The organism is Luteimicrobium sp. NPDC057192 (assembly GCF_042670205.1).
Classification (GTDB): domain Bacteria; phylum Actinomycetota; class Actinomycetes; order Actinomycetales; family Cellulomonadaceae; genus Luteimicrobium.
The window spans coordinates 1-82,814 of sequence record NZ_JBHUWD010000017.1 but is presented as its reverse complement, the minus strand read 5'-3'; the positions used below and the strand labels follow the sequence as shown (position 1 = coordinate 82,814).

Genomic DNA, 82,814 nt, shown 5'->3' with positions numbered 1-82,814 from the left:
GGCGCGGGGAACTGTCTCGACAGCTCCCCGCGCCCACGCGCTCCGGCGTCCGCTCGCCGTCCGCAGGTCTGGGTGCGCCGGGGCTGGACGCCCCCGGCGCTCGCACCACCCGCCTCGTACGATGGCGCGGTGACCCGCCCCCCGCGCTGGCCGCTCGTCGCGGTCGCGGCGCTCGCGTTCGTGACGCGCGGCTGGGCGTACCTCGATCCCCGCCAGCTCGTCGCGGCCCGCGAGCTCGACGACGCCACGATGTACTCGGTCGCCGTCCAGCTCGTCCACGGACACCTCCCGTATCGGGACGTCCTCTACCTGCATCCGCCCGGCATGCCGCTCGCGATGACGCCGCTCGCGTGGCTCGCGCGGTGGACCGGCGACGCGTGGGCGCTCGCGGTGGGGCGCGCGGGCACCGTGCTGCTCGGCGTGGTGTGCACGGTGCTGGTGGGGCTGCTGCTGCGGCGCCGGGGGACCGCGGCGGTGCTCGTCGGCGCGGGGCTGTACGCCGTGTGGACCCCCGTGGTCCGTACGGAGAGGGTCGCGCTGCTCGAGCCCGTGCTCACCGTCTGCCTGCTTCTCGCCCTGCTCGTTCTGCAGAGGACGGACGGCGCGGCCGTCGTCGGGCGCACGGCCTCCCGCCTCCGGCCGACGACGACGGCGCCCCTGCTCGCGGGTGCGCTCACCGGGGTCGCGCTTACCTTCAAGCTCTGGGCCGGTGTGACAGCGGTCGTCCTGGGGCTCGTCGTCCTGGCGACACGTGGCCTGCGGGCGACGGGGTGGTTCGCGGGCGGGCTCGCCGCGGTGGTCGCCGTCGTCGTCGGTCCGTTCGTGGCGCTCGCGGGCTCGGCGGTGTGGCGCGACACCGTCACCGCGCAGGCCTCGCGCCCCGCGACCGTCGACGCGTTCGCCTACCGCCTGCGCCGGTTCTCGCTGCTCGACGGCTTCGACGCGACCACCTGGACGGACGCGGTGCTGCGGGTCGTCGCGCTCGCCGCGGGAGCGGCCCTCGTCGTGACCGTCGTCGTCGGGGTGGTGCGCTGGTCACGAGGCCGCACGGACGAGCGCCGCGTCGAGACCACGACCTGGGCGCTCCTGGCGCTCGCGCAGGCGCTGACGGTGCTGGTCGCGCCGTCGTTCTTCTACCACTACGCCGCGTTCCCGGCGCCGGCGCTCGCCCTGCTCGCGGGCGCCGCGGGCGCCGCCGCGTGGTCCTGGGCGCGGGGGCTGCGTCGTCGGGCGGGGGAGCGGGGCGACGACGTCCGCTGGGTGGGCGCGGCGTCGGCCGTCGGTGTCGCCGTCCTCGCGGTGTGCGCGGTGAGCGCGTGCGTCCCGACGAAGCCGGCGCAACCCTCGAACGCGCGGGTCGCCGCCTGGGCGGGCGAGCACCGCTGCGTCTGGGGGCTGGCGTCGGCGGTGGTCCGCGCGGACGCCGCGACGCCGAACGCGGAACGCGGCTGCGACGTCCCGCCCGACGTCTACGGGGAGGGCGTGCTCGCCGCCAGCCGCTCGGGCGCGCACGTCACGGGGACCGTCCTCGACGACAACCCCGCCTGGACGGCCGAGATGCTGCGCCAGCTCGACTCCTCCGACGCCGCGTTCCTCCCCCTGCCCGAGGACGGGCGGTGGCTGCGCGGCGAGTCGCAGCGCGTGTTCGAGGAGCAGTTCGTGCACGTCGCGACAGCGGGCCCGTTCGAGCTGTGGGAGCGCCGCGCCGTCAGCCGGTGATCGACGACGCCGCCGCGACGATCGCCTCCACGGCGACGGACGGGTGGGAGACCATCGACACGTGGGACGCCTCGACCTCGGTGATCGTGGCGCCGGCCCGCTCGGCCATGGACCGTTGCGTGGCGGGCGGGATCACGTGGTCCTCCGTCCCGACGACCGCCCAGCTCGGCAGCCGCTTCCAGGCGGGCGGGCCGGACGGCGTCGTGTTGGCCGACAGCGTGATCGGGCGCTGGCTCGACGCGATGAGCGCCCGGTCGGCCTCGGGGAGGTCCTGCGCGAAGTGCTCGTGGACGACGGCAGGCTTGAGGAAGGCCTCGACGTCACCCTCGGGCGAGTCGGGGTAGCCGGCGAGGTCGAGGACCGTCGTCGGGTCCGGGACGTCGAGCGCCGAGCCCGAGCCGCCGAGGATCTGGAACGTGAACTCGCCCTCGTCGGGCACGAACGCGTCCACGTAGACGAGGGCCCGGACGTCGCCGCCGCCCGTCGCGGCGTTGGTGATCACGAACCCGCCGTACGAGTGCCCGACCAGGACCACGGGGCCAGAGGTCCGCTGCGCGACGAACGACGCCACGTAGGGGGCGTCCACGGTCACGCGGCGCAGCAGGTTGGGCGGCGTGAGGACGGCGTACCCCTTGGCCTGGAGGTCGGTCGAGACCGCGTCCCAGCTGGAGCCGTCCGCCCATGCGCCGTGCACGAGGACGATCGTCGGAAGTGCCATGGCCTTGCCTCTCGTCGAGCGGGCAGACCGCGAGCGCGCGGCCCGGTCGATCGGAACGTACATCGGCGCGGAGCGCGCCGCGCGTCGGGCCGCCCCGGTCTCGCCTGACGGCCGGGACTGCTGCGCGGCGTGGCGGGCACTACGCTGAGGTCGTATCCCCTCCCACCCTTCGTAAGGAGCCACTGTGGCCAGCATCGAAGCCGTAGGCGCCCGCGAGATCCTCGACTCCCGCGGCAACCCCACCGTCGAGGTCGAGGTCGTGCTCGACGACGGCACCTTCGCCCGCGCGGGCGTCCCCTCGGGTGCGTCGACGGGCGCGTTCGAGGCCGTCGAGCGTCGTGACGGCGACAAGGCCCGCTACGGCGGCAAGGGCGTCCAGGGCGCGGTGGACGCGGTCATCGACGAGATCGCCCCCGAGCTCATCGGCTTCGACGCCGAGGACCAGCGCCTCGTCGACCAGGCGCTCATCGACCTCGACGGCACCCCGAACAAGGGCCGCATCGGCGCGAACGCGATCCTCGGCGTCTCGCTCGCCGTGGCCAAGGCCGCCGCGAAGAGCGCGGGCCTCGAGCTCTACCGCTACGTCGGTGGCCCGAACGCGCACGTCCTCCCCGTCCCGATGATGAACATCCTCAACGGCGGGTCGCACGCGGACTCGAACGTCGACATCCAGGAGTTCATGATCGCGCCGATCGGCGCCCCGACCTTCCGCGAGGCGCTGCGCACGGGGACCGAGGTCTACCACGCGCTCAAGGGCGTCCTCAAGGAGCGCGGCCTGTCGACGGGCCTCGGCGACGAGGGCGGCTTCGCCCCGAACCTGCCGAGCAACCGCGACGCGCTCGACCTCATCGTCGTCGCGATCGAGAAGGCCGGCTTCACCCCGGGCAAGGACGTCGCGCTCGCGCTCGACGTCGCGTCCAGCGAGTTCTTCTCGGACGACAAGTACGCGTTCGAGGGCAAGTCGCTGCAGGCCGCCGAGCTCATCGAGTACTACGAGAGCCTCGTCGCCGACTACCCGCTGGTCTCGATCGAGGACCCGCTGAACGAGGAGGACTGGGACGGCTGGGTCGCGCTCGTCGAGCGCCTGGGCGACAAGGTCCAGATCGTCGGCGACGACCTGTTCGTCACCAACCCGGAGCGCCTCGCCAAGGGCATCGAGCTCAAGGCCGCGAACTCGCTGCTCGTGAAGCTCAACCAGATCGGCACGCTCACCGAGACGCTCGAGGCCGTCGAGCTCGCGCAGCGCAACGGCTACACCGCGATGGTGTCGCACCGTTCGGGCGAGACCGAGGACACGACGATCGCCGACCTGTCGGTGGCCGTGAACGCGGGCCAGATCAAGACCGGTGCGACCGCTCGCGGCGAGCGCATCAACAAGTACAACCAGCTGCTGCGCATCGAGGAGTCCCTCGACGACGCCGCGACCTACGCGGGCCGCTCGGCGTTCCCGCGCTGGAAGCGCGGCTGACCTCTCGATCAGCCTGCCGGTCCGACCGGCCACCGGGTCCTGACGCGACCCGCGCCCGACGCGCCGTCATCCCTGCGGGGGTGGCGGCGCGTCGTCGTCGGGCGCGCGACCCCCGGCGTGCCAGGACGTCGGCCCCCTACCCGGTCACCACGTTCTGACAAGTCGCCCGGCCCGGCGTGTGCTCCGGCGCGGGCAGCGCGCGAACGTGGACAATCGCCCCATGGCCCCCCGACGTCCCACCGCCCCGCAGGCACGGTCCACGCGGCCGTCCGCACCGGGTTCGGGCACGTCGAACCGGGTGACGGGCTCGTCGGCGCCGCGCACGTCGTCGCGGGGGAGCGGTGCCCGTGCGTCGTCGGCCCGCGGCACGACGACGTCGGGCGGGCAGGGGCGTGGTTCGTCGCGTCCCGCGACGGGTGCCACACCGCGGGTCCGCAGGACGAGCGGAGGGCGCCGTGCGGCCGGCCGCGTCGCCGGGATGGTGCCCGAGACGATCACCACGCGCACGCTCGTGCTGGCGGGCGCGATCCTGCTCGCGTTCGTCATCCTGCTCCCGACGGCGCGCGAGTACGTCACGCAGTCGGCCGACCTGCGCGCCCTGCACGCGGACCTCGCGGCGACGCAGCAGCAGAAGGCGGACGCGCAGACGGCGCTCGACCGGTTCCAGGACCCGGCGTTCCTCAAGGCGGAGGCCCGGCTCCGGCTGGGCTACGTGATGCCGGGCGACAAGGCGTACCGGGTGATCGACCCGGGCGACGCGAACGACGGTGTCAGCCCGATCACGGGCAAGCCGGTGTCGGCTGGCGTCGTCGAGCGTGAGGGCGATGCCGCGGACCCGTGGTACCGGACCATGTGGACCTCGGTCCAGGTGGCGGGGACGGGCGTCACGACCGACTCGAAGTAGCGGTCCCGGCGGACGCGGGCCGTCGGGGACAATGAAGGCATGCCCCTCACCGACGTGACCGCCGACGACCTCACCGTGCTCGCCGAGCAGCTCGGGCGCACCCCGCGCGGCGTGGTCGCGATCGGGGCGCGCTGCGTGTGCGGCCGTCCCCTGGTCGCAGTGACGGCTCCCCGGCTCGACGACGGCACCCCTTTCCCGACGACGTTCTACCTGACGCACCCGGGCGTCGTCGCCGCGATGAGCACGCTCGAGGCGCGCGGCGTCATGCGTGAGCTCAACGACCGGCTCGCCGAGGACGAGGAGCTCGCTGCGGGCCACGCGCGTGCGCACGACGACTACCTCGCGCGCCGGGCGGAGGTCGCGGAACGGGCCGGGACGGGCACGGTGCCCGAGATCTCCGGCATCTCCGCGGGCGGGCTGCCGACGCGGGTGAAGTGTCTGCACGCGCTCGCCGGGCACGCCCTCGTGGCGGGCCCCGGCGTCGACGTCGTGGGGGACCTGGCGCTGCAGCAGGCCGCGGACGAGGGCCTCTGGCGAGCGGACCGCTGCACCTGCTGACACGCCGTCGTCGTCGGCTTGTCAGAACCTCACGGCACCCTGCTGCCGTGAGCTTCTGACAAGTCGTGGGAGTGGTGCGGGTGTCAGAACCTCACGGCACCCTGCTGCCGTGAGCTTCTGACAACTCGTGGGGGAGGCCTGTGGCAGGCTGGTCGACATGAGCTCCACCCGTGTTGCGGCCGTCGACTGCGGTACCAACTCCCTCCGCCTTCTCGTCGCCGACCTCGACCGGGAGACCGGCACCCTCACGGACCTGCACCGCAGCATGGAGGTCGTCCGCCTGGGCCAGGGCGTCGACCGCACCGGCATGATCGCGCCCGAGGCGCTCCAGCGGACCCTCGACGCGACGTCGCGCGCGGCCGACGTCGCCCGTGAGCTCGGCGCCGAGCGGGTCCGGTTCGTCGCGACGAGCGCGTCCCGGGACGCGAGCAACAAGGACGACTTCTTCGAGGGCGTGCACGCACGCCTCGGCGTGTACCCCGAGGTCGTCTCGGGCGAGGAGGAGGCGGCGCTGTCGTTCCGGGGCGCGACGAGCGTCGTCGGCGGACGGTTCGACGCCCCCTACCTGGTCGTCGACCTCGGCGGCGGCTCGACCGAGCTCGTGCTGGGCTCGCGCGAGCCCGAGGCGGCGTTCTCGATGGACGTGGGCTGCGTGCGGATGACCGAGCGGCACCTCGCGACCGACCCGCCTACGGAGGACGAGGTCGCAGCCGCACGCTCCGACGTCCGGGCGGCTCTCGACGAGGCGCTGCGGGTGGTCCCGGTCGCGAAGACCGCGACGCTCGTCGGGCTCGCGGGGACCGTGACGACGGTGACGGCCCACGCGCTCGGCCTCGCCGTCTACGACCGCGACCGCATCAACGGCTCCGTGCTCCCCGTCGACACCGTGCTGCGGGCGTGCGACGAGCTGCTCGCGATGACGCGCGACGAGCGCGCCGCGCTGGGCTTCATGCACCCCGGGCGCGTCGACGTCATCGGGGCCGGCGCGCTCGTGTGGTCGGAGGTCGTGACGCGGGTGCGCGGCGAGGTCGCGGCGGCGGGCGGCGAGCTCGCGCGCGTCGTGACGAGCGAGCACGACATCCTCGACGGCATCGCCCTCTCCCTGGCCTGACGGCTCGCGAGCCCCGTGCAGCGACACGCGGTACGGAGCTCTGGCCGGTAGTGCACATCGCGTAGTAGCGTGCGTGGTGCGACACCGCGCGCGACGACCGGCCACGACGAGAGGGACCGCATGGACACGACCCAGCTCCTCAAGGGGGTGCTCGACGCGGCCGTGCTCGCCGTCGTCGCCGACGCCGACGGGTACGGCTACGACGTCGTCCGGCGCCTGCGGTCGTCAGGCCTCGACGACGTCGCCGACGCGTCCGTCTACGGCACGCTCCGCCGCCTCTACGCGGCGGGCGCGCTCACGAGCTACGTGGTGCCCTCCGACGAGGGCCCGCACCGCAAGTACTACGGCATCAACGCGCAGGGCCGGGCGATGCTCGACGTCCAGCGCAAGGAGTGGGGCTCGTTCGCCCGCACCGTCACGTCCCTCCTCGACCCCACCGAAGGAGCAGCCCGATGAGCACCACGGTCCCCCTGCCCGCGCCCTCGACCGCGTCGGTCGCGCTGCACGCGCTCGTCGCCGACTACGCCCGCGCCGTGCGCGCCGAGCTCGACGACCTGCCGGCCGACACCGTCGACGACCTCACCGACGGCCTCGAGGCCGACCTCCTCGACGCCCTCGCCGACACCCCGGTCGGGTTCTCGCGGCCCGACGGCGGCCCTCGCCCGGGCGCGGACCGTGCCGACACGGTGGTCGCCCCGTCCGCCGGTGGTACGGCCGACTCCGGCGCACCGGGCGCGGGCGCCGCGCCGTCGTCGGACGTGCCGTTCACGGCGACGACCTTGGCCACCCGCTTCGGGACGCCGGCCGCGTACGCGGCGGAGCTGCGCTCGTCGGCCGGGCTCCGGCCCCGCGTCGTCGCGCAGGGGGCGGCGACGCGACGCAGCATGGGCGCGGCGTGGGCGGAGACGCGCGCGGGCTGGGCGCAGCAGTGGCGGGAGCTGAAGGACGCGCCCGGGTGGAAGCCGGTCTTCGAGTTCCTCGAGGTGCTGCGGCCTGCGTGGTGGGTCGGGCGCGCGTGGGTGCTGGTGACGGCACTGCTGTGGACGCAGCGGCCGGTCGCGCTGCTGCCCGAGAACCTGCTCGGCTGGGTGCTGCTGCTCGCGGCCGTCGTGTGCTCGGTGCAGTGGGGGCGCGGCGCGTGGCGGCTCCCGCACCGGTGGGACTGGGTGGGCCGGCTGATGGGGACGACCGCGGTCGTGCTGCTCGTGCCGACCTTCGCGACCGCCTACAGCGAGGGCGGCGCCTCGTCCTCCGACGGCGCGTCGTCCTACGCGCAGGGCGCCCGCGACGCGACCCCGACGGACGGTGTCTTCGTGGACGGCCAGCGGGTGGACGACCTGTTCGTCTACGGCCCCGACGGCACGCTGGTCGACGGTGCGCGCGTCTACGACGGCGCGGGCAGGCCCGTCCTGACGGCGGACCCGTCCGAGCTGGGCTCGCTGCACGACGACGTGGCGCAGCCGTGGCTCGCGGTGCCGTCGTACGACCGGTCGGGCCGGCAGGTCTGGAACGCCTACCCGCTCGAGCGGGCGCAGGTCGCGCTCGACGAGTACGGGAACGCCCAGTACGACGACCAGGGCATGCCGACGGCGGAGCCCGGAGTGGCGCCCACCGCTCCGGTCGCCCCGTTCGACCAGATGTCGCCCCTGGTCTCGCGAGGCACCGCCCCGGATGCCGCGGTGGAGCCGGGGGACAGGACCGCACCGTCCCCGGCGCCGAGCGACACAGCTAGCCCCGCGCCCTCGTCGGGCACGCACCCGACCCCGAAGCCCACGACCCCGACCCCCACGAAGTAGGCGGGATACCGGGGTACCCCGCGAAGTACCCCGGCATCCCGCCTCCTTCGCGGGGCTGTGGTGAGGCACATATCACCAGGTGGTCGCGTGATTTCTCGCTGGACACGTGCGGTAATAGTCTGTTGCCCATGCCTCAGAACGATCTGACCTCGGTCAGCCCTGCCCAGAACGGCAGTCCCGCAGGCACCACGGTGCCGCGCATCCTCGTCATCGGCGGCGGGTCTGTCGGCCTGTACGCCGCACGTCGGCTCCGGAAGCGGCTGGGCAAGAACCAGGCGCAGATCACGGTCGTCGACCCGAACCCGTACCTCACGTACGCGCCCTTCCTCCCCGAGGCGGCGGCCGGCTCGATCGAGTCGCGCTACGTCGTCGCGCCGCTGCGCAAGGCGCTGCCGGGCGTCGACATCGTCGAGGGCAAGGTCACGTCGATCTCGCACGCGGACCGTCGCGTGACGGTCGTGCCGAAGGAGGGCGACGAGTTCGTCCTCACGTACGACGAGGTCGTCGTCGCGTTCGGCTCGGTCGCGCGTCTGCTCCCGATCCCCGGCCTCGCCGAGCAGGGCATCGGCCTCAAGACGGTCGAGGAGGCCATCGCGGTCCGCGACCAGGTCCTCGACAAGATCGACGTCGCGAGCACGGTGACCGACGAGGCGCTGCGCCGGCGTCTGCTCACGTTCACCTTCATCGGTGGCGGCTTCGCGGGCATCGAGGCGATCGCCGAGATCGAGGACATGGCGCGCGCCGCCGTCAAGAAGCACCCGACGCTCACGCAGTCGGACCTGCGCTTCGTGATGATCGAGGGCACGGGCCGCATCCTGCCCGAGCTGTCCGAGCCGATGGCGCTCCACGCCCTCGACCAGCTCAAGGACCGCGGCATCGAGTTCCACCTCAACACGTTCCTCAGCTCGTGCGTCGACGGCCACGTGGTCACGTCGACGGGCGTCGAGTTCGACACCGACACCCTCGTGTGGACCGCGGGCATCAAGTCCAACCCGGTCCTGAACGACTCGGACCTCCCGCTCGACAAGCTGGGCCGCCTGCAGGTCCTCGCCACGCTCCAGGTCGCGCAGGAGGACGGCACGATCGTCCCCGGCGCGTGGGGTGCGGGCGACTGTGCCGCGGTGCCGGACGTGCTGAACCCGGGCAAGTTCTGCCCGCCGAACGCGCAGCACGCGATCCGCGAGGGCGTCCAGCTCGCCGAGAACCTGGTCTCGAGCCTCAAGGGCGAGCCCACCAAGGAGTACTCGCACAAGAACATCGGCACCGTCGCGTCGCTCGGGCTCTACAAGGGCGTCGCGGAGCTGTTCGGGAAGTTCAAGCTCCGCGGGCCGCTCGCGTGGGCGATGCACCGCGGCTACCACGTGCTCGCCATGCCGACGTGGAACCGCAAGCTCCACATCTTCAACGGCTGGGTCGGCCAGGCGGTCTACGGGCGCGAGACCGTCGCGCTCAACGCCGTCCAGGACCCGCGCGCCGCGTTCCGCGCCGCGGCCCCGGCCCCCAAGAAGACGGACGAGCCGCTGAAGCAGGTCGCAACGTCGGCCGCCGCCGACGCGAAGTGATCTCGCGCTTCTGAGCGCTGACGACGGGGACGGGCCTTCCGGGGCCCGTCCCCGTCGTCGTACCCGGGCCGTGCCACGGTCCGGGGCGTGCGTCGTCGTCCCGCGCCCGACGACGTACGCTCGCCGTGCGCGCGAGCGCGCCCCCGTAGCCCAACCGGCAGAGGCAGTCGGCTTAAACCCGACACAGTGTGGGTTCGAATCCCACCGGGGGCACCCGAAGAGTCGACGTGAACCTACCCGCCCTCACCGGGCCGCCGGTCGAAAGCCGGACGTGTCGAAGGCGACCATCGAGTCGACGACCCGGCCGTCCTTCAGCAGCATGCGGTCGGTTCCCTCCCAGGAGATCGGGGTTCCCTGGCTCGTGGCGGAGGCCCGCCAGCTGATGAAGCACAGGTCGTCGACGGTGGCGTGATGGGTGACGTCGAGACGGACGTCGGGGAAGCGCTCGACGATGGAGGCGACCCGCTCCTTCCAGGCGGCGATGCCGGTCAGGGGCTCCGGGACCCCCGGATAGCGCAGCACGATGTCCTCGTCGGCGATCGTGTCGACGCCGTCCGGCGTCGGCGCAGCCCAGAAGGAGGCCCACCGGTCGACAAACTCACTCATCAGACGTTCTCCCGCCTCTTACATACTCGCAGTACGTACTTGGAGTACGTAATGTAGCGAGCGTGGACCAGAGCCGTCAACGGATGTCGTCATGACGACCCCCCGTCGCCAGAGAGACCGCTCCGAGGGCACGACCGCCCGGCTCCTCGAGGCCGCGACGCAGCTGTTCGGGGACGAGGGCTACGCGTCCGTCTCGACGGACGACGTCGCGGCGCGCGCCGGGGTGACCAAGGGCGCCCTGTACCACCACTTCTCCGACAAGGCGGCCCTGTTCCGAGGGGTCTTCGACCGAGCGCAGCGCGACCTCGCCTCGGCAGTGTCGGCCGCGGCTGCGAACGCCACGACCGGCTGGGGTCGGTTGCTCGCAGGTGTCGACGCCTTCGTGGACGAATGTGCACGGCCGTCGGTCGGCCGCATCATCGTCTTCGACGGTCCCGCGGTTCTCGGACGCGACCAGGCAAGACTGATCGAGGACGGTCAGGTCGGCGCCATGCTCACCGCGGCTCTGACGCGCCTCCAGGCCGAGGGGGAGCTGGGTGAAGGCGACGCGGCCGTTCGCTCCAGGCTCATCCTGGGCGCACTGTGCGAGGCGGCCGCCATCATCGCCGGCTCCCCTGACCCGGAGCGCGCGAGGGAGTCGGCGCGACCCGAGGTCGTCGCCATGCTCACGGGGTTCCGCGCGGAGCGATAGCCGTCAGGCTCGGGATCACGCCTTGACGTAACCGCGCGCCTCGACGATCCGGCCGTCGCGGACGCGGATCAGGTTGACGCCGCGGACGCGGTCTTGCGCGCCGGCGCCCCACACGAGGAGCCAGGGCTGGACCACGAGGTCGCCGAGGACCTCCGAGCCTTCCGGCGTGAACGTCAGAGCGCGGTCCGCCGCCAGCGCGGACCACCGTGCCAGGCACGCCGCACCGCCCACGCGCCGCGCGCCGTCGGGGGCGGGTGTGGGCTACCGGAGCGCGTCGCGGCGGCGGCGGAGCGCCGCGGCTTCGGCCGTGTTGCCGGTGAGTCCGAGGGCGCGGTCGTAGGCGGCGCGCGCCTCGGTGTCGCGGCCGAGCCGGCGCAGCAGGTCGGCGCGGGTCGCGTGGAACGCGTGGTAGTCGTCGAGCGGATCCGCGAGAGGATCGACGAGCGCCAGGGCGACCTCGGGTCCGTCCAGCTCGCCGACCGCGATGGCCCGGTTGAGGGTGACGACGGGCGAGGGGTCGAGCCGGGTGAGCTGGTCGTAGAGGGCGACGACCTGGGACCAGTCCGTGTCGCGCACGTCGCGAGCTGACGTGTGCACGGCGCTGATCGCGGCGAGCACCTGGTAGCGCCCCGGGGCGGTTCCGGCCGCGGCCGCGACGAGCCGCTCGCGGACGAGCCGGTGCCCTTCGGAGATGAGCCCCGCGTCCCAGGCGGTGCGGTCCTGCTCGTCGAGCGTGACGAGCACGCGGGCGGCATCGACCCGCGCCGCGTGGCGGGCCTCGGTGAGCAGCATGAGCGCCAGCAGCCCGGTCGCCTCGCCGTCGTCGGGCAGGAGGGCGTGGAGCAGGCGCGCGAGCCGGATCGCCTCGGCGGTGAGGTCCTGGCGGACCGGGTCGGTGCCGGGCCCGCTGGCCAGGTATCCCTCGTTGAAGACGAGGTAGAGCACGGCGAGGACGCCGGTCACCCGGGTCGGGAGGTCGTCCGCGGACGGCATGCGGTACGGGATTCGCGCGGCCCTGATCTTGGCCTTGGCGCGCGTGATGCGCTGCCCGATCGCTGCCTCCTGCGCGAGGAAGCCGTGGGCGATCTCGGGGACCGTGAGGCCCCCGACCAGGCGCAGCGTGAGGGCGACCCGGCTCGGCATCGCGAGCGCCGGGTGGCAGCAGGTGAAGATCAGGCGGAGCCGATCGTCGTCGACGACGCCCGGCGACGCGGGCGGTGCGTCGTCGTGCAGGATGCGAGCCTCCCGGTGCCTCGCGTCACGCTTGCTCTCGTGCCGGAGCCTGTCGACGGCCTTGCGCTGCGCCGTCGTCGTGAGCCACGCGGCGGGGTTGCGGGGGACACCGTCGCCGGGCCACCGGGCGACGGCAGCGGCGAACGCCTCGGCCGCGGCCTCCTCGGCGACGTCGAGGTCGCCGAAGCGTCGCGTCAGCGCGCCGACCAGCCGGGCCCACTCGTCACGGTGCGCCCGGGCGGCGGCCGCGACTGCGTCGTCCGCGGGGGCGGTGTCGTTCACAGGAACGGCCGGACCTCGATCTTCCGGGCGCAGACCTGCGACGCCTCGGTCGCGAGCTCGAGCGCCACGTCGAGGTCGGGGGCCTCCCAGATCCATATGCCCGCGAGGAACTCCTTCGACTCCACGAACGGCCCGTCGGTGAGCAACGGCTGCTCGCCGCGGTTGTCGACGACGGTCGCGGCGTCGGTGTCGGCGAGGCCACCGGCGAACACCCAGTGGCCCGCGGCGATGAGCCGTTCGTTGAACGCGCTGATGAGGGGCTCGCGGTCGTCGCGGCCCGGGTTGACCTTGTCGTCGATCACGGAAACCAGATACTGCATCGGAGTCGTCTCCTCGGGTGTCGAAGCCTTGCTCGGGCGGGTGGGCGGGGGTCAGGCGTGGGCGTAGTGCGGGCGTCCGGCGGGCCGGTAGACCTGGATCGTCACGCCCTTCGAGTCGACCCGCGACCCGACGAGGTCGAGCGCGCGGTCCGGTCCGTTCTCGGGGAACAGCCGGCTGCCCTGGCCCAGGACCACCGGGACCACGAGGAGCGTGAGCTCGTCGACCAGGTCGTGCTCGAGCAGCCACCGGACCAGGACGCCGCTTCCGTGCACCTGCAGCTCGCCGCCGGGCGCGGCCTTCAGCTCGTGGACGGCGTCGGCGAGGTCGCCACGGAGCACGGTGGTCCGCGGCCAGGTCGGGGTCTCGAGCGTCGTCGAGGCGACGTACTTGGGTGCGCGCTCCAGGGCCACGCCGATGGGGTGGGCGCGCATCGCGTCGACCGTGCCCCACGAGCCCGCGAAGAGCTCGTAGGTGCGCCGCCCGAACAGGAAGGCGTCGGCGCGCTCGTAGGTCCGGGTGATGAGGTCGCGGGTCTCGTCGTCCCCCGCCCCGAGCGCCCAGCCGCCCCGCGTGAATCCGTCCCTGCGGTCGTCGGACGTGGCGCCGTTGCCCTGCATCACCCCGTCGAGGGTGACCTGCGTCATGGTGGTCAGCTTCATGGTCGTCGTTTCCTCCGGGTCCGGCCGCCCCGGGCGGGCGGTCTCACCTTCTCGACGACGCCGACCCCACGGATCCGACATCCTCGGCCGGACGAGCTTCCGAGCGGCCGGCCCGAGCCCGGTCAGCGCACGACGACGGCGCGCAGCGTCCGCCTGAGGGCCCGGGCGTCCGCCTCGCTCGCGGGGGAGAGGAACTCCTCCTCCGCGCCGGCGTAGGCGGCGTCGGCCCGCTCGTAGAGCGCCAGCCCGGCCTGGGTGAGCTCGACGACGTTCCGGCGCCGGTCCGTCGGGTCCTGCCGGCGCGTGACGACGCCCTTCGCTTCGAGCCCGTCGAGCAGGGCGACCATGGTGGTGCGGTCGACGCCGAGCAGGCGGGCGACCTCGAGCTGCGACGTCGGCTCGCGACCGACGAGGAGGCGGAGGACGCCGAGCTCCTTGCCGTCGATCCCGAGCGGCTGGAGCGCTGCGTCGGCGAGCCCGTGGAGGCTCGCCGTGGCGTGCTTGAGGAGGTAGACGAGCGAGTCCTCGGGCTCGCGGCGGGCGAACACGTCTCTTGACATGCCGAAAGCGTAGCCTAGGCTGATCGTCAGTAACACTGACAGTCAGTTCTACTACGGAAGGCGTTCCCCATGATCCTCGTGACCGGAGGGGCCGGGTTCATCGGCTCCCACACCGTCCGCGCGCTCCACGAGCTCGGCGAGGAGGTGGTCCTCTTCCAGCGTCGCGCCCCCGAGGTGCCGGAGCCTCTGGCGGACCTGCCCGTGCACGTCGTCCAGGGCGACGTCGCGGACCTCGACCGGTTGCTCGAGGCCGGCGAGCGGTACCCGATCACCAGCATCGTCCACCTAGCCGTCGCGCTGCCGTGGCCCGCCACGGACGACCCCCTCGGCGACACCGGGCGCGCGGTCGACGCGTTCCTCACCGTCGTCCGCGCGGCGCAGGCATGGGGCGTCGAGCGCGTCGTCACGGCGAGCACGATCGGCGTCTACGGCGGGATCCCCGCCGAGGGGGCCCTGACCGAGGACCTGCCCCTGTCGATGCGCAACCTCCACGTCATCCCGACCTTCAAGAAGGTGACCGAGCTGCTCGCCGGCTACCTCGGCGACGCCACCGGGGTCGAGCTCGTGAACGCGCGGATCTCGGGTACCTGGGGGCCGGGCGGGCACCTGCCCGACCCGTTCTTCCCCGCGTCCGTCCTCGCGCGCGCGGCGGCGACGGGCACCGCCCCCGACCTCTCGGGGATCATGGCGCCGCCGCGCGCCGAGGACGCCCTCGACCTCTGCTACGTCAAGGACACGGGTCGCGCGCTCGCGCTGCTCGCCCTCGCGCCCGGGCTGCGCCACCGCACCTACAACGTCGGGTCCGGCCGTCCGACCAGCAACGCCGACGTGCTCGCGGCGCTGGCGAGCGTGGTGCCTGGGTTCCGGTTCGAGCTGCCGTCCGCGGGGCCGCTCCCGGTGAGCTGGCTCGACGTCGCGCGGCTGCGCGAGGACACGGGCTTCGAGCCCGCGTACGACACGGCCGCTGCGGCCGCCGACTACGTGGCGTGGTTCCGCGCCGGGCACGACGCATAGCGCTGCCGGTCTCCGTGCCGGCGGTGCCCGGGACCAAACCCGAGGCTCGCCGTGTTGGAAGGAACGACGCCGCAGCCAGCGACGTCGGAACGAAGGAGAAAGAACGTGTCGAACGACTACAGCAAGTCTCCCGAGACGCTGAGCCGCCTCACCCGGCGTCAGCGCCACGTCACGCAGGACGGCGGCACCGAGCCGGCCTTCCGCAACGAGTACTGGGACAACCACGAGCCGGGGATCTACGTGGACGTGGTGTCGGGGCAGCCCCTCTTCTCGTCCACCGACAAGTACGACAGCGGGACCGGCTGGCCCAGCTTCACGCGGCCGATCGCCGACGACGCGGTGACCACCCGGACGGACTCGTCCTTCTGGATGGTCCGGACCGAGGTGCGCTCCGCGGGGGCCGACAGCCACCTCGGGCACCTGTTCGACGACGGCCCGGTCGCGACGGGCGGCCAGCGGTACTGCATGAACTCGGCCGCGCTGCGGTTCGTCCCCGCGTCCGAGCTGGAGGAGCAGGGCTACGGTCGCTTCCGGACCCTGTTCGAGACCTCCGAGACCACGAGCACGAAGGAGAACGCGTCATGACCAGCGGCATCACCGACACCGGGGAGATCACGCGCGAGCCCGGCACCGAGACAGCGGTGCTGGCGGGCGGCTGCTTCTGGGGCCTGGAGGACCTCATCCGGCGGCAGCCGGGCGTCGTGAAGGTGCGCGTCGGCTACACGGGCGGACAGAACGACCACGCGACCTACCGCAAGCACCCGGGCCACGCGGAGGCGGTCGAGATCGTCTTCGACCCGACCCGGACGACGTACCGCGACCTGCTCGCGTTCTTCTTCCAGGTCCACGACCCGTCGACGCTGGACCGGCAGGGCAACGACATCGGGACGAGCTACCGCTCGGCGATCTTCCCGCTCACGCCCGAGCAGGAGCGGGTCGCGCGTGACACGATCGCCGACGTCGACGCCTCCGGCCTGTGGCCGGGCAAGGCCGTGACGACGATCGAGCCCGCCGGGCCGTTCTGGGAGGCCGAGCCCGAGCACCAGGACTACCTGCTCAAGTACCCGAACGGGTACACGTGCCACTTCGTGCGCCCGGGCTGGGTGCTGCCGAAGCGCGAGCAGGCCTCGGCCTGACGCGGCGGCCGCCGGCCGGCAGGGGCTCGCCCGAGCCCTTCGCCTTCCGGCGGCCGGTCGGTCTTCGCACGGGCGGGCGGTCAGCCCGAGGTTGCCGTCCCGCCGAGGCTCTCGACGAGGCCCGCGACCCGCTTCGCGCGGGTCTCGGGCCTCTTCGCCTGCTCGACGACGCGCACGTGCTGCTTGCGCTGGCTCACCGTGAGCCGGTCGAACGCGGCCCGGGCGGCGGGTGCCGCGTCGAGGGCGTCGGCGACGTCGTCGGGCTCCGTGACCGTCTCCGGCTCGTCGTCGAGCTCGAGGCCGACCGTGACCTCGTCACCCACGGTCACGCCCGCCGCGGAGCGGTTCGCGTTGCTCAGACCGATGAGGTCGCGCCCCCGCAGGATCGCGACGCGCGTGCGCCACGTGTGCCCGCCCAGCGTGACGACGACCCGCGGACGCTTCCCGCCGCCCAGGGACTCGACGACGCCCGGCGGGATCTCGAGGCCGTGCATCGGCTCGGGCGGTTCGACGGTGCTGCGGAACTCCATGCTCGGACGTCCTCTCGTCGGTGCTGCGCTGCTGTCGGTGAGGCTCGGTCGATGTGCGGGGCGGGGGCTCAGCCCAGCGCGGCCGCCGCGACGCGGAGCTGCTCGAGCGCCCCTGTCGCGAGCGCGCCGAAGTCCTGCTCGTCGTCCCCGGCGACCCACGTCGCGTACGCCTCCTTGAACGCGAGCATCCCCAGCTCGGCGACGAGGTCGGCGGTGCGACGGTCGACGCCGCGCGCGCGAAGAGCTTCGGCAGCGGCGGCGGCGAGGCCCACGCGCTTGAGCTGGTCGCGCTGCTGGAGCTCGGCGCTCGCCGCGATGACGGCCTGCAGCTGGGGTCCGAACTCCCGGCTGACGGGCGTCATCGCTCCGGCGGCGCCCCTGAGGCCTTCGGCCATCGCGTCAAGGGCGCCGGCGTCGTCGGGCGCCGACGCGATCCCGTCGGTCAGCAGACGTGACAGGGTCTCCTGCCCGGCCGCGAGGACGTCGCGCTTGTCGGGGAAGTGGCGGAAGAACGTGCTGCGGGTGAGCCCGGCGCGCTCGACGATCTGTGCGACGGTCGTCTCGTCGTACCCCTGCTCGTTGAACAGGTGCAGCGCGGCCACGACGAGGCGTTCACGGGCGTCGGGCTCCCAGCGTGGCATGGCCTCATCCTACGGACGGGACTCCGGTCCCGTCGGTCCGCGGGTGCCGGGCCACCGCGCCAGCGGCGCGCCGCGATGACTTTCCGGGCTGACGGCAGTCAGGTCCTGCATGAGCACCGCACCGAACGACCTCCGCGCGTCCGCGGAGGGCGCTGTCACCGTGACCCCCGTCTTCGTCGCCGACCTGTTCGTGGAGGGCGAGCGGATGCCGGTCTACGTGCACGTCATCGACCATCCGGATGGCCGCGTGCTCGTCGATACCGGGATGACCGAGCTCCATCCGGCCCTGGCCGACATGGATCCGCGCCTCCGGCCGCTCAGCGACCAGGACATCGACCTCGACGGCATCGACCTCGTCGTCAACACGCACCTGCACGGCGACCACTGCGGCGGCAACCGCCTGTTCCCGGGCACGCCGATCTACGTCCAGCGCCGCGAGCTCGACGACGCCCGCACCGTGGACGGCTACACGATCCGCGACTGGCTCGAGGCTCCCGGCGTGCAGTACGTGCCGGTCGACGGCGAGCTGGAGCTCCTGCCTGGGGTACGGCTCGTCCCGGCGCCGGGTCACACCGCGGGCTCTCAGGTGGTCGTCGTCGAGACGGGCGGACGCCCGATCGTCGTCGTGGGGGACACGGCCGTGTGGTTCGGCGAGCTCGACGACCCGCGGACCGAGGGCCAGCGGCTCGTGCGCGCGCTCGACCCGGAGCGGGTCTGGCTCTCGCACACGCACGAGCCCTGGCGGCCGCCCGCGGACTGACACGCGCTGCGACGAGACAAAGGTCTCGTCACTTGGTACGGTGATGAGACACGAGTCCCATCACAAGGAGCAGTTATGCGCGTCTTCGTCACCGGAGCCAGCGGCGGGATCGGTTCCGCGGTCCTCCCCGAGCTTCTGTCGGCCGGGCACGAGGTCGTGGGCCTCGCCCGCTCGGACGCCGCCGCGGAGCGGGTCGCCGCCACCGGGGGCGAAGTCCTCCGCGGCGACCTCACCACGCTCGACACCCTGCGCGCCGCCGCCGACGACGCGGACGGCGTCGTGCACCTGGCGTTCAGCAACGACTTCACGCGGGTCGCCGAGGGGATCGCGGAGGAGCGCGCTGCGGTCGAGGCGCTCGGCTCTGCCCTCGAGGGCACGGGCAAGCCTCTGGTGTTCGCCTCCGGGACGCCGGCGGTCCCCGGGCGCGCGTCCACCGAGGACGACCCGACGCCCGTCGAGGGGCCGATGGCCGAGCGGGCCCGCACCGCGCACCAGGTCCTCGCGCTCCAGGACCGCGGCGTGCGGCCCGTCGCCGTGCGGCTGCCGCGCTCGGTGCACCTGCGCGGCTCGGCGTACGGCTTCGCCGGCATGCTCATCGCCGCCGCGCGGCGCACGGGAGTGTCCGGCTACGTCGGGGACGGCGCCCAGCGGTGGCCCGCCGTGAACCGCTTGGACGCCGCGAGCCTGTTCCGGCTCGCGCTCGAGCAGGGCGGGCCCGGCGCCGTCGCCCACGCGGTCGCGGACGAGGGCGACTCGATGCTGGCCCTCGCCACTGCCATCGGCGGAGCCCTCGACCTGCCGGTGGAGGCCGTGCCCGGCGAGAGCTTCGGCTTCCTCGGGACGATCTTCAGGGTCGACCAGCCGTCGTCGAGCGCGCTGACCCGGGAGCGGTTCGGCTGGGAGCCCACGCACCCGAGCCTGCTGGAGGACCTCACGGCGGGCGACTACCCCGCCTGACCGCCGCGCGTCGTCGGCGGGGCGCGCCTACCGTGACGGCATGGGGCGGGGGCGGCGCGAGGGCGAGGACTGGCGCCCCGACGTCCTCGGCCCGGGCTTCGAGCAGCGGACGCTCCCGCTCGGCGAGGACGACGAGGGTGACGTCGTCGCGACCCTCGTGCGCTACGCCCCCGACCTGTCAGAGCCCGGCGCTCTACGGCCACCGGGTTCTGGCACGCCGGGGCGCGACGCGGACGTGCTGTACGTGCACGGCTGGTCCGACTACTTCTTCCAGGCCGAGCACGCCCGGTTCTGGCACCAGCGCGGCGCCCGGTTCTACGCCCTCGACCTGCACAAGTACGGGCGCAGCCTGCGCCCGGGCCAGACCCCGGGCTTCACGGCCGACCTGCGCCACTACTTCCGGGACGTCGAGGCGGCGCTCGCCGTCATGGGCCACGGCATCCTGCCGGGCGAACGCTCGCGGGAGGACCGGCCGCTGGTCCTCGTCGGGCACTCGACGGGCGGCCTGACCCTCAGCCTGTGGGCGGCGGCGTTCCCCGGCCGCGCCACCGCGCTCGTGCTCAACAGCCCGTGGCTCGAGTTCCAGGCCGGGTCGACCGGGCGCGCCGTCGTCGCGCCGGCCCTCGGGCTCCGCTCGCGCCTCCAGCCGCGGGGCCGGATGGTCGCCGTCGACCTCGGCTTCTACACCCGAGCCGTCTCGCGCCGGTTCGAGGGGGAGTGGGACTACGACCTCGCGTGGCGGCCCGAGCACGGCTTCGCGCTCCACCCGGCCTGGCTCGACGCCGTCTTCCGGGCCCAGGCCGACGTCGCCCGCGGGCTCGGCCTCGACCTGCCGGTGCTCGTCCTGCTCTCGGCGCGCTCGACGCTTCTGCCGGTGTGGTCGGAGGCGATGCGCTCGTCGGACACCGCGCTCGACGTCGGGCACGTCGCCACGCGCGCCGTCCAGCTCGGCTCGCACGTGACGCTCGCGCGGATCGAGGGAGCCCTGCACGACGTCGTCCTGTCGGCTCCCGAGGCACGTGCGCACGCCTACCGCGTCCTCGGGCGGTGGGCGGACGCGTACGCGGGCGGGTGACCGTCAGTCGTCGGCGCGGTGGCGGTACTCGGTGAGCGAGGAGTTCAGGCGGCCCAGGAGCTCGGCGAGCAGCGCCCGGTCGAGCCGGGACCAAGAGCCGAGCACGTCCCCGTACAGGGCGCGGCGCTCCGCCCGGTTCTCCGCGAGGGCGTCGACGCCCGTGTCCGTGGGTTCGACGAGGACGGCTCGACCGTCGTGGGGGTCGCGCGTGCGGCGGACGTGGCCGGCCTTCTCGAGGACCGCGACCTGGCGGGTGACCGTCGACGCGTCGAGCCCGAGCCGTTCGGCGAGCACGTTGACGTTCTCCGCGCCCTCGCTGACGAGGCGGTGCAGGAGCAGGTAGGCGGCGCGGTCCGTGATCCCGGTGCCGGGTCGCTTCGAGCCTCGGCTCACCGACCGGTCCGCCCGCCGCATCAGCTGCGCGACCTCGTACTCGATGCGGGACAGGACCGCCGCTGCCGCGGCGTCGTCCGGCGAGGCGCCTGCGCCCGCGAGGGTGTCGGCGCCGTGGCCGGCGGCATCGTCGATCGTCATAGGTGTATGATACAGGCAATTACCTGGTAGATACAGTTACCCGCAAGGAGTCTCGTCCCCGTGGCGTCCACACGCAACGAACCCCACAAGACAGCGATCTACGCGACCGCGCTCACCGCGTTCTTCGCGATCGCCGGCATCGCGATCGTCGACCCGATCCTGCCCGTCATCGGTGCCGACCTCGGGGCGTCGACCTGGCAGATCGAGCTGCTCTTCACCGCCTACATCGCGCTCATGGCGCTCGGCATGATCCCCGCCGTCATGGCGACCGGACGCTTCGGCTACAAGAAGATCCTCATCACCGGCGTCAGCACCGTCGGCGTGGCCGCGATCCTCGCCGGCTTCAGCCAGAACATCGCCCAGCTCGCCGTGCTCCGCGCGTTCTGGGGTCTCGGCAACGCGATGTTCTTCGCGACCGCGATGGTGCTCCTCGTGTCGCTCGCGCAGGACCGCAACTGGGTCGTCGAGCTCTTCGAGACCTGCGTCGGCCTCGGCTTCGCCGTCGGCCCGCTGCTGGGTGGTCTGCTCGGCGAGATCAAGTGGCGCATCCCGTTCCTCGCGTGCGGGCTCTTCATGATCATCGCGCTCGTCGTCTCCGCGTCGCGCCTCAAGGACCCCGCCGAGAAGCCCGCGCCCCTGCGGCTCGGCTCGATCTTCAGGCTCTACGGCAAGCCCGCGTTCCTCGTGCTCTGCGTCGTCACCGCCGCGTACAACTACGTGTTCTTCGTCGTCCTCGGCTACACGCCGGTCTTCCTCGACCTCGGCGTCATCGCGCTCGGCTTCGTCTTCACCGGCTGGGGCATCGGGCTCGCGTTCGGCATCCTCGTCGTCGGGCACAAGCTCGCCCACAAGATCGGCGCCGTGCAGACGATCTTCGTCGCGATCCTCGGCGTCCTGGTGTCGGTCGTCGTCTTCGCGCTGCACCCCTCCACACCGTGGATGGTCGTCGTCCTCGTGTTCGCCGGCATCTGCATGGGCGTCATGAACGCGAACCTCACCGACATGTCGCTCGCGCTCGGCTCGCCCGACCGTCGCGTCACCACCGGCGCGTTCAACCTCGTCCGCTGGGGCTTCGCCGCCCCCGCGCCCGTCATCGCCGGCCTCATCGCGAAGACGCACGCCGCCGCCCCGTTCTGGGTGGGTGCTGCCGTGCTGGCCGTCGGGATCGTCGTTTTCCTCGCCGCCGGGCACGTCATGGCGCGCGGCATGGGCGAGCGGTTCCTCTGGGCCAGGTGGAACGCCGCCGCCCGCGTCGAGGAGGGCACCCCTGAGGAGATCCTCGGCGAGGTCTGACCCCGGACCAGTTCGTCCGGGGCGTCGACGGGGACGGTCCGGACGGACCGGACCACGCCCAGCAGAAGGGCCCCGCGGCAGCAGCCGCGGGGCCCTTCGTTCGCACACCCTCGCCGAGGGTGACGTCGAAAGCGCCGAGGGCGACGTTTGGAATCGCCGAGGGTGACGCCCCGTTCGCCGACGGTGACAACCGTTCACGGGTGATCGGGCACCGCCCGGGAAGGGGCGTCACCGTCGGTGGGCCGGGCGTCACCGTCGGTGAGCCGGGCGTCACCGTCGGCGAACGGGGCGTCACCGTCGGTGGGCCGGGCGTCACCGTCGGCGAACGGGGCGTCACCGCCGGCGAAGGAAGGGCCCCGCGGCTGCTGCCGCGGGGCCCTTCGTTGCGTGCCGGTGAGGTCAGGCGTCGCGCTTCTTCGCCAGGAAGACGCCGATGCCGAACAGCACGACGCCCCACGCGAAGAGCACGAGGAGCCCCAGCCACGGCGACGGGTCGTTCTGCGGGTCGATCGTGAGGAGCTGCTGGCCGGCCGCCGACGGCAGGTACTGCGCCCAGTCGTTGACCCATTTCACCGGGATGCCCGTGAGGATCGGGTTGATCACGAGGACCAGGCCGATGACGCCGAAGATCGCACCCGCCGAGTTGCGGATCAGGATGCCGAGCGCGAGAGCGAGCAGCGCGATCCCCGCCAGGTAGAGCGGGGTACCTGCGACGACCCGCAGGACGTCCGGGTCGGACAGGTCGAGCGCGATCGGCGAGCCGGACAGGATCGGCGTGATGATCCCCACGGTGATCGCCGTCGCGACCGCCGTGACGACGAGCGCCGAGACCACCACGACGACCGCCTTCGCGACCAGAGCCGGCGTCCGGGTGGGGACCGCGGAGAACGTCGAGCGGATCATCCCGGTCGAGTACTCGCCCGTGATCGTGAGAGCACCGAGGACGGCGAGGACGAGCTGCCCGAAGCCGACACCGGTGACGATCGGGGTCGTCGCTGCCTCCGCACCGGTCACCCCGATGTCGTTGACGTTCGCCCGGAAGATCGCGGCGAACAGGGTCGCCAGCCCGACGAGCACGATGATCGTGACGGCGAGCGTCCAGACCGTGGAGCGCACCGTGCGGAACTTGATGAACTCGGCCCGCAGGACACGGGCGAAGGTCAGGTGGTACTTCGACGCGGGGACGGCGCCGTCGACGGCGCCCTGGGGAAGAGCGGTGGCGGCGCTCATCGCGCGGCTCCTTCCGTGCTGGTCGGGGCGGGGGCGGCGGCACCGTCCGGGGCGCCGGTCGCGTGGTACTCGACCGACTCGGCAGTGAGCTCCATGTACGCCTGCTCGAGGGTCGACGTGACGGGGGTGAGCTCGTGCAGGACGATGCCGTTCGCGGCGGCAGCCTCGCCGATGCTCTTCGCGTCGGTGCCGGTCACGCTGAGGAGGCCGGGCTCGGTGCTCGTGACGGCGACGCCGTCGCCGGTCACGACCTCGGCGAGCTGGGCGGCCTGCGGCGAGCGGACCTTGACGGACTTCTGCGAGGACCCGTCGACGAACTCCTGCACCGACGCGTCGGCGAGGATCTTCCCGCGCCCGATGACGAGCACGCGGTCGGCGGTCTGCGCGACCTCCGACATGAGGTGGCTGGACAGGAAGACCGTCCGGCCCTCCGAGGCGAGGAACTTCGCGAGGTTGCGGACCCAGAGCACGCCCTCGGGGTCGAGGCCGTTGACGGGCTCGTCGAGGATGAGCGTCTTCGGGTCGCCGAGCAGCGCGACGGCGATGCCGAGGCGCTGGCCCATGCCGAGCGAGAACCCGCCCACGCGCTTCTTCGCGACGGACTGGAGCCCGGTCATCTCGATGACCTCGCCGACGCGCGAGGCCGGGATGCCGTGCGTCGCGGCGAGCGCGCGGAGGTGGTTGTAGGCGGTCCGGCCCGTGTGCACGGCCTTGGCCTCGAGCAGCGCGCCCACCTCGGTGAGCGGCGAGCGGTGCTGGGCGTACGGCTTGCCGTTGACGATCACGCTGCCGGCGGTCGGGCGGTCGAGCCCCATGATCATGCGCATGGTGGTCGACTTCCCGGCGCCGTTCGGGCCGAGGAAGCCCGTCACGGTTCCCGGTCGGACGGTGAACGAGATGCCGTCCACGGCGGTCTTCGGCCCGTACCTCTTGGTCAGGCCATGAGCTTCGATCATGGGTGTCCTGTCTGTGTCGTTCGTGTGGGTGGGCGCTCCGGGGCCCGGGACCGAGCCTAGACAGTCCGGGCCGCGTTGGGACGGGCCATTTGTCATGTCCAGGGTCCGATCGGGGAAGTCCCTGGTCTTGTTCTCGGGCCGTCCCCGTGTCTGTCACGACGTCACCGTGTCCGAATAGGATGGCGGGGACCGCTCCGGACAGCATCCGGAACGACCCAGGAGGACACGTGGCCAACCCGTACTTCGACAAGAACCCCGCCTTCAACGCGCGCGGAGGGGCGGTGCCGTCCGTGCCGGGCGGGACCACGACCGCGCCGGGCACCGTGGACGCCGCCACGCTCGAGGCGATGTACCAGTCGCCCGCGGCGACGCCCGCCCAGACCGGCCGGATGACCTACGACGACGTCATCGTGCGGACGGGCTCGCTGCTCGCCGTGCTCGTGGCCGTGGGCGCCGTGACGTACGCGATCACGCCGCAGGCGCCGTGGGTGTGGGTCGTCGGCATGCTCGTCGGTCTCGGCCTGGGTCTCGCCAACGCCTTCAAGCGGGTCCCGAGCCCTGCCCTGATCCTCGCCTACGGGGTCGCCCAGGGCGCGTTCCTCGGCGGCATCAGCCGCATGTACGAGGACTTCTACGACGGCGTCGTCCTGCAGGCCGTGCTCGCGACCGTCGCGACGTTCGCGGCGACGCTCATCCTGTTCCGGTCGGGCAAGGTCCGCGTGACGCCCAAGTTCACGCGCTGGCTGCTCGTCGCGATGGGCGGCTACCTGATCTTCTCGCTGGTCAACCTCGTGCTCGTCTGGACGGGCGTCCTCGGGGGCTGGGGCATGCGCGGTGGCCCGCTCGGCGTGGTCATCGGGATCGCCGCGGTCGCCCTGGCCGCTGCGTCACTGCTCGTCGACTTCGACTCCATCAAGCGTGGCGTCGAGCGCGGTGTCCCCGCGCAGTTCGCGTGGGCGGCCGCGTTCGGCCTCGTCGTGACCCTCGTCTGGCTGTACGTCGAGTTCCTGCGCCTGCTGTCGATCCTGCGCAACTGACGGTTCCGAACCCGACCCGGGGCCGCGCCGCCAGAACGGCGCGTCCCGCAGCCGGCCCCGGTCCACGGTCACTCAGCCAGACCGAGGTCCGGGGCCGTCATGTCTCCGGTGCGCGGCACGCCGTCGGCGAGCCCGTACCGCAGCATCACCGCGCCCTTCGGGCCGGCCGCGGGCGGCTCGAGGAGCGTGAGGTTGGTCGGCACGGCGCCGCCGTCGAACACCTTCTTCCCGACGCCGAGGACGATCGGGTGCACCAGGAGGTCGACGCGGTCGTACAGGCGCTCGCGGAGCAGGGTCTGCACGAGGTCGAGGCTCCCGACGACGTGCACGTGCTCGTGGCGGTCGCGGATCTCCCGGACGGCCGCGGGCAGGTCCGGACCGAGGAGCACCGAGCCCTCCCAGGACAGGTCGGGCGTGCCGCGCGACGCGACGTACTTGGGGATGCTGTTGAACAGGGCCCCGAAGCCTCCGCCCTCCTCCTCGCCGACGTGGGGCCAGTACGCCGCGAAGATGTCGTAGGTCCGGCGCCCCAGCAGCAGCGCGTCGGTGCCGTCGTAGGCCTCCGCGATCTGCGTGCCGGACCACTCGTCGATGAGCGGTGCCTGCCAGCCGCCGAACGGGAACCCCTCGGGGTCCTCCTCGGGGCCACCCGGCGCCTGAGCGACGAGGTCGAGGGTCGTGAACAGCTCGACGTGGATCAGTCCCATGATGTCCTCCCGGTGACGTGCACGATGTCGTCACCAGAGAGACCCGGCGGTCCGCCCGGACTCATCGGCCCGGCGCCCGGCCCGGCTCAGGCGCCGCTCGGGGCGGCACCGAACGTCGTCGCCGTACCGTCCGCCCGCACGACGACGCCCACCTCGCCCGGCCGTCCGGCGAGCCACGGCAGGGCGTCGTCGCCGAGCACGAACGCGGTCGTCGCGTCGATGTCGGCCCAGGTCAGGTCGGGTCCGACGACGGTCACGGACGCGAGCGCCGTCGGGACCCGTCCGGTGCGCGGGTCCACGACGTGCGCGCCCCGGTGCGCGAGGCCGGACGTCGCGACGGCCCCGTCCCGGACGGGCACGACCGCGACCACGCGCGCCGGGTCGTGAGGGTCCTCGACGCCGATCCGCCAGCCCGGCGAGCCGTCGGCGCGCGTCCGGCACGCGAGGTCGCCGCCCGCGGACAGGCAGACGTCCGTGCCGTCGAGGTCGTCGAAGGCCCGCAGCGCGCGCTCGACCGCCCAGCCCTTGACGACGCCGCTCGGGTCGAGGACGACGGTGCCGTCAGGTCCGGGGCGGCGCACGTCGAACGCACCGCCCGAGCCGAGCCGGGCCAGCTCGCCGAGGGAGAGGACCTCGCGGACCTCGGGCGGGCAGTCGTCCACGGTCACCTCGCCCCGTCCCAGCCGGCTGATCCACGAGTCGGGCCGGTAGGTGCTGAAGACGGCGTCGACGTGGCGCAGCTCGGCGAGCGCGGCCTCCCAGGCGGCGTCGGCGCGCGGACCGGTCGCGTGGCGCCCGCGCAGCGCGAGGCTGACGGGCATCCCCATGACGTGCTCGACGCGACGGGCGGTGGGCGGCGCGGCCGGCGCGGCCGGCGCGGGCAGCGTGGACACGTCAGATCCCCGCCTTGTCGAGCGCGCTCTGCAGCGAGCTCACGTAGCCCTGGCTCGTGACCGTCGCGCCCGAGACCATGTCGATGTTCGCGCTCTGCGCGGACAGCGCCTCCTGGCGCAGGATCGGCAGCGCGTACGAGTTGATCTGCTGGTCGCGGCCGTTGCCGTTCGGCTGCTGGAGGACCGTCACCTCGGTGACGTTCCCGCCTGCGACCGTCACCGACACCTGGACCGGGCCCCACTGGGTCTGGGCCGTGTCGCCGTCGACCGTCTTCGACGCCGAGCTCGACGACCCGGACGAGCCCGACGAGCCGCTCCCCGAGCCGGACGAGTCCGAGCCCGAGGAGTCGGACGATCCGGAACCCGACGAGTCCGACCCCGCCGCGCCGGAGGAACCCGAGGAGCCGGACGACCCCGAGCCCGCGGTCCCGGCCTGCGCGACGACGGACGACTCGCTCCCCAGCGGCACGCGGCTGCTGGTGGACGTGTGGTAGCTGAGCAGCAGCACGAGGACGGTGAGCGTGGACAGGCTCCACAGGACGATGCGCTTCATGGGGTCACCACTCAAAGGTCTCGAGGTGGAGCCGCTCGGCGGGGAGGCCGGCGTCGGCGAGGGTGCGGGTCACGAAGGCGGTCCACCCGGGCGGCCCGCAGACGTACACGTCGCGCTCGGCGACGTCGGGCACCCAGTAGCGGAGGGCGGTGACGTCGTCGGCGGGCCCGACGCCGTCGCCGAGCCACGAGCCCGGTGCCCGGCGTCGCCCGGGGAGCCGAAGGACGACGAGCCCGCGGCGGGCGTGGAGCTCCTGCAGCTCGGCGGTGAACAGCGGCTCGTCGGTGTACCGCTCGAGGTAGACGGCCTCGCCGGGCGCGTAGTCCAGCCCCTCGGCCAGGGCGCGGAGCGGCGTCACGCCGACCCCGGCCCCGAGGAACGCGACCTTGCGCCGCGACCGCGCGCGGTGGCTCAGGCGCCCGTACGGCCCCTCGACGAGCACGCGGGTCCCGGGGGCGAGCGTGCTGACGGCGGCGCTCCCGTCGCCCGAGGCGGCGACGGTGATCCGCAGCCCTGCGCCGTCGGGCGCGGCGGACAGCGAGTACGGGTTGCCGCGCGTCCAGCCCTTGCCCGCGAGGAAGCGGAAGGTGAAGAACTGGCCGGCGTCGGCGCGGAGCAGGTCGAGGCGCTCGCCGCCCAGGTGCACCGACCACGTGCCGGCTCCCTCGGGGACGACGGCCGTGACGTGCAGCCGGGTCCGCAGGTTGAGCAGGACGGGCCGTCCGACGCGCCACACGAGGACAGCACCGATCGCGACGCCCCAGGCGGTCCACCAGAACACGGTCCGCGCGGTCGAGGCGGTGAGGTCCTGGCCCGTCCAGAGCTGGTGGGGGAGCGCGAGCGCGACCCCCAGGTAGGCGTACAGGTGGAGCAGGTGCCACGACTCGTAGCGCAGCCGGCGTCGCGCGGCGCGCAGGCTCGTGACGACGACCATGACGAGGCACGCGAGCCCCGCGACGGCGAGGAGCATGCCGGGCTCGTGGATCGTGAGGTCCCACAGCTCTGCCGGCCAGCGCAGCGCCGACCCGCCCGCGTACCCCCAGACGACGATCAGGACGTGCGCGGCCATGAGGTCGAACGACGTGAGCCCGAGCAGCCGGTGGACCCGTGCGAGCCGGTCCTGGCCGTAGGCGCGCTCGAGGACCGGCAGCCGGGCCATCGCGACGACCTGAGCGAGCAGCAGCACGGACGCGGCGAGCCCGGACAGGCGTCCGACCGACGTCAGCCCGCTCACCCAGCCGCCGAGGTCCTGGACGCCGCCGCCCGCGACCCACCACGACGTCACGAGGAGCAGCGCGAGCCAGAGCAGCGCGCCCGCGACGAGCCGGACGGCGGCGTCGGCGCGGGCGGCGCGCCCGAGGACCGGGGGCCGGGCGGACTGCCCGGGGACGCGCGCCGCGCCCTCGGGCTGCGGCGCACGGGCGACGGTGCTGGTCATGGGTCCTCCTGCGGGTGCGAGGACTCCACTGTGGGGCGCGCACCTCGGAGCCCGGTCCGCCCCGGCTATGAGTCGGCTGGGACCCCGGTCAGGCCGGTGGCAGGTTCGCCGACGGTCAGTCGACGCCCTCGACGATGCGGAAGTCGCGCTCGACGCCGTCGCCGAGGACGGCCAGCGCCTCCTGGTACGCCTGGCTCTCGCGTGCCGCCACGGCCTGCTCGAAGCTGTCGAACTCGACCACGACGGTGCGCTCGGCGATCCCCTCGTCGTACGCGGCGACCCGGCCGCCGCGCACGAGGGTCCGCCCGCCCTGCAGACGGACGGCCGGACCGGCCAGCTCGTTGTAGGCGGCCAGCTTCTGCGGGTCCGAGATCGTGCGGTAGATGCTGACCCAGTAGCCCTTGGGCACGGAACCTCCCGGTGGTGAGAACGTCGGGCGTGCGGTCGTCGACCGGTCGCCGTCCTGCCGTGGTCGCACCGGCGGCAACTCAGCGAGGTCGTGCGACACACTCTAGGGTGGGGTGTCTTTTCCGATCGAGAGGGGAACCCCCGATGTCCGAGTCCTCGCAATCCGCGCAGCCCGCTCTGCCTGCAGCGTCCGGCTCGTTCGGCGACAAGCCGACGCTGACCTTCCCGGACGGTGGCGCACCCGAGGGCCTCCAGGTCCAGGTGCTCGAGCAGGGCGACGGCCCCGAGGTCAGCAAGGGCGACACGATCGTCGTGCACTACCTGGGCCAGACCTGGGACGGGCACGTCTTCGACAACTCGTACGACCGCGGCGCCACGATCGACTTCCCGATCGGCGTCGGCATGGTCATCGGCGGCTGGGACAAGGGCCTCGTGGGCCAGAACCTCGGTTCGCGCGTGCTCCTGTCGGTCCCCCCGGAGCACGGGTACGGCCAGCGCGGCGTCCCGCAGGCCGGCATCGGCGGCACGGACACGCTGGTGTTCGTCGTCGACCTCGTCGACATCGCCTGACCCTTCCGCGTCCGCGTCCTGTCAGAAGCTCACGGCACCGGGGTGCCGTGAGCTTCTGACAGCTCCGGGGAGAACCGCGTCAGGGGAGCCGGTTACGTCCCCGGAGCCGGTGCGCCCAGCTCGCGAGGAGCAACCGCGCGAGGGCGGTCTTGCTCTTGACGTCGACGACGGTGAACCGGTCGCGCACCAGGCGCCCGGGTCGCGTGAGCGCGAGCTCCGCGGCGGCGTCGGCGACCTCGGCGAGGACGTCGGGTGCGAGGGCGAGCGGCGCCTCGTCGGGCTGCGACCGCGCGGCGAACGGGTACTCGGTCCGCGGCGTGCGCGCCGCCTCGACGTGCGCCCCGACCACCCACCGCACGTCGTGCTCGGCCGCGAAGGCGGCGAGCCGTGCGGTGCTGGTCGCGAAGGCGCGGCGGTCGTCCACGTAGAGGCGGCCGGGGTAGATGCTGTCGCCCGTCCACAGGATCCCGGTGCGGGGGTCGAGCAGCGTGATCGCGGTCGGGTGGTGGCCGGGGGTCGCGAGGACCGTGAGGACGCGGTCTCCGAGGTCGAACGCGACCTCGTCGTCGGCGCTCCCCGGCTCGCCGAGCCCGAAGAAGGCCTGGACGTCCCCGAGCTCCTTCCCGACGACGACCGTTCCCGGCCGGTCGGCGAGCTGCGGGTCCGCCGCGACGTGGTCGCCGTGCGCGTGCGAGTGCACGACGACGAGCCCGTAGTCCTCGCGCGGGTTCCGCTCGAGCCAGTCCGCGACGAGCGAGTCCACGGTGCTGCGCAGGGGGAACGCCTCCGGGTCGGCGGTCGCGCCCGTGTCGAGGAGGAGCGCGCGCTCCGACCCGAACAGCAGCGCGAGCACCGGCGCTTCGTGGCTCGAGCGCTTGGACTGCCGCAGCAGCACCGTGTCGTCCTCGAGCGCGTGCACCTCGATCGGGGTCGTGTCCCCGGCGACGGGCGCGGCGACGGCCCACCGGTCGGGGAACGTGACCGCGACGGGGCCGTGCGGGGTGCCCGGGTGGTCCGGGGTCGTGTCGCTCATGGCGTCTCCTCCTCGGGTGGAGTGCGGCGTCCGGGGCGGCCGTGCGCTGGGGCGCCGCCCGCCGGGCTCGCGACCGACCGGGTCACGGTGAACGTACGGTCGCGGGCGACCTGCGTCGTCGGGCCGACGACGCGCGCGAGCTCCGCGCGGTACCGCAGGTGCGAGTTGTACACCGTCCACAGGACGCCGCCGGGCCGCAGCACGCGCGCCGCCGTGCGGAACATCCGGGACGCCGCGCCCGTGTGGACGGCGGCTCCCACGTGGAAGGGCGGGTTGCAGACGACGACGTCGAACGTCGCGTCGGGCAGGTCGCGCCCGGCGTCGTCGCGCACCGCCTCGACCCGGTCGCCGACGCCCGCGTGCTCGGCCGTGAGCGCCGTCGACGCGACCGCCGCGGCGGACACGTCGGTCGCGACCACGCGCGCGTCGGGGAAGGCGCGGGCGACGCTCGTGGCGAGGACGCCCGTGCCGCAACCCAGGTCCAGGACCGTCGCGCCGGGCGGGAACGACGCGCGATCGGCGGACGGGGCGCCGGACGTGCCGGAAAGCAGGCCGAGCGCCTCGAGCAGCGCGCGTGCGCCACGGTCGAGCCGTGGCCCAGCGAACGCCGCCCCGTACGCCCACACGGCCAGGTCGGCCGCCGCCTGCTCCGCGACCGGGTACGTCGCTTCGACCTCCCGAGGCCCCGACGCGACGAGCACGCGTGCCTTGTGCCGTCCGCGCGTCGCGTGGACCGTCGTGAAGCACCGGCCGAGCACGTCGTTCATCGCGGGCGTCATGTGCTTGACCATGCCGCCCGCCAGCACGACGACGTCCGGTGCGGCGGACCCTGCCACGGCCTCCGCGAGCTCCGTGAGCGCGGCGAGCGAGCGTGGCAGCCGGAGCAGGACGAGCCGGGCACCACCTGTCACGTCGGCCGGGACGAGCGCCGACCCGGGGGCGCCCGCGGACCGGCGCTCGTACGCGCCGGCGAGCCCGAGCCGCTCGGCGTTGGCGTCGAGCGCCCGTTCCGCGACCACGGAGTCCTGCCAGACGCGCGGGCCGCGGGCGCCGAGCGTCAGCGCGCCGAGCGTGAGGGCGCCGTGCGCGTCGTCGAGGATGCTCACCGCCCCCGCCCGGGTGAGCGCCTCGCCGCCCGGTCCGGCCAGGAGCCCGGCGAGCTCCGCGAGCAGCAGGCGGTCCGCGCCGTCGGCGGCCAGGAGGTCGGGTCCCTCGATGTCGGGCCAGCGGCGCAGCCCGGCGAGGACGGCCGTGACGGCGTCGGGCAGCGGGGGAGGGTCGGGGGCGGGCACGCGTCCAGTCTGCCCCGAATGTGCCGCCGCGTCAGACGACACAGAGCTCGTTGCCCTCGGGGTCCGCGAGGACGACGTGGTCGAGCCCCCTCGGCCCGGTGTACTCCTGCAGCGTCCGGCCCCCCGCGGCGACGAGCTCCGCGACCTTCGCGCGGATCGCCGCCTCGCGCCGCTCCTGCGGCACGTCGCGGCCGCCCGAGACCTTGACGTCGAGGTGGAGCCGGTTCTTCGTCGTCTTGGGCTCGGGGACCTTGAGGAACGACAGCGTCGGGAGCCTGCCCGACGGGTCCGCCAGGTACGTGGCGTCGTCGCGCTCGTCCGGCGGGACGCCGTGCGCGTCGAACCACGCGTCCCAGGTGGGCTGGCCCTCGGGCGGCGGCGGCTCACGGTACCCGAGCGCGAGCGCCCAGAACCGCGCCACGACGCGGGGGTCCGCGCAGTCGACGGTCACGCCCCACCGGACGGGCTGGTCCATCCGGCGGGCCTAGGCGCCGCGGACGGCGTCGAAGAGCTCGTCGAGCGCCCAGGTGGACAGGCAGAAGGGGTGTCCGGCGGGATCGGCGAACACGAGGCAGTGGTCGGCGTTGGGCTGTGCCTCGAACTGCGTGGCTCCCGCCGCGAGGACCCGCGCCGCGGTGGCCTCGAGGTCGTCCACGTGGAAGTCCAGGTGCAGCTGGGTGGGCACCGAGTCCGCGGGCCAGTCGGGGGCGCGGTGGTCCTCCACCTGCTGGAACGCGATGCGCCCGTCGGGCCCGCTGACGGCGGCCCAGCGCGCGTCGCCCGCGGCGCTCCCACCGGTGATGACCGCGTAGAACTCCGCGAGCGCGAGCGCGTCCGGGGCGTTGACGGTGGTGCTGTCGAGCGTGATCCGAGCGGACATCGGGCTCCTCCGGGGTGGGCGACCCTCCCGTTCTCCCACACCGCCCAGCCGTTCGCCAGCCCTCGCTACGAGGCAGCCGGCGTGGTCGCGGCCGCTGCCAGCCCCTCGAGGCCGTCCACGAGGATCTCGACGAGGACGTCGTAGCTCGCGTCGACGTCGTCGGGCAGGCCGAAGCCTCCGCCCAGCTCGAGGGACACGAAGCCGTGGACCCCGGACCGGACAGCCCGGACGACGTCGACCGTGCGCGCCTCGTCGAGGTCGAACCCGCGCAGGGTCGCGGCCACGATCGCGACGACGTCGGCGCCCGCGGCCGAGAGCTCCAGGTCGTCCGCGGAGGACGGGTCCGGCGCGACCTGTGTCGCCGCGTACCGGCCGGGGTGCGCGACGGCGTAGCCGCGGATGGCCCGCGCGAGCGACCGCAGCGCATCCGGTCCGCTACGCCCCACCGTTGCCGCCGCGCACGCACGCCCGAGCTCGCGGACCGCGACGAGCGCGACCCCGCGGCGCAGGTCATCGAGCGACCCCACGTGCTTGTACAGGCTCGGCGTCGCGACCCCCGCCCGCGCCGCCACCCGCGCGAGGGTGAGGTCCGCGAACCCGGTCGTGCCGCCGTCGTCGACGAGCGCGAGCGCGTGCTCCACGACCGCGTCCCGGGACAGGCCCGCCCTAGGCACGGTGCTCGCTCCGCTCGGCGGCGGCCGGGGCGCTCTGGACGGCCGGCGCGTCGAGCTCGCGGAGGAGGCCGAGGATCGCCTCGGTGACGACCTCGGGCGCCTGGTGCTGCGCGTAGTGCCCGGTGTCCGGGACGACGGCCGCCGACCCCCCGAGCTGCGAACGCAGCCACGCCGCCTCCGCGGCCGGGTCGGGGAAGTCGGGGTCGAGCGCGCCGACGAGCGTGACCGTGGGGACCGGGTGCGCGGCGAGCGTCCGGACGGCGGCGTCGACCTCGTGGTGGTCGAGCTGCAGCGCCAGGTCGCGGAAGGAACGCAGGTGCGCCGGGTCCTGCAGGGACGCGCGGACCGCCGCGACGTGCTCGGGGAACCGCTCGGAGCGGCGACCCTTGGTGATGCTCGTGTAGTAGCCCGCCCACGCCCTCGCCCCCCACGGGCGTGCCAGCAGCGTCCGCATCACCCCGTGCATGACCGTGCGCTTCAGTCCGTCCGTGTGCTCGCGGCCCATCGCGCTCACGAGCACCAGGCCACGGACGAGCTCGGGGCGCGCGGCCGCCGCGACGATCGACGCCGACCCGCCCATCGAGCTCCCGACCAGCACGGCGCGGGCGTCGTCCGCGGGGTGCTCGCCCGCCAGGTGCTCGACCAGCGCCACGACGTCCGACGCCGTGGCCGCGTCGCCGTGGGTGCGGAACGTCGTGTCCGAGTCGCCGTGGCCGCGCAGGTCCGCGACCGCGACGCGATAGCCCGCCGCGACGAGTGCGGGGACCTGGTCGTCCCAGCTCGAGCGGAGGTCGCCCATGCCGGGCGTCGCCACGACGAGCGGGCCCGTGCCGGTGACGGTGTAGGCGATGCGCCCCTCAGGACGGTCGAGGTGCTGGACGGTGGAGGATGTGTCGCTCATAGCCATAAAGCTATGCCCATTAGCCTTTGTGCGCAACCCTCCTGGTGGTCGGACTTGGTGGTCGGACACGTCGCTCTGGTTGAGGCGGGTGGGGCGGGCGGGGTTCGCCGACGGTGACGCTGGGTTCGCCGAGGGTGACGCTGGGTTCGCCGAGGGTGACGCTGGGTTCGCCGAGGGTGACGCTGGGTTCGCCGAGGGTGACGCTGGGTTCGCCGACGGTGACGTGTGGGCCGATGGCGGCGAGCCTCCGGATCGTGTGGGGCTCTTCGGCTCCGGGCAGCAGATCCCGGAGAGTCGCGCACACGGCATCGCGCGCGGCGCCGAGCATGCGCGCATCCCCATGCTCGGCCGGCCCCCTTCTCGGTGAGTGCGTACTCTTTGCGCGACTCGCCGGGTGTGTCGCGCAAAGAGTACGCACTCACGGGAGAAGGGGACCGGGCGCGCGCGGGGCTGACCGCATGCTCGACGCGCAGGCGGGCGCGCGGGACGACGGCCGAGCGGGCGCCCGCCCGCGCACCCGACCCCGCGGGCGTCGTGCTCGGCGAACGGCGTCAGCTCGCGGAGCGGTGAGCCGCGGCGAAGCCGGTCGGGGAGGTCGCGGCCTCCTCGACCCGGACGACGTGCATCACGGCGTTGATGAGCGCCAGGTGCGTGAACGCCTGCGGGAAGTTGCCGAGGTGCCGACCGTTGCGGGTGTCGATCTCCTCCGCGTAGAGGCCGAGCGGGCTCGCGAACGACAGCAGCCGCTCGCACAGGGCGCGGGCCCGGTCGACCTCGCCGATCTCGACGAGCGCGGACACGAGCCAGAACGAGCAGATCGTGAACGTGCCCTCCTCGCCGGAGAGCCCGTCGTCGGTCTCGTCGGTCCGGTACCGCAGGACGAGGCCCTCTTCGGTCAGCTCGTCGGCGATCGCGAGGACGGTGTTGCGGACGCGTTCGTCGTCGGGCGGGAGGAAGCGCAGCAGCGGCATGAGCAGCAGGGAGGCGTCGAGCGCCGTCGTGCCGTAGTGCTGGGTGAACACGCCGCGGTCGTCGAGGCCGTGGGCGCAGATGTCGGCGTGGATCTCGTCGGCGATCTTGGACCACTGGGACGCGAAGTCGTGCTCGTCGTAGAGCTCGGCGAGGCGGGCGCCGCGGTCGAGCGCGACCCAGCAGAACAGCTTGGACGACGTGAAGTGCTGGGGCGCGCCACGGACCTCCCAGATGCCGTGGTCGGGCTCGTGCCAGTGCTTGATGGCTTCTTCGACCTGCTGCTTGAGGACGGGCCACAGGGACTCGGGGAGCTGTTCGCGTGACTTGGCGTGCAGGTAGACCGAGTCGAGGACGGCGCCCCACACGTCGTGCTGGGTCTGCAGGTAGGCGTCGTTCCCGACGCGCACCGGCCGGGCCCCTTCGTACCCGTGGAGGTGGTCGAGCTCGTGCTCGTCGAGCCGGTGCTCGCCGCCGACGCCGTACATCACCTGGAGCGGCTGGTCGTCGCGGCACACGTCGTGCACGAACGCGAAGAAGTCGTTGGCCTCCCGGTCGAAGCCGAGGGTGTAGAGGCCCCAGAGGGCGAACGTCGAGTCGCGGATCCACGCGTACCGGTAGTCCCAGTTGCGTTCGCCGCCGGGGGTCTCGGGCAGGGACGTCGTCGCCGCGGCCAGCAGCGCGCCCGTCGGGGCGTAGGTGAGGCCCTTGAGGGTCAGCGCGGACTGCTGCAGGTACGAGCGCCACGGGTGGTCGGGGAACACGCCCTGGGTGAGCCACTCGCGCCAGTACCGCTCGGTGCGCTGCATGGCGCGCAGGGCCTCCTCCCAGTCCGACGGCGCGGGGAGCCCGGACCACGACATCGCGACGTACGCGTGCTCGCCGGCGCGCAGACGGGTGCGCGCCTGGACGCGGCGGTCCTCGACGCCGAGGCGCAGGCTGCTCGTGATGTGCAGGTCGGGGTTGGGCCCGTCTCCGCGGCGTGCGACGAGACGGTTGTAGCCGTCGCCCTCGTACTCCCACTGGCAGGCGCGGCGTCCGTAGTCGGGCATCGGCTCGCACACCACGTCGAGCTCGACGGTGCCGTTCACGCAGATGACGGTGCGGAGCAGGATGTGCTCGGCGTCGTGGTCGGTGGGGGTGCGGCGGTGGGTCTGCGAGCGTTCGGCGACGTTGTGCCAGGGCCCCATGACCATCGCGTCCCGCACGACGAGCCAGCCGGTCGTCGTCTGCCACGTCGTCTCGAGGACGAGCGTGCCGGGTAGGTAGCGCCGCGCGACGGGGACCCCGACCCCGTAGGGGCCGACGCGGAACGAGCCCGTGCCGCGGTCGAGCACGGACGAGAAGATGCTGGGTGAGTCGGGCCGCGGCACGCACATCCACTCGACGGCGCCGCTCGGCGCGACCAGGGCGTTGGCCTCGCAGTCCGAGAGGAACGCGTAGTCGGCGATCGACGGGAAGGGGCTGCGCCCGTCCCGGACGGGGCGGTAGGGCTGGTCGCTCGCCTCGAGGTGCAGCCCGTGCGCCGGGACGTTCGCCGGCGGCCGCGCCGTGTCGGCGGGGGCCGCGGTCGAGGTCGGCTCGAGCGTGCTCAGGTGCTTCGGGGTCGTGTCCCCGGGGGTGTCGGGTGCGTCGGGGGTGGAGCTCATGACGCCAGCGTGCTCCTTCGGGCCTGCCCGACGCCAGTTCCGGCGTCCCCGTTCACCTCCTCCTGACGTCGTCCTCACCCGGGCCCCGCAGCGGGCCTCCGGTGCTCGGCCCCGTCGTCCGGTCACCGGCTCGCGGCGCGGCTAGCGTGGGGCCATGCGCTACGTGGAGCACGTGTCCGAGCTGGTCGGGAACACCCCCCTCGTCCGGCTGACGCACCTGACGGAAGGACTCGACGCGACGATCCTCGCGAAGGTCGAGTACGTGAACCCGGGGGGCTCGGTCAAGGACCGGATCGCGCTCAGGATCATCGAGGCCGCGGAGGAGTCGGGCGCGCTGCGGCCCGGCGGGACCATCGTCGAGCCGACGAGCGGCAACACCGGCGTGGGCCTGGCGCTCGTCGCGCAGCGCAAGGGCTACCGCTGCGTGTTCGTCTGCCCGGACAAGGTCTCGCAGGACAAGCGCGACGTCCTGCGCGCGTACGGCGCGGAGGTGGTCGTGACGCCGACGTCGGTGGCCCCCGACTCCCCGGACTCGTACTACTCGGTGTCCGACCGGCTGGTGCGGGAGATCCCCGGCGCCTACAAGCCGGACCAGTACTCCAACCCGAACGGCCCGGCGTCGCACTACGCCTCGACCGGCCCGGAGATCTGGGCCGACACGGACGGCCGCGTCACGCACTTCGTGGCCGGTGTCGGGACGGGCGGCACGATCACGGGGACGGGCCGGTACCTGCGGGAGGTCTCGGCGTCCCGCGACGCGGCCGACGGCGGGGAGGTCCGCGTGGTCGGCGCCGACCCCGAGGGCTCGGTGTACTCGGGCGGGACGGGCCGGCCGTACCTCGTCGAGGGCGTGGGGGAGGACTTCTGGCCGTCGGCCTACGACCCGGCGGTGCCGCACGAGGTGATCGCGGTCTCCGACGCCGAGTCGTTCGAGCTGACGCGGCGCCTCGCGCACGAGGAGGCGCTGCTCGTCGGCGGGTCGTCCGGCATGGCGGTCGTCGCGGCGTTGCGCGTCGCGGAGCGGCTCCAGCGCGAGGACCCCGAGGCGGCGAAGCGCGCGGTGATCGTCGTGCTGCTGCCCGACGGCGGCCGTGGCTACCTGTCCAAGGTGTTCGACGACGCGTGGATGCGGTCGTACGGGTTCCTCCCGGCGGCGTCGGGCGTGACCGTGGGCGAGGTGCTGCGGGGCAAGAGCGGCGAGATGCCGGCGCTCGTCCACACCCACCCGCACGAGACCGTGCGCGACGCGATCGACATCCTGCGCGAGTACGGCGTCTCGCAGATGCCCGTCGTCTCGGCGGAGCCGCCCGTGGTGCTGGGCGAGGTCGCGGGCGCCGTGACCGAGCGCGACCTGCTCGACGTCGTCTTCGCGGGCCACGCGTCCCTCGCGGACCGCGTGGAGACCCACATGGGCCCGCCGCTGCCCCTCGTGGGCAGCGGCGAGAGCGTCGAGTCGCTGCGCGCGGCGCTCGAGCACGACGACGCCGTCATGGTCGTCGACGACGGCAAGCCCGTGGGGGTGCTCACACGGCACGACCTGCTGGGGTTCCTGGGGTCCTGACGACGGCGGCGGCGAGCAGCCACGCGGCGAGCCCCGCGAGGACGCCGTGCGCGACCCGGACGGGCTCGCCCGCGAAGAACTGGGGCAGGAACAGGACGAGCGCGGCGGCGAGGGGCACGGCCGCCCAGCGGGCCGCGCCGTCCTGCGCGCGCCACCACGCGACGGCGAGCAGCACGCCCGAGACCGCGAGCAGCAGCAGCCCGGACGCGAACATCGTCGCGGCGACGGGCTGCAGGCGGATGTCGTCGATCGCGTCGAGGAAGGCCGGGTCCCACGTGGTCGTCGCGCGCCCGGCGAGCTCGTGGATCGCGAAGATCTCGGCGCCGAAGTAGGGCAGGACGAGCGCCGCGCCGGCGCCGCCCGTGACCACCGCGGCACGGGCGGCACGCCCGGCGGGCAGGAGGCGCGTGACGAGCGCGGCGGCGTACGGCCAGAGGGCGATCGCGGCCGCGCCGCAGAGGTGCGCGACGATCCACCGGTCGGACGCCATGGCTCGCGCCAGCTCGGGCGTCGCGACGGCCTCGCTCGGCCAGGGGCGGAGCGCGGGGAACAGGACGACGAGCGCTCCGAGGGCGCCGAGCGCGGTCGCCGCGGCGCGGCGGCTCGAGGCGGGACGTGTCGTGGCGACCGGCGGCGGACCGGACGGCCGCGCGACGGAGGGGTCGGTCGAGGAGGCGGCGTAGTGAGTGATCATAGCCGTAAAGCTAATAGCAATAGCCTAGGTTGGCAAGGGTGCCCGTTCCGCACGGGCCGCCCACGGCGCGCCCGGCGTCGATAGCCTGGACCGATGACCCCCGAGACGAGCCCCGGCGCACACCACGACTGGTCCGGTGCCGGCTTCGCGACCCGTGCCATCCATGCGGGACAGGACCCGGACCCCACGACGGGCGCCGTCGTCCCGCCGATCTACGCGACCTCCACCTACAAGCAGGACGGCGTCGGCGGGCTGCGCGGCGGCTACGAGTACTCGCGCTCCGCCAACCCGACGCGGACCGCGCTCGAGACGGCGCTCGCCGCGGCGGAGGGAGGGACCGCGGGCTTCGCGTTCGCGTCCGGCCTCGCCGCGGAGGACGCGCTGCTGCGCGCCGCGCTGCGCCCCGGCGACCACGTCGTCATCCCCGACGACGCCTACGGCGGGACGTACCGGCTCGTCGCCCGAGTCTTCGGCGCGTGGGGAGTCGAGCACACCGCCGCCGATCTCGCGGACCTCGACGCCGTCCGGGCCGCCGTCCAGCCCGGGCGCACCCGCGCGATCTGGGTCGAGACGCCCACGAACCCGCTGCTCGGGATCAGCGACATCGCGGCGCTCGCGGAGGTCGCGCACGACGCCGACGCGCTGCTCGTCGTCGACAACACCTTCGCCACGCCCTACCTCCAGAACCCGCTCGCGCTCGGTGCGGACGTCGTCGTGCACTCGACCACGAAGTACGTGGGAGGGCACAGCGACGTCGTCGGGGGAGCGCTCGTCGTGGGGCCGCGCGTCGGGCACGGGGGCGCCGCGGAGGCGCCGGTCGCGCTCCCCGGCGGGCGGCAGGCGCCGGACGGCGGCACGTCCCTCGCGGACGCGGTGCGGTTCCACCAGAACGCCTCGGGCGCGGTGGCCGGGCCGTTCGACGCGTGGCTCACGCTCCGCGGGCTCAAGACGCTCGCCGTCCGGATGGACCGGCACACCGCGAACGCGGCCGCCGTCGCCACGTTCCTCGACGAGCACCCCCGCGTCACGGAGGTCCTCTACCCGGGGCTCGCGTCGCACCCGGGCCACGAGCTCGCCGCCCGCCAGATGCGCGGGTTCGGCGGCATGGTGTCGTTCCGGGTCGGCTCGGAGTCGGCCGCGCTCGACGTGGTCGGGCGGACGCGCGTCTTCACGCTCGCGGAGTCGCTCGGCGGGGTCGAGTCGCTCATCGAGCACCCGGGCCGCATGACGCACGCCTCCGTCGCCGGGTCCGCGCTCGAGGTCCCCGCCGACCTCGTGCGCGTCTCCGTGGGCATCGAGGACGCGGCCGACCTGCTCGCCGACCTCGACCAGGCCCTCGCGTGACGGCCCCGCCCCCCGAGCTGTCAGAAGCTGACGGCACCCCAGTGCCGCCAGCTTCTGACAGGTTGCCGTCGGTCGCGGTGGAGTACTGCACGCAGTGCCGCTGGATGCTCAGGGCGTCCTGGGTCGCGCAGGAGCTGCTCACGACGTTCGGCACCCGGCTCGGCGAGGTCGCGCTCGTCCCCGGCACGGGCGGGGTGTTCCGCGTGACGGTGCGCCCGGGTTCCGGCACGCCCGACGACGGCGCCGCCGAGCAGGTGGTCTGGGACCGGGCCCTGGAGGGCGCGTTCCCGGAGCTGCCTCAGCTCAAGGCGAGGCTGCGCGACGTCGTGGCCCCCGACCTCGCGCTGGGTCACACCGACCGCGCGGCGAGGCGCGCAGAAGGCGCGCCGGAGGGCTGACCCGGCGTGACGTCGTCGGGGCGGGGGAGGCTCAGCTCTCGCCGCGCTGGCGCGCCGCGATCCGCTCCTCCTCCTCGAGCACCTTGCGGTGCGTCTCGCGCTCGGCGACGAGCCACAGCGGCGGGTCGGCACGGAGCTCGTCGATGTCGGCGGTCGTGAGGGGCTCGGTGATGCCGCCGCGGGCGAGGCCCGCGATCGAGACACCCAGGCGACCCGCGACGACCGGCCGCGGGTGCGGGCCCTCGCGGCGCAGCGTCTCGAGCCAGGCCGGCGGGTTCCGCTCGAGCTCGGTGAGCTCGTCACGGGTGATCGCGCCGTGCTGGAACTCCTCCGGCGTGGCCGGCAGGTAGATCCCGAGCTTCTTGGCCGCGGTCGCGGGCTTCATGCGGTGAGACGACGGGCGCGCGGCGGGGCTGGAGCTCATGCCGCAAGCGTACCGAGCCGCGGCGATCCCGGCGGTGGCGCGCCGCGTCCCGGCGGGCGGCGGTCGATAGCCTGGTCACGTGGACGACCAGCAGCAGGACGACGTGGCCGGGGCGCGCCAGGACGACGGTGCGCCCGACGACGGCGACGCGCCCCCGTCGTTCCGGCTCGGCTACGTCCCGGGTGCGACGCCCGGCAAGTGGGCCCGGACCTGGGCGGACCGACGTCCCGACCTCCCGCTCGACCTCGTTCCCGTCCCCGCGGACGACGCCGCCGACCTGTTGCGTGGCGGCGCGGTCGACGCCGCGCTCCTGCGTCTGCCGACCGAGCGCGACGGCCTGCACGTGATCGCGCTCTACGAGGAGGTCGCGGTCGTCGTCGTGGCGAAGGACCACCTGCTCGCGGCGCTCGAGGAGGGTGAGCGCGTCCGGCTCGACGACCTCGCGGACGAGGTCCTGCTCCAGCCCGCCGACGACGCGCTCGACTGGCCGGGCGGCGTCGTCCCCGGGCGGCGTCCCTTCGAGCAGCCGACGACGACCGGCCTCGCGGTCGAGCTGGTGGCGGCCGGGATCGGGGTGCTCGTCGTGCCGCAGTCGCTCGCACGGCTGCACCACCGCAAGGACCTCACCTACCGGCTGCTCGACGGCGCGCCCTCGGCCCCCGTCGCGCTCGCCTGGCCGGTGGACCGGTCGACCGACGACGTCGACGACTTCGTCGGGATCGTCCGGGGGCGCACGGCCAACTCGTCGCGCGGGCGCCGCGAGGCGGAGGAGCCGGCGCCGAAGGCTCGTCCCGACAAGCGGCAGCAGGGCGGTGCGGCCGGCGGTGCGCGTGCGGGCGGCGGCGCTCGCGGGGCGGCGCGCGGCCGGGGCGGCAAGCCCGCCGGGCGGCGTCCGGGCACCTCGAGGCGCAAGCCGCGCTGAGCGACGCGCCGCGACGGACCTGGGCCGCGCGGCACGAGCGGGGGAGAGTGGGTGCATGGCACGGCGCGACGCGTACCGCACCGACCTGACCGCGCTCCTCGCCGCCGACGACGGCGCGGCAGCCGTGCGCGGCTACCTCGCCGAGCGCTCGGGCCTGCCGGGGCCCCGGGCCAACCTGGAGCTCGTGGCGGCGTTCGCCGACGTCGCGCCGGGGTCGCTCGCGCGCGAGCTCGCCCGCTCGGACGACGAGTACGAGCGCGTGTGCGGCGTCGTCGGGCTGGGGCGCCTGCTCGTCGAGGCGCCCGACGGGGGCTCGACCGCCCGGTCGCTCGTCGCCGCGCTGCGGGGCGCCGCGGTCTCGGAGAGCTGGCGCGAGCGCGAGGCGGTCGCGATGGCTCTGCAGCGGCTCGGCGACGCGGACCCTCGGCGCCTGCGGGACGTGGTCGCGGCCTGGGCGCCCGGGCCCGACCCGCTCGTCGCACGCGCCGCCGTCGCCGGGATCTGCGAGCCACGCCTGCTGAGCGATCCCGCGACCGCGCGGGCCGCGATCGACGCGTGCCGGGAAGCGACGGGGCTCCTCGCCGCGGTCCCGGCCGACCGCCGTCGGGAGCCCGCGGTGCGGACGCTGCGCCAGGCGCTCGGGTACTGCTGGAGCGTCGTGGTCGCGGGGGCGCCCGAGGCGGGGCTGCCCGTCTTCGAGGAGCTCGGGCCGCCCGCCGCCGACGACCGCGACCTCGACTGGGTCGTGCGCACCAACCTCCGCAAGGCGCGCCTGCAGCGCGTGCTCGTCGCCGCGGAGCGCGCGATCGAGTGAGCGCGGCCCGCCGCGGTGACGCAGCGTCACCGTCGGTGGACGGGGCGTCACGGTCGGGGGGACGTGGCGAGCCGGGCGGGCGCGGGACCTGCGTGGTACGTTCCGCGCGGCCCGGCGCGTCGTCGGGCGGGAGACCCGGAGGTGGTCGTGGGGGCGCTCGTGTGGCGCGTCGGTCGGTGGGCGCGCGCGTACCCGTCCCGCCTGGGGACGGTCGCGTCCGCGGTGGCGCTCCTGTTCGCGTGCGTCGCGCAGACGCCCAGCCTGATCCCGCGCGGCGGCGTCGTGCAGGGCGTCCTCACAGGCATCGCGGCGCTCTCCGGGTACGGCATCGGCGCGGTGCTCGGCTGGCTCGTGCGGTCGCTCGACGTGCGCGACAAGCTCGCGCCCGCACGACGTCCGGTCCGCCGCGTCCTCGTCGTGCTCGCGCCGGTCGCGGTCGTGGTGAGCGTCGTCGCGGGGGCGCGCTGGGACCAGGACGTGCGCGCCGCGCTCGGGATGCCCGCGACGTCGCCGTGGGGCTACGTGCTCGTCCCGTTCCTGGCGGTCGTGGTCGCGGTTCCGCTCCTCGCGCTCGCCCGCTGGCTGCGGAACGTGACCCGTCGGCTCGCGCGCCTGGTGGCCCGGGTGGTGCCCGCGACGATCGCGCGAGCGGTCGCGGTCGTCGTCGTGGGGGCTCTCGCGTGGGGCATCTTCTCGGGCGTCATCTGGGACGGCGTGCTGAGCGCGCTCAACGCGTCGTTCGCGGCGGCCAACGCGTCCTACGACGCGGGCGTCGACCAGCCGACGGCGGCCGAGCGGTCGGGCTCGCCGTCCTCGCTCGAGTCCTGGGACGACCTCGGCCGCGAGGGCCGGCGCTTCGTGACAGGCGGCCCCACGACCACCCAGCTCGCCGCGTTCGAGGGTGCCCTCCCGTCGAGGACGGGAATCGACCCGAGCGCGGTCCGCGAGCCGATCCGCGTGTACGCGGGCATGGACGACGACGTCGCGGACACCGCCGCGCACGTCGTCGCCGAGCTCGACCGCACCCACGCGTGGGACCGGCAGTACCTCCTCGTCGTCACGACGACCGGCTCGGGCTGGGTCGACTGGAGCATGGCCGACTCGTTCGAGCTCCTGCACGGCGGCGACACCGCGATCGCGGCCATGCAGTACTCCAACCTGCCGAGCTGGCTCAGCTTCATCGGCGACCGCGAGCACCCCGCCGAGGCCGGCCGCGCCCTGTTCGACGCGGTGTTCGCCCGCTGGTCCGAGCTGCCTGCCGACCACCGGCCGAAGCTCGAGGTCGCGGGCATCTCGCTCGGCTCGTTCGGGATGCAGGCGGCGTTCAGCGGCCCGCAGGACGTCGCGAGCCGCACCGACGGCGCGCTGTTCGTCGGGACGCCGAGCTTCGCTCCGATGTGGCGTGACGTGACTGACGGCCGCGAGGCCGGGACGCCCGAGGTGGCGCCCGTCGTCGACGGTGGCCGGGAGGTCCGGTTCCTCACCGGGCCGGCCGGCAGCGACGGCGACCCGCTCGCCCAGGCGGGGCCGTGGTCTTCGCCCCGGGTCGTCTACGCGCAGCATGCCTCCGACGGCGTGACCTGGTGGTCGCCCGACACGATCTGGGACCGGCCGGACTGGCTGTCCGAACCGCGAGGCACGGGTGTCGTGGACGCGACGCGCTGGTTCCCCGTCGTGACGTTCGAGCAGCTCACGGGCGACCTGTTCTTCGCCGCAGGCGGCGACGTCCCGATGGGCACGGGCCACCAGTTCGAGCTCGAGTACGCGCAGGGTTTCGCCGCGCTCGACGCCCCCGAGGGGTGGACGACGGGCGACACCGCCTTCCTGCAGCGCGTCGTCCAGCAGCGCGAACCACGCTTCTGACCTGCGGCGCCGCCGCGTGCTAGCGTGCGCGCACGACCGGTGCCGCCACGCCCGGCGCAGGGAGCCGGCCGGCCGGCGGGCAGGGGAGACGCGGATGCTGGTGCTCGACGAACTCGGTGACCTCGACGACGCGGTCGACGGAGGGCAGAACCCGCTGCTGCCGTCCGCCTACGACGCGATCTTCAGCGTCGTCCTGGTCGTGATCGTGCTGACGGCCGTTCTGATCGTGGTGCTCGCCGTGCTCCGCGCGGTGCGTCTGAGGAAGGCCGGGATCGACCCGCTCTCGACCGAGGGCGAACTCACGGCGCACGCGCTGCGCGGCGACCTCCCCACGGCCGCCCGGACGCTGGAGGCCCGCCTCGCCGAGCTCGACGAGCTGGCTCGCCGCGGTCTCATCACCGCCGACGAGCACGCCACCGCGCGCCGGGACCTGCTCGGCCGGGGCTGATCAGCGCCCTGGGTCGAGGGGGCCGACCACCGCGTGTCGGCACGTGTACCGGCCGCCGTGCGGGCCCCTCCACGGGCCGTAGGGTGATCCCGTGAGCGCCACCCCTGCCCCTCCGCCCGCGCCCGACGCGTCCGGGACCGTGCCGCCGTCGGTCCGGGCCGCCGCGTCCTGGTCGTGGAGGCTCCTCGCGATCACGGGCGCGCTGATCGTCATCGGGTACCTGGCGGTCGTCTTCAAGACGATCGTCGTGCCGGTCGCGATCGCGCTCATGCTCACGGTCCTTCTCACGCCCGTGGTGCGCTTCTTCGAGACCCGCCTACGGTTCTCGCGCGCGCTCGCCTGCGCGGCCGCGCTGATCGGGCTCGTCGTCGTGGTCCTCGCGCTCGTCGCCGCCGCGGGCGGGTCGATCGCGTCGGGGTTCGCGGACCTCAAGGACCAGGCGCAGGAGGGCTTCGACCAGTTCATGGACTGGCTCCGCACGGGCCCCCTGAACCTCGACGCCCAGGACATCACCCGCTACGTCAACACCCTGACGAAGTCGCTGTCGTCGAACACGAGCACGTGGGTGTCGGGCGCGCTGGGCGCGGCGGTGACGGTCGGCCACGTGGCCGCAGGCACGCTGATCGCCCTGTTCTGCACGTTCTTCTTCCTGCACGACGGCCGGAGCATCTGGGGCTGGGTCGTCGGCCTCCTGCCGGCCCGCTCGCGGGACCGCGTGCACCAGGCCGGCCGGCGCGGGATCGTCACGCTCGCCGCCTACACGCGCACCCAGATCCTCGTGGCGCTCGTCGACGCCGTCGGCATCGGGCTCGGCGCCTTCATCCTGCGGGTGCCGCTGGCGCTCCCGCTCGCGATCCTCGTCTTCGTCGGCTCGTTCGTGCCGATCGTCGGCGCGGTCGTCACCGGCGCGGTGGCGGTCGCGGTGGCGCTGGTCGCGAACGGCTGGGTGTCCGCGCTCGTCATGCTCGGCGTCGTGCTCCTCGTGCAGCAGATCGAGGGCCACGTGCTCCAGCCGTTCCTCATGGGCCACGCCGTGTCCCTGCACCCGGTCGCCGTGCTGCTGTCCGTCGCGGCGGCGTCGTTCGTCGGCGGGATCGTCGGCGCGCTGTTCGCGGTGCCGCTGGTCGCGGTCCTCAACACCGTGACCCTGTACCTGCACGGCCACGACAAGTTCCCCGAGCTCGGCACGGACGACCACCTGACCATCCGCGGGCGCGACACCGCCGCCGACGACGTCGATGCCGGTCGCGTCCCGCCCATGGTCGCGCGCGCCGAGCGCGACCTCCCCATCGGCGGCGCCGACGGGCCGGACCGCGGCGACGCGGCGGGCGGCCCGGCCGCGGGCGGCGGGGCGACCGCGTCATGACGGCCGCGCCCGACGCGCCCGCGCCCGTCACGCTCGACGACGTCCGGGCGGCCGCCGCGCTGCTCGACGGCGTCGTGCGCCGCACCCCCGTCCTCGCGTCACGTGCGCTGTCCGACGCCGCGGGGCTGCCCGTGCTGCTCAAGGCCGAGAACCTGCAGCGCGCCGGCTCGTTCAAGGTCCGCGGCGCCTACGTGCGCATGGCGCGCCTGACCGAGGACGAGAAGGCGCGCGGCGTCGTCGCCGCGAGCGCCGGCAACCACGCGCAGGGCGTGGCACTCGCGGCGCGCCTGCTCGGGCTGCGCGCCGTCGTGTACATGCCTGTCGACGCCGCCCTCCCGAAGATCGCCGCGACCCGCGACTACGGGGCGGAGGTCAGGCTCGTCGGGGCGTCCGTGGACGAGGCGCTCCTCGAGGCTCGTGCGGAGTCCGAGCGCACCGGCGCCGTCCTCATCCACCCGTTCGACCACGCGGACGTCGTCGCCGGGCAGGGCACGCTCGCCCTCGAGCTGCTCGAGCAGGTGCCCGACGTGCGCACGGTGCTGGTCCCCGCGGGTGGCGGCGGGCTCGTGGCCGGGGTCGCGACGGTGCTGGCCGAGGTCGCGCCGCAGGTGCGGGTCGTCGCGGTGCAGACGCAGCGGGTCCCGGCGTTCGGCGAGTCGCTGCGTGCCGGTCACCCGGTGTCGGTGCCCGTGAAGCCGACCATGGCGGACGGGATCGCCGTCGGACGGCCCGGCGACGTGCCGTTCGCGGTCCTGCAGCAGCTCGGCGTCGAGGTGCGCGAGGTCTCGGAGGAGGACCTGTCGCACGCGCTGCTCCTGGTCGCGGAGCGCTCGAAGCTCGTCGTCGAGCCGGCGGGCGCCGCGGGCGTCGCGGCGCTGCTCGCCGCAGGCGCCGCCGGGGGCGAGCTGCCGTTCGAGGGGCCCGTCGTCGCGGTGCTGTCGGGCGGCAACATCGACCCGCTCGTGCTGCTGCGCGTCATCCGCCACGGCATGGTGGCCGCGGGGCGCTACCTCAAGATGCGCGTCATGCTCGACGACCGCCCCGGTTCCCTGGCGAACCTGCTCGGTGAGCTCGCGGGGCTCGGGGGGAACATCATGCACATCGACCACACGCGCACCGACGTGGGGCTCGGGCTCAACGACGTGTGGGTGCCGATGCAGATCGAGAGCAAGGGGCCCGAGCACTGCGACGCCATCGTGTCGCGGCTGCGGGAGGTCGGGTACCGGGTCGTCCGCGAGTGAGCCCGGACTGCTTCGCGAGGTAGGCCGCGCGGAGGGGTCGGGCGGCGGGTCAGCGCTCGGTCGCGGCGCGGGCCACCTTGAGCAGCGGCTCGAGCGCCGCGTCGACCGCGCGCAGCTCGTCCGCGTCGAGACCGGCGATCAGCTCGCCGACGATCCCCGCACGCTCGTCGCGCACCTCCTGGACGACGCGGTTCCCGTCCTCGGTGAGGTGCAGGAGGACGGACCGGGCGTCGTCGGGCGAGGCGCTGCGCTCGAGGAGGCCGCGGGACTCCAGCAGGGCCACGATGCGCGTCATCGCGGGCGCGCCGACCCGTTCGACGCGTGCGAGGTCGCTCGGGCGCTGCGGCCCGAGGCGCTCGATCGTCGCCAGCGTCGAGAAGTGGCCGGCGGACAGGTCGCCGTGGGTCGGGCGGATGCGCCGTGCGACGCGTCCGACGACGATCGCGAGGCGGCCGGCGACGTCCGCCGGGTCGGGGCTGGTGCTCACGCGGGCGATCCTCCCACGCGGTGGTCTCCGTCGCCGAGTCCGGAGCGGGCGGCGGTGACGGCGGCGTCCTCCGCTGCGGGGGAGACGGCCGCCGCGACGGCTGTACCCCCGCCCGGCTCGACCACGGCGTCGGGCGAGCCGGGGGCCGCCGCGCGGGTGCCGTCGTCGTGCACGTAGCGCTTGCCGCGGAACAGGGACGCGACCGCGCCCACGAGCGACATGGCGGCGGCGACGGTGAACACGACGACGAGGCCGTGGTGGAACGCGTCCGAGATGAGCTGGGGGAAGAACTCCTTGCCGACGAGCGCGTCCTGGTCGGCCTGGGGGAGCTGGGACAGCGTGTCGGAGCCGAGCAGCGACTGGATCGGGTTGTAGCCGAGGAACGCGGCGAACAGGCTGCCGACGGGCGGGAGCTGGGCGATCTGGTCGGCGACCTGCGTCGGCACGTGGTGCTCGGTGAGGCCCGTGCGCAGGGCGTCGGGGAGGGTCGAGGCGAGGCCCACGACCATGAGCGAGAAGAACACGCCGATCGACAGCGACGAGCCGGCGTTCTGCACGGTGCCGGCCACGCCCGACGCTGCGCCGCGCTCGCTCGCCGGGACGGCGTTCATGATCGCGGACCGGTTCGGAGCACCGAACATGCCTGAGCCGATGCCGGACAGCAGGGTGATGATCGCGAACTGCCAGTACTCGAAGTTCACCGGCAGGAAGATCAGCGCGACGAACGTCGCCGCGACGAGGAGCAGGCCGCCGGACGCGAAGCCGCGCGCCCCGAACCGGTCGGACAGCGTCCCGGACAGCGGGCCGGCGAGCAGGAACCCGATGGTGATCGGCAGGAGGTAGATGCCGGCCCAGAGCGGGGTGTCCTCGTAGTTGAAGCCGTGGCGGGGAAGCCAGATCCCCTGCAGCCAGATGATGAGCATGAACTGGAGGCCGCCGCGGCCGATGGACGCGAGCAGGCCGGCGAGGTTGCCCATCGAGAACGCGCGGATGCGGAACAGGCGCATGTCGAGCATCGGGGCCGTCACGCGGAGCTCGACCAGCACGAAGGCGACCAGCAGCACGAGGCCGCCGATGATCGCGCTGAGCACCCACGGGTTGGTCCAGCCGGTCGGGTGGCCGCCGTAGGGCTGGATGCCGTAGGTGATGCCGGTCAGCAGGGCGGTCAGGCCCAGCGCGAACGTCACGTTCCCGGCCCAGTCGAGGCGGCCGGGGTTCTTCTGGCCGGTCTCGTGCAGCGAGCGGTACGACCAGATCGTCCCGATGATGCCGATCGGCACGCTCACCCAGAACACCGCGCGCCAGTCCACGACCGCCAGCAGGCCGCCCACGAGCAGACCGATGAACGATCCCGCGATCGCCGCGACCTGGTTGATGCCGAGGGCCATGCCGCGGCGGTCCGCGGGGAACGCGTCGGTGATGATCGCCGTCGAGTTCGCGAAGAGCATCGCGCCGCCCACGCCCTGGACGATGCGCCACACGATCAGCCACATCGCGCCGTGCCCGCCGTGGAACGGGTCGAACGACAGCGCGATCGAGCCGACCGTGAAGACGACGAAGCCCAGGTTGTAGATCCGGACGCGGCCGAACATGTCGCCGAGGCGTCCGAAGCTCGTCACGAGCACGGCCGTCACGAGCATGTAGCCCATGAGGATCCACAGCAGGTAGCTGACGTTGCCCGCCTGGAGCGGGTCGAGGTCGATGCCCTTGAAGATCGCGGGAAGCGAGATCAGCACGATCGAGGCGTTGATGGTCGCCATGAGCATGCCGAGCGTGGTGTTGGACAGCGCGACCCACTTGTAGCGGGGGTGGTCCTTGGGCAGGAAGAGCGAGCGCGAGTTCACGAGTCTCCGGGGGAGCGACGACGAGGCGCGGCGGCACGGCAGCGCCCCAGGTGCTTGCAATATGCCAAGCAGTTTACGCCCGCCCCTCCGGGACCGGAGGCGGCACGGGGAGACGGGGCCCGCGCACGACGACGCCCGGCCACCTCCGCGTGGAGGGTGCCGGGCGTCGGGGTGGTGCGGGTGCTGGTGCTCAGCCCTGGAAGGGCTTGGCGTCGACGATCTCGACCGGGATCTCGTTGCCGTTGGGCGCGGTGTAGCTCGTCGAGTCGCCGACGGACTTGCCGTTGATCGCGGCGCCGAGCGCGGAGCCCGGCGAGAACACGTCGATGTCGGTGGTGCCGGCGATCTCGCGCGAACCGAGGAGGAACACCATCTCGTCGCCCGCCACCTTGGCGGTGACGAGCATGCCGGGCTCGACGGTGCCGTCGTCGGGCGGCGTGCCGATCTGGGCGGTGCGGAGCTTCTCGGTGAGCTCGCGGATCCGGGCCTCGTTCTTGGCCTGCTCCTCGCGCGCGGCGTGGTAGCCGCCGTTCTCCTTGAGGTCGCCCTCGTCGCGCGCGGCGGCGATGCGCTCCGCGATCTCGGTGCGCCCGGGGCCGGAGAGGCGCTCGAGCTCGGCCTGGAGCCTGTCGTGGGCCTCCTGGGTCAGCCAGGTGACGGAGGTGTCGGTCACGGTTCGCTCCTTCCTGCGAGAGCGTGTCGTCGCGGGGTCTCCGCGAGGTGATGAGAATCACGCGTGCAGCTCTGCCGGCTCGTGACCGCGGGCGACCCGGGACCGGAGCGAGAGCTCGGGAGACCGGACGGTCGCGGCACGGGCGCCGACGTGAGCGGCACGCGCTGAATTGCCAAGGATATCAAATCGGACGCCGCTGGACCGGATCTCCGGTTCGCGGGGTGTCGGCGCGAGCGGCGCGCCACCCCGCACTGGCGCTCGTGCGGGGCGCCGGGTCAGCCGGCGACGCGGCAGGAGTCGGCCACACCGGTCACGGCGCGCTCCGCCGTCGCGACCGTCGCGGTGTACCGCATGACCTGCTGGTCAGCGGTGGGAATCCTCACGTCCTTGCTCCCCACCTGCGCGTGCGCGTCGTTGAGGGCCTCGAGCGTGCACACCACGGGCGTGCCGGGCTTGGTCGTCACGCTGAAGGTGACGGACACGCTCTGAGCGTCCTTCACCGAGTAGCCGTACGTCTCGACGGTCACCCCGGTGCTCTTGGCGAGCCCGAACCACACGAGCACCGCGACCGCGGCGGCCGCCACGACGGACAGCACGACGATGGTGACGGTCCGGCGTCGTCCGCGCCGGGCTGGCGCAGGGCCGTACCGTCCCGGGGGGAGCGTGGTGGCGGTCATGGACCCATTGTCTCCGACTATCCTCGACGGTGTTCCCAGGTGGGTCCGTCCCGCCAGCCTGCCCGGGCCCCGGCGCGTCGTCGGGAGCCCGCCGTCCTTTGGAGCCGCACGTGTCCGTCGCACCCGAGAGCGGTGGCGCCCCCGAGCGCCTGCGCCTCATGGCCGTGCACGCCCACCCCGACGACGAGTCCAGCAAGGGCGCCGCGACCACCGCCCGCTACGCGGCCGAGGGCGTCGACGTCCTCGTCGTGAGCTGCACCGGTGGCGAGCGCGGCGACGTGCTCAACCCGTCCTTCGGCCCCGGCCCGACGACGCTCGAGGGCATGCGCGAACTGCGCCGCTCCGAGATGGCGCGCGCCCGCGAGGCGCTGGGCGTGCGGCAGCAGTGGCTGGGCTTCGTCGACTCGGGCCTGCCCGAGGGCGACCCGCTCCCGCCGCTCCCGGAGGGCTCGTTCGGGCTGCAGCCGCTCGACGTCGCGGCGCGGCCCCTCGTCGAGCTGGTCCGGGAGTTCCGGCCGCACGTCATGACGACGTACGACCCGAGCGGCGGCTACCCGCACCCCGACCACATCATGTGCCACAAGGTCGCGTTCGAGGCCTTCCGGAAGGCCGGCGACCCGTCGTGCTACCCGGGCGCGGGCGCGCCGTGGGAGGTCTTCAAGCTGTACTACAACCACGACTTCTCGCTCGCGCGCATGCGCACCGTCCACGAGGCCATGGAGGGCCTCGGGCTGGTGTCGCCGTTCGGCGACTGGATCGAGTCGCGGGCCGCGCGCGAGATCCCCGAGCGCCCGGTGACGACGCGCATCCAGGTGTCCGCGTACTTCCCCCAGCGTGACGCCGCGCTCGTCGCCCATGCGAGCCAGATCGACCCCGAGGGCTTCTTCTTCCAGGTGCCCCGTGACCTCGAGGCCGACGTCTGGCCGTGGGAGGAGTACGAGCTCGCGGAGTCCCGCGTCCCGACGACGCTGCCCGAGGACGACCTGTTCGCCGGCGTGCGCGACCTGGTGGGCACCGGCGAGGGCGCCACCGCCACGACGACGGGGGAGCGAGCATGACCGGGCACGTCGTCGAGGTGGCGTGGCGCGTCGCTGCGGCGGTGACGCCGGCGCCGGACAACGACCTCGAGACCACGGGCGGCGGCGGCAAGGACAGCTTCGCGTTCTTCGTGGTGTCGGTGCTGCTGGCGCTCGCGTGCATCGCGATCGGCCTGCTCATGGCGCGCCAGCTCCGGCGGATGAACCGCAACTACGCACGCAAGGTCGAGGACGGCGAGCTCGAGCCGGAGCACGACCGCCCGGCGTCGGGCATCGCGACCGCGCAGAACCCCGAGGGGTGGCGAGGTCCCGACGCGTCCGGGCGGCGCAGCGGCTCCGACCCGGGGGCACCCGGCGACGCCGCGGACGGCCCGCGCGACGGCTCCTGACGTGCCCGAGGTCCCTGCCGCGCCGGAGGACCGGCCCGCGCCCGTCGCGCTCCGGCTGACGCTCGCGCAGGTCGCCTCCACGCGCGACGGCGCCACGAACCTCGCGCGAGCGCGCGAGGCGGTGCACCACGCCGCCGACGACGGCGCGCACGTCGTCGTGCTCCCCGAGTACGCGTCCGCGTTCGACCCGCACGGCCCCTACCCCGAGCTGGCGGAGCCGCTCGACGGGCGGTTCGTCGAGGGACTGCGGGCCACGGCGCGCGACACGGGCGTGGCGATCGTCGCCGGGACCACCGTGCCGGGCGCGGACCCCGCCCGGGCCGTGAACGTCGTCGTCGGGGTCGGGTCGGACGGCGCGCTCGTCGGCGCGTACCGCAAGGTGCACCTCTACGACGCGTTCGGGCAGCGGGAGTCCGACCGGCTGGAGGCGGGGGCCCCCGCCGCGCCGCCGCTCGTCCTCGACCGGACGGCGTGGGCTCCCGACAGCACGACCCGGTCGCCCGGCCTGTTCGCCGGGGTCCTCACGTGCTACGACCTGCGCTTCCCCGAGTCGGCGCGCCGCCTCGTCGACGCGGGCGCCGACGTCCTCCTCGTCCCGGCCGCCTGGGCGGCGCCGTCGAGCGCGGGGCGCGCCGCCGAGCGCGAGCTCAAGGGCGACCACTGGCGCACGCTGCTGCGCGCACGTGCGATCGAGAACACGACGTTCGTCGTCGGGGTAGGGCAGTGCGGGCCGGGCGTGCTGGGGCGTTCGCTGGTCGTCGGGCCCGATGGCGCCGTCCTGGCCGAGCTCGGCGAGGAGCCCGGGTGCGTGACCGTGGAGCTCGACCCCCGGTGCCTGGGCGAGGTCCGCGCGGCGAACCCGTCCCTGGTGAACCGGCGCTACGTCGTCGTCCCGCGCTGAACGGTCGTCAGGCGGCGACGGCGACGATCGTGATCGCGGTGGCGTGGCACGCGAACCCCACGACGGTCAGCGCGTGGAAGACCTCGTGGAAGCCGAACCAGCGGGGGCTGGGGTTCGGGCGCTTGGTGCCGTAGACGACGGCCCCGAGCGTGTACGCGAGCCCGCCGGCGGCGACGAGCCACACGACCGCCGGCCCGCCGGTCCGCCAGAACTGCGGGAAGAACCCGACCGCGACCCAGCCGAGCGCCACGTAGATCGGCACGTACACCCAGCGCGGTGCGCTCAGCCAGAAGACCCGTGCCAGCAGGCCGAGCACGGCACCGGACCACACGATCCAGAGGAGCATGACGGCGGTGCCGTGCGGCAGCAGCATCACGGCCAGCGGCGTGTAGGTGCCGGCGATGATGAGAAAGATGTTCGAGTGGTCGGCGCGGCGCAGCGCTGCGGTCACGCGCGGCGACCACGTGCCGCGGTGGTACACCGCCGAGGTGCCGAACAGGAGGCACGCGCTCAGCCCGAAGACGGCGCACGACCAGCGCGGGGCGCCCGCGGGGGCGAGGCACACGACGACGATCGACACGGCGAGCACGAGCGGGAACGCGCCCGCGTGGATCCAGCCGCGCAGGCGGGGCTTGACGATCCGCGCGACGTTGCCGGCGGCGTCGGACACGGCCTCGGTCACCGCGTCGAGGCGGAGGGGGACGGCTGACGCGCGGACGGGGTCGACGTGGTGGGCCACAGGGCCTCCTGGGGTCGGGCGGCGCTCGGACGGCGGACCGGTGCGGTCAACCTACGCCATCGTAAGTTACGGTTCCGTAGGCGGTCCAGCGGCACGGGAGGGCGTGTTGCCTCGGGTACCGTGTCACCCGGGTGTGAGCGACATGCGACCCGGGCCTCCCGCAGGTCCCGGACGACCGGCGAGGAGGGCCCGTGCGGCTGCCGAACGTGCTGTACGGGGTCTACGAACGGCGTCTCGCGCGGTCGCTGCCCGCCGGCAGCGTGCCCCGGCACGTCGGCGTCATCCTCGACGGCAACCGGCGCTGGGCGCGGTCGTTCGGCGAGCCCGCTGCGACCGGCCACCGGCGCGGGGCCGACAAGATCGAGGAGTTCCTCGGCTGGTCGGAGGAGCTCGGCATCGAGGTCGTCACGCTGTGGATGCTGTCCACCGACAACCTGGGCCGCCCCGCGAGCGAGCTGCAGGACCTCCTCGACATCATCAACGACGCCGTCCAGGAGCTCGCCGACACGGGCGAGCGCACGGGCCGGTGGCGTCTGCGGGTCATGGGCCGCCTCGACCTGCTGCCCGCGAGCACGGCCGACGCGCTGCGTGAGGCGGTAGCCCGCACGGCGCACGTCGACGGCGGTCTGCAGGTCAACGTCGCGATCGGCTACGGCGGGCGGCACGAGATCGCCGACGCCGTGCGGGACCTGCTGCGCACCCGCGCGGCCGAGGGGGCGACGCTCGTCGAGGTCGCCGACGACCTGGACGTCGAGCACATCCAGGCCCACCTGTACACCAAGGGCCAGCCCGACCCCGAGCTCCTCATCCGCACGTCGGGGGAGCAGCGGCTGTCCGGCTTCCTGCTGTGGCAGTCGGCGCAGTCGGAGTTCTACTTCTGCGAGGCGTACTGGCCCGACTTCCGCCGCGTCGACTACCTGCGCGCGCTGCGCGCGTACTCGACGCGCGAGCGCCGGCTCGGGAAGTAGCCGTGACGCCCGACGAGCGCCGCGCGGTCGAGGCCTGGGAGTCGCTCTTCCGGGCGCAGGTCGCGGTGCTCCGACGGCTCGGCGCCGACGCCATCTGGCAGGACGTGTCGTTCCGCGAGTACGACGTCCTCTTCACGCTCCGGTCGCGGCCCGGGCACGCCGCCCGGCTGCGCGACCTGGCCGCGCTGAGCCTGCTCAGCCAGCCCTCGCTGTCGCGGATGGTCGACCGGCTGGAGGCGCGCGGGCTGGTCGCCCGAGAGGTCGTGCCGGGCGACGCGCGCGGCACGCTCGTCGTGCTCACGGAGGAGGGCGCGCGCGTCCAGGGCGAGGTCGGGCGCCGGCACGCCGAGGCGATCGCGGCCTACGTCGGCGGTGCGCTCGACGACGACGACCTCGACGCGCTCCGGGCCCTCACCGGCCGGCTGCGCGACGCCCAGGGCGCGATCCCGGACGTCCGGCGCTCCCCGGGTCGCTGACCTCGGGCGTCCCCGCGGTCCGGCCGCTGCTCGTGGCCCCGGCGGCGTCGGGCTCGCCGGCGGCGGCCGGCTCGCCGGCGGCGGTGGGCTCGCCGGCGTCCTCGGCCTTCGCGGGGTCCGGCCGGACGGCGTCGGCGAGCGCGTCGAGGAACGCGACGACGACGGCCGACTCGGCCGGCTGGAGGGCGGCGGCCACCTCGCGCATCCGCGCGTGCATGGAGCCGAGCGTCTCGTGCACCTCGGTGTGCACGTGCGAGGTGAGCTCGATCCGCAGGCCGCGTCGGTCGGTGGGGTGCTGGACGCGGCGCAGGCGGCCGCCGGCCTCGAGCCGGTCGAGCAGCTTGGTGGTCGAGGCGGTCGAGATCCCGAGCGCCCGGCTGAGGTCGCGCGGCGCGACGGCGCGGCCGTCCTTCTCCGCCGCGGCGAGGTACCGGACGGCGCGCAGGTCGGTCTCGTTCATGTCCATGTCGCGCTGGAGCTTGCGCCGCATGGCCTCGTCGGCGCGCAGGAACCGGCGGACGGCGTCGAGCGAGGCGGCCTCGCCCCAGCCGTCGCGCGGGTACCAGTAGCTCGGCGCGGGGTCCGGGTCGTGCGCTGTCGCGGTGCGCGTCATGGCAGGAGTCTACGACGGCTTGTATCTAGCCTGGCTAGCAACTAGCCTGGCGACCCATGAGGATCCGACGACGCCTCGACCCCGAGTCCACGCCGGGGCAGCGCGCTCCCGCCGACGAGGTCGTCCTCGTCGACGACGAGGGGCGGCCCTGCGGCACGGCGCCGCGTGACGGCGTCCACGGGAGCGCGACGCCCCGGCACCTCGCCTTCTCGTGCCACGTGACGGACGCGTCCGGTCTCGTGCTCGTGACGCGGCGGGCGCTGGGGAAGCGGAGCTGGCCGGGCGTGTGGACGAACGCGTTCTGCGGGCACCCGCGACCGGGCGAGAGCGTGGTCGACGCGGCCGTCCGCCGCGGCGCCGAGGAGCTCGGCCTGCGGTTTCCCGAGCTGCCGCGCGTCGTGCTGCCCGTGTTCTCCTACCGCGCCGTCGACGACGCGGGGACGTGGGAGCACGAGCTGTGCCCCGTCCTGGTGGCGACGCTGGACGGCGACGCCCCCGTCCCCACGCCCGACCCGGACGAGGTGGTCGCCTGGCGCTGGGTCGACCCCGACGAGCTCGCCGTGGCGGCTGCCGCGGCCCCCTGGGCGTTCAGCCCGTGGTCCGTCGCCCAGCTCGGCGAGCTCGCCGCCTCCCCCGGAGGACTGCGCCCCGCCCTCGGGCCCGTGGCGCGGCGCGCCGTGGAGGTGCCCGGTGCCTGACGGCGGGCTCGCCGCGGCGGCCGACCCGGACCTCCTCCTCGACGTCGAGGCGGCCCTCCGGCGCCACGTCGACGACGCCCGGGCCCGGGCCCGGTCCGCGGGGCCGGCCGCCGAGGCGCTCTGGGACGACGTGCGCGACGCGACCCGGGGCGGCAAGCGTCTGCGCCCACGACTCCTGCTCGCGACGCACCGCGCGCTGGGCGGCGTGCGGGACGACGCGGCGCTCCAGCTCGCCGTGGCGCTCGAGCTGCTGCACACGGCCTTCTGCCTCCACGACGACGTCATCGACCGCGACGTCGAGCGGCACGGCCGGCCCACCGTCGCGGCCCGGTACACGGCCGGTGCCCGCGCGGCCGGAGCGTCGCCCTCGCACGCCGACGCGTGCGGGGTGGCGGCGGGCATCCTGGCGGGGGACCTCGCGCTCACGCTCGCGACCCGCCTGGTCGCGACCGCGCCCGTGGACGCGTCGTCCCGGCACCGGCTCCTCGACCGGCTCGACGACGTCGTGCAACGCTCCGCGGCCGGCGAGCTCGACGACGTGCTCGCCGTCGTCGCGCCCGTGAGCACGGGGCTGACCGACGTCCTGCGGACGGCCTCGCGCAAGACCGCCGAGTACACCGTCGTCGCCCCCGTGGTTCTCGGCGCCGAGCTCGCGGGCGCCACGCCGGAGCTCGTCGACGTGCTGCGGGTCGCGGGCCGCAGCCTCGGGGTCGCGTTCCAGCTCGGGGACGACCTGCTCGGGACCTTCGGCGACGAGCGCGTGACCGGCAAGAGCGCACGCAGCGACCTGGCCGAGGGCAAGGTCACCGCACTCGTCGTCCTCGCCCGCCGGACGACCGCCTGGCCCGAGGTCGCGGCCCATCTCGGCGACGAGGGCGTGAGCGTGCGCGACGCCCGGCGCGTCCGCTCGGCCCTCGAGCGGGCGGGGGTCCGGGCCGAGCTCGAGGACCTGGTCCGCCGGTACGCCGAGCACGGCACCCGGCTGCTGGACGACCCGGTCGTGCCGCCCTCGCTGCGTCAGGCCCTCGCGCCGTACGCCCGGTCCGTGGTGGCGAGGGTCCGATGAGCGTCGCGCTCGACCGCTACGGGCTCGCCTCGAGGCGTGCCTCGACCCAGGTCATCCGCACCTACTCGACGTCGTTCGCGCTCGCCTCCCGCCTCCTGCGCGGCCAGGTGCGCCGCGACGTGGTCTGCGTGTACGCGCTGGTCAGGCTGGCGGACGAGGTCGTCGACGGCGCCGCGACGGACGCCGGGCTGGGCGCGGCGGGCTGCCGCGACGCCCTCGACGCGCTCGAGGCCGAGACGCTCGCGGCCATGCGGACGGGCTACTCGACCAACCCGATCGTCCAGAGCTTCGCGGAGGTCGCGGGCCGCGCCGGGGTGACTCCCGACCTGGTCGTGCCGTTCTTCGCGTCGATGCGCGCGGACCTGGACGTGACCGTGCACACCCCGGCGTCGTTCCGTGCCTACGTGTACGGGTCCGCGGAGGTGGTCGGGCTGATCTGCCTGCGGTGCTTCCTCGCCGCCGACGACGTTCCCCGCCGGTCGCCGGCCGAGGTCGCCCGGCTCGAGGCGGGCGCGCGCGCCCTGGGGGCCGCGTTCCAGAAGGTGAACTTCCTGCGCGACCTGGGCGACGACGCGCGGACCCTCGGGCGCCGCTACTTCCCCGGCGTGGACCCCGAGCGCCTCGACGCGGCGACGCGGGACCGCCTGGTCGCGGACGTCCGCCGCGACCTCGCGACCGCGCGGGCCGTCGTCCCGGCCCTGCCGCCGAGCTCCCGGGCGGCCGTGCTCGCGACCCACGCGCTGTTCGCGGAGCTCGCCCGCCGGATCGCGCGCACCGAGCCGGCGGCGGTCGTCGCGGGCCGCGTGCGCGTGCCCGACCCGGTCAAGGCGCTCGTCACCGCGCGGGCCGTGGTCGAGGCCCAGCTGATCGGCGGGCGCTCGTGAGCCGGGTCGTGGTGGTCGGCGCGGGCGTCGCCGGGCTCGGTGCCGCCGCGCTCCTCGCGCAGGACGGACACGACGTGACCGTCGTGGAGCGGCAGGAGAGCGTCGGCGGCCGGGTCGGCGTGTGGCGCGAGGGCGGCTTCACGTTCGACCTCGGGCCGTCCTGGTACCTCATGCCCGAGGTGTTCGACCGGTTCTTCGCGCGGCTCGGGACCAGCGCCGAGGCCGAGCTCGACCTCGTGCCCCTCCCGACGGCGTTCCGGGCGTTCTTCGACGACGCGCCGCCGCTCGACGTGACCGACGACCCCCACCGCACGGCGGCGACGTTCGAGGCGCGCGAGCCCGGCGCGGGCGAGCGCCTGGAGGCCTACCTGCGCTCCGCCGGGCGTGCCTACCGCACGGCGGTCGACCGGTTCCTCTACACCGACTACGCCTCCCTGCGCGAGGTCGGGGACGCGGTCCGCGGGCTGGGGCCGCGCGACGCCGTCGAGCTCCTCGGCCTGGTCTCGACGTCGCTCTGGCGCAGGACCGGACGGGTCGCCGGCGACCGCGGGCTGCGGCAGGTGCTCGCCTACCCGGCGGTGTTCCTGGGCGCATCGCCCTACCGCGCGCCCGCGCTCTACCACCTCATGAGCCACCTCGACCTGGTCGAGGGGGTGCGCTACCCGCGCGGCGGCTTCGGGACCCTGGCCGCAGCCCTGGAACGCCTCGCCGTCGAGCGGGGCGCGCGGATCCGCACGCGCACCGAGGCCGTGCGCGTCGTCGTCGAGCCGGCTAGGGCGCCCGGCGACCGCCCGCGCCGCCGGGCGAGGGGGGCCGTGCGCGGCGTCGTCGTGCGCGACGCCTCCACCGGGACGGTCGAGCGGCTCGACGCGGACGTCGTCGTCGCGGCGGGCGACCTCCACCACACCGAGACGCACCTGGTGCCGCCCCCCTACCGCACCTATCCCGAGCGCTGGTGGCGAGGGCGCGACCCCGGGCCCGGGGCGGTCCTGCTCTGCCTCGGCGTCCGCGGGCGGCTCGACGGGCTCGCGCACCACTCCCTGGTCTTCACGGCCGACTGGCGGGCCAACTTCGACGCCGTCTTCGGGCCGCGCCCGGCCGTCCCCGACCCGGCGTCGTACTACGTGTGCCGCCCCACCGCGACCGACCCGAGCGTCGCGCCCGTGGGGCACGAGAACCTGTTCGTCCTGGTCCCCGTGCCGGCGGACCCCGGGCTCACGCCCGACGACCCGCGTGTCGCCGCGCTCGTGGACCGGGTGATCGCGGACCTCGCTCGGCGTGCCGGGGCGCCGGACCTCGCGGAGCGCGTCGTCGTGAGCCGGGTCGTCACGCCGTCCTGGTTCGCGCAGACCCTGCACGCCTGGTCGGGCGGGGCGCTCGGGCCCGCGCACACGCTGCGCCAGTCCGCGCTGTTGCGGGGCCGGAACGCGTCGGCCCGCGTCGACGGCCTCGTCTACGCGGGCGGCTCGACCGTCCCCGGCGTCGGGCTGCCCATGTGCCTCATCAGCGCCGAGCTCGCGGCAGGCCGCGTCTCCCGGCGGGCGGCCCCGGCCACGGTGACCTCGTGAGGGGCGCGTACCTCGCGGCGCTCGCGGTCTCGCTGGCGGGCCTGGCCGTGCTCGACGTGCGGTTCCGCCTCGTGCTCGCGCGCGACCTGCGCCGCGGCCTCGCGACGCTCGGCGTCGGGCTCGCCGCGTTCCTCGTCTGGGACCTCGCGGGGATCGGGCTGGGGATCTTCCGGCGCGGCGACGGGCGGTGGTCGACGGGCGTCGAGATCGTCCCGCACCTGCCCGTCGAGGAGCCGGTGTTCCTGCTGCTGCTCTGCTACGTCACGCTCGAGCTCGTGGAGGCGTCCCGCCGTCTGCTCGCGCGCTCCGGCCGGGAGGCGCGGCGGTGAGCTACCTCGTCCTCGACGCCGTCGCGCTCGCCGTCCTCGCCGTCCCGTTCGTGTTCGCCGCCCGGCGGTGGGCCGGGCGCGGCGTCCTCGGCCGCCGCCTCGCCGCCCTGGGGGTCGCCGCCGTCGCGCTGCTCGTCGTGACGGCCGTCTTCGACTCGCTCATGATCGCCGCGGGGCTGTTCACCTACGACGCGTCGGCGCTGCTCGGGCTGCACGTCGGACGCGCCCCCGTCGAGGACCTCGCCTACCCGCTGGGCGCCGTCCTGCTCCTGCCGAGCGTCTGGGAGCTGCTCGGACCGGCCACGGTCCCGGCCGGCGCCGCGGAGCCGGCCGAGGCCGCCGCCGTCGTACCCGAGGACCACCGCCCCGCCAGGAGGACCCCGTGACCGTCACCGCCGTCCGCCGGCACGCGAGCCTGCGCGAGCTCGTCGTCGCCTCCCGGCCCCTGAGCTGGATCAACACCGCGTTCCCGTTCGCAGCCGCGCTGCTTCTCAGCAGCCGGCACGTCGGGGCGCTCCTCGTCGTCGGGACCGTGTTCTTCCTCGTCCCGTACAACCTGCTCATGTACGGCGTGAACGACGTGTTCGACCACGAGTCCGACGCGCGCAACCCCCGCAAGGGCGGGGCCGAGGGGGCCCTCCTCGCCGCCCCTGCGCTCCGTTCCCTCCTGCGCTGGTCCGTCGGGCTGGCCGTGCCCTTCGCCGTCGCCGTGCCCGTGCTGGCCGGCATCGAGCAGCCGGGGCGCGGCGGCTGGACCGCGCTCGCGCTCGCGGTCGTGCTGTTCGCCGTCGTGGCGTACTCGGCGCCCGGGCTCCGGTTCAAGGAGCGGCCGGTGCTCGACTCCGCGACCTCGAGCACGCACTTCGTCGGACCCGCCGTGGTCGGGCTGGTCGCCGGTGGCGCGGAGCCGACGCGCACGGTCCTCGCGATCGTCGTCGCGTTCTTCTGCTGGGGGATGGCGGCCCAGGCGTTCGGTGCCGTGCAGGACGTCGGCCCGGACCGCGCCGCCGGGATCGCGTCCGTCGCGACCGTGCTCGGTGCGCGCCGGACCGTCCGGGCCGCGATCGCCGTCTGGGGGCTCGCGGGGCTCGTGGTGCTGCTGGCGGGGCTGCCGGGGGCCCTCGCGGCGGTCCTCGTGGTCCCGTACGTCGTCGCCGCGTGGCCGTACCGGGACGTCGCCGACGCCGACGCCGCGCTGGCGCACCGGGGGTGGCAGGCGTTCCTCCGGCTCAACTACGCCTGCGGGTTCGTCGTCTTCTGGCTGTGCTGGTGGGCCTGGACGCACCCCTGACCGGGCGTTGACGCCCGAGGCCGGGCGGGGCGTGTCGCTCCGGCCGGTTCCCGGGCCCGTGGCTAGGCTCGCGACCGTGAGCCCCCGTGACGCACGTGCCGAGGCCCCGCCCGCCGCCACCCGTCCTCGGGTGGTGGTCGCACCGGACTCGTTCAAGGGCTCGGCCGCAGCCGCCGACGTCGCGGCGTCCCTCGCCGAGGGCGTCCTGCGCGCGCGGCCCGACGCCGACGTCGTCCGGCTGCCGATGGCCGACGGCGGAGAGGGCACGCTCGCCGCGCTCGTCGCCGCCTGGGGGGTCGAGGAGCGTCGCACCGACACGGTCGACGCGCTCGGGCGTCCCACCCGGGCCCGCTGGGCCGTGTCCGCGGACGGCAGGCTCGCCGTCGTCGAGCTCGCGCAGGCGAGCGGCCTCGCGGACGTGACCGACGTGCTCCCGCAGCCGCTCCTCGCGACCACCTACGGCACCGGCGTCGTGCTCCGGGCCGCGCTCGACGCGGGGGTCGCCGAGATCCTGCTGTGCCTGGGCGGCTCCGCGACGACGGACGGCGGGGCGGGCATCCTGCGCGCGCTCGGCGCGCGTCTCCTCGACGGGGACGGAGAGCCCGTGCCCGACGGAGGGGAGGGGCTCGCCGACGTGGCGCGGCTCGAGCTCGACGACCTCCACCCGCGGGCGCGGGAGGTGCGGTGGCGTCTCGCGGTCGACGTGACGAACCCGCTCGTCGGGGAGCGCGGGGCCGCGCGGACGTTCGGCCCGCAGAAGGGCGCCGCGGACGCCGACCTCGCCTACCTGGACGACGGCCTCGCACGGTGGGCGGGCGTCGTCGAGGGCGTGCGCGGCGTCGACGTGCGGGACCTGCCGGGGGCGGGCGCCGCGGGCGGGGTCGCGGGCGGGCTCCACGCCGTCCTCGGCGCGGAGCTCGAAGGTGGTGCGGCGCTCGTCGCGGACGCGGTAGGCCTTGCGGACGCCGTCGCGGACGCCTCGCTCGTGCTCACGGGCGAGGGGTCGTTCGACTCGCAGTCGCTCGGCGGCAAGGTCGCCGACCAGGTCGCGGCCGTCGCTGCAGCGGCGCCTGCCCGGCCACCCGTGGTCGTGGTGGCCGGGCAGGTGCTGCTGCCCGCGTCCCGGGCGGCGGAGGCAGGCGTCACGGCGGCGTTCAGCATCGCGGGCGGACCCGCGAGCCTCGCGGAGCTCGTCGTGCACACGCCGACGCGCCTCGCCGACGTCGCCGAGAACGTCGCCCGGCTCGTGCTCCGCTGACTCTGGCGCCGGCCCGGGACGGCACCAACCACCGTCGCGCTGAGTGCGTCCTTCTTGTGCGACACGCCCGGCGTGTCGCACAAGAAGTACGCACTCAGCGTCGTGGCGGGGTGGCGTGAAGGGCGGGAGGCAGGCGCCTCACCAGGGCAGCGGGCCGTGCCGGTCGACGAAGCGGCCCGTGGGCGCCTCGGGCGGGAAGGTGGCAGCCAGGACGACGGACTCCGCGCCCTCCTCGACGGTCTGCGGGCCGCCGTGGCCGTTGAGGTCGGTCGCGGTGTACCCGGGGTCGACCGCGGTGACCTGGTACCGGTCGAGCGACTTGGCGAGCTGGCTCGTCACCATGTTCAGGGCCGCCTTGGACGACTGGTAGACCGGGCTGTGCAGCGACGACTCGATCCGGTCGGGGTCCGTCGTCACGCCGAACGAGCCCATGCCGCTCGAGACCATGACGATCCTCGGGCGCTCCGAGCGGTCGAGCAGCGGCAGGAACGCGTGCGTGACGCGCACGGGGCCGAGCAGGTTCACGCCGTAGACCGCGACGAAGTCCGCGGCCGTCGCCTCGCGCGGTCCGACGAACCCGCCGCCGATCCCCGCGTTGTTGACGAGCACGTCCAGCCGGCCGGACTCGGCCTCGATACGCGCGACGGCGTCCGTCACCGACGCGTCGCTCGTGACGTCGAGCTGGACGAACCGCACGTCGGCGCCCGGCTGCGCGTCGGTCAGCTCGCGCACGGCGCGGTCTCCGCGGTCGGCGTCGCGCGCGCCGAGCCAGACGGTCCAGCCGAGCGCCAGGAGGCGGCGCACGGTCTCGCGACCGATGCCCTTGTTGGCGCCCGTCACGAGCGCGACGGTCGGGCCGCCGTCGGGGGAGGTGGTGTTCTCGGTGAGCTCCGCGAGCTCCGGTGTGGTGGTCATGTCACCCACCGTGCGACGCCGCCGAGGCGGTCACCAGGACGCGTGGAGCCTGGGACTCGCGGTACCAGGCTGGGCTCGCGACGCCCGGCCGCGCGTCGGGCACGATGGGTCGGGTGAACAGGGACGAGCTCGCGCGTGCGCTCCGCCGGTGGCGCGAGCGCCTGGCGCCCGCGGACCTCGGGCTGAGCGCCGGCGTCCGACGACGCACGCCCGGCCTGAGGCGCGAGGAGGTCGCGCTGGTCGCCGGGGTGAGCGTGGACTACGTGGTCAGGCTCGAGCAGGGCCGCGGCCCGCGGCCGTCGGAGCAGGTCCTCGCGTCGCTCGCGCGGGCGCTGCGCCTCGACGACGACGAGCGCGACCAGCTCTACCACCTCGCCGGCTCGGCACCCCCGGCGCCCGGGCGGGTCGACACGCACGTCCGGCCCAGCGTCCAGCGTCTTCTCGACCGCCTCGCCGACCTGCCCACGATGGTCATGTCCGCGAAGAGCGACGTGCTGGCGTGGAACGCGATGTCGTCCGCGCTGCTGGGCGACTGGGCCGAGCTGCCGGCGCGCGAGCGCAACCTCGCCCGCATGCGGTTCCTCGGGGTGAGCGTGCCGCGGCGCGGACGGGTCGCCCTGTCCGACGCCGAGCACGAGGAGACGTCCGCGCAGACGGTCGCGTCGCTCCGGTCCGCGGCCGCGCGGTACCCGACCGACCCGGACCTCGCGGCGCTCGTGCGCGAGCTGCGGGCCGGCTCGGAGGAGTTCGCGCGGCTCTGGGACTCGGGGATCACCGGCCACTGGCGCAGCCACCGTAAGACGATCGACCACGACCAGCTCGGCCTCGTCACGCTGGACTGCGACACGCTCCACGTGCCCGACAGCGACCAGTCGGTGATCGTCTACTCGGCCGGCCCGGGGACGCCGGAGGCCGAGGCGCTGGCGCTCCTGCGCGTCGTCGGGACGCAGGACCTCAACGCGCCGGCGCGCTGACGCCCGCCCGGACCGGCCGTCGCGGGATCCACCGCCACAGCGCGAGCGCCGCCGCGTAGCCCAGCGCCCCGGACACCACGACGCCGGCCGCCAGGCTCGCGAGCGCCGTGATCGCGGACAGCAGCAGCGGCCCGACGCCCGCGCCGCCGTCGGCGAGCTCGCGCCAGATCCCGAGGAAGGTGGGCCGCCCGACCGTCGGCGACGTGTCCGCGCCGAGCGTCATGATGATCCCCGCGCCGATGCCATTGCCGAAGCCCAGGAGCATCGAGACGGCCGTGAACGTCCCGACCGCGTGCGTGAGCGGCATGACGACCATGGCCGACGCCATGAGCAGCATCGACGGCACCGCGACCCACTCGCGCCCGCGCCGGTCCATGACCTTGCCGGCCGGGTAGAAGACCAGCATGTCGACGGCGCCCGCGATCCCGTAGACGATCGACGCCGTGGTGGGGGCGAGGCCGATGTGCGCGGCCCAGAGCGGGATGACGACCTGGCGGCTCGCCCGGACCGCCGAGAGCAGGAACACGCCCGAGCCCAGCGTGACGAACGTGCGCCAGTGGTCGTGGAGCATCCCGCGCGTCGTCACGGGAGCCACGGGCCCGGCGCTCGCGGCCTCCGGGCCGCCGGCTCCGGCCGTGTGCCGGCGGGTCGGTGTCTCGAGGTCCGGCACGCGGTACGCGAGGACGCCCGCGGCGACGACGGCGACCAGCGCCACCACGTACCCGCCGGGCTTGCCCATGACGTGCATGACGGCGGCGCCGAGGAACGGGCCGAGGAACACCCCGACCCGCATGCTGCCGCCAAGGGTCGACATGGCGCGGGCGCGCAGGTGGATCGGCACGGCCTCCGTCAGGTACGACTGGCGGGCCAGGTTGAACACCGAGCTCGCGCACCCGACGAGCAGGACGCCCGCCACGAGGGGCCAGAGCCCGGCGTCGACCAGGCACAGCGCCAGCCCGACGACGCTGATCCCGGCCGCCGCGACCATGGACCAGCGCTCTCCGACGCGCGTGGTGAGGATGCCGGCCGGGATGTTCGACAGGATCGACCCGATCCCGAGCAGCGAGACGACGAGGGACGCCACGGCGAGCGACGCACCCCGGTCGACCGCGGTGAGCGGGACGACCGGCAGCATCGCGCCCTCGGCGAGGCCGAACAGGATCGACGGGCCGAACGCCGCGACCGCGATGCTCCGGAGGCTGAACTCTCCTGTCTGCCCGCTCACGCCACCCCCGAGGCGCCCGTGGGTGCGTACTTTTCGTGCGACATGCCCGGCGTGTCGCACAAGAAGTACGCACCCACGGCCGAAGGCATCAGTCGGCGACCGCGAACGCGTCGATCTCGACGAGCATCTCCTCGCGCGGCAGGCCCACGAACACGGTGGTGCGGCTCGGCAGCACGCCCGACGGCGAGTTCGCCGCCACGAACGCGCCGTAGGCCTCGTTCATGAGCGGGAAGTCCTCGCGCTTGGTGAGGTAGACGCGGAGCATGACGACGTCGTCGAACGTCGCGCCCGACGCCTCGACGATCGCCTTGACGTTCTCGAGCGTGCGCGTCGTCTGCGCCGCGACGTCCCCCGGGAAGCGGTACTCGCCCGTCGCCGGGTCCTGCGGGCCCTGGCCCGAGACCTGCACGAACGGCCCCTTGCGCACGCCCTGGTGGAACGTGTGGGCGGGCGCGGGCGCGCCGTCGGTGCGCAGCGGGGTCTTCTCGGTGGTCACGGGGGTGCTCCTGGGGTCGGTCGGGTCGGGTCGGGTCGGGGGAGGAGAGGGCTCAGAAGTCGAGCTGGACGAGCCCCAGCGGGCGGTCGCCGTCGACGACGATCCCCACCCGCCACTTGTCGAACAGCGTGCACGGGTGCGAGATCCCGAACCCCATGACGTCGCCCGGGCGCACGTGCGTCGTCTCCGGGGCGAGGGTCGGGGCGTCGGGGTTGATCCGCAGGTACAGGTGCTCGTCGTTGAGGTCCGTGACGGTCGCGCGGGCGAGCTCGAGCGGGGCGCCGAGGGTCCGGCCGTCGTCGGCGCGGGACCGCAGCCACAGCGCGCGCGGCAGGTCGAGGTCGTACGGGACGTCGCGGCGTCCGAGGCCCACGAGCACCAGCCCGGGCTCCGGGACCGAGACGACCGAGCCCCAGACGGTCGCCGCCGCGTGGAGCGGCTCGGCCCCCGGCACCCGCGAGAACGCGTCGAGGTGGGCGTAGTGCCCGTGGTCGTGCACCACGTACGAGCCCGAGCGCACGACGACGCGCGGCGCGTGCCCGGCAGCCGGGCCGCCCGCGGGGAACGCGCCCGGCAGCACCTGGAGCACCACGTCGACGAACGCGCTCCCGCCCGCGCTCACGACGACGTCACCGCCCTCGACCAGGTCCTCCGCGACGAGCTGCTCCGCGACGTCCCGCAGCCCGCGCAGGTAGTCGGCGACCTGCTCGCGCGTCTCCGGGGTCGACTCCCCGGCCACCGAGCCCTCGTAGCCCGCAACCCCGCGCAGCGTGAGCCCGCTCGCCCGGACGGCCCGGGCCAGGCCCAGCGCGTCCGCCGTCGAGCGCACCCCCGTCCGGCCGTCGGTCACGCCGACCTCGACCAGGACACCCAGCCGAGAGCGGACGTCGTCGCCCGCGCCGGCGAGCCCGCGCGACAGCATCGTCAGCCCCTCGACCGAGTCCACGTAGAGCCACAGCTCCGCGCCCTCGTCACGCTCCAGGTCGTCGCGGACCCAGATGATCTCGTCCGGGTCCGTCAGCTCGTTCGCGAGCAGGACGCGGCGCGTGCCCCAGTCCCGGACGACGCGGAGCTGGTTCGGCGTCGCGACCGTCGCGCCCCACGCCCCGGCCGCGAGCTGGCGGGAGAAGATCTGCGCCGACATGTGCGTCTTGACGTGCGGCGCGTGCTCGACCGAGCCCGGCGCGCCGGCAGCCTCGCCGGCCTCCCGGACAGCCTTCGCCATGACGGCCACGTTGTGGTCGAGCGCCTCGGTCTGCAGGGTCAGCAACGGCAGCCCGAACGGGCCGTCGTCGATCGTCGCCGTGCCGATCATCAGCCCGTCACCGGCCGTCTCGCCGCGCAGGCGCAAGCCCTTCGTGCGCGGTCCGACGACGACCGGTTCCAGCGGCCGTCCGAGGCGCTCCGTCATGCCGTCTCCTGTCCCGTCGGTGGTCTCGCGGCTCATCCGCCGACCAGCGCTCCACCCGCCAACACGTGCCGCCCCCCGACGACGACGTCGTCCACACCGCGCGCGGGCGTGCGCGGCTCCTCGTACGTGGCGAGGTCCCGCAGCACGTCCGGGTCGACGAGCGCCAGGTCCGCGACCGCGCCCACCCGGACCTCGCCGCGTCCCGCCAGGCCGAACCGGCGGGCCGCGCGAGCGGACAGGTGGTCGACCGCGTCCGCCCAGGACCAGTCTCCCGCACTGACGTGCTCCGACGCGAAACGGGCGAACGCGCCCCACCCGCGCGGGTGCGGCCGCCCGCCCCCGTAGATCGCGTCCGACCCCGCCAGCTGGGCCACGTGGTTCGCGAGCGTGCGCACGGAGCCCGCCGAGTTCGTCGGGGGCTGCGCGAACACGCAGCCCGCCTGCAGCCGGGTGCTCACGAGCAGCTCGAGCGCCGTGTCCTCCGGGTCCAGCCCCAGCCGTTGCGCGACGTCGAGGAGCGCGAGCCCCTCCGTCCAGCGCAGCTCGCCCGGCACGTTGGCCATCGTGACCCGCCCCCACAGGTCCGCCAGCCCCGGGAAGTGCTCGGTGCGCAGGCGCTCCCGCACCGCCGGGTCGCGCAGCAGCGCGACCGTGCGGTCCGGCTCCGCGATGGGGAGCCACGTCGGGAGCGTCACCATCGACAGGATCGAGCTCCCCCGCAGGTACGGGTACGAGTCGAACGTGACATCCAGGCCCGACGCCCGCGCGTCGTCCACGTAGCCCGCGAGCTCGTCCGCGGGGCCGTGGTAGTGCGACACGTGCGTCGCCACCCCCGACGCGCGCGCGACGCGCACCAGCTCCGCGAACGCGCGCCCCGCCTTCTCCTCGTAGCCCCGCATGTGGCTCACGTGCGGCACGCCCCGCGCCGCGCACACCCGGGCCAGCGCCACCAGCTCGTCCTCGTCCGCGTACGCGGCCGGCACGTACTCCAGGCCCGTCGACATGCCGACCGCGCCGTCGTCGAGCGCTTCTTCCAGCAGCGAGACCATCGCCGCGACCTCGTCCGCCGTCGCCGGGCGGGCGTCCGCGCCCGTCACCGCGTACCGGATCGTGCCGTGCGGGGCGAGCACCTCGACGTGCAGCGGGAGCCCGGCGTACGTCTGCTTCAGCTCCGCGACCGAACCCCCGCGGAACGTCGGGTGCTGGCCGTTGATCGCGCGGAAGTACTCGGTCGAGAAGCCGAACGCGTCGTGCGGGGTGGGCGTCGCTCGTGGCTGGGGGGCGGGGTCCGGGGTGTCGCGCGCGGATCTTCCATCCGCGTCGCTCGTTCCTCGCTCCGCTCCCGCCAGACCCGTCCACGATCCGCGCGCGGCACCCCCGACCCCGCCTGCCGTCGGGTCGCCTTCTCGCGAGGTCGGGTTCTCCGGACCTGGGGTGCGCTGGGGTGGCCGGTCGTCGTCGTGAGCGCGCGTCGCAGGCGTGGGGGCGAAGCCGATGCCGTCCTGGCCCACGACGATCGTCGTGATGCCCTGGCGGAGCATCGCGAGCTGCACGTCCGGGTCGAAGACCGCCGCCTCGCCGTGCACGTGCGCGTCGATCAGGCCCGGCAGAAGCAGGCGCCCGCGCCCCTTGATCACGTGCATCCCCGCGCCCGACGACGCAGAGAGGGTCTCGGCGTCCAGCGCACCAGCGCTCTCGATCGCGCGGATCAGGCCGTCGGTGACGAGCACGTCGACGAGGGGTCCGCCGCCGGGATGCTCGGACGACGGGACACGCACGCCCCGGACGAGCAGCGGGGGGTGCCCGGCCGATTCGGAAGGCGAGGTGACGGACGAGGGGGCGGGGAGGGGGGCCGCGGGTCGTGGTGGGTCTGGCGGGAGGTCGCGAGGGGCGAGCGACCGGATGGAAGACCCGCGGCCCCCCTCCCCGTCCCCGACCGAACCCGACCCCGGAACGGCGAACCCGCTCATCCGCCCACCTCGTTCGTCCGCGCGCCCGCGGAGTCCTCGACCCAGCCCCCGACACCGCCGAAACCGCCCGCGGCGAGCTCGGCCGCAAGGTCCCGGGGGTAGCCCGCGACACCCGGGCGGGTCTGCCACGGGTGGGGGCCGGCCGGCGGGCGGAACTCGACGCCGAACGCGGCGAGCCGGGGGAGGTGGTCTCGTTCGAGGCGCTCGACGAACGCGTCGGTGTCGCGCTCGTCGGCGGGCTCGTCGGCCCAGACGACCTCCGCGAAGGCGGCGAGGCGCGGGAACGCGGCGTAGTCGAGGCGGCGGGCGGAGTCGAGGTGCTCGGTCCACAGCTCGGCCTGGGCGCCGAGGAGCTTCCCGGGGAGCGCGTCGACTTCGGTGATGCCGGCCTCGGCGAGCGCGCCTGCGGGCAGGGGCTCGAACCGGTGGACGTCGCGCAGGGTGTGGAGGAACCCGACGGGGACGGGTTCGTCGGGGCCGTCGCCCGCGCGGTGGTCGAGGTAGACGGCCTGCTCGGGTGCCATGACGACGTCGTGCCCGGCGGCCATGGCCTGGAGACCGACGGTCCAACCGCGCCAGGCGGTGACGACCGTCTCGCGCGGCAATGTGTCGTGACCCGGCCGGAACGCCTCGTCCCACACGACCGGTCGTCGTCCGGCGGCCACGACGTGCCGCGCGAGCGAGCCGAGGAACCAGCCGTGCAGGTCGGCGACGTCGATCCCCAGGTCGCCGGCGCGCGCGACGATGTCCGGGTTGGCGCGCCAGAGCTCGGTGGGGACCTCGTCGCCGCCGAGCGCGACGTAGGGGGAGTCGAAGACGTCCATGACCTCGTCGAGGACGTCGCGGAAGAACGTGAGCGTCTCCTCGGACGGGTCGAGGACCTCGGTGCTGATGCCCCAGGTGGTGCGGACCTCGTGGGGTTGCTTGCGGGTGCCGAGCTCGGGGTAGGCCGCGACGGCGGCCTCCACGTGGCCCGGGACGTCGATCTCCGGGACGACGGTCACGCCGCGCTCGCGCGCGTACGCGACGATCTCGCGCAGGTCGTCCTGCGTGTAGGAGCCGCCGTGCGGCCGGCCGTCGAAGACGCCTGCGCGCCAGGTCCCGACGCCGGACTCGCGCCGCCAGGACCCGACCTCGGTCAGCCGGGGGTAGCGGCGTGACTCGAAGCGCCAGCCCTGGTCGTCGGTGAGGTGCAGCTGAACGACGTTGAGGTGGTGCGCCGCCGCGAGGTCGAGGAACCGCAGGACGTCGTGCTTGGGGAGGAAGTGGCGGGCGACGTCGAGCAGGACGCCGCGCCACGCGTGCGCCGGCTCGTCGGTCGCGACGAGGCCGCCGGGGATCGTCAGGGGCTCGCCGCTCACCGGGGCGCGACGGAACGCGCGGGGGCCGGCGAGCTGGCGGAGCGTCTGGACGGCGGCGTGCGCCCCCGCGACGTCGGGCGCCGTCACGACGACACCGTGGCCCGTGTCGAGCCGGTAGCCGGCGGGGGGAAGGGCGTCGTCGACGACGAACGCGACGACCTCGCGGCCCGTCGCGTCGGTCGGGACGGTGCGGCGTCCCGCGCCCTCCTCGTCGAGGGGCGGCCCCGCCACCGCGGCGGAGTCGCCGCCGAGGAGCTGCCACCCGAGCGTGAGCCCGGTCGCGTCCTCGGCCTGCCGCTTCCAGGTCGCGGCCGCCGCCGCGAGCGCGGGCGCGGTCCGCACCTGCGTCGTCGGGCCGACGACGAACGGCTCGGCGAGCGGCGCGTGCAGGACCGGGTGACGGAAGCCGGGGACGGGCCAGGAGAGCTCGGCGTCGTGGGCGGGCTGGGGATCGGGACCGTCGTCAGGCACGGCTCCGAGCCTATCGAGGCGGCGCCGTCACCCGGACCGCGCGCGACGTTGTCGGATTTTCAGCCACCCCGCAAGATGCGCGCAAGCCACTTGCGCGAATGCGTACACTGCTTCTCATGGCGAAGCGGCTCTCGGACGTGGCGAAGAAGGTCGGCGTGAGCGAGGCGACGGTGTCGCGCGTGCTCAACGACAAGCCGGGGGTCTCCCAGGCGACGAGGGACGCGGTGCTCACGGCGCTCGACGTCCTCGGGTACGAGCGGCCGACCAAGCTGCGGGGGGAGCGCGGACGCCTGGTCGGGCTCGTCCTGCCGGAGCTCGTGAACCCGATCTTCCCGGCGCTCGCGGAGGTCATCGGCGGGGCGCTCGCGCAGCAGGGCTTCACGCCCGTCCTGTGCACCCGGACGGCGGGCGGCATCACGGAGGCCGAGTACGTCGACCTGCTGCTGGACCAGCACGTGTCGGGCGTGATCTTCGCGGGCGGACTGTTCGCCGAGCGCGACGCCGACCACGCGCACTACCACCGGCTCGAGAAGATCGGGCTGCCCGTCGTCCTCGTCAACGGGGCGATCGAGTCGCTGCACTTCCCGCGGGTCTCGTGCGACGAGATCGTCGCGATGCAACAGGCGTTGGGCCACGTCCTGTCGCTCGGCCACGAGCGCGTCGGCCTGCTGCTGGGCCCGGACGACCACATCCCCTCGGAGCGCAAGCTCGCCGCCGCGGAACAGCTCGCGCAGCGGGCCGGCGTCACGATCGACCCGGCCCTGGTCGCGCACAGCCAGTACGCCCTCGAGGCCGGGCAGGCGTCGACGAACCGCCTGCTCGACGCCGGCGCGACCGCGATCGTGTGCGCGAGCGACCCCCTGGCGCTGGGCGCGATCCGGGCCGTCCGGCGCGCGGGGCTCGAGGTCCCGCGCGACGTGTCCGTCGTGGGCTACGACGACTCGGCCCTGATGAACTCCACCGACCCCGCACTGACGACGGTCCGGCAGCCGATCGAGCCGATGGGCCGGGCTGCCGTCGACCTGCTGGCCCGCCAGATCTCGGGCGTCGAGGTGCCCGCGGACGAGCTCCTCTTCGAGCCCGAGCTCGTGGTGCGGGCCTCCACCGCGGCGGCTCCGGCGCGCGTCGGGGCGCGCTGACCGCGCCCGTCCCGCGACCTGTCAGAAGCTCACCGCACCCTGCTGCCGTGAGCTTCTGACAGGTCCTTCGGTGTGCCCCGAGGGCGCGCGCGCCGTCATCAGCCTGACAACGAGCGACAGCAAACATCGCGTTTCGATAACGACGTTGTCAGTTTCTTGCGTTCCTCATGTCGGGTAGTTACGGTCAGTGCATCGCCGACCACCGCGGCGCAGGAACGACCCTGATTCGCACAGGGACGAAGGAGTCCACACGTGAGCACGAGCCCGAGCGCGACGCCGGGACACCCGTCCGCAGCCCAGGAGTGGTGGCGGAACGCCGTCATCTACCAGGTCTACCCGCGCAGCTTCGCGGACGGGAACGGCGACGGCACCGGCGACCTCGCGGGCGTGCGCTCGCGGCTCGGGTACCTCAAGGACCTCGGCGTCGACGCGGTCTGGTTCACGCCCTGGTACGTCTCGCCCCTCGCGGACGGCGGCTACGACGTCGCGGACTACCGTGCGATCGACCCCGCGTTCGGGACGCTCGAGGAGGCCGAGGCGCTCATCTCCGAGGCGGCCGCGCTCGGCATCCGGACGATCGTCGACGTCGTCCCCAACCACATCTCGGACCAGCACGCGTGGTTCCAGGCGGCCCTCGCGGCGGGCCCCGGCTCGCCGGAGCGCGAGCGGTTCTGGTTCCACCCCGGCAAGGGCGACGAGGGCGAGCAGATCCCGACGCACTGGGTCTCGAGCTTCCAGGGCAGCACCTGGACCCGCACCACGGACGCCGACGGCAACCCGGGCGAGTGGTACCTCCACCTGTTCACCCCGGAGCAGCCGGACGTCAACTGGAACCACCCGGACGTCCGCCGCGAGCACGAGGACATCCTGCGGTTCTGGTTCGACCGTGGCGTCGCGGGCATCCGGATCGACTCGGCCGCGCTCCTCATCAAGGACCCGGCGCTGCCCGAGGTCCCCGCGGACCCCGAGCCGGGCGGCCACCCCTTCTCGGACCGCGACGAGCTCCACGACGTCTACCGGGGCTGGCGCGCCGTCGCCGACTCCTACGACGAGCCGCGCGTGCTCGTCGGAGAGATCTGGCTGCCCGACGCGCGGCGGTTCGCCGACTACCTGCGTCCCGACGAGATGCACACGGCGTTCAACTTCGACTTCATGGCCCGCCCGTGGGACGCCAAGGCCCTGCGCGAGTCGATCGACACGACCCTCGAGGCGCACGCCCTCGTCGGCGCGCCGGCGACCTGGGTGCTGTCGAACCACGACATCACCCGTCCGGTGACCCGGTACGGCCGCGCGGACTCGTCGTTCGCGTTCGAGGCCAAGCGCTTCGGCACCCCGACCGACCTCGAGCTCGGCACCCGCCGGGCCCGCGCCGCCGCCCTGCTGACCGGCGCCCTCCCCGGCTGCCTCTACCTCTACCAGGGCGACGAGCTCGGCCTCCCCGAGGACGAGGACCTCCCGCTCGACGCCATCGAGGACCCGATGCACTTCCGGTCCGGCGGCGTCGACCCGGGCCGCGACGGCTGCCGCGTCCCGCTCCCGTGGACCGCCGACGCCGCGCTCGCGCACGGCTTCTCCACCGCGTCCGACGACGGCGCGGCCGCCGAGCCGTGGCTCCCGCTCCCGAGCTGGTGGGGCCGGTACGCCGTCGACGCCGAGGAGGCCGACCCGGCCTCGATGCTCGCGCTGTACCGGACGGCGATCGCGGTGCGCCGCGCCGAGGCCGGGCTCCGCGACGGCGGCTTCGGCTGGCTGGAGCTGCCCGGCACCGACGGCGACCTCCTCGCCTTCGCGCGCGGCGACGTCGCGTGCCTCGTGAACTTCGGCGCCGACGCGGTGCCGTTGCCCCCGCACTCCGGGGTGCTGCTCGCCAGCGGGGACCTCCCGGACGGCGCACTGCCCTCGGACACCGCCGTCTGGCTCCGCCGGTAACGGCTTCCCCCCGCCCCCACCGACCTGACGGGAACGACCCCGTCGAACACCACCGTGCAGGACCGGATGCCTGCACCTGACAAGGAGCGACGATGAAGTCTCCACGCATCACGCTGGCGTTCACCCTCGTGGGTGCGCTCGCGCTCGGCGGCACCCTCGCGGCGTGCTCGTCCGACAGCGGCTCCGGCGACGGCGACAAGAGCACGCCGTCCGCCACCGCCGCGCCGACCCTCGACCCGAACACCAAGGTCACGCTCAAGGTGGTCGGCCTGCTCCCTGGCTCGACCAAGGAGGCGCAGCAGGCGCTCGCCGACGAGGTCACCGAGTTCCAGTCCGAGAACCCCAACATCACGGTCCAGACGCAGGACTACGAGTGGAAGGCCACGACCTTCGCGGCCGACCTCGCGGGCGGCACCCTGCCGACGGTCTTCGAGATCCCCTTCACGGACGCGAAGACCCTCATCGCCAACCAGCAGATCAGCGACATGCAGCCGTACCTCAACCAGCTGCCGTACGCGTCGGAGTTCAACAAGAACCTGCTGCAGTACGGCACCGGCCAGGACGGTGACGTCTACGCGATCCCGGCGAAGAGCATCTACGCCGTCGGCCTGCACTACAACCGCGACCTGTTCACGCAGGCCGGGCTGGACCCCGACAAGCCGCCGACGACGTGGGACGAGGTCCGCACCGACGCCAAGGCCATCGCCGACAAGACCGGCCAGGCCGGCTTCGCGCAGATGTCGCAGAGCGGCACCGGCGGCTGGCAGCTCACCGTCGACACGTACGCCCGCGGCGGCCGCGTCGAGTCGGAGGACGGCAAGACCGCGACGCTGACCAACGACGCCACGAAGGCCTCGCTGCAGTTCCTCAAGGACCTGCGCTGGACCGACAACGCGATGGGCAACAACTTCAACTACGACTGGGGCACCATCAACCAGGCGTTCGCGGCCGGCAAGGTCGGCATGTACACGTCGGGTCAGGACGTCTACACGAGCCTCGTCCAGACGAACAACATCGACCCGAAGATGTACGGGCTCACGATGATCCCGCTCGAGGGCGACAACTCGGGCGTCCTCGGTGGTGGCACCATGGCGGCCGTCTCGAGCAAGGCGACGGACGACGACAAGGCCGCCGCGATCAAGTGGATCGACTTCCACTACCTGCGCAAGTACACCAACGAGCAGGCCGCGGTGACCAACGCGAAGACCCAGGTCGCGAGCAAGCAGCCCGTGGGCACCCCCGAGCTGCCGATCTTCAGCCAGGCGCAGTACGAGAAGTACCAGGGCTGGATCAAGCCGTACGTCAACGTGCCGCTGGACCAGATGACCAACTTCACGAGCAAGATCTTCGACGCGAAGCTCGTCAACGAGCCGGCCGTCGCCACCCAGGACGTCTACGCGGCGCTCGACCCGGTGGTGCAGGCTGTGCTCACCAAGAAGGACGCCGACATCGACAAGCTCCTGGCCGACGCCAACACGAAGGCGCAGCGCGCCATCGACTCGGCCGGCCGCTGAGCCGAACAGCAAGAACGACCGTTGGTGCGTGGGGTCGCCGGCCGGAGAGGTCCGGCGGCCCCACCGCCCGGGTGAGGAGTGATGTGACGTGAGCGCTGCGAGCGCACTGCCGCGGTCCGGCGACCGGTCCGACGACGTGGTCGCCGTCCCGACGGACGGACCCCCGCCGGTCCGGCGGGTCCGCCGCAACCCGGTGACCTGGGTGCGGCGAGGAGGGCTGAGCACCCTGGTGTTCGCGCTCCCGGTCCTGGTGGTCTTCGGGGTCTTCTCGTGGTGGCCGATCGTCCGGTCGGTCGTCATGAGCTTCCAGAAGACCAACCTCGTGGCCCCGGCCACGTGGGTGGGCTGGGACAACTTCCAGTACGTCCTCACGGACCCGGACCTGCCGACGGCGATCCGGAACACCCTCTACTTCGCCCTGCTGGCGCTCGTGATCGGCTTCCCGATCCCGCTCGTCACGGCGGTCCTCATGAGCTCCGTGAAGCGCCTCAAGGGGCTCTACTCGGTGCTCGCGTACCTCCCGGTGGTGGTGCCGCCCGTCGTGGCGGTGCTGCTGTGGAAGTTCTTCTACGACGGCTCCGCGGACGGCGTCTTCAACACGATCCTCGGCTGGGTAGGGCTCGGCCCGTACGCCTGGCTGTCGAGCCCGAGCCTCGCCATGCCGTCGCTCGTCGTCGAGGCGACGTGGGCGGCCGCGGGCGGCACCGTGATCATCTATCTCGCGGCGCTCATCGGCGTCCCGGGCGAGCTGTACGACGCCGCCGAGGTCGACGGCGCCGGGATCTGGCAGAAGGTGTGGCACGTGACCATGCCGCAGCTGCGCGGGGTCCTGTTCATCACCTTCATCCTGCAGATCATCGGCACGGTCCAGGTGTTCCTCGAGCCGTACCTGTTCACGGGCGGTGGTCCCGCGAACGCGACGCTGACGATCCTCCTGATGATCTACAACTACGCGTTCGGCCGGTCGCTCGGCGGCGACTACGGCGCCGCGACCGCGCTGTCGGTCATGCTCGCCGCGTTCCTGGCGATCCTGTCCCTCATCTACTTCAAGCTGACGAGCTCGTGGAGCAAGTCGTGACCGGCCGCCGGAACCCCGGGGAGGAGACCACCATGACCTACCCGCCGACCTCCGACGGCGCCGACGGCACCGTCGCCCAGGGGGCAGGGCAGCTCGCCGTCGGCGAGACCCTGACCGCAGGCGGCGACGCGCCGTCGGACCTGCAGAACCCCGTCGGTGCGGCGGTGCTGGCGAGCTCCGTCCGACGCAAGAAGCGCGCGAGCTCCCAGTTCGACGGCGACCGCGGGTTCGTCTCCGAGCAGGACTGGAGGCGTCCCAGCGTCAACGGCACGATGAAGACGCTGCACGTCGTCCTGCTCGTGCTGCTCGTCGTCGTGGGCGTGGGGCCCATGCTGCTGCTCGCGAAGTACGCGATCACGCCCACGCAGGACATCATCCGCACCCCGCTGGCGATCTTCCCGAACGGCGTGCGCTGGGCGAACATCACCGAGGCGTGGAACGACGTCGAGATCAGCAAGTACTTCCTCAACACGATCTGGCTCGCGCTCGGCTCGTGGTTCATGCAGCTGCTCGTCGCGACCACCGGCGGCTTCGTGCTCTCGGTGCTGCGGCCGAGGTGGGCCAAGATCGTCAACGGCCTGGTCATCGCGACGCTGTTCGTGCCGAGCGTCGTGCTCCTCGTCCCGCTGTACCTGACGATCCTCGACCCGCCGGTGCTCGGGACGTCGCTCATCAACAACTTCTTCGCCGTGTGGCTGCCGGCCGGCGCGAGCGCGTTCAACGTCGTGCTGGTCGCCCGGTTCTTCGACAGCCTGCCGCGCGAGGTGTTCGAGGCGGCCAAGGTCGACGGCGCCGGGCCGTTCCGGCTCTTCTGGTCGGTCGTCCTGCCGATGTCCAAGCCGATCCTCGGCGTGGTCTCGGTGTTCGCGTTCATCGCGAGCTGGAAGGACTTCCTCTGGCCGATGCTCGTCCTCAAGGACCCGTCGAAGCAGCCGCTGTCGGTGCGTCTCCCTGCGATCGCGGCGCAGACGGACCTCGGCGTGTTCCTCGCCGCGCTCGCGATCTCCACGCTCATCCCGGTCGTCCTCTTCCTCGTCTTCCAGCGCCTGTTCCTCTCGGGCGCGGGGCTGGGAGGGGCGGTCAAGGGCTGAGCACCCGACCCGCCGTCGGGCGGGCCGCCCCGGCCTGCCCGACGACGCCCCCATCCGGGCCCGGACGCGCGTGACCCCTGACGCGCGGCCGGGCCCGGTCGCGTCCGCCCGCGAGCGGTCGGCTGCCCCTACGCTGGCCCGGTGCCGACCGACGACCCCGCGCTCGCCCCCGTCCTGGCCCTCGGCCCGACGACGCCGTGGGAGGCCGCCCGCGACCTCCTGCTCGCCGGCGGCTGGACGCTCGCCGGGACCGGCGACTGGGCGTGGGTGTGGCGGTCGCCGTCCCGTCGGCACGCCGCGCGGATCAGCCCGTTCGACCCGGCCGCGCCCCGTACACCGCTGCCCTCTACGAGGCCGCGGCGGGTACGGGCCGGGTCCCGCGCGACGCGCGTCTCGTGCCGCTCGACGGCGGCGCGTCGCTCCTCGTGATGGAGCACCTCGAGCCGGTGCCCGAGCCCGTGGCGGCGGACTTCCACCGCCGGCTCGACGGCGTCGACCCGGAGCTCGCGGTCCTCGCGGCGCACGTCCGCGCCGTGCACGCCCGGGGTGCCGCCGAGCAGCCCTTCTGGGGGCCCGTGGACACCAACCCGGGCAACGTGATGCGCCGGGCGGACGGCACGCTCGTCCTCACCGACCCGTTCTACGCGGACGGGCCCGCGCTCTACCGCACGGCCGCCGAGGACCCCGACCGGCTCGTCGCCCTCGTCCCCGCCGCGCGCCGTCGGCACCTGACGGAGATCCCGCTCGCGGCCTCCGGGCCGTGGGAGCCGGGTGCGCAGGAGAGCCTGCGCCGGGCCCTGCACGACGCCGACCAGCGGGCCCGCGCGGCGGCCGCGGACCTCTCTCCCGGGACCTGACACCCTGTCGTGTCGATGTCACGTCGCGGTTGCCCGGCTCCGGCCGGAGCGGCCCTCCGGGGAGTGGGAAGATGCTGGACGTGAGCCTCACCCCCTACGACGCACTGCTCCTGTACTCCTTCGGCGGCCCCAACAAGCCCGAGGACGTCGTCCCGTTCCTCCGGAACGTCACGGCCGGCAAGGGGATCCCCGACTCCCGCCTCGAGGAGGTCGGCGAGCACTACTACGGGTTCGGCGGCAAGAGCCCCATCAACGAGCAGAACCTCGCGCTCAAGGCGGCGCTCGAGGGCGAGCTCGCGAAGCGCGGCATCGACCTCCCCGTCGTGTGGGGCAACCGCAACTGGGAGCCGTACACCGACGACGCCGTCACCGAGCTCGAGGCGATCGGCGCGCGACGGGCCGTCGCGCTCGTGACGTCGGCCTACTCGTCCTACTCCGGGTGCCGCCAGTACCGCGAGGACCTCGCGGTCACGCTCGAGCGCCGCGGCCAGCTCGACGGCTCCGGCTCGACCGGCGTCCAGTTCGACAAGGTCCGTTCCTACTTCAACCACCCCGGTTTCGCGGAGGCGAACGCGGACGCCGTCACCGAGGGCTTCGAGGCCCTCACCGCGGCCGGCGGCGACGCGGGCGTGGCACGCCTCGTCTTCGTCACGCACTCCATCCCGACCACGATGGAAGCCGCGTCCGCCGTCTCCCACGCGACGTACTCGGCCCAGCACCTCGACCTCGCCGCGGTCGTCGCCGACGAGGTCTCGCGCCGTCTCGGCCGGACCGTCGAGTGGGACCTCACCTACTGCTCGCGCTCCGGCCCGCCGAGCCAGCCCTGGCTCGAGCCCGACGTCAACGACTTCCTCGAGACGCTCGCCGCCGACGGCGTGCGCGACGTGGTGCTGTCGCCCATCGGGTTCGTCTCCGACCACATGGAGGTCGCCTACGACCTCGACACGGAGGCCGTCGAGACGGCCGAGAAGCTCGGCATGAACGTCGTCCGCGCCGGCACCGTCGGTACGCGGGAGCCGTTCGTCCGCGGGCTCGTCGACCTGCTGCTCGAGCGCGCCGCCATCGCCCGCGGCGAGGACGTGGCCGAGGCGACCGTCGGGACCCTCCCCGCGTTCCGCTCCGTCTGCGCCCCCGGCTGCTGCCTGCGCCGCGACGGCGAACCCAGCGGCGTCCCCGCGCTCTGCGGCGTCTCCCTCGACTCCTGACGCGGTCCCCGCGTCCCGACACCACCACGCAGCCCGCTCCCGGAAGGCAGAGAAGGTCATGACCGACCAGCACCACGTCCACGGCGACACCGGCGAGACGGTGGACACCACGTCCATCAACGAAGGCATCCGCTACGCGATGTACTCCGTGTTCGCCCTCACCGGCGAGCTTCCCGCCGACGACGCCGAGCGCGAGGCCCTCGTCCGCGCCGCCGAGCGCGCGGTCGGCGGGGGAGCGGTGGACGGCGTCGACCCCGCCGACGCCACGAGCGAGCTCACCGTGCGCGGCTGGTACGACGTCGCCGGCCTGCGCGCCGACGCCGACCTCATGGTCTGGTGGCACGGGCCGACGATCGAGTCCGTCCAGGGCGCCTACCACCGTCTCCGCGCGTCCGAGCTCGGCTCGGTGCTCGAGCCCGTTTGGTCGGTCGCCGCGCTCCACCGCCCCGCCGAGTTCAACCGCGGGCACGTCCCCGCGTTCCTCGCCGGCGAGGCCCCGCGCGGATACGCGTGCGTCTACCCGTTCGTCCGGTCCTACGACTGGTACCTCCTCGACCCCGCCGAGCGGTCCAAGATGCTGCGTGAGCACGGCATGGCCGCCGCCGCGTACCAGGACGTCCGCGCCAACACGCTCTCCGCGTTCGCGCTCGGCGACTACGAGTGGATCCTCGCGTTCGAGGCCGACGAGCTGCACCGGATCGTCGACGTCATGCGCGACCTGCGCGCCGTCGACGCGCGCCTCCACGTGCGCGAGGAGATCCCGTTCTACACGGGGCCGCGGGTGGGCCTCGTCGACTGGGCGGCGCAGCAGCCGCTCGCCTGACCCTTCCTCGCGAAGTACCCCGGCATCCGGGGTACTTCGCGAAGTACCCCGGATGCCGGGGTAC

At 74.1% G+C, this 82,814-nt stretch carries 88 protein-coding genes and 1 tRNA gene; 51 read left to right on the top strand and 38 right to left on the bottom strand.

Annotated elements, in window-relative coordinates; all coding sequences use genetic code 11:
* Positions 1-129 precede the first annotated feature (129 nt).
* On the top strand, positions 130-1,719 hold the full coding sequence (locus tag ACFT5B_RS10080; protein ID WP_386797867.1) for a hypothetical protein: 1,590 nt from the start codon (positions 130-132) through the stop codon (positions 1,717-1,719).
* Here ACFT5B_RS10080 and ACFT5B_RS10075 read toward each other — a convergent pair.
* A complete protein-coding gene (locus ACFT5B_RS10075; RefSeq protein ID WP_386797866.1) occupies positions 1,709-2,437 on the bottom strand; it encodes an alpha/beta fold hydrolase in 729 nt (242 codons plus the stop codon). The genes ACFT5B_RS10080 and ACFT5B_RS10075 overlap by 11 nt on opposite strands.
* Before the next feature lie 184 nt (positions 2,438-2,621).
* Between ACFT5B_RS10075 and eno the strand changes: the two genes are divergently transcribed.
* The 8 genes from eno (at position 2,622) to ACFT5B_RS10035 (ending at position 10,049) form a co-directional block, all read left to right on the top strand.
* Complete coding sequence (eno, locus tag ACFT5B_RS10070; RefSeq protein ID WP_386797865.1) at positions 2,622-3,905, top strand: phosphopyruvate hydratase; 1,284 nt, start codon at positions 2,622-2,624, stop codon at positions 3,903-3,905.
* A gap of 478 nt (positions 3,906-4,383) precedes the next feature.
* Entirely contained in the window at positions 4,384-4,809 is a 426-nt protein-coding gene (locus ACFT5B_RS10065; RefSeq protein ID WP_386797864.1) for a septum formation initiator family protein, read from the top strand.
* A 39-nt stretch (positions 4,810-4,848) separates the two neighbouring features.
* On the top strand, positions 4,849-5,367 hold the full coding sequence (locus ACFT5B_RS10060) for a DUF501 domain-containing protein (RefSeq protein WP_386797863.1): 519 nt from the start codon (positions 4,849-4,851) through the stop codon (positions 5,365-5,367).
* A 157-nt stretch (positions 5,368-5,524) separates the two neighbouring features.
* Positions 5,525-6,478 (top strand): exopolyphosphatase, encoded by a 954-nt coding sequence (locus ACFT5B_RS10055; protein ID WP_386797862.1) that lies wholly within the window; start codon positions 5,525-5,527, stop codon positions 6,476-6,478.
* A gap of 120 nt (positions 6,479-6,598) precedes the next feature.
* Positions 6,599-6,934, top strand: a complete 336-nt coding sequence (locus ACFT5B_RS10050; RefSeq protein WP_036946963.1) for a PadR family transcriptional regulator — start codon at positions 6,599-6,601, stop codon at positions 6,932-6,934.
* Positions 6,931-8,274 carry a hypothetical protein gene (locus tag ACFT5B_RS10045; RefSeq protein WP_386797861.1) on the top strand — a complete coding sequence of 448 codons (1,344 nt, stop codon included), beginning with the start codon at positions 6,931-6,933 and terminating at the stop codon, positions 8,272-8,274. Before ACFT5B_RS10050 ends, ACFT5B_RS10045 begins: the two co-directional genes overlap by 4 nt.
* Positions 8,275-8,402: 128 nt before the next feature.
* Positions 8,403-9,836 carry an NAD(P)/FAD-dependent oxidoreductase gene (locus tag ACFT5B_RS10040; RefSeq protein ID WP_386797860.1) on the top strand — a complete coding sequence of 478 codons (1,434 nt, stop codon included), beginning with the start codon at positions 8,403-8,405 and terminating at the stop codon, positions 9,834-9,836.
* A 139-nt stretch (positions 9,837-9,975) separates the two neighbouring features.
* Positions 9,976-10,049, top strand: a tRNA-Leu gene (locus tag ACFT5B_RS10035).
* 30 nt (positions 10,050-10,079) lie between these two features.
* Here the strand turns inward: ACFT5B_RS10035 and ACFT5B_RS10030 are convergent.
* Positions 10,080-10,442, bottom strand: a complete 363-nt coding sequence (locus ACFT5B_RS10030; RefSeq protein WP_386797859.1) for a nuclear transport factor 2 family protein — start codon at positions 10,440-10,442, stop codon at positions 10,080-10,082.
* Positions 10,443-10,533: 91 nt separating this feature from the next.
* Here ACFT5B_RS10030 and ACFT5B_RS10025 point away from each other — a divergent pair, with 91 nt between their 5' ends.
* The gene (locus ACFT5B_RS10025) at positions 10,534-11,133 is read left to right on the top strand and encodes a TetR/AcrR family transcriptional regulator (RefSeq protein ID WP_386797858.1); all 600 of its coding nucleotides are present in this window, start codon (positions 10,534-10,536) and stop codon (positions 11,131-11,133) included.
* Positions 11,134-11,148: 15 nt separating this feature from the next.
* Here ACFT5B_RS10025 and ACFT5B_RS10020 read toward each other — a convergent pair whose 3' ends face one another.
* From ACFT5B_RS10020 to ACFT5B_RS10000, 5 genes are all read right to left on the bottom strand, one after another.
* A complete protein-coding gene (locus ACFT5B_RS10020) occupies positions 11,149-11,364 on the bottom strand; it encodes a nuclear transport factor 2 family protein (RefSeq protein WP_386797857.1) in 216 nt (71 codons plus the stop codon).
* 30 nt (positions 11,365-11,394) lie between these two features.
* Positions 11,395-12,648, bottom strand: a complete 1,254-nt coding sequence (locus ACFT5B_RS10015; RefSeq protein WP_386797856.1) for an RNA polymerase sigma factor — start codon at positions 12,646-12,648, stop codon at positions 11,395-11,397.
* A complete protein-coding gene (locus ACFT5B_RS10010) occupies positions 12,645-12,968 on the bottom strand; it encodes a YciI family protein (RefSeq protein WP_386797855.1) in 324 nt (107 codons plus the stop codon). The genes ACFT5B_RS10015 and ACFT5B_RS10010 overlap by 4 nt, the downstream gene beginning before the upstream one ends.
* 51 nt (positions 12,969-13,019) lie before the next feature.
* Positions 13,020-13,628, bottom strand: coding sequence for a dihydrofolate reductase family protein (locus ACFT5B_RS10005; RefSeq protein WP_386797854.1), 609 nt, complete (start codon positions 13,626-13,628; stop codon positions 13,020-13,022).
* A 122-nt stretch (positions 13,629-13,750) separates the two neighbouring features.
* On the bottom strand, positions 13,751-14,188 hold the full coding sequence (locus ACFT5B_RS10000; protein WP_386797853.1) for a MarR family winged helix-turn-helix transcriptional regulator: 438 nt from the start codon (positions 14,186-14,188) through the stop codon (positions 13,751-13,753).
* Between the two features lie 69 nt (positions 14,189-14,257).
* On the opposite strand from ACFT5B_RS10000, the gene ACFT5B_RS09995 reads away from it, so the two are divergent.
* The 3 genes from ACFT5B_RS09995 (at position 14,258) to msrA (ending at position 16,338) form a co-directional block, all read left to right on the top strand.
* Positions 14,258-15,202 carry an NAD-dependent epimerase/dehydratase family protein gene (locus ACFT5B_RS09995; RefSeq protein WP_386797852.1) on the top strand — a complete coding sequence of 315 codons (945 nt, stop codon included), beginning with the start codon at positions 14,258-14,260 and terminating at the stop codon, positions 15,200-15,202.
* 105 nt (positions 15,203-15,307) lie between these two features.
* Positions 15,308-15,787 carry a peptide-methionine (R)-S-oxide reductase MsrB gene (gene msrB, locus ACFT5B_RS09990; protein ID WP_386797851.1) on the top strand — a complete coding sequence of 160 codons (480 nt, stop codon included), beginning with the start codon at positions 15,308-15,310 and terminating at the stop codon, positions 15,785-15,787.
* On the top strand, positions 15,784-16,338 hold the full coding sequence (msrA, locus tag ACFT5B_RS09985; RefSeq protein ID WP_386797850.1) for a peptide-methionine (S)-S-oxide reductase MsrA: 555 nt from the start codon (positions 15,784-15,786) through the stop codon (positions 16,336-16,338). Before msrB ends, msrA begins: the two co-directional genes overlap by 4 nt.
* 80 nt (positions 16,339-16,418) lie before the next feature.
* Here msrA and ACFT5B_RS09980 read toward each other — a convergent pair whose 3' ends face one another.
* Both ACFT5B_RS09980 and ACFT5B_RS09975 read right to left on the bottom strand, forming a co-directional pair.
* Positions 16,419-16,868, bottom strand: a complete 450-nt coding sequence (locus ACFT5B_RS09980) for a YdeI/OmpD-associated family protein (protein WP_386797849.1) — start codon at positions 16,866-16,868, stop codon at positions 16,419-16,421.
* Between the two features lie 68 nt (positions 16,869-16,936).
* Complete coding sequence (locus tag ACFT5B_RS09975) at positions 16,937-17,509, bottom strand: TetR/AcrR family transcriptional regulator (RefSeq protein WP_386797848.1); 573 nt, start codon at positions 17,507-17,509, stop codon at positions 16,937-16,939.
* 109 nt (positions 17,510-17,618) lie between these two features.
* Between ACFT5B_RS09975 and ACFT5B_RS09970 the strand changes: the two genes are divergently transcribed.
* From ACFT5B_RS09970 to ACFT5B_RS09960, 3 genes are all read left to right on the top strand, one after another.
* Positions 17,619-18,269, top strand: a complete 651-nt coding sequence (locus tag ACFT5B_RS09970) for an MBL fold metallo-hydrolase (RefSeq protein ID WP_386797847.1) — start codon at positions 17,619-17,621, stop codon at positions 18,267-18,269.
* 75 nt (positions 18,270-18,344) lie between these two features.
* Positions 18,345-19,226, top strand: coding sequence for an SDR family oxidoreductase (locus ACFT5B_RS09965; RefSeq protein ID WP_386797846.1), 882 nt, complete (start codon positions 18,345-18,347; stop codon positions 19,224-19,226).
* A gap of 40 nt (positions 19,227-19,266) precedes the next feature.
* The gene (locus ACFT5B_RS09960) at positions 19,267-20,301 is read left to right on the top strand and encodes an alpha/beta hydrolase (RefSeq protein WP_386797845.1); all 1,035 of its coding nucleotides are present in this window, start codon (positions 19,267-19,269) and stop codon (positions 20,299-20,301) included.
* A gap of 3 nt (positions 20,302-20,304) precedes the next feature.
* On the opposite strand, the gene ACFT5B_RS09955 is transcribed toward ACFT5B_RS09960, so the two are convergent.
* Positions 20,305-20,835 (bottom strand): MarR family winged helix-turn-helix transcriptional regulator, encoded by a 531-nt coding sequence (locus tag ACFT5B_RS09955; RefSeq protein WP_386797844.1) that lies wholly within the window; start codon positions 20,833-20,835, stop codon positions 20,305-20,307.
* Positions 20,836-20,895: 60 nt separating this feature from the next.
* Between ACFT5B_RS09955 and ACFT5B_RS09950 the strand changes: the two genes are divergently transcribed.
* A complete protein-coding gene (locus ACFT5B_RS09950) occupies positions 20,896-22,128 on the top strand; it encodes an MFS transporter (protein WP_386797843.1) in 1,233 nt (410 codons plus the stop codon).
* Between the two features lie 399 nt (positions 22,129-22,527).
* Here ACFT5B_RS09950 and ACFT5B_RS09945 read toward each other — a convergent pair whose 3' ends face one another.
* Both ACFT5B_RS09945 and ACFT5B_RS09940 read right to left on the bottom strand, forming a co-directional pair.
* Positions 22,528-23,358, bottom strand: coding sequence for an ABC transporter permease (locus ACFT5B_RS09945; RefSeq protein ID WP_386797842.1), 831 nt, complete (start codon positions 23,356-23,358; stop codon positions 22,528-22,530).
* The gene (locus ACFT5B_RS09940) at positions 23,355-24,314 is read right to left on the bottom strand and encodes an ABC transporter ATP-binding protein (protein WP_386797841.1); all 960 of its coding nucleotides are present in this window, start codon (positions 24,312-24,314) and stop codon (positions 23,355-23,357) included. Before ACFT5B_RS09940 ends, ACFT5B_RS09945 begins: the two co-directional genes overlap by 4 nt.
* A 227-nt stretch (positions 24,315-24,541) precedes the next feature.
* Here ACFT5B_RS09940 and ACFT5B_RS09935 point away from each other — a divergent pair, with 227 nt between their 5' ends.
* A complete protein-coding gene (locus ACFT5B_RS09935; protein WP_386797840.1) occupies positions 24,542-25,351 on the top strand; it encodes a Bax inhibitor-1/YccA family protein in 810 nt (269 codons plus the stop codon).
* Between the two features lie 68 nt (positions 25,352-25,419).
* Here ACFT5B_RS09935 and ACFT5B_RS09930 read toward each other — a convergent pair whose 3' ends face one another.
* The 5 genes from ACFT5B_RS09930 to ACFT5B_RS09910 form a co-directional block, all read right to left on the bottom strand.
* Positions 25,420-26,058 (bottom strand): dihydrofolate reductase family protein, encoded by a 639-nt coding sequence (locus ACFT5B_RS09930; RefSeq protein ID WP_386797839.1) that lies wholly within the window; start codon positions 26,056-26,058, stop codon positions 25,420-25,422.
* Between the two features lie 86 nt (positions 26,059-26,144).
* Complete coding sequence (locus ACFT5B_RS09925) at positions 26,145-26,951, bottom strand: FAD:protein FMN transferase (protein ID WP_386797838.1); 807 nt, start codon at positions 26,949-26,951, stop codon at positions 26,145-26,147.
* A gap of 1 nt (position 26,952) precedes the next feature.
* Positions 26,953-27,504, bottom strand: coding sequence for an FMN-binding protein (locus ACFT5B_RS09920; protein ID WP_386797837.1), 552 nt, complete (start codon positions 27,502-27,504; stop codon positions 26,953-26,955).
* Between the two features lie 4 nt (positions 27,505-27,508).
* Positions 27,509-28,942 carry a ferric reductase-like transmembrane domain-containing protein gene (locus ACFT5B_RS09915; protein WP_386797836.1) on the bottom strand — a complete coding sequence of 478 codons (1,434 nt, stop codon included), beginning with the start codon at positions 28,940-28,942 and terminating at the stop codon, positions 27,509-27,511.
* A gap of 115 nt (positions 28,943-29,057) precedes the next feature.
* Positions 29,058-29,351, bottom strand: coding sequence for a DUF1330 domain-containing protein (locus tag ACFT5B_RS09910; RefSeq protein WP_386797835.1), 294 nt, complete (start codon positions 29,349-29,351; stop codon positions 29,058-29,060).
* A 143-nt stretch (positions 29,352-29,494) separates the two neighbouring features.
* On the opposite strand from ACFT5B_RS09910, the gene ACFT5B_RS09905 reads away from it, so the two are divergent.
* Entirely contained in the window at positions 29,495-29,920 is a 426-nt protein-coding gene (locus ACFT5B_RS09905) for an FKBP-type peptidyl-prolyl cis-trans isomerase (protein ID WP_386797834.1), read from the top strand.
* 79 nt (positions 29,921-29,999) lie between these two features.
* Here the strand turns inward: ACFT5B_RS09905 and ACFT5B_RS09900 are convergent, their stop codons facing one another.
* From ACFT5B_RS09900 to ACFT5B_RS09870, 7 genes are all read right to left on the bottom strand, one after another.
* Positions 30,000-30,953 (bottom strand): MBL fold metallo-hydrolase, encoded by a 954-nt coding sequence (locus ACFT5B_RS09900; protein WP_386797833.1) that lies wholly within the window; start codon positions 30,951-30,953, stop codon positions 30,000-30,002.
* Positions 30,950-32,245: a class I SAM-dependent methyltransferase gene (locus ACFT5B_RS09895; RefSeq protein ID WP_386797832.1), complete on the bottom strand. Its 1,296-nt coding sequence runs from the start codon at positions 32,243-32,245 to the stop codon at positions 30,950-30,952. Before ACFT5B_RS09895 ends, ACFT5B_RS09900 begins: the two co-directional genes overlap by 4 nt.
* A gap of 31 nt (positions 32,246-32,276) precedes the next feature.
* On the bottom strand, positions 32,277-32,720 hold the full coding sequence (locus ACFT5B_RS09890) for a VOC family protein (protein WP_386797831.1): 444 nt from the start codon (positions 32,718-32,720) through the stop codon (positions 32,277-32,279).
* Between the two features lie 9 nt (positions 32,721-32,729).
* Positions 32,730-33,125, bottom strand: coding sequence for a VOC family protein (locus ACFT5B_RS09885; protein ID WP_386797830.1), 396 nt, complete (start codon positions 33,123-33,125; stop codon positions 32,730-32,732).
* 65 nt (positions 33,126-33,190) lie between these two features.
* Entirely contained in the window at positions 33,191-33,766 is a 576-nt protein-coding gene (locus ACFT5B_RS09880) for a TetR-like C-terminal domain-containing protein (protein ID WP_386797829.1), read from the bottom strand.
* Between the two features lie 25 nt (positions 33,767-33,791).
* Complete coding sequence (locus tag ACFT5B_RS09875) at positions 33,792-34,700, bottom strand: alpha/beta fold hydrolase (RefSeq protein ID WP_386797828.1); 909 nt, start codon at positions 34,698-34,700, stop codon at positions 33,792-33,794.
* Between the two features lie 551 nt (positions 34,701-35,251).
* Entirely contained in the window at positions 35,252-37,318 is a 2,067-nt protein-coding gene (locus tag ACFT5B_RS09870) for a glycoside hydrolase family 15 protein (RefSeq protein ID WP_386797827.1), read from the bottom strand.
* A 154-nt stretch (positions 37,319-37,472) separates the two neighbouring features.
* Here ACFT5B_RS09870 and ACFT5B_RS09865 point away from each other — a divergent pair, with 154 nt between their 5' ends.
* The gene (locus ACFT5B_RS09865; RefSeq protein WP_386797826.1) at positions 37,473-38,879 is read left to right on the top strand and encodes a cystathionine beta-synthase; all 1,407 of its coding nucleotides are present in this window, start codon (positions 37,473-37,475) and stop codon (positions 38,877-38,879) included.
* Here ACFT5B_RS09865 and ACFT5B_RS09860 read toward each other — a convergent pair.
* Complete coding sequence (locus ACFT5B_RS09860) at positions 38,842-39,573, bottom strand: hypothetical protein (RefSeq protein WP_386797825.1); 732 nt, start codon at positions 39,571-39,573, stop codon at positions 38,842-38,844. The two genes, ACFT5B_RS09865 and ACFT5B_RS09860, sit on opposite strands and share 38 nt — an antisense overlap.
* Positions 39,574-39,666: 93 nt before the next feature.
* Between ACFT5B_RS09860 and ACFT5B_RS09855 the strand changes: the two genes are divergently transcribed.
* Both ACFT5B_RS09855 and ACFT5B_RS09850 read left to right on the top strand, forming a co-directional pair.
* Complete coding sequence (locus ACFT5B_RS09855) at positions 39,667-40,917, top strand: aminotransferase class I/II-fold pyridoxal phosphate-dependent enzyme (RefSeq protein ID WP_386797824.1); 1,251 nt, start codon at positions 39,667-39,669, stop codon at positions 40,915-40,917.
* 104 nt (positions 40,918-41,021) lie between these two features.
* Positions 41,022-41,315, top strand: coding sequence for a SelT/SelW/SelH family protein (locus ACFT5B_RS09850; RefSeq protein WP_386797870.1), 294 nt, complete (start codon positions 41,022-41,024; stop codon positions 41,313-41,315).
* Positions 41,316-41,346: 31 nt separating this feature from the next.
* Here the strand turns inward: ACFT5B_RS09850 and ACFT5B_RS09845 are convergent, their stop codons facing one another.
* Complete coding sequence (locus ACFT5B_RS09845) at positions 41,347-41,739, bottom strand: DUF5997 family protein (protein ID WP_386797823.1); 393 nt, start codon at positions 41,737-41,739, stop codon at positions 41,347-41,349.
* Positions 41,740-41,818: 79 nt separating this feature from the next.
* On the opposite strand from ACFT5B_RS09845, the gene ACFT5B_RS09840 reads away from it, so the two are divergent.
* The 6 genes from ACFT5B_RS09840 to ilvA all read left to right on the top strand — a co-directional run bounded on the left by ACFT5B_RS09840 (position 41,819) and on the right by ilvA (position 48,393).
* Positions 41,819-42,661: a LysR substrate-binding domain-containing protein gene (locus ACFT5B_RS09840; RefSeq protein ID WP_386797822.1), complete on the top strand. Its 843-nt coding sequence runs from the start codon at positions 41,819-41,821 to the stop codon at positions 42,659-42,661.
* A 55-nt stretch (positions 42,662-42,716) separates the two neighbouring features.
* Positions 42,717-43,475, top strand: coding sequence for a HEAT repeat domain-containing protein (locus ACFT5B_RS09835; RefSeq protein ID WP_386797821.1), 759 nt, complete (start codon positions 42,717-42,719; stop codon positions 43,473-43,475).
* Between the two features lie 147 nt (positions 43,476-43,622).
* Positions 43,623-45,338, top strand: a complete 1,716-nt coding sequence (locus ACFT5B_RS09830; protein WP_386797820.1) for an alpha/beta hydrolase — start codon at positions 43,623-43,625, stop codon at positions 45,336-45,338.
* Between the two features lie 94 nt (positions 45,339-45,432).
* Positions 45,433-45,786, top strand: a complete 354-nt coding sequence (locus ACFT5B_RS09825) for a hypothetical protein (RefSeq protein WP_386797819.1) — start codon at positions 45,433-45,435, stop codon at positions 45,784-45,786.
* 91 nt (positions 45,787-45,877) lie between these two features.
* Complete coding sequence (locus ACFT5B_RS09820) at positions 45,878-47,152, top strand: AI-2E family transporter (protein WP_386797818.1); 1,275 nt, start codon at positions 45,878-45,880, stop codon at positions 47,150-47,152.
* A complete protein-coding gene (gene ilvA, locus ACFT5B_RS09815) occupies positions 47,149-48,393 on the top strand; it encodes a threonine ammonia-lyase (RefSeq protein ID WP_386797817.1) in 1,245 nt (414 codons plus the stop codon). The genes ACFT5B_RS09820 and ilvA overlap by 4 nt, the downstream gene beginning before the upstream one ends.
* A gap of 49 nt (positions 48,394-48,442) precedes the next feature.
* Here the strand turns inward: ilvA and ACFT5B_RS09810 are convergent, their stop codons facing one another.
* The 4 genes from ACFT5B_RS09810 to ACFT5B_RS09795 all read right to left on the bottom strand — a co-directional run bounded on the left by ACFT5B_RS09810 (position 48,443) and on the right by ACFT5B_RS09795 (position 52,074).
* On the bottom strand, positions 48,443-48,880 hold the full coding sequence (locus ACFT5B_RS09810) for a MarR family winged helix-turn-helix transcriptional regulator (RefSeq protein ID WP_386797816.1): 438 nt from the start codon (positions 48,878-48,880) through the stop codon (positions 48,443-48,445).
* Positions 48,877-50,724: an MFS transporter gene (locus tag ACFT5B_RS09805; protein WP_386797815.1), complete on the bottom strand. Its 1,848-nt coding sequence runs from the start codon at positions 50,722-50,724 to the stop codon at positions 48,877-48,879. Before ACFT5B_RS09805 ends, ACFT5B_RS09810 begins: the two co-directional genes overlap by 4 nt.
* A 190-nt stretch (positions 50,725-50,914) precedes the next feature.
* Positions 50,915-51,397: a transcription elongation factor GreA gene (gene greA / locus ACFT5B_RS09800; RefSeq protein WP_386797814.1), complete on the bottom strand. Its 483-nt coding sequence runs from the start codon at positions 51,395-51,397 to the stop codon at positions 50,915-50,917.
* Positions 51,398-51,672: 275 nt separating this feature from the next.
* Positions 51,673-52,074: a DUF4307 domain-containing protein gene (locus tag ACFT5B_RS09795; protein ID WP_386797813.1), complete on the bottom strand. Its 402-nt coding sequence runs from the start codon at positions 52,072-52,074 to the stop codon at positions 51,673-51,675.
* A gap of 158 nt (positions 52,075-52,232) precedes the next feature.
* Between ACFT5B_RS09795 and mca the strand changes: the two genes are divergently transcribed.
* From mca to ACFT5B_RS09780, 3 genes are read left to right on the top strand one after another with little or no spacing between them, the layout of a single operon-like run.
* Positions 52,233-53,132 (top strand): mycothiol conjugate amidase Mca, encoded by a 900-nt coding sequence (gene mca / locus ACFT5B_RS09790; RefSeq protein ID WP_386797869.1) that lies wholly within the window; start codon positions 52,233-52,235, stop codon positions 53,130-53,132.
* Positions 53,129-53,500 carry a hypothetical protein gene (locus ACFT5B_RS09785; protein ID WP_386797812.1) on the top strand — a complete coding sequence of 124 codons (372 nt, stop codon included), beginning with the start codon at positions 53,129-53,131 and terminating at the stop codon, positions 53,498-53,500. Before mca ends, ACFT5B_RS09785 begins: the two co-directional genes overlap by 4 nt.
* A 1-nt stretch (position 53,501) precedes the next feature.
* Positions 53,502-54,401 (top strand): nitrilase-related carbon-nitrogen hydrolase, encoded by a 900-nt coding sequence (locus tag ACFT5B_RS09780; protein WP_386797811.1) that lies wholly within the window; start codon positions 53,502-53,504, stop codon positions 54,399-54,401.
* Between the two features lie 7 nt (positions 54,402-54,408).
* On the opposite strand, the gene ACFT5B_RS09775 is transcribed toward ACFT5B_RS09780, so the two are convergent.
* A complete protein-coding gene (locus ACFT5B_RS09775; protein WP_386797810.1) occupies positions 54,409-55,140 on the bottom strand; it encodes a hemolysin III family protein in 732 nt (243 codons plus the stop codon).
* 191 nt (positions 55,141-55,331) lie between these two features.
* Here ACFT5B_RS09775 and ACFT5B_RS09770 point away from each other — a divergent pair, with 191 nt between their 5' ends.
* Positions 55,332-56,108 (top strand): isoprenyl transferase, encoded by a 777-nt coding sequence (locus tag ACFT5B_RS09770; RefSeq protein WP_386797809.1) that lies wholly within the window; start codon positions 55,332-55,334, stop codon positions 56,106-56,108.
* 2 nt (positions 56,109-56,110) lie between these two features.
* Positions 56,111-56,584: a MarR family winged helix-turn-helix transcriptional regulator gene (locus ACFT5B_RS09765; RefSeq protein WP_386797808.1), complete on the top strand. Its 474-nt coding sequence runs from the start codon at positions 56,111-56,113 to the stop codon at positions 56,582-56,584.
* On the opposite strand, the gene ACFT5B_RS09760 is transcribed toward ACFT5B_RS09765, so the two are convergent.
* A complete protein-coding gene (locus tag ACFT5B_RS09760) occupies positions 56,520-57,197 on the bottom strand; it encodes a MarR family winged helix-turn-helix transcriptional regulator (RefSeq protein WP_386797807.1) in 678 nt (225 codons plus the stop codon). The genes ACFT5B_RS09765 and ACFT5B_RS09760 overlap by 65 nt on opposite strands.
* A gap of 56 nt (positions 57,198-57,253) precedes the next feature.
* On the opposite strand from ACFT5B_RS09760, the gene idi reads away from it, so the two are divergent.
* The 8 genes from idi (at position 57,254) to ACFT5B_RS09720 (ending at position 64,291) form a co-directional block, all read left to right on the top strand.
* Complete coding sequence (gene idi, locus ACFT5B_RS09755; protein WP_386797806.1) at positions 57,254-57,895, top strand: isopentenyl-diphosphate Delta-isomerase; 642 nt, start codon at positions 57,254-57,256, stop codon at positions 57,893-57,895.
* Positions 57,888-58,961: a polyprenyl synthetase family protein gene (locus ACFT5B_RS09750; RefSeq protein ID WP_386797805.1), complete on the top strand. Its 1,074-nt coding sequence runs from the start codon at positions 57,888-57,890 to the stop codon at positions 58,959-58,961. Before idi ends, ACFT5B_RS09750 begins: the two co-directional genes overlap by 8 nt.
* The gene (locus ACFT5B_RS09745) at positions 58,958-59,845 is read left to right on the top strand and encodes a phytoene/squalene synthase family protein (RefSeq protein ID WP_386797804.1); all 888 of its coding nucleotides are present in this window, start codon (positions 58,958-58,960) and stop codon (positions 59,843-59,845) included. The genes ACFT5B_RS09750 and ACFT5B_RS09745 overlap by 4 nt, the downstream gene beginning before the upstream one ends.
* Positions 59,842-61,413 (top strand): phytoene desaturase family protein, encoded by a 1,572-nt coding sequence (gene crtI, locus ACFT5B_RS09740; protein WP_386797803.1) that lies wholly within the window; start codon positions 59,842-59,844, stop codon positions 61,411-61,413. Before ACFT5B_RS09745 ends, crtI begins: the two co-directional genes overlap by 4 nt.
* A complete protein-coding gene (locus ACFT5B_RS09735) occupies positions 61,410-61,742 on the top strand; it encodes a lycopene cyclase domain-containing protein (RefSeq protein WP_386797802.1) in 333 nt (110 codons plus the stop codon). The genes crtI and ACFT5B_RS09735 overlap by 4 nt, the downstream gene beginning before the upstream one ends.
* Positions 61,739-62,128: a lycopene cyclase domain-containing protein gene (locus ACFT5B_RS09730; protein ID WP_386797801.1), complete on the top strand. Its 390-nt coding sequence runs from the start codon at positions 61,739-61,741 to the stop codon at positions 62,126-62,128. The genes ACFT5B_RS09735 and ACFT5B_RS09730 overlap by 4 nt, the downstream gene beginning before the upstream one ends.
* Entirely contained in the window at positions 62,125-63,033 is a 909-nt protein-coding gene (locus ACFT5B_RS09725) for a prenyltransferase (RefSeq protein WP_386797800.1), read from the top strand. Before ACFT5B_RS09730 ends, ACFT5B_RS09725 begins: the two co-directional genes overlap by 4 nt.
* Positions 63,034-63,109: 76 nt before the next feature.
* Entirely contained in the window at positions 63,110-64,291 is a 1,182-nt protein-coding gene (locus ACFT5B_RS09720; RefSeq protein WP_386797799.1) for a glycerate kinase, read from the top strand.
* Positions 64,292-64,429: 138 nt separating this feature from the next.
* On the opposite strand, the gene ACFT5B_RS09715 is transcribed toward ACFT5B_RS09720, so the two are convergent.
* Positions 64,430-65,206 (bottom strand): SDR family oxidoreductase, encoded by a 777-nt coding sequence (locus ACFT5B_RS09715; RefSeq protein ID WP_386797798.1) that lies wholly within the window; start codon positions 65,204-65,206, stop codon positions 64,430-64,432.
* 113 nt (positions 65,207-65,319) lie between these two features.
* Here ACFT5B_RS09715 and ACFT5B_RS09710 point away from each other — a divergent pair, with 113 nt between their 5' ends.
* Positions 65,320-66,180 (top strand): helix-turn-helix transcriptional regulator, encoded by an 861-nt coding sequence (locus ACFT5B_RS09710; protein ID WP_386797797.1) that lies wholly within the window; start codon positions 65,320-65,322, stop codon positions 66,178-66,180.
* Here ACFT5B_RS09710 and ACFT5B_RS09705 read toward each other — a convergent pair.
* The 5 genes from ACFT5B_RS09705 to ACFT5B_RS09685 form a co-directional block, all read right to left on the bottom strand.
* Entirely contained in the window at positions 66,161-67,405 is a 1,245-nt protein-coding gene (locus ACFT5B_RS09705) for an MFS transporter (protein ID WP_386797796.1), read from the bottom strand. The genes ACFT5B_RS09710 and ACFT5B_RS09705 overlap by 20 nt on opposite strands.
* Before the next feature lie 88 nt (positions 67,406-67,493).
* Positions 67,494-67,901, bottom strand: coding sequence for a RidA family protein (locus ACFT5B_RS09700; RefSeq protein WP_386797795.1), 408 nt, complete (start codon positions 67,899-67,901; stop codon positions 67,494-67,496).
* A gap of 52 nt (positions 67,902-67,953) precedes the next feature.
* Complete coding sequence (locus ACFT5B_RS09695) at positions 67,954-69,312, bottom strand: alanine racemase (protein WP_386797794.1); 1,359 nt, start codon at positions 69,310-69,312, stop codon at positions 67,954-67,956.
* 32 nt (positions 69,313-69,344) lie between these two features.
* Positions 69,345-71,090, bottom strand: a complete 1,746-nt coding sequence (locus tag ACFT5B_RS09690) for an amidohydrolase family protein (RefSeq protein ID WP_386797793.1) — start codon at positions 71,088-71,090, stop codon at positions 69,345-69,347.
* 188 nt (positions 71,091-71,278) lie between these two features.
* On the bottom strand, positions 71,279-73,114 hold the full coding sequence (locus ACFT5B_RS09685; protein ID WP_386797792.1) for a beta-N-acetylhexosaminidase: 1,836 nt from the start codon (positions 73,112-73,114) through the stop codon (positions 71,279-71,281).
* A gap of 116 nt (positions 73,115-73,230) precedes the next feature.
* On the opposite strand from ACFT5B_RS09685, the gene ACFT5B_RS09680 reads away from it, so the two are divergent.
* From ACFT5B_RS09680 to hemQ, 9 genes are all read left to right on the top strand, one after another.
* Positions 73,231-74,253: a LacI family DNA-binding transcriptional regulator gene (locus tag ACFT5B_RS09680; protein WP_386797791.1), complete on the top strand. Its 1,023-nt coding sequence runs from the start codon at positions 73,231-73,233 to the stop codon at positions 74,251-74,253.
* 252 nt (positions 74,254-74,505) lie between these two features.
* Positions 74,506-76,182 carry a glycoside hydrolase family 13 protein gene (locus tag ACFT5B_RS09675; protein WP_386797790.1) on the top strand — a complete coding sequence of 559 codons (1,677 nt, stop codon included), beginning with the start codon at positions 74,506-74,508 and terminating at the stop codon, positions 76,180-76,182.
* 92 nt (positions 76,183-76,274) lie between these two features.
* Positions 76,275-77,696, top strand: coding sequence for an extracellular solute-binding protein (locus ACFT5B_RS09670; RefSeq protein WP_386797789.1), 1,422 nt, complete (start codon positions 76,275-76,277; stop codon positions 77,694-77,696).
* Between the two features lie 202 nt (positions 77,697-77,898).
* A complete protein-coding gene (locus ACFT5B_RS09665; RefSeq protein ID WP_386797868.1) occupies positions 77,899-78,774 on the top strand; it encodes a carbohydrate ABC transporter permease in 876 nt (291 codons plus the stop codon).
* 32 nt (positions 78,775-78,806) lie between these two features.
* A complete protein-coding gene (locus ACFT5B_RS09660; RefSeq protein ID WP_386797788.1) occupies positions 78,807-79,865 on the top strand; it encodes a carbohydrate ABC transporter permease in 1,059 nt (352 codons plus the stop codon).
* 141 nt (positions 79,866-80,006) lie between these two features.
* Positions 80,007-80,294 (top strand): hypothetical protein, encoded by a 288-nt coding sequence (locus tag ACFT5B_RS09655; RefSeq protein WP_386797787.1) that lies wholly within the window; start codon positions 80,007-80,009, stop codon positions 80,292-80,294.
* Positions 80,261-80,722 carry a hypothetical protein gene (locus ACFT5B_RS09650; protein ID WP_386797786.1) on the top strand — a complete coding sequence of 154 codons (462 nt, stop codon included), beginning with the start codon at positions 80,261-80,263 and terminating at the stop codon, positions 80,720-80,722. The genes ACFT5B_RS09655 and ACFT5B_RS09650 overlap by 34 nt, the downstream gene beginning before the upstream one ends.
* 71 nt (positions 80,723-80,793) lie before the next feature.
* Entirely contained in the window at positions 80,794-81,927 is a 1,134-nt protein-coding gene (locus ACFT5B_RS09645) for a ferrochelatase (protein WP_386797785.1), read from the top strand.
* Positions 81,928-81,985: 58 nt separating this feature from the next.
* A complete protein-coding gene (hemQ, locus tag ACFT5B_RS09640; protein ID WP_386797784.1) occupies positions 81,986-82,750 on the top strand; it encodes a hydrogen peroxide-dependent heme synthase in 765 nt (254 codons plus the stop codon).
* Positions 82,751-82,814: the final 64 nt, after the last annotated feature.

Bases quoted from the DNA above. Each gene is read 5' to 3' on its own strand.
- ACFT5B_RS09865 (WP_386797826.1), top strand. From the start codon at position 37,473: ATGCGCTACGTGGAGCACGTGTCCGAGCTGGTCGGGAACACCCCCCTC.
- ACFT5B_RS09905 (WP_386797834.1), top strand. From the start codon at position 29,495: ATGTCCGAGTCCTCGCAATCCGCGCAGCCCGCTCTGCCTGCAGCGTCC.
- mca (WP_386797869.1), top strand. From the start codon at position 52,233: ATGGCCGTGCACGCCCACCCCGACGACGAGTCCAGCAAGGGCGCCGCG.
- ACFT5B_RS09680 (WP_386797791.1), top strand. From the start codon at position 73,231: ATGGCGAAGCGGCTCTCGGACGTGGCGAAGAAGGTCGGCGTGAGCGAG.
- ACFT5B_RS09970 (WP_386797847.1), top strand. From the start codon at position 17,619: ATGAGCACCGCACCGAACGACCTCCGCGCGTCCGCGGAGGGCGCTGTC.
- ACFT5B_RS10030 (WP_386797859.1), bottom strand. From the start codon at position 10,442: ATGAGTGAGTTTGTCGACCGGTGGGCCTCCTTCTGGGCTGCGCCGACG.
- ACFT5B_RS09785 (WP_386797812.1), top strand. From the start codon at position 53,129: ATGACCGGGCACGTCGTCGAGGTGGCGTGGCGCGTCGCTGCGGCGGTG.
- ACFT5B_RS09860 (WP_386797825.1), bottom strand. From the start codon at position 39,573: ATGATCACTCACTACGCCGCCTCCTCGACCGACCCCTCCGTCGCGCGG.
- ACFT5B_RS09995 (WP_386797852.1), top strand. From the start codon at position 14,258: ATGATCCTCGTGACCGGAGGGGCCGGGTTCATCGGCTCCCACACCGTC.
- ACFT5B_RS10040 (WP_386797860.1), top strand. From the start codon at position 8,403: ATGCCTCAGAACGATCTGACCTCGGTCAGCCCTGCCCAGAACGGCAGT.
- ACFT5B_RS10065 (WP_386797864.1), top strand. From the start codon at position 4,384: ATGGTGCCCGAGACGATCACCACGCGCACGCTCGTGCTGGCGGGCGCG.
- ACFT5B_RS09975 (WP_386797848.1), bottom strand. From the start codon at position 17,509: ATGCCACGCTGGGAGCCCGACGCCCGTGAACGCCTCGTCGTGGCCGCG.
- ACFT5B_RS09835 (WP_386797821.1), top strand. From the start codon at position 42,717: ATGGCACGGCGCGACGCGTACCGCACCGACCTGACCGCGCTCCTCGCC.
- ACFT5B_RS10055 (WP_386797862.1), top strand. From the start codon at position 5,525: ATGAGCTCCACCCGTGTTGCGGCCGTCGACTGCGGTACCAACTCCCTC.
- ACFT5B_RS09845 (WP_386797823.1), bottom strand. From the start codon at position 41,739: ATGAGCTCCAGCCCCGCCGCGCGCCCGTCGTCTCACCGCATGAAGCCC.
- ACFT5B_RS09945 (WP_386797842.1), bottom strand. From the start codon at position 23,358: ATGAGCGCCGCCACCGCTCTTCCCCAGGGCGCCGTCGACGGCGCCGTC.
- ACFT5B_RS09980 (WP_386797849.1), bottom strand. From the start codon at position 16,868: ATGGAGTTCCGCAGCACCGTCGAACCGCCCGAGCCGATGCACGGCCTC.
- ACFT5B_RS09795 (WP_386797813.1), bottom strand. From the start codon at position 52,074: ATGACCGCCACCACGCTCCCCCCGGGACGGTACGGCCCTGCGCCAGCC.
- ACFT5B_RS09660 (WP_386797788.1), top strand. From the start codon at position 78,807: ATGACCTACCCGCCGACCTCCGACGGCGCCGACGGCACCGTCGCCCAG.
- ACFT5B_RS09850 (WP_386797870.1), top strand. From the start codon at position 41,022: ATGCTCAGGGCGTCCTGGGTCGCGCAGGAGCTGCTCACGACGTTCGGC.
- ACFT5B_RS10075 (WP_386797866.1), bottom strand. From the start codon at position 2,437: ATGGCACTTCCGACGATCGTCCTCGTGCACGGCGCATGGGCGGACGGC.
- ACFT5B_RS10060 (WP_386797863.1), top strand. From the start codon at position 4,849: ATGCCCCTCACCGACGTGACCGCCGACGACCTCACCGTGCTCGCCGAG.
- ACFT5B_RS10025 (WP_386797858.1), top strand. From the start codon at position 10,534: ATGACGACCCCCCGTCGCCAGAGAGACCGCTCCGAGGGCACGACCGCC.
- ACFT5B_RS09745 (WP_386797804.1), top strand. From the start codon at position 58,958: ATGAGCGTCGCGCTCGACCGCTACGGGCTCGCCTCGAGGCGTGCCTCG.
- ACFT5B_RS09670 (WP_386797789.1), top strand. From the start codon at position 76,275: ATGAAGTCTCCACGCATCACGCTGGCGTTCACCCTCGTGGGTGCGCTC.
- ACFT5B_RS09955 (WP_386797844.1), bottom strand. From the start codon at position 20,835: ATGACGATCGACGATGCCGCCGGCCACGGCGCCGACACCCTCGCGGGC.
- ACFT5B_RS09960 (WP_386797845.1), top strand. From the start codon at position 19,267: ATGGGGCGGGGGCGGCGCGAGGGCGAGGACTGGCGCCCCGACGTCCTC.
- ACFT5B_RS09645 (WP_386797785.1), top strand. From the start codon at position 80,794: ATGCTGGACGTGAGCCTCACCCCCTACGACGCACTGCTCCTGTACTCC.
- ACFT5B_RS09890 (WP_386797831.1), bottom strand. From the start codon at position 32,720: ATGGACCAGCCCGTCCGGTGGGGCGTGACCGTCGACTGCGCGGACCCC.
- ACFT5B_RS10000 (WP_386797853.1), bottom strand. From the start codon at position 14,188: ATGTCAAGAGACGTGTTCGCCCGCCGCGAGCCCGAGGACTCGCTCGTC.
- ACFT5B_RS09885 (WP_386797830.1), bottom strand. From the start codon at position 33,125: ATGTCCGCTCGGATCACGCTCGACAGCACCACCGTCAACGCCCCGGAC.
- ACFT5B_RS09920 (WP_386797837.1), bottom strand. From the start codon at position 27,504: ATGAAGCGCATCGTCCTGTGGAGCCTGTCCACGCTCACCGTCCTCGTG.
- ACFT5B_RS09825 (WP_386797819.1), top strand. From the start codon at position 45,433: ATGCTGGTGCTCGACGAACTCGGTGACCTCGACGACGCGGTCGACGGA.
- ilvA (WP_386797817.1), top strand. From the start codon at position 47,149: ATGACGGCCGCGCCCGACGCGCCCGCGCCCGTCACGCTCGACGACGTC.
- ACFT5B_RS10045 (WP_386797861.1), top strand. From the start codon at position 6,931: ATGAGCACCACGGTCCCCCTGCCCGCGCCCTCGACCGCGTCGGTCGCG.
- ACFT5B_RS10005 (WP_386797854.1), bottom strand. From the start codon at position 13,628: ATGAAGCTGACCACCATGACGCAGGTCACCCTCGACGGGGTGATGCAG.
- idi (WP_386797806.1), top strand. From the start codon at position 57,254: ATGAGGATCCGACGACGCCTCGACCCCGAGTCCACGCCGGGGCAGCGC.
- ACFT5B_RS09940 (WP_386797841.1), bottom strand. From the start codon at position 24,314: ATGATCGAAGCTCATGGCCTGACCAAGAGGTACGGGCCGAAGACCGCC.
- ACFT5B_RS09715 (WP_386797798.1), bottom strand. From the start codon at position 65,206: ATGACCACCACACCGGAGCTCGCGGAGCTCACCGAGAACACCACCTCC.
- ACFT5B_RS09855 (WP_386797824.1), top strand. From the start codon at position 39,667: ATGACCCCCGAGACGAGCCCCGGCGCACACCACGACTGGTCCGGTGCC.
- ACFT5B_RS09930 (WP_386797839.1), bottom strand. From the start codon at position 26,058: ATGGGACTGATCCACGTCGAGCTGTTCACGACCCTCGACCTCGTCGCT.
- ACFT5B_RS09965 (WP_386797846.1), top strand. From the start codon at position 18,345: ATGCGCGTCTTCGTCACCGGAGCCAGCGGCGGGATCGGTTCCGCGGTC.
- ACFT5B_RS10050 (WP_036946963.1), top strand. From the start codon at position 6,599: ATGGACACGACCCAGCTCCTCAAGGGGGTGCTCGACGCGGCCGTGCTC.
- ACFT5B_RS09875 (WP_386797828.1), bottom strand. From the start codon at position 34,700: ATGAGCGACACATCCTCCACCGTCCAGCACCTCGACCGTCCTGAGGGG.
- hemQ (WP_386797784.1), top strand. From the start codon at position 81,986: ATGACCGACCAGCACCACGTCCACGGCGACACCGGCGAGACGGTGGAC.
- ACFT5B_RS10010 (WP_386797855.1), bottom strand. From the start codon at position 12,968: ATGCAGTATCTGGTTTCCGTGATCGACGACAAGGTCAACCCGGGCCGC.
- ACFT5B_RS09870 (WP_386797827.1), bottom strand. From the start codon at position 37,318: ATGAGCTCCACCCCCGACGCACCCGACACCCCCGGGGACACGACCCCG.
- ACFT5B_RS09695 (WP_386797794.1), bottom strand. From the start codon at position 69,312: ATGACGGAGCGCCTCGGACGGCCGCTGGAACCGGTCGTCGTCGGACCG.
- ACFT5B_RS09900 (WP_386797833.1), bottom strand. From the start codon at position 30,953: ATGAGCGACACGACCCCGGACCACCCGGGCACCCCGCACGGCCCCGTC.
- ACFT5B_RS09760 (WP_386797807.1), bottom strand. From the start codon at position 57,197: ATGACGCGCACCGCGACAGCGCACGACCCGGACCCCGCGCCGAGCTAC.
- ACFT5B_RS09915 (WP_386797836.1), bottom strand. From the start codon at position 28,942: ATGACCAGCACCGTCGCCCGTGCGCCGCAGCCCGAGGGCGCGGCGCGC.
- msrA (WP_386797850.1), top strand. From the start codon at position 15,784: ATGACCAGCGGCATCACCGACACCGGGGAGATCACGCGCGAGCCCGGC.